Source organism: Amycolatopsis sp. NPDC049688 (assembly GCF_040674975.1).
Lineage (GTDB): Bacteria > Actinomycetota > Actinomycetes > Mycobacteriales > Pseudonocardiaceae > Amycolatopsis.
In genome coordinates this window covers 394213-506767 of record NZ_JBFANY010000004.1, presented here as the reverse complement: position 1 = coordinate 506767, position 112555 = coordinate 394213, and the positions used below count along the sequence as shown (strand labels likewise).

General features: G+C 71.3%; 114 protein-coding genes and 1 pseudogene (1 of these 115 cut by a window edge). 42 read left to right on the top strand and 73 right to left on the bottom strand.

Going from position 1 to position 112555, the window contains the following annotated elements:
• The 41 genes and pseudogenes from AB0J55_RS17735 to AB0J55_RS17535 form a co-directional block, all read right to left on the bottom strand.
• Positions 1–753, bottom strand: partial view of a phage minor capsid protein gene (locus AB0J55_RS17735; RefSeq protein WP_364249034.1) — the 5' portion only. 375 nt of this gene lie to the left of the window's left edge; 753 of the gene's 1128 nt are visible here — the first part of the coding sequence; it begins with the start codon at positions 751–753; its stop codon lies off the left edge, out of view.
• A 6-nt stretch (positions 754–759) separates the two neighbouring features.
• Entirely contained in the window at positions 760–2346 is a 1587-nt protein-coding gene (locus AB0J55_RS17730; protein WP_364249032.1) for a phage portal protein, read from the bottom strand.
• A gap of 1 nt (position 2347) precedes the next feature.
• Positions 2348–2521, bottom strand: coding sequence for a hypothetical protein (locus AB0J55_RS17725; RefSeq protein ID WP_364249030.1), 174 nt, complete (start codon positions 2519–2521; stop codon positions 2348–2350).
• A gap of 2 nt (positions 2522–2523) precedes the next feature.
• Positions 2524–2745: a hypothetical protein gene (locus tag AB0J55_RS17720; RefSeq protein WP_364249028.1), complete on the bottom strand. Its 222-nt coding sequence runs from the start codon at positions 2743–2745 to the stop codon at positions 2524–2526.
• 1 nt (position 2746) lies between these two features.
• The gene (locus AB0J55_RS17715; protein WP_364249026.1) at positions 2747–2932 is read right to left on the bottom strand and encodes a hypothetical protein; all 186 of its coding nucleotides are present in this window, start codon (positions 2930–2932) and stop codon (positions 2747–2749) included.
• 1 nt (position 2933) lies between these two features.
• On the bottom strand, positions 2934–3191 hold the full coding sequence (locus AB0J55_RS17710; RefSeq protein ID WP_364249024.1) for a hypothetical protein: 258 nt from the start codon (positions 3189–3191) through the stop codon (positions 2934–2936).
• Complete coding sequence (locus AB0J55_RS17705; RefSeq protein WP_364249022.1) at positions 3188–3406, bottom strand: DUF2829 domain-containing protein; 219 nt, start codon at positions 3404–3406, stop codon at positions 3188–3190. The genes AB0J55_RS17710 and AB0J55_RS17705 overlap by 4 nt, the downstream gene beginning before the upstream one ends.
• Positions 3403–4671, bottom strand: coding sequence for a terminase family protein (locus AB0J55_RS17700; RefSeq protein ID WP_364249020.1), 1269 nt, complete (start codon positions 4669–4671; stop codon positions 3403–3405). Before AB0J55_RS17700 ends, AB0J55_RS17705 begins: the two co-directional genes overlap by 4 nt.
• A 22-nt stretch (positions 4672–4693) precedes the next feature.
• Positions 4694–5212, bottom strand: coding sequence for a helix-turn-helix domain-containing protein (locus AB0J55_RS17695; RefSeq protein WP_364249019.1), 519 nt, complete (start codon positions 5210–5212; stop codon positions 4694–4696).
• A 273-nt stretch (positions 5213–5485) separates the two neighbouring features.
• Positions 5486–5617 carry a hypothetical protein gene (locus AB0J55_RS17690; RefSeq protein ID WP_364249017.1) on the bottom strand — a complete coding sequence of 44 codons (132 nt, stop codon included), beginning with the start codon at positions 5615–5617 and terminating at the stop codon, positions 5486–5488.
• Positions 5614–5814 (bottom strand): hypothetical protein, encoded by a 201-nt coding sequence (locus tag AB0J55_RS17685; protein WP_364249015.1) that lies wholly within the window; start codon positions 5812–5814, stop codon positions 5614–5616. Before AB0J55_RS17685 ends, AB0J55_RS17690 begins: the two co-directional genes overlap by 4 nt.
• Positions 5811–6053: a hypothetical protein gene (locus AB0J55_RS17680; protein WP_364249013.1), complete on the bottom strand. Its 243-nt coding sequence runs from the start codon at positions 6051–6053 to the stop codon at positions 5811–5813. Before AB0J55_RS17680 ends, AB0J55_RS17685 begins: the two co-directional genes overlap by 4 nt.
• Complete coding sequence (locus tag AB0J55_RS17675) at positions 6050–6343, bottom strand: DUF6221 family protein (protein ID WP_364249011.1); 294 nt, start codon at positions 6341–6343, stop codon at positions 6050–6052. Before AB0J55_RS17675 ends, AB0J55_RS17680 begins: the two co-directional genes overlap by 4 nt.
• Positions 6344–6426: 83 nt before the next feature.
• The gene (locus tag AB0J55_RS17670) at positions 6427–6615 is read right to left on the bottom strand and encodes a hypothetical protein (protein ID WP_364249009.1); all 189 of its coding nucleotides are present in this window, start codon (positions 6613–6615) and stop codon (positions 6427–6429) included.
• Between the two features lie 37 nt (positions 6616–6652).
• Positions 6653–6955 carry a hypothetical protein gene (locus AB0J55_RS17665; RefSeq protein ID WP_364249007.1) on the bottom strand — a complete coding sequence of 101 codons (303 nt, stop codon included), beginning with the start codon at positions 6953–6955 and terminating at the stop codon, positions 6653–6655.
• Positions 6956–7020: 65 nt separating this feature from the next.
• Positions 7021–7677, bottom strand: a complete 657-nt coding sequence (locus AB0J55_RS17660; protein ID WP_364249005.1) for a hypothetical protein — start codon at positions 7675–7677, stop codon at positions 7021–7023.
• Positions 7674–8321, bottom strand: coding sequence for a hypothetical protein (locus AB0J55_RS17655; protein WP_364249003.1), 648 nt, complete (start codon positions 8319–8321; stop codon positions 7674–7676). Before AB0J55_RS17655 ends, AB0J55_RS17660 begins: the two co-directional genes overlap by 4 nt.
• Positions 8318–8692 carry a hypothetical protein gene (locus tag AB0J55_RS17650; protein WP_364249001.1) on the bottom strand — a complete coding sequence of 125 codons (375 nt, stop codon included), beginning with the start codon at positions 8690–8692 and terminating at the stop codon, positions 8318–8320. The genes AB0J55_RS17655 and AB0J55_RS17650 overlap by 4 nt, the downstream gene beginning before the upstream one ends.
• Positions 8689–8811: a hypothetical protein gene (locus AB0J55_RS17645; protein WP_364248999.1), complete on the bottom strand. Its 123-nt coding sequence runs from the start codon at positions 8809–8811 to the stop codon at positions 8689–8691. Before AB0J55_RS17645 ends, AB0J55_RS17650 begins: the two co-directional genes overlap by 4 nt.
• Complete coding sequence (locus AB0J55_RS17640; RefSeq protein WP_364248997.1) at positions 8804–8977, bottom strand: hypothetical protein; 174 nt, start codon at positions 8975–8977, stop codon at positions 8804–8806. The genes AB0J55_RS17645 and AB0J55_RS17640 overlap by 8 nt, the downstream gene beginning before the upstream one ends.
• The gene (locus AB0J55_RS17635) at positions 8970–9290 is read right to left on the bottom strand and encodes a hypothetical protein (RefSeq protein ID WP_364248995.1); all 321 of its coding nucleotides are present in this window, start codon (positions 9288–9290) and stop codon (positions 8970–8972) included. The genes AB0J55_RS17640 and AB0J55_RS17635 overlap by 8 nt, the downstream gene beginning before the upstream one ends.
• A complete protein-coding gene (locus AB0J55_RS17630) occupies positions 9283–10131 on the bottom strand; it encodes a hypothetical protein (protein ID WP_364248993.1) in 849 nt (282 codons plus the stop codon). The genes AB0J55_RS17635 and AB0J55_RS17630 overlap by 8 nt, the downstream gene beginning before the upstream one ends.
• Positions 10124–10600, bottom strand: coding sequence for a hypothetical protein (locus AB0J55_RS17625; protein ID WP_364248991.1), 477 nt, complete (start codon positions 10598–10600; stop codon positions 10124–10126). Before AB0J55_RS17625 ends, AB0J55_RS17630 begins: the two co-directional genes overlap by 8 nt.
• The gene (locus AB0J55_RS17620) at positions 10597–10788 is read right to left on the bottom strand and encodes a hypothetical protein (RefSeq protein ID WP_364248989.1); all 192 of its coding nucleotides are present in this window, start codon (positions 10786–10788) and stop codon (positions 10597–10599) included. The genes AB0J55_RS17625 and AB0J55_RS17620 overlap by 4 nt, the downstream gene beginning before the upstream one ends.
• Positions 10761–11585: a helix-turn-helix domain-containing protein gene (locus tag AB0J55_RS17615; RefSeq protein ID WP_364248987.1), complete on the bottom strand. Its 825-nt coding sequence runs from the start codon at positions 11583–11585 to the stop codon at positions 10761–10763. The genes AB0J55_RS17620 and AB0J55_RS17615 overlap by 28 nt, the downstream gene beginning before the upstream one ends.
• A gap of 127 nt (positions 11586–11712) precedes the next feature.
• Positions 11713–12030 (bottom strand): hypothetical protein, encoded by a 318-nt coding sequence (locus tag AB0J55_RS17610; protein ID WP_364248985.1) that lies wholly within the window; start codon positions 12028–12030, stop codon positions 11713–11715.
• Positions 12027–12308, bottom strand: a complete 282-nt coding sequence (locus AB0J55_RS17605; protein WP_364248983.1) for a hypothetical protein — start codon at positions 12306–12308, stop codon at positions 12027–12029. Before AB0J55_RS17605 ends, AB0J55_RS17610 begins: the two co-directional genes overlap by 4 nt.
• Positions 12308–12430: a hypothetical protein gene (locus AB0J55_RS17600; protein ID WP_364249572.1), complete on the bottom strand. Its 123-nt coding sequence runs from the start codon at positions 12428–12430 to the stop codon at positions 12308–12310. Before AB0J55_RS17600 ends, AB0J55_RS17605 begins: the two co-directional genes overlap by 1 nt.
• On the bottom strand, positions 12430–12579 hold the full coding sequence (locus AB0J55_RS17595; protein ID WP_364249549.1) for a LuxR C-terminal-related transcriptional regulator: 150 nt from the start codon (positions 12577–12579) through the stop codon (positions 12430–12432). The genes AB0J55_RS17600 and AB0J55_RS17595 overlap by 1 nt, the downstream gene beginning before the upstream one ends.
• Before the next feature lie 7 nt (positions 12580–12586).
• Positions 12587–12643, bottom strand: a pseudogene (locus AB0J55_RS17590) (hypothetical protein); the annotation flags it as partial.
• Between the two features lie 146 nt (positions 12644–12789).
• Positions 12790–13014 (bottom strand): hypothetical protein, encoded by a 225-nt coding sequence (locus tag AB0J55_RS17585; protein ID WP_364248981.1) that lies wholly within the window; start codon positions 13012–13014, stop codon positions 12790–12792.
• Positions 13011–13667, bottom strand: a complete 657-nt coding sequence (locus tag AB0J55_RS17580; RefSeq protein ID WP_364248979.1) for a hypothetical protein — start codon at positions 13665–13667, stop codon at positions 13011–13013. The genes AB0J55_RS17585 and AB0J55_RS17580 overlap by 4 nt, the downstream gene beginning before the upstream one ends.
• Positions 13664–14044 carry a hypothetical protein gene (locus AB0J55_RS17575; protein WP_364248977.1) on the bottom strand — a complete coding sequence of 127 codons (381 nt, stop codon included), beginning with the start codon at positions 14042–14044 and terminating at the stop codon, positions 13664–13666. The genes AB0J55_RS17580 and AB0J55_RS17575 overlap by 4 nt, the downstream gene beginning before the upstream one ends.
• Positions 14041–14532 (bottom strand): hypothetical protein, encoded by a 492-nt coding sequence (locus AB0J55_RS17570; protein WP_364248975.1) that lies wholly within the window; start codon positions 14530–14532, stop codon positions 14041–14043. Before AB0J55_RS17570 ends, AB0J55_RS17575 begins: the two co-directional genes overlap by 4 nt.
• Entirely contained in the window at positions 14529–15194 is a 666-nt protein-coding gene (locus AB0J55_RS17565) for a hypothetical protein (protein ID WP_364248973.1), read from the bottom strand. The genes AB0J55_RS17570 and AB0J55_RS17565 overlap by 4 nt, the downstream gene beginning before the upstream one ends.
• Complete coding sequence (locus AB0J55_RS17560) at positions 15191–15769, bottom strand: hypothetical protein (RefSeq protein ID WP_364248971.1); 579 nt, start codon at positions 15767–15769, stop codon at positions 15191–15193. Before AB0J55_RS17560 ends, AB0J55_RS17565 begins: the two co-directional genes overlap by 4 nt.
• Complete coding sequence (locus AB0J55_RS17555) at positions 15766–16038, bottom strand: hypothetical protein (protein WP_364248969.1); 273 nt, start codon at positions 16036–16038, stop codon at positions 15766–15768. The genes AB0J55_RS17560 and AB0J55_RS17555 overlap by 4 nt, the downstream gene beginning before the upstream one ends.
• The gene (locus AB0J55_RS17550) at positions 16035–16418 is read right to left on the bottom strand and encodes a hypothetical protein (protein WP_364248967.1); all 384 of its coding nucleotides are present in this window, start codon (positions 16416–16418) and stop codon (positions 16035–16037) included. Before AB0J55_RS17550 ends, AB0J55_RS17555 begins: the two co-directional genes overlap by 4 nt.
• Complete coding sequence (locus tag AB0J55_RS17545) at positions 16418–16855, bottom strand: hypothetical protein (RefSeq protein ID WP_364248965.1); 438 nt, start codon at positions 16853–16855, stop codon at positions 16418–16420. Before AB0J55_RS17545 ends, AB0J55_RS17550 begins: the two co-directional genes overlap by 1 nt.
• Positions 16855–17604, bottom strand: coding sequence for a hypothetical protein (locus AB0J55_RS17540; protein ID WP_364248963.1), 750 nt, complete (start codon positions 17602–17604; stop codon positions 16855–16857). Before AB0J55_RS17540 ends, AB0J55_RS17545 begins: the two co-directional genes overlap by 1 nt.
• A gap of 138 nt (positions 17605–17742) precedes the next feature.
• Positions 17743–18000 (bottom strand): helix-turn-helix domain-containing protein, encoded by a 258-nt coding sequence (locus AB0J55_RS17535; protein WP_364248961.1) that lies wholly within the window; start codon positions 17998–18000, stop codon positions 17743–17745.
• Positions 18001–18210: 210 nt separating this feature from the next.
• On the opposite strand from AB0J55_RS17535, the gene AB0J55_RS17530 reads away from it, so the two are divergent.
• The 4 genes from AB0J55_RS17530 (at position 18211) to AB0J55_RS17515 (ending at position 22559) form a co-directional block, all read left to right on the top strand.
• Entirely contained in the window at positions 18211–18672 is a 462-nt protein-coding gene (locus AB0J55_RS17530; RefSeq protein ID WP_364248959.1) for a hypothetical protein, read from the top strand.
• Between the two features lie 117 nt (positions 18673–18789).
• Positions 18790–19227: a hypothetical protein gene (locus AB0J55_RS17525; protein WP_364248957.1), complete on the top strand. Its 438-nt coding sequence runs from the start codon at positions 18790–18792 to the stop codon at positions 19225–19227.
• Positions 19214–20491 (top strand): tyrosine-type recombinase/integrase, encoded by a 1278-nt coding sequence (locus AB0J55_RS17520; protein ID WP_364248955.1) that lies wholly within the window; start codon positions 19214–19216, stop codon positions 20489–20491. Before AB0J55_RS17525 ends, AB0J55_RS17520 begins: the two co-directional genes overlap by 14 nt.
• 82 nt (positions 20492–20573) lie before the next feature.
• Entirely contained in the window at positions 20574–22559 is a 1986-nt protein-coding gene (locus tag AB0J55_RS17515) for a glycoside hydrolase family 15 protein (protein ID WP_364248953.1), read from the top strand.
• 185 nt (positions 22560–22744) lie between these two features.
• Here AB0J55_RS17515 and AB0J55_RS17510 read toward each other — a convergent pair whose 3' ends face one another.
• Both AB0J55_RS17510 and AB0J55_RS17505 read right to left on the bottom strand, forming a co-directional pair.
• Positions 22745–23401 (bottom strand): hypothetical protein, encoded by a 657-nt coding sequence (locus AB0J55_RS17510; protein ID WP_364248951.1) that lies wholly within the window; start codon positions 23399–23401, stop codon positions 22745–22747.
• Complete coding sequence (locus AB0J55_RS17505) at positions 23398–24399, bottom strand: SPFH domain-containing protein (RefSeq protein ID WP_364248949.1); 1002 nt, start codon at positions 24397–24399, stop codon at positions 23398–23400. Before AB0J55_RS17505 ends, AB0J55_RS17510 begins: the two co-directional genes overlap by 4 nt.
• Positions 24400–24477: 78 nt before the next feature.
• Between AB0J55_RS17505 and AB0J55_RS17500 the strand changes: the two genes are divergently transcribed.
• Positions 24478–25155, top strand: coding sequence for an NUDIX domain-containing protein (locus tag AB0J55_RS17500; protein ID WP_364248947.1), 678 nt, complete (start codon positions 24478–24480; stop codon positions 25153–25155).
• A gap of 170 nt (positions 25156–25325) precedes the next feature.
• On the opposite strand, the gene AB0J55_RS17495 is transcribed toward AB0J55_RS17500, so the two are convergent.
• From AB0J55_RS17495 to AB0J55_RS17485, 3 genes are all read right to left on the bottom strand, one after another.
• Entirely contained in the window at positions 25326–28163 is a 2838-nt protein-coding gene (locus AB0J55_RS17495; RefSeq protein WP_364248945.1) for a glycoside hydrolase family 2 TIM barrel-domain containing protein, read from the bottom strand.
• Positions 28164–28263: 100 nt separating this feature from the next.
• The gene (locus AB0J55_RS17490; protein ID WP_364248943.1) at positions 28264–29265 is read right to left on the bottom strand and encodes a LacI family DNA-binding transcriptional regulator; all 1002 of its coding nucleotides are present in this window, start codon (positions 29263–29265) and stop codon (positions 28264–28266) included.
• Positions 29266–29296: 31 nt separating this feature from the next.
• The gene (locus AB0J55_RS17485) at positions 29297–30688 is read right to left on the bottom strand and encodes an amino acid permease (protein ID WP_364248941.1); all 1392 of its coding nucleotides are present in this window, start codon (positions 30686–30688) and stop codon (positions 29297–29299) included.
• A 125-nt stretch (positions 30689–30813) separates the two neighbouring features.
• On the opposite strand from AB0J55_RS17485, the gene AB0J55_RS17480 reads away from it, so the two are divergent.
• Entirely contained in the window at positions 30814–31719 is a 906-nt protein-coding gene (locus AB0J55_RS17480; protein ID WP_364249546.1) for a glutaminase, read from the top strand.
• 148 nt (positions 31720–31867) lie between these two features.
• The gene (locus AB0J55_RS17475) at positions 31868–32716 is read left to right on the top strand and encodes a hypothetical protein (RefSeq protein WP_364248939.1); all 849 of its coding nucleotides are present in this window, start codon (positions 31868–31870) and stop codon (positions 32714–32716) included.
• A 1-nt stretch (position 32717) separates the two neighbouring features.
• On the opposite strand, the gene AB0J55_RS17470 is transcribed toward AB0J55_RS17475, so the two are convergent.
• Complete coding sequence (locus AB0J55_RS17470) at positions 32718–33335, bottom strand: PAS domain-containing protein (RefSeq protein ID WP_364248937.1); 618 nt, start codon at positions 33333–33335, stop codon at positions 32718–32720.
• A complete protein-coding gene (locus AB0J55_RS17465; RefSeq protein ID WP_364248935.1) occupies positions 33332–34441 on the bottom strand; it encodes a pyridoxal-phosphate dependent enzyme in 1110 nt (369 codons plus the stop codon). The genes AB0J55_RS17470 and AB0J55_RS17465 overlap by 4 nt, the downstream gene beginning before the upstream one ends.
• A 731-nt stretch (positions 34442–35172) precedes the next feature.
• Here AB0J55_RS17465 and AB0J55_RS17460 point away from each other — a divergent pair.
• The 7 genes from AB0J55_RS17460 to AB0J55_RS17430 are packed head-to-tail and all read left to right on the top strand — an operon-like array spanning position 35173 to position 51110.
• Positions 35173–41901: an SDR family NAD(P)-dependent oxidoreductase gene (locus AB0J55_RS17460; protein ID WP_364248933.1), complete on the top strand. Its 6729-nt coding sequence runs from the start codon at positions 35173–35175 to the stop codon at positions 41899–41901.
• A 5-nt stretch (positions 41902–41906) separates the two neighbouring features.
• Complete coding sequence (locus AB0J55_RS17455) at positions 41907–46253, top strand: beta-ketoacyl synthase N-terminal-like domain-containing protein (RefSeq protein ID WP_364248931.1); 4347 nt, start codon at positions 41907–41909, stop codon at positions 46251–46253.
• A complete protein-coding gene (locus AB0J55_RS17450) occupies positions 46250–46555 on the top strand; it encodes a phosphopantetheine-binding protein (protein ID WP_364248929.1) in 306 nt (101 codons plus the stop codon). The genes AB0J55_RS17455 and AB0J55_RS17450 overlap by 4 nt, the downstream gene beginning before the upstream one ends.
• Positions 46552–47358 carry an alpha/beta fold hydrolase gene (locus tag AB0J55_RS17445; protein WP_364248927.1) on the top strand — a complete coding sequence of 269 codons (807 nt, stop codon included), beginning with the start codon at positions 46552–46554 and terminating at the stop codon, positions 47356–47358. Before AB0J55_RS17450 ends, AB0J55_RS17445 begins: the two co-directional genes overlap by 4 nt.
• On the top strand, positions 47358–48536 hold the full coding sequence (locus AB0J55_RS17440) for a glycosyltransferase (protein WP_364248925.1): 1179 nt from the start codon (positions 47358–47360) through the stop codon (positions 48534–48536). Before AB0J55_RS17445 ends, AB0J55_RS17440 begins: the two co-directional genes overlap by 1 nt.
• Positions 48537–48572: 36 nt before the next feature.
• Positions 48573–49052, top strand: a complete 480-nt coding sequence (locus AB0J55_RS17435) for a GNAT family N-acetyltransferase (RefSeq protein WP_364248923.1) — start codon at positions 48573–48575, stop codon at positions 49050–49052.
• A 27-nt stretch (positions 49053–49079) separates the two neighbouring features.
• Positions 49080–51110, top strand: a complete 2031-nt coding sequence (locus tag AB0J55_RS17430) for an MDR family MFS transporter (RefSeq protein ID WP_364248921.1) — start codon at positions 49080–49082, stop codon at positions 51108–51110.
• Positions 51111–51327: 217 nt separating this feature from the next.
• On the opposite strand, the gene AB0J55_RS17425 is transcribed toward AB0J55_RS17430, so the two are convergent.
• The 3 genes from AB0J55_RS17425 to AB0J55_RS17415 all read right to left on the bottom strand — a co-directional run bounded on the left by AB0J55_RS17425 (position 51328) and on the right by AB0J55_RS17415 (position 59274).
• Positions 51328–56382 carry a hypothetical protein gene (locus AB0J55_RS17425; protein ID WP_364248919.1) on the bottom strand — a complete coding sequence of 1685 codons (5055 nt, stop codon included), beginning with the start codon at positions 56380–56382 and terminating at the stop codon, positions 51328–51330.
• A gap of 278 nt (positions 56383–56660) precedes the next feature.
• Complete coding sequence (locus AB0J55_RS17420) at positions 56661–58043, bottom strand: hypothetical protein (protein WP_364248917.1); 1383 nt, start codon at positions 58041–58043, stop codon at positions 56661–56663.
• A 394-nt stretch (positions 58044–58437) separates the two neighbouring features.
• Positions 58438–59274 (bottom strand): PHP domain-containing protein, encoded by an 837-nt coding sequence (locus AB0J55_RS17415; RefSeq protein WP_364248915.1) that lies wholly within the window; start codon positions 59272–59274, stop codon positions 58438–58440.
• 29 nt (positions 59275–59303) lie between these two features.
• On the opposite strand from AB0J55_RS17415, the gene ligD reads away from it, so the two are divergent.
• Positions 59304–60245: a non-homologous end-joining DNA ligase gene (ligD, locus tag AB0J55_RS17410; protein WP_364248913.1), complete on the top strand. Its 942-nt coding sequence runs from the start codon at positions 59304–59306 to the stop codon at positions 60243–60245.
• A 176-nt stretch (positions 60246–60421) separates the two neighbouring features.
• On the opposite strand, the gene AB0J55_RS17405 is transcribed toward ligD, so the two are convergent.
• Entirely contained in the window at positions 60422–61618 is a 1197-nt protein-coding gene (locus AB0J55_RS17405; RefSeq protein ID WP_364248911.1) for a thiolase family protein, read from the bottom strand.
• Between the two features lie 131 nt (positions 61619–61749).
• Here AB0J55_RS17405 and AB0J55_RS17400 point away from each other — a divergent pair, with 131 nt between their 5' ends.
• From AB0J55_RS17400 to AB0J55_RS17375, 6 genes are all read left to right on the top strand, one after another.
• Positions 61750–62187 carry a helix-turn-helix domain-containing protein gene (locus AB0J55_RS17400; protein WP_364248909.1) on the top strand — a complete coding sequence of 146 codons (438 nt, stop codon included), beginning with the start codon at positions 61750–61752 and terminating at the stop codon, positions 62185–62187.
• Between the two features lie 192 nt (positions 62188–62379).
• Positions 62380–65955, top strand: a complete 3576-nt coding sequence (locus AB0J55_RS17395) for a discoidin domain-containing protein (RefSeq protein ID WP_364248907.1) — start codon at positions 62380–62382, stop codon at positions 65953–65955.
• 58 nt (positions 65956–66013) lie between these two features.
• On the top strand, positions 66014–66802 hold the full coding sequence (locus AB0J55_RS17390; protein ID WP_364248905.1) for an NAD(P)H-binding protein: 789 nt from the start codon (positions 66014–66016) through the stop codon (positions 66800–66802).
• A gap of 71 nt (positions 66803–66873) precedes the next feature.
• On the top strand, positions 66874–69180 hold the full coding sequence (locus AB0J55_RS17385; protein WP_364248903.1) for a glycoside hydrolase N-terminal domain-containing protein: 2307 nt from the start codon (positions 66874–66876) through the stop codon (positions 69178–69180).
• Positions 69181–69240: 60 nt separating this feature from the next.
• The gene (locus AB0J55_RS17380) at positions 69241–69609 is read left to right on the top strand and encodes a DoxX family protein (protein WP_364248901.1); all 369 of its coding nucleotides are present in this window, start codon (positions 69241–69243) and stop codon (positions 69607–69609) included.
• Between the two features lie 76 nt (positions 69610–69685).
• Entirely contained in the window at positions 69686–70354 is a 669-nt protein-coding gene (locus tag AB0J55_RS17375; protein WP_364248899.1) for an HAD family hydrolase, read from the top strand.
• 6 nt (positions 70355–70360) lie between these two features.
• Here AB0J55_RS17375 and AB0J55_RS17370 read toward each other — a convergent pair whose 3' ends face one another.
• The gene (locus AB0J55_RS17370; protein ID WP_364248897.1) at positions 70361–70513 is read right to left on the bottom strand and encodes a hypothetical protein; all 153 of its coding nucleotides are present in this window, start codon (positions 70511–70513) and stop codon (positions 70361–70363) included.
• Positions 70514–70635: 122 nt separating this feature from the next.
• Here AB0J55_RS17370 and AB0J55_RS17365 point away from each other — a divergent pair, with 122 nt between their 5' ends.
• On the top strand, positions 70636–71394 hold the full coding sequence (locus AB0J55_RS17365) for a CoA ester lyase (RefSeq protein WP_364248895.1): 759 nt from the start codon (positions 70636–70638) through the stop codon (positions 71392–71394).
• A gap of 12 nt (positions 71395–71406) precedes the next feature.
• Here AB0J55_RS17365 and AB0J55_RS17360 read toward each other — a convergent pair whose 3' ends face one another.
• On the bottom strand, positions 71407–72582 hold the full coding sequence (locus tag AB0J55_RS17360) for a CaiB/BaiF CoA-transferase family protein (RefSeq protein ID WP_364248893.1): 1176 nt from the start codon (positions 72580–72582) through the stop codon (positions 71407–71409).
• 146 nt (positions 72583–72728) lie between these two features.
• On the opposite strand from AB0J55_RS17360, the gene AB0J55_RS17355 reads away from it, so the two are divergent.
• On the top strand, positions 72729–73640 hold the full coding sequence (locus AB0J55_RS17355; RefSeq protein WP_364248891.1) for a LacI family DNA-binding transcriptional regulator: 912 nt from the start codon (positions 72729–72731) through the stop codon (positions 73638–73640).
• Between the two features lie 35 nt (positions 73641–73675).
• Here the strand turns inward: AB0J55_RS17355 and AB0J55_RS17350 are convergent, their stop codons facing one another.
• Together AB0J55_RS17350 and AB0J55_RS17345 are read right to left on the bottom strand one after the other, a co-directional pair.
• Positions 73676–74794: a beta-propeller fold lactonase family protein gene (locus tag AB0J55_RS17350; RefSeq protein ID WP_364248889.1), complete on the bottom strand. Its 1119-nt coding sequence runs from the start codon at positions 74792–74794 to the stop codon at positions 73676–73678.
• 90 nt (positions 74795–74884) lie between these two features.
• Positions 74885–75658, bottom strand: a complete 774-nt coding sequence (locus tag AB0J55_RS17345) for a polysaccharide deacetylase family protein (protein ID WP_364248887.1) — start codon at positions 75656–75658, stop codon at positions 74885–74887.
• A 257-nt stretch (positions 75659–75915) separates the two neighbouring features.
• Here AB0J55_RS17345 and AB0J55_RS17340 point away from each other — a divergent pair, with 257 nt between their 5' ends.
• From AB0J55_RS17340 to AB0J55_RS17325, 4 genes are all read left to right on the top strand, one after another.
• Positions 75916–76266 carry a hypothetical protein gene (locus AB0J55_RS17340; protein ID WP_364248885.1) on the top strand — a complete coding sequence of 117 codons (351 nt, stop codon included), beginning with the start codon at positions 75916–75918 and terminating at the stop codon, positions 76264–76266.
• An 85-nt stretch (positions 76267–76351) separates the two neighbouring features.
• Positions 76352–76585: a phosphopantetheine-binding protein gene (locus tag AB0J55_RS17335; RefSeq protein WP_364248883.1), complete on the top strand. Its 234-nt coding sequence runs from the start codon at positions 76352–76354 to the stop codon at positions 76583–76585.
• On the top strand, positions 76582–77805 hold the full coding sequence (locus AB0J55_RS17330; protein ID WP_364248881.1) for a beta-ketoacyl-[acyl-carrier-protein] synthase family protein: 1224 nt from the start codon (positions 76582–76584) through the stop codon (positions 77803–77805). Before AB0J55_RS17335 ends, AB0J55_RS17330 begins: the two co-directional genes overlap by 4 nt.
• Positions 77806–77816: 11 nt before the next feature.
• Positions 77817–78683, top strand: a complete 867-nt coding sequence (locus AB0J55_RS17325) for an alpha/beta fold hydrolase (protein ID WP_364248879.1) — start codon at positions 77817–77819, stop codon at positions 78681–78683.
• On the opposite strand, the gene AB0J55_RS17320 is transcribed toward AB0J55_RS17325, so the two are convergent.
• Positions 78631–79305, bottom strand: coding sequence for a GntR family transcriptional regulator (locus AB0J55_RS17320; RefSeq protein ID WP_364249544.1), 675 nt, complete (start codon positions 79303–79305; stop codon positions 78631–78633). The two genes, AB0J55_RS17325 and AB0J55_RS17320, sit on opposite strands and share 53 nt — an antisense overlap.
• Positions 79306–79445: 140 nt before the next feature.
• Here AB0J55_RS17320 and AB0J55_RS17315 point away from each other — a divergent pair, with 140 nt between their 5' ends.
• Together AB0J55_RS17315 and AB0J55_RS17310 are read left to right on the top strand one after the other, a co-directional pair.
• On the top strand, positions 79446–80429 hold the full coding sequence (locus AB0J55_RS17315) for a YbhB/YbcL family Raf kinase inhibitor-like protein (protein ID WP_364248877.1): 984 nt from the start codon (positions 79446–79448) through the stop codon (positions 80427–80429).
• A 61-nt stretch (positions 80430–80490) separates the two neighbouring features.
• The gene (locus AB0J55_RS17310; protein ID WP_364248875.1) at positions 80491–81057 is read left to right on the top strand and encodes a hypothetical protein; all 567 of its coding nucleotides are present in this window, start codon (positions 80491–80493) and stop codon (positions 81055–81057) included.
• Between the two features lie 33 nt (positions 81058–81090).
• Here AB0J55_RS17310 and AB0J55_RS17305 read toward each other — a convergent pair whose 3' ends face one another.
• Both AB0J55_RS17305 and AB0J55_RS17300 read right to left on the bottom strand, forming a co-directional pair.
• Positions 81091–81387 (bottom strand): hypothetical protein, encoded by a 297-nt coding sequence (locus AB0J55_RS17305; RefSeq protein WP_364248873.1) that lies wholly within the window; start codon positions 81385–81387, stop codon positions 81091–81093.
• Positions 81388–81401: 14 nt separating this feature from the next.
• Positions 81402–81929, bottom strand: a complete 528-nt coding sequence (locus AB0J55_RS17300; RefSeq protein WP_364248871.1) for a hypothetical protein — start codon at positions 81927–81929, stop codon at positions 81402–81404.
• Between the two features lie 297 nt (positions 81930–82226).
• Here AB0J55_RS17300 and AB0J55_RS17295 point away from each other — a divergent pair, with 297 nt between their 5' ends.
• Together AB0J55_RS17295 and AB0J55_RS17290 are read left to right on the top strand one after the other, a co-directional pair.
• Complete coding sequence (locus tag AB0J55_RS17295; protein WP_364248869.1) at positions 82227–83549, top strand: M20/M25/M40 family metallo-hydrolase; 1323 nt, start codon at positions 82227–82229, stop codon at positions 83547–83549.
• A complete protein-coding gene (locus tag AB0J55_RS17290) occupies positions 83549–84430 on the top strand; it encodes an alpha/beta hydrolase (protein ID WP_364248867.1) in 882 nt (293 codons plus the stop codon). The genes AB0J55_RS17295 and AB0J55_RS17290 overlap by 1 nt, the downstream gene beginning before the upstream one ends.
• Here AB0J55_RS17290 and AB0J55_RS17285 read toward each other — a convergent pair.
• Positions 84408–85109: a methyltransferase domain-containing protein gene (locus AB0J55_RS17285; protein ID WP_364248865.1), complete on the bottom strand. Its 702-nt coding sequence runs from the start codon at positions 85107–85109 to the stop codon at positions 84408–84410. The two genes, AB0J55_RS17290 and AB0J55_RS17285, sit on opposite strands and share 23 nt — an antisense overlap.
• A gap of 28 nt (positions 85110–85137) precedes the next feature.
• On the opposite strand from AB0J55_RS17285, the gene AB0J55_RS17280 reads away from it, so the two are divergent.
• Genes AB0J55_RS17280 through AB0J55_RS17270 form a run of 3 tightly spaced genes read left to right on the top strand, consistent with a single transcriptional unit; the run spans position 85138 to position 86865 of the window.
• Positions 85138–85515: a MerR family transcriptional regulator gene (locus tag AB0J55_RS17280; protein ID WP_364248863.1), complete on the top strand. Its 378-nt coding sequence runs from the start codon at positions 85138–85140 to the stop codon at positions 85513–85515.
• 32 nt (positions 85516–85547) lie between these two features.
• Entirely contained in the window at positions 85548–86135 is a 588-nt protein-coding gene (locus tag AB0J55_RS17275; RefSeq protein ID WP_364248861.1) for a helix-turn-helix domain-containing protein, read from the top strand.
• Between the two features lies 1 nt (position 86136).
• Entirely contained in the window at positions 86137–86865 is a 729-nt protein-coding gene (locus AB0J55_RS17270; protein WP_364248859.1) for an SRPBCC domain-containing protein, read from the top strand.
• Here the strand turns inward: AB0J55_RS17270 and AB0J55_RS17265 are convergent.
• The 3 genes from AB0J55_RS17265 to AB0J55_RS17255 all read right to left on the bottom strand — a co-directional run bounded on the left by AB0J55_RS17265 (position 86862) and on the right by AB0J55_RS17255 (position 89163).
• The gene (locus AB0J55_RS17265) at positions 86862–87086 is read right to left on the bottom strand and encodes a DUF5703 family protein (RefSeq protein ID WP_004561940.1); all 225 of its coding nucleotides are present in this window, start codon (positions 87084–87086) and stop codon (positions 86862–86864) included. The genes AB0J55_RS17270 and AB0J55_RS17265 overlap by 4 nt on opposite strands.
• Positions 87083–88096 (bottom strand): hypothetical protein, encoded by a 1014-nt coding sequence (locus tag AB0J55_RS17260; protein WP_364249541.1) that lies wholly within the window; start codon positions 88094–88096, stop codon positions 87083–87085. The genes AB0J55_RS17265 and AB0J55_RS17260 overlap by 4 nt, the downstream gene beginning before the upstream one ends.
• A 98-nt stretch (positions 88097–88194) precedes the next feature.
• Positions 88195–89163, bottom strand: a complete 969-nt coding sequence (locus AB0J55_RS17255) for an aldo/keto reductase (protein WP_364248857.1) — start codon at positions 89161–89163, stop codon at positions 88195–88197.
• Between the two features lie 86 nt (positions 89164–89249).
• Between AB0J55_RS17255 and AB0J55_RS17250 the strand changes: the two genes are divergently transcribed.
• From AB0J55_RS17250 to AB0J55_RS17235, 4 genes are all read left to right on the top strand, one after another.
• A complete protein-coding gene (locus AB0J55_RS17250) occupies positions 89250–90287 on the top strand; it encodes an LLM class F420-dependent oxidoreductase (RefSeq protein WP_364248855.1) in 1038 nt (345 codons plus the stop codon).
• A 1-nt stretch (position 90288) separates the two neighbouring features.
• Entirely contained in the window at positions 90289–91131 is an 843-nt protein-coding gene (locus tag AB0J55_RS17245; RefSeq protein WP_364248853.1) for an undecaprenyl-diphosphate phosphatase, read from the top strand.
• 24 nt (positions 91132–91155) lie between these two features.
• Complete coding sequence (locus AB0J55_RS17240; RefSeq protein WP_364248851.1) at positions 91156–91872, top strand: histidine phosphatase family protein; 717 nt, start codon at positions 91156–91158, stop codon at positions 91870–91872.
• A gap of 95 nt (positions 91873–91967) precedes the next feature.
• A complete protein-coding gene (locus AB0J55_RS17235; RefSeq protein ID WP_364248849.1) occupies positions 91968–94022 on the top strand; it encodes a M3 family metallopeptidase in 2055 nt (684 codons plus the stop codon).
• A gap of 99 nt (positions 94023–94121) precedes the next feature.
• Here AB0J55_RS17235 and AB0J55_RS17230 read toward each other — a convergent pair whose 3' ends face one another.
• The 5 genes from AB0J55_RS17230 to AB0J55_RS17210 all read right to left on the bottom strand — a co-directional run bounded on the left by AB0J55_RS17230 (position 94122) and on the right by AB0J55_RS17210 (position 97127).
• Positions 94122–94649 carry a GDSL-type esterase/lipase family protein gene (locus tag AB0J55_RS17230; RefSeq protein ID WP_364249538.1) on the bottom strand — a complete coding sequence of 176 codons (528 nt, stop codon included), beginning with the start codon at positions 94647–94649 and terminating at the stop codon, positions 94122–94124.
• Complete coding sequence (locus AB0J55_RS17225; protein ID WP_364248847.1) at positions 94650–94802, bottom strand: hypothetical protein; 153 nt, start codon at positions 94800–94802, stop codon at positions 94650–94652. It abuts the gene before it with no gap.
• A 79-nt stretch (positions 94803–94881) separates the two neighbouring features.
• Positions 94882–95478: an ATP-dependent Clp protease proteolytic subunit gene (locus AB0J55_RS17220; RefSeq protein WP_364248845.1), complete on the bottom strand. Its 597-nt coding sequence runs from the start codon at positions 95476–95478 to the stop codon at positions 94882–94884.
• Positions 95479–95608: 130 nt separating this feature from the next.
• On the bottom strand, positions 95609–96595 hold the full coding sequence (locus AB0J55_RS17215) for a malate dehydrogenase (protein ID WP_364248843.1): 987 nt from the start codon (positions 96593–96595) through the stop codon (positions 95609–95611).
• Between the two features lie 103 nt (positions 96596–96698).
• Entirely contained in the window at positions 96699–97127 is a 429-nt protein-coding gene (locus AB0J55_RS17210; RefSeq protein ID WP_364248841.1) for a MarR family winged helix-turn-helix transcriptional regulator, read from the bottom strand.
• A gap of 410 nt (positions 97128–97537) precedes the next feature.
• Here AB0J55_RS17210 and AB0J55_RS17205 point away from each other — a divergent pair, with 410 nt between their 5' ends.
• Positions 97538–98167 carry a DUF4360 domain-containing protein gene (locus tag AB0J55_RS17205; protein WP_364248839.1) on the top strand — a complete coding sequence of 210 codons (630 nt, stop codon included), beginning with the start codon at positions 97538–97540 and terminating at the stop codon, positions 98165–98167.
• A gap of 65 nt (positions 98168–98232) precedes the next feature.
• Here AB0J55_RS17205 and AB0J55_RS17200 read toward each other — a convergent pair whose 3' ends face one another.
• From AB0J55_RS17200 to AB0J55_RS17190, 3 genes are all read right to left on the bottom strand, one after another.
• Positions 98233–100317 carry an FUSC family protein gene (locus AB0J55_RS17200; RefSeq protein WP_364248837.1) on the bottom strand — a complete coding sequence of 695 codons (2085 nt, stop codon included), beginning with the start codon at positions 100315–100317 and terminating at the stop codon, positions 98233–98235.
• Complete coding sequence (locus AB0J55_RS17195) at positions 100314–103436, bottom strand: GH92 family glycosyl hydrolase (protein ID WP_364248835.1); 3123 nt, start codon at positions 103434–103436, stop codon at positions 100314–100316. The genes AB0J55_RS17200 and AB0J55_RS17195 overlap by 4 nt, the downstream gene beginning before the upstream one ends.
• 79 nt (positions 103437–103515) lie before the next feature.
• Positions 103516–103911: a RidA family protein gene (locus tag AB0J55_RS17190; protein WP_364249535.1), complete on the bottom strand. Its 396-nt coding sequence runs from the start codon at positions 103909–103911 to the stop codon at positions 103516–103518.
• 94 nt (positions 103912–104005) lie between these two features.
• Here AB0J55_RS17190 and AB0J55_RS17185 point away from each other — a divergent pair, with 94 nt between their 5' ends.
• Positions 104006–104953 (top strand): WYL domain-containing protein, encoded by a 948-nt coding sequence (locus AB0J55_RS17185; protein WP_364248833.1) that lies wholly within the window; start codon positions 104006–104008, stop codon positions 104951–104953.
• Between the two features lie 47 nt (positions 104954–105000).
• Here AB0J55_RS17185 and AB0J55_RS17180 read toward each other — a convergent pair whose 3' ends face one another.
• Complete coding sequence (locus AB0J55_RS17180) at positions 105001–109329, bottom strand: GH92 family glycosyl hydrolase (protein WP_364248831.1); 4329 nt, start codon at positions 109327–109329, stop codon at positions 105001–105003.
• Positions 109330–109477: 148 nt separating this feature from the next.
• Between AB0J55_RS17180 and AB0J55_RS17175 the strand changes: the two genes are divergently transcribed.
• Positions 109478–111109 carry a tannase/feruloyl esterase family alpha/beta hydrolase gene (locus AB0J55_RS17175; protein WP_364248829.1) on the top strand — a complete coding sequence of 544 codons (1632 nt, stop codon included), beginning with the start codon at positions 109478–109480 and terminating at the stop codon, positions 111107–111109.
• Positions 111110–111150: 41 nt separating this feature from the next.
• The gene (locus AB0J55_RS17170) at positions 111151–111795 is read left to right on the top strand and encodes a class I SAM-dependent methyltransferase (protein WP_364248827.1); all 645 of its coding nucleotides are present in this window, start codon (positions 111151–111153) and stop codon (positions 111793–111795) included.
• On the opposite strand, the gene AB0J55_RS17165 is transcribed toward AB0J55_RS17170, so the two are convergent.
• Complete coding sequence (locus AB0J55_RS17165) at positions 111785–112540, bottom strand: helix-turn-helix transcriptional regulator (RefSeq protein ID WP_364248825.1); 756 nt, start codon at positions 112538–112540, stop codon at positions 111785–111787. The two genes, AB0J55_RS17170 and AB0J55_RS17165, sit on opposite strands and share 11 nt — an antisense overlap.
• Between the last annotated feature and the right edge of the window lie 15 nt (positions 112541–112555).

Genomic DNA, 112555 nt, shown 5'->3' with positions numbered 1-112555 from the left:
GTCGCGCGCGCCCGGGCCTGTGCGGGCGAGGACCTTGCCCTCCCACGGTCGGCACCGCTTGCACTCCTGCGGGGCGTCGGAGACGACCACGAGGTTGATGCCGGCGGAGGCGAGCCGGTCGAGGTTGCCCTGCACTGCGGCCTGCGCGGTGCCAGTGCGGGAGGCCATCTCAACGTAGGAGGCGAGTTCCCAGCGGCGGCCGGCCTTGTCGACGAACCCCGTGATCCCGCGGGCCAGCAGCTCCTCCCAGGCGCGCTGTGCGGTGCGGAGGCGGGTCTCCCGCCCGGTGAGGGTGCCGGTGAGCATCATCTTCGCCATGACCTCGCGGTAGGCGTCCTGCTCCCAGCGGAGGATCCGCACGTGCGTGCCGAGCAGCTTCGAGGTGAGCGCGTACACCATCCGTTGGATCGCGCCGAGCTGCGGCAGCTGCTTGCGGAGGTCGGCGAGCATCCGGTCGGACATCCCGGACCGCTTGGCCAGCTCGGCGATCGCGGCCTCGCCGCCGCGGTGGTAGGCCAGCACCACGGCCTGCTCAACGGTGCCGGTGAGGTCCCGCTCGATCTGGTTCAGCAGCGACCGGGCGCCGCGGGACAGGATCCCGAGCGCGGCCAGCTGCTTCTCCGCGTCCGGGGGCTCGGCGATGCCGGCGCGCAGCTGGCGGGAGATCTGGTCGGCCAGCTGGACCTCGAGCCCGTGGTAGAGCTCGGCGATCGTCCCGGCGATGTCCGCGCCGAGCGTCCGGTCGACCGGCATCGCGCGCTACTCGCCCGCCGGGGGCTTGTCGGCCGGCGGCCCGTCGCCCAGGTCGCCGGTGAAGGTGTCGGGGTTCTGCACCTGCATCGGGCCCGACTCCTTGAGGATCCGGGCGACCTCTTCGTCCACCTCGGACTTCTCCCACTCGGGGTGCAGGAGCCGGACCTTCGTCTCGGTGGACGCGGCCCGGGCGGCCTCCAGCTGGGCGAGGGTCCCGGCGAGGCTCGTGGGGTCCTGCTGGACGGCGTCGGGGAAGTTGACGGTCAGCAGCTTGCCCGCGTCGACCTTCCAGCCGAAGCCCTGCGCGTCGGCGACCTTGAGCAGCGCCTGCAGGATCTCCGCCAGCCGCGGCCGGACGTACTTGACCTTCTTGTCTCGGGTGATCAAGCTCTTCCGCTCGCGCGCGGTGACTTCGGTCGCCGTCACGGCCACGTCGCCGGTGAGCCCGAACGTCTGCTGGCTGTAGCCGCTCGTCGTCACGATCCGGCCGACGTAGTGCAGCGCCATCCGCTCGTGTTCCTCGACGCGGATGGCGAACTGCTGCAGCGTCAACGGTGTGGAGCCGTCCGCCGCCGCCATCATCGGCAGGCCCTCGTACGCCTCGCGGTCCACGTCGAACTGCGCGCCTCGCCCCGGCCCGCGGTCCTGCAGGTACGCCTCCGGAACGATGATCCTCGCCTTGGCCAGCCGCAGGTCCCGCATCCACGAGGTGTAGATCTCGTCGACGGCGTCCATCAGCGGCTCGGTGGACGCGAAGTCGCTGCGACCGAACGGCGCGCACGCGGGCAGGTGGTCCCACGTGCGGTTCGGGCGGATGTTCGGGATGTACACCGCGGTCAGCTGGTTGATCCCGGTCAGGATCTTGCTGTCCTGGTCCACGACGTCGGCGAGCGCTTCGGTCTCGGGGTACTCGTTCAGCGGCGCCGGCTTGCCGAGGTCGGTCTCGGTGCCGACGTACACGCCGTGCAGGATCGCGCCCTTGCCGTCGACGACCTCGTGCCGCTCGAGGTGCCGGACGACGACCTGGGCGTCGCACGCCAGTTGCCGCACGAAGGTCACCGCGGCCAGCCGGCCGTAGCGCCACTCGGGGATGGCGGCGTCCGGGTGCACGGCCTGCAGCCACGGGCCGGCGGGGTTGACCTCGCGGTCCCACACGATCCGCAGGTACACACCGGACTTCGCGGCCGCGATCTCGGCGGCCTCCAGCAGCGTCGCGTGCAGGTCGTCGGACAGCAGGTCCTTCAGCTGCCCCTCAGAGCCCTTGTCGTCGGACGTGAGGGTGATGGGCTCGGAGAACAGCAGATCGGCGCTCGTGGTGGCGATGTCGGCCGCGACGGGCACGTGCAGCTTGGAGCGCTTCTCCCCGGGCGGGATGGGCTGGCCCCAGAACCATCGGGCCATGGTGCCGACCACGCCGCCGCGCAGCTGCGAGGGGCGCAGCTGAGGGTGGTTCACCAGCCGGGACCCGACGCGCTCGTAGGCGGTGGCGAGCTGGTCGGGGTTGCCGGAGTACCAGGCACCCCAGGTGTGCATCGTCTCGAACGCCTCGACGAAGTCACGCGGCGGCCAGGGCCCGCCTTCGGGGAGCGGCACGTCAGCCTGCCTCGGGCGTGTCGGGGACGTCGACCATGACCAGGACGGCGACCGGGACGCCGATGCTGATCAGGCCGTCGACGACCTCGCGGGCCGTCGCCCGGTCGTAGGTGACGGCCGGGACGGCGGCGAGCATGTCGGCCAGCTCGTCGGCGTTGGCGTAGCGCTGAGCCACGGTCAGACCTCCGTTCCGGCGTGGAAGCGGCGCGCCTGCTGGTAGCGCGCCGAGGTTTCGCCCGCCGCGCTCACGCTGGCCACGATGGAAGCCCACGTGTCCGCGTCGAGGACGATCTGCTCGCTGCACCGCTGGACAGCGGCGGCGATCTTCACGGAGCCGTCGTCCTGCCGGTCGAAGTACCAGCCATCCTGCGCGTGGAATCCGGGGTGATGAACGGCCACTTCAGACCTCCTCTTCGGCGACGATGCGCACGAGCGCGTCGACGGGGACGTGCAGCTCGGCGAGGGCGTCCAGCGCGGCGTTCGCGTGGTCCTCCCACGTCGAGTCCATGTCGTTCTCGCCGCGCATCCGCTCGGCCATCAGCGCGGCGAGCTCGGCCCGGGTGGCGTACCGGCGGCGCTGGACCATGTCAGTCGCCTTCGAACGGGTCGACCGGCTGGAATACCGCGCGGTTGAGGTGCATGAACCCCTCCTCGAACGCCGTACGCGCGAGGGCCAGCTGGCGCGGGTCGGTCGGCACGTTGGGCCGGGCGCGAACCCAGCGCCACAGCTTGGCGACGACCTCCTCGGTGTGCTTGATCTCGTTGACGGTGTCGAGGGCGTCCGGGGTCTGCTTGCGGTAGCCGGTGACGTTCTGGCTGCCGGTGTCGATCTCCTCGGCGCTCATTCGACGACGCTCCAGTCCTCGCCGAGCACGTCGCTCTGCGACGGCGCCCAGGGCACCAGCGCGCCGTCGACCGGGCACAGGAACAGGTACGGGCGCCGCATCTTCGAGTGCTCGTCGGGCACCTGCAGCTCGACGTACTGGCCGCCCGCGTTCCAGCCCGCGCGGGTGACCTTCCGGCCCTGCTTCAGGGCGTCGAGCGCTTCGCCGAAATTCATGCTGCCTGTCCTTCCTGGACGTAGGGGCGCCAGAGCGCCTCGGTGGTGTGGATGCCGTACCGGCCGCCGTCGAGCGAGTGGTCAGCCGCCTTGATCGGGGCGTCCTCGCCCTTCTCGGCCTTGTCGGGGTCCCAGCTGTAGCCGGGGATCTCGGAGATGAAGCCCTCGCAGGACTCGTGGACCTTGAGCAGGTCGCGGGCGAAGAGCGAGGACAGGGTACGGATGCCGTCGAGGACCTCGTTCCGCGCGAGCGTCGGGGTCAGCCCGTCGTGGTGCAGCTGCTGCACGAACGACGCCGCGCTCGGGTCGACGACCGTCCACTCCGGCCAGATCCCCTTCGCCGCGGGGAAGTTCGGGTGCGGAAGCTCGCCGAGCCAGCCCCGGAACCGCTCGCTGTACTCGACGTCGGTGAGGGACCGGCGCTGGTGCTTGGAGTCCCAGCGCCACTCGTGGGTGAGGTACAGGCGCCGCGTGCCGTCCTGCTCGGGGTGGCCCAGGCCGAGGAGCAGCGCGGCGAACGGGTTCGTGGTGCCGTAGTCGATGCCCGCGCTGAGCCAGCGGTCGATCTGCGGCAGCGTCTTGACGACGTGCCGGTCCGGGTCCCACATGTCGTAGACCGCGCCCTCAGCCAGGCACCACTCGCCGAGGATGAACCTGCGGTACCAGAGGCCGACGTACTGCCGCTTCAGCCGCGCCACGTACGCCGGGTCCAAGCTCGGGTTGTCGTCGAGCGTGAAGTGCCACGACCGCAGCCCGACGTCGGCCGCGCGGAGCACGAAGTCCTTCCGCAGCCAGTGCGCCGGCCCGTCGGGGTTCGTGGTGGCGTACAGCTTGGCGCCGCGGACCGAGAGGCGGGACAGCAGCATCATCCAGAACCCGCGGGGGAGCAGCGTCGCCTCGTCGGCGTAGGCGAGCGCGATGGTCGCGCCGCGGATCTTGCTCTCCGCCTGGACGTCGTTGGCGCCGATGATGTGCACCGTGCGGCCGAGGATCGTCGCGACGCCGGCGCCGCGGGTGTGGTGGACCTGCTTGGCTAGCACCCCGAACAGTTCGGCCGACTGGAGCGGCTCGATCAGGTTCCGCTCGATCGTTTCCTTCGTCTTCCCGCAGATGACGATCATGCCGATGTCCGGTGCGACGGCGAGGGCGATCAGGAACGCCAGCAGCGACGCGATCGTCTTCCCGGACCGGACGGCGCCGGACCAGAGCGCGATCTGCTCGGTCTGGCCGGCCTCGACGATCGACCGGATCTGCTTCGGCGACATGACCGCCAAGATCCGGGAGAGGTCAAGCTCCGGCATCGTCCGGCGGGAGCTGGTCGTACGCGGCCTGCAGGCCAGCAGCGAGGGCGCCGAGCATGCTCTTGGCGCCGTCGACGCCGCCGGAGCCGGTGTCGTGCTCCTCCAGCTTCATCGAGGTGTTCGCCGCGGTGGCGGTGGCCTGCATCAGCTTGAGCTTGTCCTGGGCGGTCGGCTCGGGCTGCGTCCAGACCTCGCGGACGAAGTCCTTGCCGCCGTGGTCGACGTAGGTGTGCGGCGTCCACAGCTGCGCCCGCAGCCGCGCGGCGTCGTCGAGGAGGTCCAGCATCAGCGCGGCCCGGCGCGCGCGGGCGTCGGCGACCTTGGCCTCGGTGGCGGCCTTCACGGCCTCGCGGTCGAAGCTGAGACCGAGCTCGGCGGCGATCTTCGAGACGGTGGCGCCGGACCGGCCGATGGCCTCGGCGATGGCGTTGCGGGACTCGCCGGCGGCGTGGAGGTCCCGGACGCGGCGCTTGTCCTCGTCGGTGATCGGGCGCGCTCTGGCCACGCGATCACCTCCAGCTGGTCTCGGGGTTGCCCTCCACGTCCTGCCCGTGCGCGGGCCTGGGCCGAGGGCTCTCGTCGACTCAGCCGGCGAGCCCCGGGTACAGCACCGCCCCCGCCGGTTGCTGCCCGGCGGGGGCGGTGGGTCCCGGAGCCGATCCCGGGTACGGCGCGATTTGTGTGTGAGCTTGAGGGGCGGGCATAGCTCCGCCCGCAGAAAGCGTGACACATGTGATCACCTGGGCCAAGCACCGGGGCCCGGTTGGGGTGTCGCGGCCTACTCGGGGAGCCGCTGCGCCTGGATGACGGCCAGGCAGCCGGGGCAGAGGATGCCGCCCGGGCCGGCGGGCGCGGCGCCGCACTTCGAGCAGGTCGGGCCCGCGGGGGCCTCGTCGGTCTGGTCGCTCATGCCTCGATCACACCATCCCGGCGCTCGAGGTAGGCGAGGAGCTCCCGCAGGTCGTAACCGCCGTCACCTCGGGTGAGGTGGCCGCGGCGCACCCACTGCCGGAGCGTGGCTGGCCCGATGCGGTAGCGGTCGTCGCCGCGGGCGTCGGCCTCCTGGTGCAGCAGCAGCACGGCCAGGCGGGCGGGCACGCGCTTCACGGCGTGCCGTCCTCGGCCGGCGGGTCGTCGGGGATGACGTCGCACCCGTCGGCGATCACCTCGTGGTGCATGACGTCGCGGTGGCCGTTGACCTCGACGACGTAGTACCGGTCGTCGGTGATCCGCGCGGTCTTGACGACGTTGGGGTGTGGGTGCCAGTCCTTCTCGATCGTCCAGACCGAGCCGGACAGCCGGAAGCGCAGGCGCGTGCCGACCGGGTACCGCGGCCGGTCGGTCACGGCCGCCACGCGGGGTCGTAGTCGGGGTGCCCGGTGTAGACGGTGGCGAGGTGGCGGATGACGGTGCGCGTCACCCCGCAGATGGCCTCCCGGGCCGGGTTGGTGGTGTCGGCGCAATAGCGCGCGTAGTCGTCGAGGATCGCCCGTTTCGCGCGCACGTCCGCGGAGTCGGGCTCCTCGTCGAGTCGGGCCCAGAAGAACCCGACCAACGGGTCGACCGGGCCGGGCAGCTCGTGGCCCTCGCCGTCGAAGTAGGTGACCGTGCGCGTCACCTGGTGCTGGTCAGCCATGCCTCGAATGTAGGCCGAGCCGGGCGCTGACGCGAGAAGGCCCCCGACGCACGTTCGGGGGCCTTCCTTCGATTCCGTCGAGGTCAGCCGCCGGCGCTGTAGTCCGGGTTGACGCCCTCATGGTGGATCTTCGACAGCTCCTGCCCGACGGCCAACAGTGCCTTGACCTCGGCGATCTTCAGCAGCTGGTCCAGGTCCGGCTCGATGCCCTTCGCGGCGAAGGCGCCCTCGGCCTTGTTCAGGGAGTCGTAAGCCTCGTGCCACAGGTCCACTCAGGACCTCCTTTTCTCGTTCGGATTGCCCCGCACCCTACGGCGTGGACGTCGTGGTGACGCCGTACTCGTACGGGGCTCCGGTGGACGGAAGATCCTGGTACTGGTCCTCGACCTCGGCGGAGGTCGGGGTCTGGGCTCGGTTCGCGACGAGCCAGGTACCGACAGGCAGGTTGTTGCCGGCACAGCACACGCCGGTGGTGGTGATGGTGCCGTCGCCGTTGTCGACCGCGGTGAAGCCCCAGCTGCTGCCGAAGGTCACGACCTCGGCGAAGTTGTCGCCGGTCCATTCGAGGGCCTCGACAACCTGCGGGCGCGGGGTCAGGTAGCGGATGGGCATGTGGTGATCCTCTCCTCGCTTGGTTGTTCGAAGTCGCGGCGGCGCCGCGTCGCGTTACCGCGCCTTCAAGCGGCGGCCTGCGCGCACTGGAGCTTGAGCAGGCCGAGCCCCAGGTACGGGCGGTTGCACTCCCGGCAGCGGCCGCCGAGCCCCTCGGGATGCACCTGGCCCGGGCAGCCCGGCTTGAGGCAGTCGCCGAGTGTGCCGTCCGGCCGGTCGTGCGCCAGCCCCTGGGCCCGCCGGTGTAGCTCCTGCACGGCGTCGGCGACGTCCCCGAACCCTTCCTGGCCGGCGGCCCACTGGAGCTGGGTGAGGACGTACCAGAGTCCGTGGCCGGTCTCGCCTCGCTCGGCCGCGATCCAGGCGGAGATCCGCTCGATGGTCCCCCAGATCGACCACACGTCGTCCTCCGGCGTCGGGAGCGTGCGCGGGTCGAGCGCCGCGAGCACGTCCAGCCGCAGCGGCGGCCGCGACCCGTAGCCCGGCGAGCCGCGGCCCGGCCCGCCGCGGACCGGCTCGACCATGAACGGCAGCACGCCCTCGTACTCGCCGACCTCGCGCAGCTGGCCGGCCAACTCGGTCACGCACTCGGGGCACGCGTGTCCGGTGTAGACCGGCCGGGTGCAGCCGCGGACGACGCACACCGCGGCCGCCGTAGAACGCGCGAGAGCCGGACGCGACCGGTCGCGCGGACCGGTCGCCGGGACGGACGTCGTGGTCATGGGTTCGTCCCTTCAGTGTGCTGCCACTCGGCGTCGGCGCGCGCGTCCCGGGCCCGGTCGACAGCGGCCTGCCACTCCTCGCGGGTCGGGATGCCGAGCAGCTCGACCGCGACGCCGTCGTTGATGTCCCACCGCTCGGCTCCCGTGTCGGCTTCGAGCAGCGACCCGTCGTCGAGCATCAAAGCCGTCCCGGCGGGCACGGTGTCGCCCGGGAAGAACACCCGGAGCGCGGGTGTCGGCGTGTCCCCTCGGAGGACGGCACGGACGGTGTCGGCCAGGTACTCCACCGGCACCGCCGGGTCACCGTCGACGGCAGCCAGCGCCGCGCGGATTTCGTGGAGCTGGCCGGACAGCACGCCGTGCTCCTGCTTGAGCTCGGCGATCTCCTGCTCCATCGCCTCCACCTGCACCGGAGACAGCGCCAGCCTCGCCCGCAGGACCGCCGCGTCCTCGTTCGTCGCCTGGCCAGCTGCGTTCGCCAGGGCCTGCAGGTCCCGCGCGTACAGCGGGGTGTCGTCGCCCTCGCCGACCAACCCGTCGCCGAACCACGCCAGGAAGGCGTTCACGCGCTCGGCGGCGCGGGCCGGGTCAGGTAGGTCGGTCGAGTCGTCGGCGATGCCGTCGGGCTGCTCTTCGGCGGTCATCGGCGGAACCAGCCGATTGCACGGGCCGCGCGGGCGATCGTGGCCGCGGCTGCCGCCATCGAGCGGGCCAGGGCGGCGTGGTCGAACGCGAGGAACTGGGCGACGCGGTCGGGGTGCTGGCCGCGGGCGAGGCGGACGTCGGCGTACGGGCGGGCCGGGACGGTGACCGGCAGCTCGTCGTCCTCCAGGCGGGCGGTGGCGCCGAGGTTGCCGGTCTTCGGCCAGCCGCCGGGCGGGCGGGTACGCGTCGGCGGCTGGTAGGGCTCGGTCGGGGGCAGGTCGCCGTCGATGTGCGCGGACCAGCGGCCGAGGCCGCGGCCCAGGGTCGGTGTGCGGCCGGCGGGGGGTGGGGTGGTGGGCTGCTCGGTCATCGGTGCTCCCGGTCGAGTCGGCGGATGGTGCGGGACTTGGCGGCGCGCTCGCGGGCGGCGAGCCGGACGCGCAGGTACGCGGCGTACAGGCGGATGACGGCGCTCACGGGGTCAGCCACGGCGGGCCGCCTTCCTGGCCCACTGGCGGCGCCACTGCGCGCGGGTACAGCGCAGGCAGGCTCGGCGTCCGTCGCGGTAGCGGTAGACGTTCGCGCGCTCGTGCGGCCCAGGCGTGGCCGCGCCGTCGCCGAGGCGGTGGCCGCGGCTGCAGGTGGTGTCAGCCACGGTCCACCGCCACCGGGTCGTGCCACGAGTACGTGCCGTTGGGGATGAGGGCCCGGTGGGCGCTGTCGTGGCCGGCGCGGTGGATGCACGGCCACTGCCAGCGGGTCGGCGTGCGGGCCTCGCACTGGCTCGGGGCGGGCAGTGCGGCGATGTCGGCGGCGGTGATCCGGATCGTCCAGGTGCCGTCCAGCTGGGTGGTGGCGTGGCCGATGCGGACGCTGCGGCCGTGGTCGTCCTCGATCTCGACGAAGGTCGAGCCGCCGCCAGGCAGCGTGGAGAGGCGGATGTTCATTCCGGGTGCGAGGTCAGCCACGGTCGGCCTCCCCGGTGGGCTCCTCGTCGTCGAGGTCGGAGGCGGGGTCCCACCCGTCGGCGATCGCGTCCGCCATCTCTTCGGCCCCGACGTGCGCCGCTTCGGCGTCGCGGATGCGCTCTTCCTCGGGGTCGCCGGCCGCGTCTGTGAACGCCTGCTGCCTGTCGTCGGCGGGCTGGTCGCCCTGCATCAGGGCGCGAATCCGGGTGAGGATGTTCGTGCCTGCGCTGTCCTCCGGCAGCTCCGCCGGACTGGTCGGGCCGTCGTAGCTGTCGATCTCTGCGAGCACCTCGTCCATCCGGAGGCGCCGCCAGGTCAGCTCGGCCTGCAGCCCGTCCCGCTCGGCGCGCCGGCGGCGGAGCTGGTCGTGCAGCATCCGGATTTCGCGCTGCTTCTGCTCGCGGAACCACTCGCTCTCGGCGTGCAGCCACACGGCGAGGGCGAGCGCGTCGACCGGCTCCGGACCGTGCGGGCAGTCCGCGTACGGCGGGGTACAGGTGCAGTCCTCGGCGGGCAGCAGCACCACCGGGCGACGCGTCTCGGGGCCATCGGGGACCAGGCGCACCGCGTCGGCGGGCAGCGGCGGGTTGCTGTCCAGTCCGGTGCCGAGGTAGTGCCGCAGGCTCTCCTGGTGCCCGTGCCACACCCACACCAGGTGTTCGTCGTCCTGGTCCTCGTGGCGGGACAGGAACCGGGCCATCGACGGCGACCACCACAGGTCGGGCGGCGCGGCGGGGCGTGAGCCGGCGTCGGTGCCCGCGGCCTCGTCGCCGAGGGTCCAAGCCCGGCCACTGTCGGGGTGTGGGGTGCGGCGCACGGCGCCGGCAGCGTCGTCAGCCACGGAGCACCTCGGCGTCGGCCGCGAGGACGTCGGCGAACGACTCGGTCGTGCGGTCGTCCGGGTGGCCGATCGCCTCGATGGTGATCATTCGGTCGGTCTCGTCGACGGCGATGATCCGGTAAACGCCGCCGGTGAGCGGGAAGCGAAGACGCTCGCCGACGTCGTCGGAGGTGAACGGCAGCGGTTCGATGTTGCGCGGCTGGCCCTCGGCCATCTCCGAGATGTAGGGGAACGGGTGCGCCGGATCCCCCGTTGAGAGGCGGGCCACGACGTCCAGCGCAGCAGCATCGAACCGCGCCTCCCGCTCGGCATCGGTCTCCTGGTCCTCGTGCGGGGCACGGCGCCAGCGGCGGTCGGCGAGGTGCCCGGCGATCTCGTCGAGGCACATGTCGCGGTTCTCGCGGGTGATCTCCTCGAGGTCGGCGAGCAGGTCGACCGCCGCGAGGTCGCGAGGCGAGTACTCGGTCATGGGTTGTCCCTTCGTGGTTGGGGTTCGGCGTAGAGGCCGTGGAGCTTCGCTTCGATGCGGGCCGGGGCGAGGTGGGGCTTGCAGATCAGGCAGGGCTTGAGCGGCGGGTCGGCGTCGCGGTCGATCCAGCCGCCGTCGCAGTCGTGCTCGTCGGGCTCGATCAGCTCGCCGGTGCGGTCGTGGGCCACGGTGGGTCCTTTCCGGACGGGAGTCCTCGGCGGCAGGCGAAGCAGGTGGGTGTGCGGTCGGAGCGGGTGTGGTTCGGGAGACCGTGCGGGCACTTCGCGGGTTTCGGGCTCGCGCGCGCTGGTGAGTGGTCCAGTTCACGGAAGGACTGCGCGGGACCACCGTCGAAAGGTGACGTCGCCGGATCGTTGAGGCGGCCCGCTTGCGGGTCGTCTCGTCGCAGGGGGTCCGGGGGCAGCGTGCCCCCGGGGTCCTGGTGGTTCTCTGATGGTTCTACTGGTGGTTCGGGGGGCGCTGCGTCCCGGACATCCGGATCTTGCGTCCCGGACGCCGGGACGGAAACTCCCGGACGCCGGGATTCTGCGTCCCGGACAGCCGTAGGTTGTCCGGGACTCTGCGTCCCGGACACGGCCTCGATCGCGGCCCGGTCCCGGCGCGCCTGGCGGCGCTCGGACTCGACTCGGCGCACCTGCTCGGCCGCCTCCAGGTGGTGCTCGAAGGTGTCACCACGTCGGCGGTTGAGGGCGAGGGCCCACCGCTTCGTTCCGTAGCGGGAGACGCCGTCGTAGACGATGAGGCCGGCCGCCTGGAGGCGCGCGATGGCGCGGGTGACGGTGCGCTCGTCGAGGCCGGTGGCCCAGCGCACCCGCAGAGGGCTGGGGTAGCTGTTCGTGCCGTCTGCGTCGGCGTGGTCGGCGAGCACGACGAGGACGTAGCGCGCGGTCGAGTCCGGCTTGCCCTTCTCGGTCAGCGGCATCGGCGCGTCGTAGAGCGCCCAGTGCACGGCCTCGACGCTCATGACGGCTCGGTGAGCGCGGACAGCGGGGATGGGTGGAGCACCGGGCTCACCTCCTTGATGTGGGGCCGCTCCCGGCCCGGGGGAAGGACGGGCCGGGAGCGGCGGCAGGTGGACGGTCGAGGCGCGGTCAGTCCTCGTTGTCGTCCGCGGGCTCGGGTTTCTCGTCGAACGGCAGCTCGTTGTGGCCGGTCCGCTGGGAGTACTGCTGGCGGATGATCTCCCGCAGCTGCCGGCCGATCGCCGACTTCCCCTCGAATGCCTCGATGGCGAGGATCCGGGCGGTGGGCACCTCGTCGCCGGTGTCGACGTCGATGGTGATGGTCTTGCCGCGGACGATCGCGACGATCAGCTGCATCGCGCCCGGGTTGTCGACGAGGGCGGAGGAGATCATGCCGATGCCGTTCCGGTCGTCCTTCGGCATGCTGCTGCTGAGGGTGACGCTCACGGGCGTTCCTTTCGTTCGGGGTTCAGGTCGAGGCGCTCCAGTAGGTCGGGTCCGCCGTGCTGGGCGAGCAGCTGCATGGCGGCGCGGCCGCCGCGGTTGCGGGCGGCCTGGCGGGCGAGGCGCTCGCCGAGCTCCAACTGCTCGATGACGGCCTGGCCGCCGTTGAGCAGGTTCAGCAGCCGAGACACGTCGTGGGTGCCGGTGACGACCAGCACGAGCACCGGGTCGGGGCCGAAGCCGTCGCTGGTGTCCTTGTCGTAGGCGCGGGACTCGTACATCAGGCGTCCTCTTCTTCGGCGCACGCGTACTCGAAGTCGTCGTTGTCGCGCCAGGTCCAGCGGACCGACGACGGCCGGAGCAGCCAGCGGAGCCAGTAGGCGATCGTCCGAAGTGGCCGCATCACGAGCCTCCGAGGATGCCGCGCTGGTAGGCGATGTGGACGGCGTGCGCCCGGCCTCGCGCCTCCAGCTTCCGATAGATGGCCTTGGCGTGAGTGCGGACCGTGTCGATCGAGACGAACAAACTTCGCCGCGATCTCCGCGTTCTCACGACCGTCCGCGATCAGCTCGAGGACTTCGAACTCCCGGGGGCTCAGGTCGTTGGTTGTCGGCACGGTCGCGAGTTCGTACTGCGGCACGGCGTGCCGGGCGGGCACCGGGTTCGTCGTCAGGCCGGATTTCGGCAGCCACCGGGCGAATGCCGGCCATGCCTCGGGACGGACCAGCAGCACGGCCTCGTAGCCCGGGTGCGCGGCCGCGGTCACGACCCGGCTCCGAGACGCCAACTGTCGACGGCGTCGACGACGAGCGCGATCCGGCGGCCGCCGAAGCCCGGGATCTGCGACAGGGCCGACGCGGCGGCGGTCGCTCGGTGGGCGTCGACGAGGTCGGCGACCGCCTCGGCGGTGTGGTGGCCGGCCGTCCGGAGCGGGCCGGTCTGGTGGTGGGTCAGGCCGTGCTGGTGCAGCACGCTGAGGTCGGTCACGCCGTCCACCCCGCTTCGGCGGCCTCGTCGCGGATCCGGCCGAACAGTGCGGCCCACGGCTCGACGTCGGGCGGGAGTTCCTCTTCCAGCTCGTAGGCGTCGGCGCTGCGCGGGTACGGGCGCCGGCACACGTCGCACGGGCCGGGCTCGGCGCCCGGCTCGGCGATGGGATACAGGCACGTGTGCTCGGCCAGTGCGACGTCGTCCTGGTCGGCCAGCTGCTCCTGCAGCCGCGTCACCTCAGCGGTGAGGCGCTCGACGTCGCCGGCCGCCGCGGCGAGCTTCTCCCGGAGGGTGACATCGCCCGCGGCCGCGGTGAGGCGCTGGTGCACGACGTCGGCGGGCGGGCGGTTCCGAAGCTCTGCCCGGGCCTGGCCGAGTTCCTTCGCCTGCGCCGCGAGCGCCGCGTAGAGCCGGTCAACCTCAGCCTGCACGGCCGCCAGCTGCTCCCGAAGGGCCTCGGTGTCCTCGGCCGGCGCGGCCTGGACGTCGGGACCGGCAGTCGGCTGGTCGAGCAGCGGCCGGACGGCGTCGACGATCTGCTTCAGGTACTCCGGGGCGGCCGGCTCGTCGCCGTGTCGGCGCGCCCACCGCGCGTCGGCACGGTGGATGACGCCGTCGAGGTCGGCGACCGGCGTGACCGTGGCCGTCATGACCGCACCCGGGTTCCGGCGAACACGTCGTCGTGGAGCTGGGCGAGCAGCATGCACACCAGGCGCATGTCGCCGGTGCGCAGCGGCATCTCGAACTGGTCGCGGAACGCGGCGGTCTGGAGCTCGGCGTAGCACGGGCCACGGAGCATCAGGCACACCTTCGCGTAGCTCTCCGGCACGCCGCGCGAGGTGGGCGAGTGCACGGTGACCGTGCCGGACTCCAGCGTGGGGACGGTGCCGGCGGGCCAGGCGAGCTGGACGGCGCCGTTGGCGTTCTGTGCGGTGATCGAGAACTCGGTTCCCGTGACCTGGCCGCGGAAGTTCAGCCCAGGCAACCAGAAGGTCGAGGGAACGAGTTCGTCCACTGTCGTCGTCACGATGCCTCCTGGGCGGTGTCGAAGCTCTCGGCGGGTTCGTGGTGGAAGTGGAAATCTCCGTCGTCGTCGAGCAGGGCGAACGCCTGCATGTGGCCCCACGTCCACAGCTCGACGGGTTTGAGCGCCGGTTCGATGCCGGTCTCGACGGTCCAGCCCTTTTCGACCGCGACGGCCGGGTGCTGGTGGATGAAGCCGTGGCATCCGTCCGCGTTGCCGTGTCCGCACACGGCGAGCCCGTTGGACGGCACCCAGAGGCCGCGGCGCCCGGTGGGGAGCCGGTGCTGGAACTCGCGCGCCCGGCCCTGGCACCAGCCCGGGATGCGCAATTCGCACGCTCCGTCGGCGCGGGCGAAGACCGTGTCCCGGCAGGACTTCTGGGAGATGGTGCGCCCGCACGTGGTGCACTCGACGGCGGTCTTGCTCTTGGCCACCCAGATGTGCGGGTTGACGACGTCGCCCTCGACGACGCCGCACGGCGTCTCGTTCACGTGATCCCCAGGTGTTCCTTGTAGGCCAGCAGGACGTGGGCCGGTGCGTCGCGGAACTCGAGGTCGCCGTGGGACCACTTCCGGAACCCGCCGACGAGCTGGCCGAAGCTCTTGTTCTTGCGGTGGAAGTGCCGTTTGAGCTCCTCGCGGAGCTGGTTCGCGCGCCGCGGGTCCTCGTCGGGCGTCGGGGCGACAGAGACCGTGCCGGGGGTCTTGCGCTTCCACATCTCCAGCGCCACACCGAAATTCATGGCGGCGTTGCGGAATGCGTTGCTGATCGCGACCTTGACGGCGTTGCCGCCGTAGGTGTCCGGGGCGTCGCCGTAGCCGAGCGTGGACCGGCCGCCGATGGTCAGCCTGATCCAGAGGCCGCCGTGCTTGTCCAGCAGCGGGAGGCCGCGGTCGTCACCGGCAAGCGGCTCCCACGACCAGTCGGGGTCGGCTTCGGTGAAGCGTTCCCGGATCCAGGCGTGGCCGATGTACTCGTGGTGCTCGTGGCTCTCGGGTGCGATCTCGCCGCAGGTGTCGCACAGCGTCGCGGGGTGGTGCTTCTCGCAGACGACGTCGGTGCCCTTGCATGCCGGGCACACCACCACGGGACGGAGCCCGATCGCCTCCGGAGGGAACGGCTCGCGCAGCTTCTCGCTGACGCCCGGCTTCACTCGCCGCCGTCCGGTGCGTCCGGGACGTCGAGCAGGTCCGGGACCTTCACGGCGCCACTGCGGATAAGCTCGGTGAGCGTGGCGGCCGCGTCGGGCGACGGCCGGAACGTCACGGTCGACGTCGCGGCCGCGGACATGACGACGCCGGGGACGTCCAACTCACCGTTGGGGCCGGCGGGCTCCTTGGCGGCGTTCGACGCCTCCAGGACCTTCGCGCGGAACTCGGGCTTGACGACTTCCTTGAGCTTCACGAGGTGCTTGGCGTGCTGATAGAGCACGGCCTTGACCTCGTCGTCCGGGCCGACGATGTCCATGTCCCAGTCGACGTCGTCCGGGTAGGTGGCCTTAACCCAGTCCAGGAACGCGGCCGCGTCGCCGATACCGGCGGACGTCTCGGGGTTGGTCTTCGACACGGCGCCGAGGTAGACCTTGCCGTCGGGGCTCCACACGCTCAGGCGGTCGGAGCGCTTCATGTCCTTCTCGGCCGCGGCCTTGGCGCGCACGGCGTCGTAGGCGGCGTTGGCGCGGACGCGGAGCAGGCCCGCCGCGGCGAGCTCCAGCAGGGTGTCGGTCACTTCGGGGTGTCCTTTCCGGTCAGGAAGGCGGCGTACTGGGTGGCGAGGTCAGCCCAGCTGCCGTCGCTGTAGTTCTCGTAGGTGTCGGCGAAGGCGGAGGCGTGACGGTCGTCGTCCGGCGGGTCGCCGCCGCTGGCGACCCGCTCGTCGACGCGGCCGAAGGCGTAGCCGAGCGCGATGCTGCGGGTCCGGATGGCCTCCCGCTCCTGCTCGAACCGCTCGTGCAGCTGGCGGATGTGCGCGACGACCGGGTCGTTGGCCAGGGTCACGGCTGCACCACTTCGGCGGCGTCGCTGCGGCGGCACCAGGAGGCGGGCTCTTCGCACGACGCCTTGACGGCGGGCGCGGTGTCGCCGCACTGCTTGTTGCCGTCCTTCGTGCAGTCCCAGCAGGACTGGTCCTCTTCGCACGTCGAGGTCGGCGCCGGGGCGGCGGGGTTGTCGCAGCTGGCGGCCAGGCCGCCGACTGCGGCCGCGGCGACGGTGAGGAGCGCGATGCCGACGAAGCCGATCCGCTCGCCGAGCTTCTGGAGGAACTTGCCCGTCTTCTGGTCCGGGTCGGTGTTCCGGCCGTTCTTCCCGCCTCGCGGCGTCGGGTCGAGGTCCTCGGGGTCGAGCTCGTCGTCGAGGATCCTGTCCGCTTTGGACATCAGAACTCCGTTTCGAATCGGGTCCAGCGACCGGTGTGGCGGTCGAGGTGGTCGATGTGGATGTCTCGGTCGTCGTGCGCTTCGCGGCGCAGCCGGTCCAGGAGCGGTTCGGCGATCCGGAACGGGCCGCGGCCCCACAGGCAGCAGCGGCAGCCCTCGACGACGTCGGTGAGGACGTCGCCGGGCGGGCACGGGCCGGGGTCGAGCACGGGGTAGGCGCGCCAGCGGATCCAATGGCCCTCGTGCTGGCACCACGGGCACGGCCGCAGCTCGCCCTCGTGCGCGGCCTCCTCGGCGGCCGCGCGGAAGTCGGTCAGGACGTCGCCGGTGAGCGTGACGACCGGCGCGAGGTCGCCCGCGGCGTCGAGCTCGACGGTCGGGAACCGCACGGCGCGCTGCACGATGTTGGTCGGCAGGGTGAAGGTGGCGAGCGTCATCAGCCCATCACCAGCCACGCGGCGAACCAGGTGACGACGACCGTGGCGACGACGGTGAGCACGAGCTTGCGGCGCGGGGTGAGGTTGCGGCGCAGCCAGTTGCGCTCGTCGGCGAGGTCGGCCTCCAGGGCGTCCCAGGCGGCGGTCTGCTCGGCGACGAACTCGTCGTAGACGTCGGCGCCGGTGTCGGAGCCCCGGATCGCGGCCAGCAGCCGCTCGGCGCTGTCCTGGTCCGGGACGTCCAGCACGCCGGTCCGCACCATCGGCACGGTCCGCTCCTCCACCCGCGCCAGGACCTCGGTGGGTCGGTCATCGACCGGGACCGCGCGGTGCCGGCCGGTGCTCTCGCACTGCTCCTCGGTCCGGGCGTCGAGGGCGTCCTGGACGGTCTCGATGTCCGTGAGGGTGCGCTCGCGCAGGACCGGGTCGGTGAGGTCGTTGAAGACGGCCTTGAGCTTGCGGATCGTCTCCCGCAACTGGGCGGGGTCTGCCTCGCGGAGGAACGCTTCGCCGCCGGCCTCGTCCATCGCGTGGTCCTGCACGACCTGGCGACCCGCCACGGTGACCTCGTAGGTGTCGAAGAGGGTGTCGGTGTACTGGTGCACGAGCCCGGCGTCGACCAGCTGGGCGACGATCTCGGGGTTGTGGGCGACCGGCGGCCGGTAGCTGCCACCGCCCGGAGTGGTGTCGGCGAGCAGGGCTTCCAGCTGTTCGAGCTGGACTCCCGTAAGCTCCGTGGTCGAGATCATGAGGAGGGTCCTTCCTCGGGTCAGCCCTTTCGGGGGCGTTGCCTGCTCCGCGCCCGGCATGGCGCGGGGCAGGCGTTTTTCTGGGGGTGGTGACCGGCGGGCCGGGCGGTGTGCGAGCACGTCCGGGCCGCCGGCAGATCAGGCGGTACGCCCGGTCGGGGCGCCGCGGGACACCCAGTCCTCGACGTCGGCGGCGCGGATGAGCCAGCTCGCCTTGGCGCTAGCCTGACTGCCCTTGAGGAGGCCGCGGCGGAGAGCGCACAGCACGCTCTCGTGGTGCCGGCCGGTGATCTCCGCGGCTTCCTTCGCGGAGAGGACGAGCTTCTTGGTGGGCTTCGTCGGCGGTCCGTTGGTCCCGGCGCCGCCGCCGTTGTTCGCGGCGTCTGCGGTGGTCATGTTGGACACGGTAGGACAGAAGTGGACTCAAGTGGAACTAGATGGTGGTCACGAAGATATAACGGTACGTGTGACCTGGTTGTTTCGATCTCTCGTGACTGCCTAACGTTGGACACCACTGGAAACGAGGGGACCCTGATGGACAGTATGAGCAGGCGTGGCCCGGCTGCACGCGTAGACCAGCGGGGCCCGGGCCGTCACCATCGCCACGTGACCACTGGACAGGACTGGAATCGGCTGGACTGGACTCGGCTGGCGGCCTACGTCATCCGCCACCGTCAGGACCTCGGCTACAACACGACGAAGGCCTTCGCCGATGCGACCGGCCTCTCGTACAAGACGGTCCTGCGCGTCGAGCGCGCCGAGAAACCCGTCGGCCGCGACACCCTCAGCGTGCTCGAGAAGCACCTGCGCTGGAAGCCCGGTTCCGCTACGGCGATCCTCCACGGCGGTGAACCCGCGAGCGAGGAGACCGCCGGCGTCAGCCCGACCGCGCTCGCCGAGTTGCGCGCCGCCTCGCGCGCAGACCTCGACCGGGTCTACACCCTGGTCGAGGTGGTGTTGGGAAGGGACGTCGCCGACGCATGGTCACAGAGAGCGATGGAACTGCGCAGCTTGGGTGCCCCTAAGGGGACTTCTAGTCCACAAACGACACGGCGTGAAGTGGGTTAACCGATCCGTGATGCTCTGTTCGGCCGAACGGGGTGCACCCAGTTACACAACGTCTAGCTCGAACGCTAGTCCCAACGCGAACGGAGGTACCACCGCACACCCTCGGGAGGGGAATTCATGACCACGCCTCAGCACAACGTCGCCCCGGCGTCGCCGATCTCCAGCCACCTGCCGCTCGTCACCGGCAGCCTCGGAGTGGTCTTTGGCATCGCCGCGCTGGTGCTCCTGCTGTGCGTCATCACGCTCGACATCACCACCGCACCCATGATCTTCACCGCGATCACGGCCGCATCATGCGGTGGCGTGTCGTGGATGTCGAAGCTGGCACTGTGGACGATCGAGCATCAGCAGGCTTGTTTCGAGGCGAACCGGCAGGCTTCCACCGCCGAGATCGACGGCGCATTGAAGAAGGTCCATAAGGAGGTCAAGGAGTTGAAGTCGCAGTGGCAGCGCGCCATGGTCGCGCGCGCGTCCGCGGAGATCTTCGGCCCGCCGCAGACGGGCTCTGTCCACCAGTTGGGCGTCGTGGAAGGCGGCCTGAATGGCATGGGCTGAACCGTTGCCCGGCGGAGGCTACCGCGGCGGCTACAAGATCAAGGTCGACGGCAAGTACGTCAACCGCTACGTCAGCGACGACGGTAAGGGGTTCAGGCGGAAGTCGGACGCGAAGGAGGCCGCCGAGGACGCGGCCGCCCAAGCACGCCGGCGCGCCGCCGCAGCAGCCGCCACGCCCAAGGCGGCGAAGATGACCTGGGGCCAGTGGTGGGACATCTTCGCCGCCAAGCGGTACCGCGACCGCGTCAACGACCTCTGGAAGGTCGAGGCCAGAGCCATCGACACGCACATTCGCCCGCGCTGGGGCAACGTCCCGCTGAACGAGATCAAGCACACCGACGTCCAGGAGTGGGTGGCCGAAGACCTCGCCCCCGGCCGAAAGTGGAACACCGTGCGGACCATCTACTCGCCGTTCCGGGTGTCGATGAACGCCACGGTCAAGCAGAAGCCGCCGATCCTCGACGCGTCGCCGTGCGTCGGCGTCGAGCTCCCGAAGCCGAAACGACGGAGGCGGAAACGCCAGCTGACAGGCTCAGATGAGACCGTGCTCAGCCGTCGGCCGGAGCGGGGGAGCGACGCAATAGGCGGGTACCTGCACCCGAGGTACGCCCGGGCGATGCGCTTCCAGCGCCGCACCGGCGTTCGGCCCGGTGAGCTGGCTGGCCTACACGCCGACCAGATCGACTTCGAGCGACGCGAGGTCACCATCTCGAACGTCTACGTCACCTCCCACGGTGCTATCCGGGCCTACCCGAAGGACGAAGAAGACCGCGTCGTGCCGCTACTCCCGGAAGCGATCGACGCTGCTCATGAGGCGCTGGCTGGCCGGCCACTCACAGGGGGCTGCGGCGTCCGGCACGCGGACGGTTCGAAGTGCGACAGCGTGATCGTGTTCCTCGCGCCGCGGGGCGGCCTCGTCACCCCGGAGGGGTACAAGGCAGCACTGCGACGCGGCTGCAAGAAGGCGAAGATCCCGCTGGTCAGTCCGTACTCGGTTCGGCGCGGCTTCGCGACCTGGGCGAAGGACTGTGGTGTGGACCCGTTCACGATCCAGCTGCTCCTGGGGCACGCCACGCTTGACCAGACCGCCGACTACGTCCTGTTCACCGAGGCTGCCCGCCAGCAATTCCTTGTCGCAATGGGAGAACCGGTGCAGCTGCGCGTCGTCGAGGAGAGAGACGATCTTGGGGCAGGCCATGAGGCGCAGCTCGACAGGACACAGCTGGATACCGATGGAATAGAACGGTCTTCAGTTACCGCCTGACCTGCGTATAGCCTGGCGCACGCTGGATACCGCGTTAAGCCACTGGAAACCACAAAACTGCAGGTCAGCGTCTGCACCCAATGTGCAGGACATGCAGTTCGTGATCACCGACGGAGCGAGCTTCGTCGACCTGGAACGCGACGCCACGAACCACGTCGTGTCCATGCCCGACGAGAAGGCGCTGCAGTACACCGTCACCAACACGGCCAAGAGCGGCAAGTACCGGATCACCACCGACTACGTCACCGACCCGGCCCGCGCGACCCTCGTCACGAACACCCGCTTCCAGTCCCTCGACGGCGGCAGCTACCGGCTCTACCTGCTGGCCAACCCGTCGATGGCCGGCGGCGGCGCGAACGACAACGCCTGGTGGGACTCCTCGGGCGCGCTGATGGCGAGCGGGACCGAGACGCTGTTCGGCGGCACGGCCACCACGGTCGTTTCCGCGCTGCGCGTCTCGGCCGGCTTCTCCGCGCACGACAACGGCTACACCGGTGCGGCCAGCGACTGCCTGGTCGACCTGCGCGCCGACAAGAACCTGAACAACCAGTTCGACAACGTTTCCGGCACCGGCAACGTCGTCCAGTGTGGACAGATCCCGGTCGGCACCGACACGACGTTCACCGTCGCCCTCGGCTACGGCGGCACCGCGGCCGCTGCCTCCTCGGCCGCGAGTGCGTCGCTGAGCAGCGGATTCACGTCCGTTTCGGCGTCCTATCGCAGTGGCTGGAACTCCTACGTCAACGGACTCAAACCCGCGCCGGCGAGCGTTTCCGGTGACACGCAACGCCGTCGCGCCTACTACGTCGCGGCGATGGCGCTGAAGACCGCCGAAGACAAGCAACACCCCGGCGCGAGCGTCGCCGGCCTGGCCACGCCGTGGGGCGATTTCACCAACGGCGACCACCTCAACGACGGCTACCACCGCGTCTGGGGCCGCGACCTCTACCAGCAGGCGACCGGCCTGCTGGCCGCCGGCGACAGCGCGCAGGCCAAGCGGATGGCCCAGTTCCTGTGGAACTCGCAGTGGATCGGCAGCCCCATGGCCGGTGACGGCACGATCTACCCGGCAGGCTCCTTCCCGCGCTACAGCCCGGTTTCCGGCGTCACGGGCGCGAGCGCCCAGCAGCTCGGCTGCTGCGAACAGCTTGACCAGGACGCCGACGCGATCCTGCTGGCCTGGCTGACCGGCCTCACCGACGCCTCGACGTACGCCAAGGTCAAGACGACCGCGAACCACATCGTCTCGACCGGCCCGGACACCACCGAGCGGTGGGAGGAGCAGTACGGCAAGTCGCCGTCGTCGGTGGCCGCCGAGATCGCCGGGCTGATCGCCGCGGGCGCCATCGCACGGGCCAACGGCGACACGGCGAGCGCGTCGGCCTGGGAGTCCACAGCGGACTCCTGGCGGAACTCCCTGGCCGGCTGGACCGTGACCACGTCCGGCTACTGGGGCGGGCACACCTACTACGAGCGCCTCGACCGCGCCGGCAATCCCGACGACGGCGCCACGATCTGCTTCGACGAAGGCTGCTTCTACGAGCACGACGTCACCGACTTCGGCTTCCTCGACCTGGTGCGGCTCGGCATCCGGCCGGCCGGCGACGCGACGATCGCGAACTCGGTGGCGCCGACGGCCGCCGCGTCGGACGGCAACTCGGCGGTGCAGGTGACGCTGCCGAACGGCGACGTCTACTTCCACCGTTACCCGCACGACAACTACGGCGAGAGCACGGCGAACTGCAGCGGCTGGCCGGCGAACGGCAGCCAGCGGTTCGGGCGGCTGTGGCCGGTGCTGTCGGGGGAGCGCGGCCAGTACGAACTGGCCAACGGCCGCTCGGCGGCGGTGTACCTGAAGTCCATGGCGGACTCGGTCAACGACGGGTACTTCGTGCCGGAACAGGTCTGGGACCGCGCCGACGTCGGCTGCTTCGGGCTGGGCCGGCCGACCGGCAGCGCGGGCCCGCTGATGTGGGCCGAGGGCCAGTACCTGCGGCTGGCGCAGAGCATGGACGCGGGCCACAACCTCGACACGCCGTCGATCGTCAAGGCCCGGTACGGCACCTGACCCGCCGGCCCGGCACGCCCCCTCGGTGTGCCGGGCCGGCGGTCACCGCACCAGGCGGACGGTCTTCGCCGCCGGGGCGAAGGTCGCCGTCTGGCCGCGGGTGAGGGCGACGGTGTCGGCTTCGAGGCCGTCGCCGAACGCGACCAGGCGGTCGGATTCGACCTCGACGGTCAGCGGTGTCTCCGTCAGGTCTCCTTCGGTGCAGGTGGTCCCGGTGGCCGGCGACGGCCACGCCTCCCGGACGAACCAGACCAGCCGGTGGCCCCGGTGCCGGTGCCGACCAGGAGGCCCGAGGACGCCTGGCGTTCGGCCGTCCCGCCGGCCCGCAGCCGGTAGCGGGCGGTCTGGTGCCCGGCGTGCCCGAGGTAGATCTCGTTGAGGGCGAGCAGCCGCTGGCCGTCGTCGGCCGTGAGCTCGGCCATGGTCCGGTGCTCGACGGCACCGGGGGACCGCACGAGGTCGGCGACGGCGTGCGCCGGGTGCTTGACGAGCACCCCCGGCTCACCGGGCGCGACCCCGATGACCGGCTGGCCGTCGAGGTACTTGGCGACGTTGGCGACCAGGCCGTCCTGCCCGACCACCACGACGACGTCCTCGGGTGTGAAGAGGAACCGGTCGAGGTCGGCCCGTTCGACCTCGCCGCGCCGCCAGTCGAGCGGGATGGCCGCGCTGGCGGCGGCGAGAGCGGCGCGCACGGCCGCGTCGGCGGCGGTCACCTCGGCCAGGTCGCGGCCGCGGGTGCGCAGGAAGAACTCGGCCTGCCCGCGGGTGCCGTGGCGGGCGACGAGCTCGTCGAGCTCGGTGCGGCGGTGCACCAGGACGACCCGCGGGGCCAGGCTCACGAGCGGACACCGAGTTTCGTCAGCAGCGGCGTGAGCAGGTCGGGGGTCAGCACCAGGTTGTCGATCCGGGGCAGGTTCCCGGCCAGTTCCTTCAGCGCCAACCCGGTCAGCACGCCCTCGGGCAGGTCGCGGTAGGCCGCCAGCCGCGCGGCCTCGCCCGCCGCCTCGGCCTCGCCGAGCGCTCGCTTGCCGTCGGCTTCCACCTGCGTCAGCCGCTCCTTCCGCGACGCCTGCGCCTCGGTCTCGATCCGGTTCGCCGCCGCGGCTTCCTCGGCCTGGCGGCGGGCGTTGGCGCCGCGCTGGGTGAGCAGCTGCTCCTCGCGGCGGGCCAGCTCGATCTGGTTCTGCAGCTCGTTTTCGCTGATCGCGCGTTCGCGTTCGACGGCGAGCGCGCGCCGCTCGAAGGTCGCCCGGTCGGCTTCCTGCTGCACCTTCTCGCGCGCCGTCGTCTGGAGCGCCTTCTCGACCTCCGGCTCGGCCCGGATCGCGACGACCCGGACGTCGATCACCGCCGAGCCGGTCTGCGCGAGCCGGGTGTCCTCTTCGGCCAGTCCCGCGCGGATCCGGTCGCGGACCGCTTGGACGCCGTCGACGAGCGCGGCCGCCAGTGGAGTGCGGGTCAGCACCTCGACCGCGTACTGCTGGACGTTTTCCGTGAGCAGCCCGCTGATCTGCGCCAGGGGGTCGCTTCTCCAGCGCCCGGTGTCCGGGTCGATGGAGAAGTCGATGCGCTGGGCGGCCAGTGCCGGGTCCTCGATCCGGAAGGTCAGGGCGAGCTGGACGGTGACGTCCTGGAAGTCGGCCGTGCGGGCGTGGAACAGCAGCGGCAGCTCGCGGTCGTCGACCGGGACCTCCGACACGACCGCCGTCAGCGGCCGGTACCAGAAGGACAGCCCGACGCCGTCGTGCGCGAGCTTGCCGCGGCGGTAGTGGCGGATGTGCACGGTCGGGGCACCGCGCAGGTGCCGGAACCCGAAGCGGCGGTCGATGTCGGCCATGGAGCCCTCCTCTTATCGTCGTGCTGACGATATGGGGTGGACTCGCTAATCGTCAAGCTGACGATTAGGGTGGGTGGCATGGGTCACCCGCCGTTCGCCGTCACCGTCGACCTCGTCGTGCTCACCCTGACCGCGGACGAGCTGTGCGCACTGGTCGTCCGCCGCGGCGTGGAGCCGTACCGGGGGGAGTGGGCGCTGCCCGGTGGGTTCGTGCGGCAGGACGAGGACCTGGCGGACGCGGCCCGCCGGGAGCTGGCGGAGGAGACGGGGCTGCCGCCGGGGTCCGTCCACATCGAACAGCTCGCCGGCTACGGCGCCCCGGACCGCGACCCGCGGATGCGGGTGGTGACGGTGGCGTACCTGGCGCTGGCCCCGGACCTGCCGGTGCCGCGCGCGGGCACGGACGCGGCGGAGGCCCGCTGGGCACCGGTGCGGTCGTTGCGGGGCGAGCGCTTGGCGTTCGACCACGACCGCATCCTTCGTGACGGTGTGGAGCGCGCTCGCGCGAAGCTGGAGTATTCGCCGCTGGCGACGGCGTTCTGCCCGCCGGAGTTCACGGTCGCGGAGCTGCGCCGGGTGTACGAAACGGTCTGGGACACGAGGCTCGACCCGCGCAATTTCCACCGCAAGGTGACGGGCGCGGAAGGTCTCCTGGAGCCGACGGGCCGCACGACCACCCGCGACGGCGGCCGCCCGGCCCGGCTGTACCGGCGGGGGCGGGCGGAGCTGCTATACCCGCCGATGTTGCGCACCTGAGCCCGGTCGGGTCCCGCCCGGACAGCGGGCGGCCGGGCCGGACCGTCCCCGGCTCACCGGCCCCGGCCACCCCGATCCGAGCGGCGCGGCGCGGCCGGCCGGGGCCGGCGGGGGCGAGCGGAGCTGCTGTACCCGCCGATGTTGCGGGGTTGAGCGGGATCCCAGCTGTCCTACCGGGACCGCACCGCCCGGAACCACAGCGTGAACTCCGTCTTCTGCGGCACCAGCCGGTACCGCGGCAGCACCCCGGGCCCGCACGACGCCGACCCGAGCCCGTGCTGGGCCACGTCCAGCGTCAGGTGCACCAGCTCGCCCGGCACCAGATCATCCGTGTGCCGCGCGGCCTCCAGGTCGGCCGCCGTCCAGCGGCGGGCCGTGAAGTCGAACGTCGGGTCGCCGTCCACCTGGATGCCTTCGCCGTCCGGGGCCGTCAGGCGGGCCCAGCGGACCGCTGTCCGGTTGCCGTTCTCCTGCGGGTACACGTACGGCGTCTGCAACCCGTCGACGCTGCTGGAAAACCGGCCGATCCGCGCCGCCTGGCGGCTGTCCGGGTACGCCTCGCCCGGGCCGCCGCCGAACCACTCCGCCGCTCCCAGCGCGCCCGGGACCGCCATCGCCAGGCCGAGCCGGGGGAGCGTGCCGGGGAACTCGCCGTCCGGGGTCACCGTCACCCGCAGGCGCAGGCGGTCGTCGAACGCCGTCCACGTGTAGTCGGCGAACAGCCCGAACGGCTGGGCCGGCGGCGCCACCCGCGTCCGCACCACCAGTTCCTCGCCGTCGGCGTCGACCGTGATCACCCGGTGCTGCATGCGGTGCAGCCCCGCCTCCCGCCACTGGTCGGCGTCCGGCCGCCCGGCGAACGTGCCGCGGTCGTTGTCGGTCGTCGCGCGCCAGACGTCGAGCCGCGGCCCGTGCACCGCGTGCTCGCCGAGCGCGGTCAGGATGCCGGTCGCCGGGTCGAACGCGCCGGCGCCCAGCACCAGCTGCCCGCCGGTGCGGAACACCGGCCCGCGCGGCGGAAGCGGCGCCGCGGCGGGCGCCGGCGACACCGGCAGCTGGCCCCAGCCGACGACGTGCCCGGCCGGAGCCCACGCCGTCGCCGAGGTCAGCGCCGCCGACACGGTCAACCACGATTCGCCCGTCGTCGCAGGCAGATCCGGGAAGAGAACCGCCACAGACTGTCCGGAGAGGACCGGTGGCACGTCGAGAACGCCTTGCGCCACCGCGATTCCTTCGTCCTCCAGCGTCCAGCCGAACGTGAGGTGCCCGGTGCTCACGAAGTCGTAGTGGTTGCTCACCACGATTCCGGACGCACCGGCCGAGATCCGCACCGGCTCGATGATCTTCGCGAACTCGGTCAGTCCCGGCGACGGCGTCCGGTCGGGGAAGAGCAGGCCGTCGATGACGAAGTTGCCGTCGTGGAGCAGCTCGCCGAAGTCCCCGCCGTAGGCGAAGTGCCCGTCGGCGGCGAGGCCGTGATCGATCCACTCCCAGACGAACCCGCCCTGGCAGTTCGGGTACCGCTCGAACAGCTCGCGGTACTCCAGCAGCCCGCCGGGGCCGTTGCCCATCGCGTGCCCGTACTCGCACAGCAGGAACGGCAGGTCGCGGCGGCGCACGTTGTCGTCCTCGCGGCGGCCGATCCGCTCGACCTCCTCGTGCGTGGCGTACATCCGGCTGTGGACGTCCACATAGGTGCATTCGTGGTCGCCTTCGTAGTGGATCGGCCGCGTCGGGTCGCGGTGCCGCACCCATTCCGCCATCCGCGCCAGGTTGTCCCCAGTGTGGCTTTCGTTGCCCAGGGACCACAGGATCACGCTGGGCCGGTTCTTGTCCCGCTCGACGGTCCGCCGGATCCGGTCGAGGTACGCCTCGGCCCACGCCGGTTCGCCGCTGGGGTTGCCGGCCCAGCCCAGCGGCTCGAAGCCGTGGGTCTCCAGGTCGCATTCGTCGATCACCCACAGGCCGTGGGTGTCGCACAGCTCGAGGAACGCCGGATCCGGCGGGTAGTGGCTGGTCCGGACGGCGTTGACGTTGTGCCGTTTCATCAGCAGCACGTCGGCCAGCGCGGTCTCCGGCGACACGACGCGCCCGGTGCGCGGGTCGTGCTCGTGGCGGTTCACCCCGCGCAGCAGCAGCCGGCGGCCGTTGACCTTGAGCTGCCCGTCCTCGACGGTCACCGTCCGGAACCCGATCCGCACGGGCACCCGCTCGGCCGCGGTCGACAGCGTCCCGTCGTACAGCCGGGGCGTCTCCGCGCTCCACGGGTCGACCGGCAGCTCCAGCGGATCCCCGGCCGGGTGCCCGGTGACGCCGAGTTCGGGGAGGTCCAGCACGACGTCCGGGCCGGTTTCGACGCGGACCGTGCCCAGCCCGGTCGTGTGGTCGTAGTCCGCGCGGATCCAGTAGTCGCCGATGCCGCCGCCGGGGCGGGCGATGAGCGTGACGGCACGGAAGATCCCGGACAGCCACCACATGTCCTGGTCCTCGAGGTAGCTGCCGGCCGACCACTGGTGCACGCGCACCGCGAGCATGTTGCCTCCCGGCCGCAGCAGCGGCCCGACCTCGAACTCCGCGGGCAGCCGGCTGCCCTGCGTGACGCCGAGTTCGGTGCCGTTGAGCCAGATCCGGCCGCACGAGTCGATCCCGTCGAAGTGCAACACCGCGGACCCGGCGGGCCAGTCCGCGGGCAGGTCGAACCGCAGCCGGTGATCCCCGGTCGGGTTGTCCGACGGCACGTGCGGCGGGTCGACCGGGAACGGGTAGCGCACGTTCGTGTAGGCGGGCCGGCCGTGGCCGTGCAGCTGCCACAGCGACGGCACCGGCAGCTCGACCCACGCCGAGTCGTCGAACTCGTCGCCCTCGATCCCCGCGGGCGCGGCGGCGGGGCCGGGGGAGAGCCGGAACCGCCAGGTGCCGTTCAGCGACAGCGTGGGCGCGTCGGAGGTGAAGGCCGCGCGCGGCGGGAGCGAACCGCGGCCGGGGCCGGGGTCTTCGAGGTACGACATGGGGTCCTTTCCGCGCTCGCCACGTCGTCCGAGAACGTTCCCGTGAACGTTCACGGACCGCTCCGCAGTGTGCTGCGCGACGGGACCGGGTGTCAAGCAGTCAGGCGGATTCGCGCAGGTGGAGGCGGGCGCGGACGACCAGTTCGCCGGGGCCGAGGGGTTCGGCACCGGTCACGAGCCGGGCCGCCTGTTCGACGGCGAGCGCGCCGACCGCGCGGGTGTCGATCGCGACGCTGGAGAGCTCGGGCTCGACCAGCGTGCCGAGCGCGAGCCCGTCGAACCCGATCACGGCGAGGTCGGCGGGCAGGCGCAGGCCGAACCGGCGCGCCTCGCGCAGGGCGCCGATCGCCATCACGTCGTTGAACGCGAACAGGGCGGTGACGTCGGGGTGGGCGGCGAGCAGGGTGGCCAGCGCCGCCCCGCCGCCGTCGACGCTCTGGGCGCCGCCCGCGATCCAGCCCGGCTGCACGGAGATCCCGCACTCGGCGGCGGCGCGCAGGAACCACTGCCGGCGGACGGTCGGGGCCGGCCGGCCGTCGAGCATGCCGATCCGCCGGTGCCCGCGGGAGACGAGGTGGGCGACGGCCTCGCGGACGCCGTCCTCGCCGTCGATCCGGATGCCGCTGAACCGCGGGGTGCGCGGCTCCCGGCCGATCAGCACGACCGGGATGCCGGCGGTGAGGCGGTCGAGGTCCTCGTCGGACCGCCCGAAGTACCCGGCGACCGCGTCGACCTGGGCGCCGATCACCCGCAGCGTGGCCAGCTCCTGCTCGGGGTCGTCGGTGGTGTCGTGGACGACGACGTGCCAGCCGCGGGTGCGGGCCGCCGCCAGCGCCCCGGAGGCGACCTCGGTGAAGAACGGGTTGAGCAGGTCCGGCACGACGAGCCCGATGGTGGTGGTCTCCGGCCGGACCAGGCCGCGGGCGAAGCGGCTGGGGCGGTAGCCGAGCTCGCGGGCGGCGTCGAGGACGCGTTGCTTGGTCGAGCCGTCGATCTCGGCCTTGTCGTTCAGCGCCCGCGACACCGTCTGCCGCGACACCCCGGCCGAGCGGGCGACGTCGTGGATCGTCACCCGCCGGGGTTCCGTGCTGCTCGAGGACACGCGTCGAGTATGCCCGCCCGCGGCCCGCCCGCTATCCGGCCGGGGTGCGTTCGCGGCGCTTGACCACGAACCGCCAGCCGACCGCGAGGACCACCGCGAGCACCGGGATGGAGTAGAACGCGACCTTCTCGGCGCCGTCCGAGAAGCCCATCAGCACCACCACCAGGGCCAGGAACACCAGGGTCGCCCAGCCGCTGTAGGGCGCCCACGGCATCCGGTACGACGGGCGCTCCAGCTCGCCGCGCAGGGCCGCCTGCCGCAGCCGCAGCTGGCAGAAGATCAGCGTCGCCCAGGTGCTGATCACGCCGAGCGACGCGATCGCGATGGCGATGTCGAACGCCTCCTTCGGCACCAGGTAGTTCAGCACCACGCCCAGCACGTAGGCCACCGACGTGAACAGGATGCCGCCGTAGGGCACGTGCCGGCGGCTCATCCGGCTGACGAACGACGGCGCCTCGCCCTGTTCGGCCAGCGAGCGCAGGATCCGGCCGGTGGAGTAGAGGCCGGAGTTGACGCTGGACAGCGCGGCGGTCAGGACCACGGCGTTCATCACGTCGCCGATGCCCGGGATGCCGAGCCGGCTGAACACCGTGACGAACGGGCTCTCGTCGCCGCTGTAGAACGGCCACGGCAGCAGCATCGCCAGCAGCAGCACGGAGCCGACGTAGAACACGCCGATCCGCCAGACCACGCCGTTGATCGCCTTCGGCAGCACCTTGCGGGGGTCTTTCGTCTCACCGGCGGCGATGCCGACCACCTCGATGGCCGAGTAGGCGAAGATGACCGCCTGCAGCGTCATCAGCGCGACGCCGACGCCGGCCGGGAAGAGTCCACTGTGTCCGGTCAGGTTGTGCGCGCCGGCGCTGCTGCCGCCGATGTCCGCGCTCGTCAGCACCAGGCCGGCGCCGACGACCAGGAAGACGACGATGGCCAGCACCTTGACCACCGAGAACCAGAACTCCAGCTCGCCGAACACCTTGACCGACAGCAGGTTCACCGCCAGCAGGACACCCAGGGCGATCAGCGCGGTGATCCACTGCGGCACGTCCGGCAGCCACTTGTGGACGTAGATGGCGACCGCGGTGATCTCGGCGATCCCGGTCATCGCCCAGTTCACCCAGTACATCCACCCCGAGGCGAACCCGGCCCACGGGCCGATGAACTTCCGCGCGTAGGTGACGAAGCTGCCGGAGCTGGGCTCGTGCAGGACGAGCTCGCCGAGCGCGCGCATCACGAAGTAGGCGGCGATTCCGCAGATCGCGTAGGAGAAGATCAGCGACGGGCCGACCTGGTGGAGCTTGCCGCCGGCGCCGAGGAACAGCCCGACGCCGATCGCGCCGCCGATGGCGATCATCTGCACCTGGCGGTTGCCCAGCGCTTTCGAATAGCTTTCACCTTTTTCGGTGAGCAGCGAGGAATCCATGGTTGCCAGACGCTAGAGCGATGTGCGGCGGGTCACCAAGCAGGCTAAGGAAGACTTAAGGTGTGCGGGAGATCACTGCCGGGGGTGCGCGCCGCCCGGCCGAGGGCGCCTTCTACGCTACGGCCGTGGATCTCGCGGCGCTGCTGGACCGGATAGCCGACGACGTCGCGCCGGAGATCGGCCGCGGCGCCGTCGCCGACTACATCCCGGCGCTGGCCAGGGTGGAACCGGGCCGGTTCGGCATGGCGGTGGCCGAAGTGGACGGTGCGGTCCACGGCGTCGGCGACTGGCAGCACCCGTTTTCCGTGCAGAGCATGTCCAAAGTGTTCACACTGGCGTTGACGCTGTCCCGCGGCGACGGCGTGTGGGCGCGCGTCGGCCGCGAGCCGTCGGGTGATCCGTTCAATTCGCTGGTGCAGCTCGAACACGAGGACGGCATTCCCCGGAATCCGTTCATCAACGCAGGTGCACTGGTGGTGACGGACGAGCTCGCCCGCCACGGCGATGCGGTGGAGGCACTGCTGGCGTTCCTTCGTCAGGAGAGCGGCCGCCCCGAGATCGCGGTGGACTCCGAGGTGGCGGCGTCCGAGGCGGCGCACGCGGACCGCAACCGCGCGTTGGCGTACTTCATGGCTTCCTACGGCAACATGCGCCATCCGGTGCCGGCGGTGCTGGACCAGTACGTCAGGCAGTGTTCGATCGCGATGAGCTGCGCCGACGTCGCGCGCTCGGCGTTGTTCCTGGCCCGCCACGGCCTCCGTAACGACGGCTCGCGGCTGTTGAGCCTGAGCGCGGCGAAGCGGATCAACGCGGTGATGCTGACGTGCGGAACGTACGACGCGGCGGGCGAATTCGCGTACCGGGTGGGGTTGCCGGGCAAGAGCGGCGTGGGAGGCGGGATTGTGGCGATCATCCCGGGCCGGTGCGCGGTGTGCGTGTGGAGCCCGGGCCTGGACGCGCGGGGCAACTCGGTGGCGGGGGTGGCGGCGCTCGACCGGTTCACCACGCTGACCGGCTGGTCGATCTTCTGACTCACCGCAGGCCGCTCGGACCGGTGGTCAACGTCCCTGTCGCAACTTCGGGTCTTCGACCCATGGGGGAAGCCGGTGCGTAACACCGGAGCCGGGGCCGCCGACCTTGGTGGCAATCACCGAAGCAGCTGCCGAGAGGGCTCCGCTCATGCTGACCTGGGACGCAGTCAAGTCCGCGGGTTCTGCCGCGAGTTTCGCGGCGTTGCTCGCCGCCATCGTCCTGTCGATCATCGTCCAGCTCGGGGTCGCGCCGGCGCGCAGCAGTGCCTCGCACTGGATGACGACCCGGAGGTTCGGGCCGATCTGTCTCGTGACCCTGCTCGCCGCGGCCTACATGTTCGTCCTGCTGTCCGGGATGCCTTCGCCGACTGACCCCGCGGCCATCCTGCCCGCCGCTCAGCATGCGAGCTACCTGTTCGGCATCGCGGGATCGACGCTCGCCGTCGGTGCCCTTTCGACGCTGGCCCTCATCCTCATCATGTTCCGGGAGGGCCGCGCGGACGGCACGCCTGGCGACACCGACGATCGGGTCGGCCACAGCGCAGCTGCGACGCTCGTCGGCGGAGTCGTCATTGCAGCACTGTTCCTGGTATTCGGCTACGACGACATCTTCGCGGTCTTCAACTCGGCAGGCGATTTCTCGCTCCTGCTGTGGGGCCTGCACATCAGTGTCTTGTTCGGACCGATCGTGGTCGCCCTTCTGCTTCGGCAGATGAGCAAGGTCAAGAAGGTTGCGACCTGGATCGACGCGATCGACCGGCCCGGTTCCGGATGGACGTGGCTGGCCGGTGCTTGGCTGTTCGTGGTGCCGACCGCGTCCTTCCTGTGCGCCGCGCACTTCCTGCATCCGTCGTCCTCGCTGCAGGCCGGACTGTCGACGACCGTGTTCGCGCTCTGGTCGGGGTTGTCGATGGGCGGCATCCTCTGCTTCGCCCTTTCGATTCCGGTCGGAACCTCGGTTGCCCCGGAGAAGGCGGAAACTCAGCCCCAAGCCTGACTCACCGCAGGTAGTTGTACACGCTCGCCCGCGAGATCCCCAGCAGATCGGTCAACGCCGGCACCGCGTTCTTCACCTCCAAGAACCCCCGCGCCTTCAGCTCCCGCACGAGATCCTTCTTCCCCGACGCCGGCAGGCTCCGCGGCGTGTGGCCGCGCTCGGTCGCGTAGTCCTCGACCAGCGCCCGCAGCTCGTCGGCCGTTCGCGCGCGCAGGGACTCCGCCAGCGGTGCCGGCTCGTCGGTGCGGGCCAAGCGAGTCAGCGCCCGGGCCGCCGGGCCCAACAGGGACACGTCGAGGTTCAGGCACAGCGCCGCAACGTACTCGCCCGCCGAATTGCGCAGGCCGATCGACGTGCTCTTCGCCGGGCGGCCGTCCGGGAAGCGGTTCGGGTAGTTCTGCAGCACGTCCGGGAACTGCGGGTCGGCGATGCGGGCCAAGCCCAGCTCGGTGGCCGGGTCGCCGACCGCGCGGCCGGACAGGCCGCCTTCGATCGCGCGGACCGCGTGGGCCGGGTCGCGCAGGTCGTGCAGCACCACTTCGCACAAGCCCGGGAACATCCGGCCGACCGCGTGGGCGATCTTCTCCGCCTCGCGCAGCAGCAGCTCGTCCTCGCTCATCCGATCAGCTCCCGCAGCCTGTCCGCCGCCTTCAGGCCCGAGCCGGTCAGCACGACCACCGTCGTTTCGCCCGGCCGGATCGCGCCCCGCGCGCGGAACACGTCGATCGCGGCCGCGGCCGTTGCGCTGGTCGGCTCCGCGTAGAGGCCGAGGGACGCCAGGCGGCGGGCCGCCGCGGCGATGGCGTCCTCCTCGATCGCCGCCGTGTCGCCGCCCGAACGCCGGATGGCCGCGAGCACTTCGGGCAGCCGGACCGGACGGCGGATCGCCGTCCCCTCGGCGACGGTCGGGGCGAACGGCGGTGGCTGCCGGTCGTGGAAGGCCGCGTCGACCGGGGAACAGTTGCGCGGCTGGGCGACGAGCAGGCGCGGGCGCCGCGCGATCGACCCCGCGGCCAGCAGCTCCCCGAACCCGAGGTCGCAGCCCAGCACGATGCTGCCGGCCCCGGCCACCGTGACGACGGCGTCCGGCGCCCGGAACCCGAGGTCCTCCCACAGCTCGTAGGCCAGGGTCTTGGTGCCCTGCAGGAAGAAGGGGTGCCAGTTGTGGCTGGCGTAGGTCGTGCGCGCCGACCGGCGGACCGCCTCGGCGGCGGTGTCGTCGCGGGTGCCCGGCACCAGTTCGACGGCCGCGCCGTACGCGCGGGCCTGCAGGACCTTCGCCGGCGACGTGCCCTCGGGGGCCAGGACGGTCGCCGCGATGCCGGCCGCGGCGCTGTAGGCCGCCACCGACGAGCCGCCGTTGCCCGAGCTGTCCTCCAGCAGCTCACGCACCCCGGCGCCGGCCAGCGCGGACACCATGACGCTCGACCCACGGTCCTTGAAGCTGCCCGTCGGGCTGAACCATTCGAGCTTGAACCGGACGTCGGTGCCGTCCCAGGCCCGGGGGACGAGCGGGGTGCAGCCTTCGCCGAGCGACACCGGGCGGAGGTCGCCTGGCAGCGCGGCCCGGTAGCGCCACAGGGACCGGACCCCGGTGTCGACGTCGTCCGGGCGCAGGCCCGGCAGCGGCGCGACGGTCAGCGGAGCGCCGTCATCGCCGCGCCAGCGTCGGGGGTCACCGGGGTACCGCGTCCCCGAGCGGTCGTCGGTGTACCAGTACTCCACCGCCACCTCCACGTCTGGACGAACAGTGCAAGTCTAGACGTACTGTCCAGTGCTACTCGCTGGTACGCGAAATGTCTTCAGCTTCTTCTCAGGAAAAGCTTGTAACGCGGAGATGGAAAATTTCGATCACCACCGCCCGGGCCGGAGCGCTGAAGGTGGCCACCCGAATACCGTGGCCGTACCCGGCGGCCGGAGCGGACGGCCTCGTCGGTGTCCGTGAGCACCGGGAACCCCGGCATGTGCGCAATCCACTGTGGACTTCCGGTCGAACACGGCACCGGTTTGCGTATTCTTTGCCCGATTGTTCCGGCGGTCGGTGTAATGGCGGAAATCATTGTTGGCAACCGGCGAAGAGGTTCGGCGGGAACGCGGTTCCGTGCAGCTGTATCACCTTCCGGATACGTTGCGGTGGCCGGCTGGAAAGGTGGCACCCGCCGGTCGATGTGGTCCGGGCCGGGTAACGCCGGTAAGTCCACCAGGCGGGATGGCTTGCGCCGTCCGGCGGTGCGCACGGGGCGGACCACGCCGCGGAACCGGTCCGGGCAAACGCGTGCCGCTCGCCGGACGCCGGAACGTGACGGCGACGTTAAATTCTTGCGTCACCAGGCTGGTCACTCGCGAATTTTCTGAACCACGGCGATGAAATCGCGGTGGGTTGTTGACGGCACGGAAGGAACCCGCTTAAGTACTCCCCGTTACCGTTCACCCTTTCGTGCTTAGCGGGAGTTCCCATGCGTCTCTCGAAAGGCGACTCCGGGCTGGTCCTCGCCGTGTCACCACTGCGATGGCCGTCGGCGCGCGGGGTCGCCGCCGCCGCGCGCGGGGGCGGGCTCGGCGTCCTCGACCTGACCGGCGGCGGCGCCGTGGCCGCGGAAGAGCTCGCGCTCCTGGGGGAATGGGAAATCCCGGCGTTCGGCGTACGCCTGGCACAGCCGGCGGACCTGCCCGACGCCGTGACCACCGTGCTGCTGACCGAAGACGCCGCCTGCGAGGCGCGGGACTTCCCGGGCCGGTGCGTGCTGGCCGAGGTGAGCTCCCGCGCGGCCGCCGCACGAGCGGTCGGCGGCGGCGTGCACGGCCTCATCGCTCGCGGGCACGAGTGCGGCGGGCCGACCGGGGAACTGAGCACCTACGTGCTGCTGCAGGCCCTGCTCGCCGACGACGCGCTCGACGTCCCGGTGTGGGCGGCGGGCGGCATCGGACCGCACACCGCCGCGGCCGCGGTCGCGGGCGGCGCGGCCGGCGTCGTCGTCGACACGCAGCTCGCCCTGCTGCCCGAAGCCGAACTCCCGTCCGGGCTCACCGCCGCCCTCACCGGCCTCGACGGTTCGGAAACGACCGTCGTGGACGGCGTCCGGGTGCTGGCGCGCCGCGGCGCCGAGCCGGTCGAGGCGGGGCAGGACGTCTTCCTCGCCACCCGGTTCCGCGACCGCTGGGGCACCGTGACCGCGGCGGTGCGCGGCCTGGCCGACGCCGTCGGCGAAGCCCTGCGCGTGCCGGACGCCGTCCTCGGCCCCGGGAGCGCGGGCAGCCGCGCGTTCGGCACCGCGCTGCCGGTCGCGCAGGGCCCGATGACCCGGGTCAGCGACCAGCCCCGCTTCGCCGCCGAGGTCGCCGCGGGCGGGGCGCTGCCGTTCATCGCGCTGGCCCTGTCCGGCCCGGAGCAGACCCGCGACGTCCTGGAGCGGACTCGCGAGGCCCTCGGCGGCGCCCCGTGGGGTGTCGGGGTCCTCGGGTTCGCCGCCGACGACGTCAAGACCGCGCAGCTGGCGGTGATCCGCGAACTGCGGCCGACCCACGCGATCATCGCCGGCGGCCGCCCGGCCCAGGCCGCGGCCCTGGAGGAGGCGGGCATCGCGACCTTCCTCCACGTGCCGTCACCGGGCCTGCTGAAGCAGTTCCTCGAGGCGGGCGCGCGCAAGTTCGTGTTCGAAGGGTCCGAGTGCGGCGGGCACGTCGGCCCGCGCACCAGCTTCCCGTTGTGGGAGGCGCAGCTCGGGGTGCTCGGCGACTTCCTCGCGGCCACCCCCGACGCGGCCGCGGACCTGCAGCTGCTGTTCGCCGGCGGCGTCCACGACGAACGCTCGGCCGCGATGGTGGCCGCCCTCGCCGCGCCGGTGGCCGCGCGGGGCGCGGCGATCGGGGTGCTGATGGGCACCGCCTACCTCTTCACCCGCGAAGCCGTCGACGCCGGCGCCGTGCTCCCGCTGTTCCAGCGCCGGCTCCTGGAAGCCGAGCACACCGACCTCCTCGAAACCGCGCCCGGCCACGCCACCCGCTGCGTGCGCAGCCCGTTCACCGAGGAGTACGCGGCGATCAAGGCGGACCTCGCCGGGCGGGGCGTGCCGAGCCGGGACGCGTGGGAGCAGCTGGAGACGCTCAACGTCGGACGGCTTCGGCTGGCCAGCAAGGGGATCGAGCGCGTCGGCGCCGAGCTGCGGGACGTCGGCGAAGACCGCCAGCTCGCCGAAGGCATGTTCATGGCGGGCGAGGTGGCCGTGCTCCGCTCGGCCGTCACCACGATCGCCGACCTGCACCACGCGGTGGGTGCGGGCGCGAACGCCTTCCTGCGCGAGCGGGCCGCCGCGTTCGGCGTCACCGAGGCGGAACCACCCGCCCCCGCGCCGCTCGACATCGCGATCGTCGGCATGGCCTGCATGTTCCCGCAGGCCCCGGACCTGGCCGCGTTCTGGGCGAACGTCCTGGCCGGCACCGACGCGGTCACCGAGGTCCCGCCGCAGCGCTGGGACACCTCGCTGTACTACGACCCGGACGGCCAGGGGGAGCGGACGCCGTCGCGCTGGGGCGGCTTCCTGCCGGAAATCGGGTTCGACCCGCTGCGGTACGGCATCCCGCCGTCGTCGCTGGCCAGCATCGAACCCGTGCAGCTGCTGGCCCTGGAGGCCGCGCACCGGGCGCTGGCCGACGCCGGGTACGCCGACCGGCCGTTCGACCGCGCCCGGACATCGGTGGTGTTCGGCGCCGAGGCGGGCAGCGACCTGTCGAACGCGATGACCCTGCGCAGCGTGCTGCCGTCCTATGTGGGCGAACTGCCGTCCGAACTGGACGAACGGCTGCCGCGGATCACCGAGGACTCCTTCCCCGGCGTGCTCGCCAACGTCATCGCCGGGCGGATCGCCAACCGGCTCGACCTGGGCGGGGCCAACTACACCGTCGACGCCGCGTGCGCGTCGTCCCTGACCGCGGTCGACGTCGCCTGCAAGGAACTGACCGCCGGCACCAGCGACCTCGTCCTCTGCGGCGGCGCGGACCTGCACAACGGCATCAACGACTACCTCCTGTTCGCCTCGGCGCACGCCCTCTCGACGACCGGCCGGTCGGCGACGTTCGACAGCGCGGCCGACGGCATCGCGCTCGGCGAAGGCGTCGCGTGCCTCGCGCTCAAGCGGCTCGCCGACGCCGAACGCGACGGCGACCGCGTGTACGCGGTGATCAAGGGCGTCGGCGCGGCTTCGGACGGCCGCGCGCTCGGCCTCACCGCACCCCGGCCCGAAGGCCAGCACACCGCGTTGACCCGCGCCTACCGCAACGCCGGCGTCTCGCCCGCGCGCGTCGGGCTCGTCGAGGCGCACGGCACCGGCACGGTCGTCGGCGACCGGACCGAACTCGGCACGCTGACGAAGGTGTTCACCGAGGCCGGCGCCGCGCCGGGCGGCTGCACGGTCGGTTCGGTGAAGTCCCAGATCGGGCACACCAAGTGCGCCGCGGGCCTGGCCGGGCTGATCAAGGCCGCGCTGGCGGTGCACACCGGCGTCAAACCGCCGACGCTGCACCTCGCGTCGCCGAACCCGGCGTGGGATCCCGAGACCAGCCCGTTCGTCTTCCAGTCGGCGGCGCAGCCGTGGGCCGCACCGCCGGCGGAGCGGCTCGCCGGGGTCAGCGCGTTCGGCTTCGGCGGCACGAACTTCCACGTGGTGCTCGGCGCGCACCCCGGGGTGCCGCCCGCGCAGGCGGCGGACGAGTGGCCCGCGGAGCTGTTCACCTTCACCACGGAGGCCGCCGCGCGGGCAGTGCTGGCGCTGGCCACCGACGTCCCGGCGGACCGGGCGCCGTGGCGGCTGCGCGACCTGGCCCTCGGCGCGTCCCGGCGGGCCGAAGCGGCGGGCGGCCGGATCCGGCTCGCCGTCGTGGCGTCCACTGTGGACGAGCTGGTTTCCCGGCTGGGCGCGGCTCTGGCCGGGCAGGAACCACCGGGGGTGTTCCGCGGCGACGGGACGGAGCCGGGCGAGGTCGCGGTGCTGTTCCCGGGCCAGGGCAGCCAGCGGCCGGGGATGTTCGCCGAGCTCTTCGTCACCTTCCCCGAGCTGCAGCGGTACCTGCGCCTGGACCCGGCCACGGCCGAGGTTCTGTTCGGCCCGGCGGTGTTCGGGGAACCGGCGCGGCAGGCGCAGGCCGGGCGCGTCACCGACACCCGCGTCGCCCAGCCCGCGCTCGGCCTCACCGGCCTGGCGGCGTTCCGGCTGCTGACCCGCGCCGGCGTCCGGCCCGCGATGCTCGGCGGCCACAGCTACGGCGAACTGACGGCGCTGGCGGCCGCGGGCGCGCTCACCCCGGAAGCGCTGCTGCACGCCAGCCACGCGCGAGCCGGCGCGATGGCCGACGCCGTGCCGCCGGACGACCCCGGCGCGATGGCCGCGGTGTCCGCCGGGGCCGCGGAGACCGGGAAGGTGCTCGCCGACGCCGGGCTCGCCACCGTCGTCCTGGCCAACCACAACTCGCCGCAGCAGACCGTGATTTCGGGACCCACCGCCGACGTCGAGGCCGCCGTCGGGCACCTGCGGGCCGCCGGGCTCGGCGCGAAACGCCTCCAGGTCGCGTGCGCGTTCCACAGCTCGCTGGTGGCGCCTGCGGGCGAGGCGTTCGGCCGCGCCCTCGAAGCGATCGGCGTCGTGCGGCCCGCTGTCCCGGTGTACGCCAACCGGACAGCCGCCCCCTACCCGCCGGAACCGGACGCCGTCCGCGGCGAGCTGGCCGCCCAGCTGGGCGCGCCGGTCCGGTTCGTCGAGCAGGTCGAGGCGATGTACGCGGCCGGGGCGCGGGTGTTCGTCGAAGCCGGGCCGGGTGCGGTCCTGGCCAAGCAGGTCGCCGCGATCCTCGGCGACCGTCCCCACCGGACTGTCGGGTTCGAACAGCCGGGCCGCCGCGGACTGCCCGGCTTCCTCGCCGCGCTGGCCCAGCTGGCCGTGTCCGGAGTGGACGTCGGGACCGGCTGGCTGTTCCGCGGCCGCGACGCGGTCGACGCCGCCGCGGTCCCGCGGCCGAAGCGTCCCGGGTGGACGGTCGACGGCCACCTGCTGCGCGCCGCGGACGGCACGATCCCGGCCGGCGCCCTCCGCCCGGCCGAGCGGATCACGCTCGGCGTCTCCGCGGCACCGGAGCCGGTTTCGTCGGAGGCGATGGTCGCGGACTTCCTGCGCACGAGCCGCGAGATGATCGCGGCCCAGCGTGACGTGCTCCTCGGCTTCTTCGGCGCGGACGCCCCGGCGCAGGTGCGAGCGCCGGTCCCGGCGCCGGTCGCCCAGCCCGTCGCCGAGCCCGTCGTCGTGCCGGCCGCGACGCGGGAACGGTCCGTGCTGGAGACCGTGGTCGAGGTGATCGGGGAGCGGACCGGGTATCCGGTGGAGATGATCGAGCCGGACCTCGATCTGGAAGCCGACCTGAGCGTGGACTCGATCAAGCGGGCGGAGATCGCGGGCGAGCTGGCGGCCCGGCTGGGGCTCGCCGGCGGTGACGTCGAGGAGTTCGCGAAGGCCCGGACGGCCGCGGCGATCGTCGAGCTGATCGGCGATGAGCCGCCAGCCACGCCGGCCACCTCGGTGCTGGACACCGTGGTGGCGGTGATCGGGGAGCGGACCGGGTATCCGGTGGAGATGATCGAGCCGGACCTCGACCTGGAAGCCGATCTGAGCATCGACTCGATCAAACGGGCCGAGATCGCCGGCGAACTGACCGTCCGCCTGGGTACCGGTGACGTCGAGGAGCTGGCGAAGGCCCGGACGGCGGCGGGGATCGCCGAGCTGCTGGGCACCGGCGACACCGGCCGCCACGAACCGCGGCCGGCGTCGAGCGAGCCCGCACCGGTGATCGTCGCGCCGAAGCGGTACCTCATGACCGAGGTCGCGCTCGCGCCCGCCGGTGCCCTCGACATCGCGGGCCGCCGGTTCCTGGTCGTCGGTTCCGGCACCCGGGACGTCCGCGCCGAACTCGAGAACCACGGCGCCGAGGTCGAGACCGGTGCGGAGGTCCGGCCCGGTTTCGACGGGTACCTGTTCCTCGACCCCGTCCTGCCGGCCGCCTTCCCGCGCTACCGGGATGCCCTCGCCGGCCACCCTCGGTGGCTGCTCAGCGCCGGACCGGCCGAAGGGCTCCGCGGCTTCCACCGGAGTCTCGCCCGCGAGTACCCGGACACCCTCACCCGGGTCGTCGAAGGCGCGGACGCGGCCGCCCTCGTAGCCGAACTGTCCACCCGGGACCGCGAGCCGGTCGTCGTCCACCGTGGCGGCATCAGGCACGGCATCGAACCGGCCGAACAGGACCTCGGCCCGCTCGCCGCCGGCGGTGCCGGTCCGGCAGGCGACGGCGCTGCCGAAGCGGCCGCGATCGGCCTGGACCGCGACTCGGTCGTCCTGCTCGTCGGCGGCGCCAAGGGCATCACCGCCCGCTTCGCCGCCACCCTCGCCGGCGCCGCCCGCTGCCGGGTCGAACTGCTCGGCCGGACGCCGGTGCCCGCCGCTGAGGACGAACACCCGCAGGCCGAGACGGCCAAGGAGCTCCGCGCCGCGCTCATCGCCACCGGCCTGAAGAACCCCGCCGAGATCGAACGGACGGTCCGCCGGATCCAGGGCGAACGCGAGGTCCGCCGGACCCTGCGGAAACTCGGCGAGCTCGGCAGCCCGGCCCGCTACCAGTCGGTCGACATGCTCGACGCCGAAGCCGTGCACCGCGCGGTCAAGGAGATCCACGCCGAACACGGCCGCCTCGACGGCATCGTCTACGCGGCCGGCGTGATCGAGGACAAGCTCGTCGCCGAGAAGACGCCGGAGTCGTTCGAGCGCGTCTACGGCACGAAGGTCGACGGTGCCCGCACCCTCCTCGAAGCGACCGCCGACCTGCCCGACGAGCCGAAGTTCGTGGTCCTCTTCGGCAGCATCGCCGCCACCCTCGGCAACCGCGGCCAGTCCGACTACGCCGCCGCGAACGACGCCCTCGAAGCACTGGGCCGCCGGTGGCCCGCCGGGCGCGCAGTGACCGTCCACTGGGGACCGTGGGCCCCGGCCGGCGACCACGACGGCATGGTGACCCCCGAGCTGATGCGCGACTACGCCCGCCGCGGCATCGCCCTCATCGACCCCGAAGAGGGGACACTCGGCCTGCTGCGGGAGCTGGCGTGGGGCCGCCCGGACACCGCCGCCGTCGTCCACACCGCGTCGGGCTGGTGACGCGGATGCTCCAGCCCGTGGCGATCGTCGGGATGTCGGTGCTGCTGCCCGGCGCGCCGGACCTGGCGGCGTACTGGCGCAACCTCGTCGGCGGCGTCGACGCGATCACCGAGGTGCCGCCGGAGAAGTGGGACGGCACCCACTACGCACCCGGCGAGCAGCGCCGGGCCGACCGGGTCTACTGCCGGCGCGGCGGGTTCGTCGACGAACTGGCCGAAGTGGACGTCACCGGCTTCGGGATCATGCCGAACTCCGTGCCGGCCACCGAACCCGACCAGCTGATCGCGCTGCGGGTCGCGGCACAGGCCGTCGCCGACGCGGGCGGCCCGGACCGGCTGCCCGCCGACCGCGCGAAGGTCGGCGTGGTGCTGGGCCGCGGCGGCTACCTGACCCCGGGGCTGGTCCGGCTGGACCAGCGCGTCCGCACCGCGACCCAGCTCGTGCGGACGCTGGGCGAGCTGCTGCCGGACCTGGACGCGGACCGGCTCGACGCGGTCCGCCGGGCCTTCACCGACCAGCTCGGCCCCGAGACGCCCGAGTCCGCGATCGGGCTGGTGCCCAACCTGGCCGCGTCCCGGCTGGCCAACCGGCTCGACCTGCGCGGCCCGGCGTACACAGTGGACGCCGCGTGCGCCTCCTCGCTGATCGCGGTCGACCACGCCGTGCGCGAGCTGGACGGCGGCCGCTGCGACGTCGTCCTCGCCGGCGGCGTGCACCACTGCCACGACATCACCTTCTGGAGCGTGTTCACGCAGCTCGGCGCGCTGTCGCCGTCCGAGCGGATCCGGCCGTTCCACCGCGACGCCGACGGCGTGCTGATCGGCGAGGGCACCGGCATCGTCGTCCTCAAGCGCCTCGCCGACGCCCGGCGCGACGGCGACCGCGTCTACGCCGTGATCACCGGCACCGGCGTCGCCTCCGACGGGCGGACGGCCAGCCTGGCCAGCCCCGACTCCGGCGGCCAGGTCCGGGCGGTCCGCCAGGCGTGGGCCGCGGCGGGCCTGGACCCGGCGGCACCGGATTCGATCGGCCTGCTGGAGGCGCACGGGACCGCGACCCCGGCCGGCGACGCGGCGGAACTCGCCACCCTGTCCGAAGTCTTCGGGACGCAGGGGAGCGCGGTCCTCGGCTCGGTCAAGTCGATGATCGGCCACACGATGCCTGCGGCCGGGATCGCCGGGCTCGTCAAGGCGGCCTTGGCCGTGCACCACGGCGTCCTGCTGCCCACCCTGCACTGCGACGACCCGCACCCGGCGCTCGCGCAGACGCGGTTCTCCCCGTTGGACAGCGCCCGGTCCTGGGACGCGCCGGTGCGCCGCGCCGGGGTCAACGCGTTCGGCTTCGGCGGGATCAACGCCCACGTCGTGCTGGAACAGGCACCCGGCCGCGCGAAGCCGGTCGAGGTGCGCGAGCCCGAACGCGTGCTGCGGCTCGCCGCGCCGACCGTCGAGGCGCTGCGCGAGGCGTTCGACCGGCCCGGGACGCCGGACACCGGCCACGGTCCGGTCCGGCTCGGCGTCGTCGACCCGACGGAGAAACGGCTGGCCCTGGCCCGCAAGGCCCTGGCCCGGGGCCGGGCCTGGCGCGGCCGCAACGACGTCTGGTTCGCCGACCGCCCCCTGCTCGGGCCGGGCGGCGGCAAGGTCGCGTTCCTCTTCCCCGGCCTGGAGTCCGAACTCGCGCTGAACTGCGGCGACGTCGCCCGCCATTTCGGCCTGCCGTGGAAGCACGCGGACGTCGAGGTCGGCGACGTCGGGCGGCAGGGAGCCGCGGTGTTCGAGCTGGGCCGGCTGCTGCACGCCGCGCTGGGCCGGATCGGCGTCACCCCGGACGCCGTCGCCGGGCACAGCCTGGGCGAATGGACGGCGATGGCCGTCGCCGGCGTCTACGCCGAAGCGGAGGTCGACGCCTTCCTCGCCGGGTTCGACCCGGACCGCCTCGTCGTGCCCGGGCTCGCCTTCGCCGCGATCGGCGCCCCCGCGCCCCGCGTGCTCGACGAGCTGGCCGGCCGCGACGACGTCGTCCTGTCCCACGACAACTCCCCGAACCAGGCCATGATCTGCGGCCCGGAAGCCGAGGTGGGCGCGCTGGTGCAGCGGTTCCGGGACGCCGGGGTGGTGGCCCAGGTGCTGCCCTTCCGGTCCGGCTTCCACACCCCGATGCTGCGGCCCTACCTGGGCCCGATCCGCGAGGCGGCCGAAGGGTTCACCCTGTTCCCGCCCGCGCTGCCGCTCTGGTCGGCGACCACGGTGTCGGAGTACCCGGCGGGCGAGGCGAGTGTCCGCGAGCTGTTCGTGCGGCACCTCCTGGAGCCGGTCCGGTTCCGCCCGCTCGTGCGGGCCCTGCACGACGCCGGGTTCCGCGCGTTCGTCCAGGCCGGTGCCGGGCAGCTCGGCTCGCTGGTCGGCGACACCCTGCACGGCGAGGAGCACCTGGTGGTGGCGGCGCACTCGGCCCACCGGCCCGGGCTCGCGCAGCTGCGCCGGGTCGCCACCGCGCTGTGGGTTGACGGCCTGGACATTCGGTTTCCGGGGGTTCCGGGTGGCGGAGCCCCCGGCCCGGGGCGGAGCCCCGGCAGTGACGCCGACTTCGGCCGCCTGCCCGGGGAACGCGCGGCCGCGCCCAAGGCGGTCAAGCTCGACCTCGGCGGCCGCCTGGTCTCCCTCGACGAACAGGTGCGGGCGCGGATCGCGCTGCCCGCCGGCCGCCGGTCCACTGTGGACGATCTGGCCGCGAAGGGCCCGCTGGCGGCGGAATTCGCCGCCCTGCTGGCCGACACCGCCGAGCTGGCGTCCACTGTGCTCGCCGGGCCGGCACGCCGGCTGCCGCCGCCGCAGGAGCTCGACACGACGCTGAACGTGTCGCTCGACGCGATGCCGTACCTGCTCGACCACTGCTTCTTCAAGCAGCCGCCCCAGGCCGATCCGGGCGACCGCTGGCCGGTCGTCCCGGCGACGACGGTGATCGACCACCTGATGCGCTTCGCCGAACAGGCCGCGCCCGGCCGGCACGCCGTCGCGGTGCACGATGTCCGGCTCACCCAGTGGATCACCGCGGTCCCGCCGGTCACCGTGCCGGTGCGGATCCGGCCGCAGGGTCCGGACCGGGTGTCCGCCGCCCTCACCGGGTACTCGCAAGCCGTCGTCGAGCTGGCACCGGAGTACCCGGCGGCGGCGCCCGCGCCGTGGCGGTTCCCGGCGTCGGCCGAGCAGGTGCCCGGGACCACCGCGGCACAGCTGTACGCCGAACGCTGGATGTTCCACGGCCCGCTCTTCCAGGGCGTCACCGAGCTGACCGCGGTCGGCGAACGGCACGTGCGGGCCGTGCTGACCACCCCGGCCGCGCCCGGGGCGCTGCTCGACAACGTCGGCCAGGTGCTCGGCTACTGGATCATGTCCCGGCTGCCCGAGCGGACCACCGTGTTCCCGGTCGCCATGCGCGCGATCCGGTTCCACGGCCCGCAGCCGGCGCCGGGGGAGCGCCTGGAGTGCCTGGTCCGGATCACCGGGCTGACGGAGGAGTTCCTCGACGCCGACATGCAGCTCGTGCACGGCGGACGGGTCTGGGCCGAGTTCACCGGCTGGCGCGACCGCCGGTTCGACAGCACCGCGCACATCCGCCAGGCCGACCGCACGCCCGAGCGCTCGACGCTGTCGCACGAGCAGCCGGGCGGCTGGGCGCTGGTCTACGAGCAGTGGCCGGATCTGGCCACCCGCGAGCTGATCATGCGCAACTACCTCGCCGGCCCCGAGCGCGACGCCTACGACCGCCGTCCGCCGCGCGGGCGCCGCCAGTGGCTGCTCGGCCGGATCGCGGCGAAGGACGCCGTCCGCCAGTTCCTCTGGGCCCGCGGGGAGCGCGAGATGTTCCCCGCCGAGCTGCGCATCGGCAACGACGCCGCCGGCCGTCCGTTCGCGGCCGGCGCCTACGGCCGTGACCTGCCGGACCTGACGATCTCCGTGGCCCACCGGGCCGAGGCCGGGGTGGCGATCGCCCGGCACGGCCCGTGCGGCATCGACGTCGAAGAGGTCGGGCCGCGCTCGCAGTCCACTGTGGAGGCCGCGCTGGGCCCGGGTGAGCTGGCGCTGTTCGCGAGCCTGCCCGGCGATCCGGAACGCTGGTTCGCCCGGTTCTGGACCGCCAAGGAAGCCGTCGCGAAGCTGCGCGGCACCGGCCTGCGCGGCGAGCCACGGGACTTCGAGGTCGTCGCGGCGGCCCCGGAAGAGCTGACCGTCCGCGTCGCCGGCCACCGCTACCGCGTGTGCTCTGCCGACGTCGAGAACCCGCCCGGCGCGCCGCCGCGCCGTTACGTCGTCGCCTGGACCGAAGAGACGAAGGAGACCGCCGGATGAGCATCGAGACCACGGCCACCGACGAGGCGACCGTCCTCGCGGCGCTGGCCGGGATGCTGCGGGAGCTGCTCGAGGAGTACGGCCTGGACGACGCGGAAATCACCATGGAGACGACCTTCCACGACGACCTCGAACTGGAGAGCGTCGACCTGGTGGCGCTGTCCGGGCAGCTGCGCGAGCACTACGGCGACCGCGTCAACTTCGCCACCTTCATCGCCGAACGCGACCTGGACGAAATCATCGCGCTGACCGTCGGCGAGCTCGTCCGGTACATCGTCGCGTCGCTGCAGGCGACGGCGTGAGCCGGATCCGCGCGGGCGAGCTGGACGTGCACGTCCAGCGGCTGACCCCGGACACGCCCCTCGACGGCGACGCGCCGATCGTCGTGTGCGTCCACGGCCTGCTCACCGACAGCCTGGCCAGCTACTACTTCACCCTCGGCCCGGACTTCGCCGCCCGCGGGCTCGACGTGCTGATGTACGACCTGCGCGGGCACGGCCGCACGACCCGCCCGGCGTCCGGCTACCACCTGGAGCGGTTCGTCGACGACCTCGTCGCGGTCCTCGACGCGTGCGACGTCACCCGGCCGGTGCACGTCGTCGGCAACTCGTTCGGCGCCTCGGTGGCGTTCGGGCTGGCCGCCGCCCGGCCCGACCGGGTGGCGAGCGTCGTCGTGATCGAGGGGGAACCGCCCACCGAGGAGTGGACCGGGCACATGGCCGACGGGCTCGCCGACGCCAAGACCCGGCTGGCGATCGACGAGGTCATCGGCTGGATCGCCGACCACCACGGCGCCCACACCGCACGCCTGTCCAAGGCCGCGAACAAGATCCTGCAGACGACCACGATCGCCGAGGACATCCCGCGCAGCGCGACGATCGCGGCGGACCTGTCGGCCGTGCGCTGCCCGGTCTTCGCCATCTTCGGCGGTGACTCGGGCCTGGCCGCCCAGGTGCCGCACTTCGAGACGCACCTGGCGCCGTGCCGCACCGTCGTGCTGCCCGGCCAGGGGCACTCGGTGCTGGTCGAGCGGACCGCCGAGGTCACCGAGCTGATCTTCGGGTGGGTCCGCGACACCGCGCGCACGCAGGCGCGGGTGCGGTAGTGGCCCGGTTCCTCTTCGTCGTCCCGCCCCTGACCGGGCACGTCAACCCGGCCGTCGGGGTGGCGGCCGAGCTCGCCGCCCGCGGCCACGAGGTCGGCTGGGCCGGGCACCACGAGCTGCTGTGGCAGCTGGCCGGCCCGGACGCGCTGGTGTTTTCGTGCGCCCTGCCGGCGGATGTGCCGGAGCGGCCGGCCGGGCTCAAGGGCCCGGCGGCGCTGCGGTTCCTCTGGCAGGACTTCCTGGTCCCGCTCGCCGACGCGATGGCACCGGGCGTGGCCGCGGCGCTCGACGCGTTCCAGCCCCACGTCGTCGTCGCCGACCAGCAGGCGCTGGCCGGCGGGCTGCTCGCCGACGCGCACGGCCTGCCGTGGGTGACGTCCGCGACGACGTCGGCCGAGCTGGTCGACCCCCTGGCCGGGATGCCGAAGGTCGCGGAGTGGGTCGGCTCGCTGCTCGACGGGCTGCGCACCCGGATCGCCGGCGGCCGGGGCGCGGCCGACCCCCGGTTTTCGCCGCACAGCGTCCTGGCGTTCACCACCCGCGAGCTGCTCGGCGCGGCCACCCTGCCGCCGCGGGTCCGGCTCGTCGGGCCGTCGCTCGGCGCGCGTCCGTCCACAACGGACTTCCCGTGGGAGTGGCTCGACCCGCTCCGGCCGGCCGTGCTGGTGTCCCTCGGCACGGCGAACACGGCGGCGGGGGCGGGCTTCCTGACGGCGGCGGCCGAGGCGTTCGCCGGGCTGCCGGCGCGGGCGGTGATCGCCGACCCCGGCGGCGTGCTGGGCGAGGTCCCGCCGAACGTCCTGGTGCGGCGGCAGGTCCCGCAGGTGCCGCTGCTCGCGCGGGTGGACGCGGTGCTGTGCCACGCCGGCCACAACACCGTCTGCGAAACCCTGTGGCACGGTCTCCCGCTGGTGGTCGCCCCGATCCGCGACGACCAGCCGGTCGTGGCGGCCCAGGTGGTGGCGGCGGGAGCGGGCCTGCGGCTGCGGTTCGGCCGCGCGGACGCCCCGCGCATCGCGGCGGCGGTCGAGGAGGTGCTGACCGAACCGGCGTACCGGCGGGCGGCCGAGACGATCGCCGCGTCCTTCCACGCGGCGGGCGGCAGCGCGGCGGCCGCGGGGCACCTGGAACAGCTCGCCCTGGAGAGCCTGGCGCACCTGGGGCCCGGAAAACCCTGATTTACTTCGAAAAATCACGCGGATACCGTCGATGGCATGACTGTTTCCCGCTGCACTCCCGAAGACGTTCCCGAACTCGTGCGGTCGGCCGCCGGGCTGTTCGCCGAAGACGCCGGGCGCCACGACCCCCGCATGGACCTCGGCTGGCCGGCGCGCGAAGGCGCGGCCTACTACGCGAAGCTCGTCGACGATCCGGACTGCCTGTGCCTGCTGGGCGGCGGCGGGCACCTGGTCGGCAGGATGCGGCCACCGGATCCGCTGCGGCCCGGCACGGTGACCGCGGTGCTGGAGAGCATGCGCGTGGGCCCGGAGCACCGCCGCTCGGGGATCGGCGGCGAGCTGGTCACGGCGTTTCTCGCGTGGGCGACCGAAAAGAGCGCGGACGAGATCACCGTCCGGGCCTACGCCGCCAACGAAACCGCCATCGCCTTCTACCGCGCGCAGGGGTTCGAGCCGTTCGAACTGACCCTGCGTCACCGGAACGGGTGGCTATCCACAGTGGACTCCGCGCACTAGCTTGGGAGGCCGAGCCAGGAGGTGCGGATGACGGCCACCGCGGAGGCGGCCCCGGGTGCGGTGGCATCGGCCGCCCTGAGCCGCGGGCGGGTCAACGCCGTGTTCGGGGCCGTGCTGCTCGGAATGCTGCTGGCCGCGCTGGACCAGACCATCGTCGGCACCGCGCTGCCCACCATCGTCGGCGACCTCGGCGGGGCCGGGCACCTGTCCTGGGTCGTCACGTCCTACCTGCTCGCCGAGACGATCATGACCGTGGTCGTCGGCAAGCTCGGCGACCTGTTCGGCCGCAAGCCGATGTTCCAGCTGTCGGTGATCGTGTTCGGCGTCGGATCGTTCTGCGCCGGGTTCGCCGGCAGCATGGTCTGGCTGATCGTCTGGCGCGCGGTGCAGGGCCTCGGCGGCGGCGGGCTGATGGTCACCGCGACCGCGCTGATCGCCGACGTCGTCCCGCTGCGCGAGCGCGGCAAGTACCAGGGCGTCCTCGGCTCGGTGTTCGGCGTGGTCACCGTGGCCGGCCCGATGCTCGGCGGCTTCTTCGTCGACCACCTGTCGTGGCGCTGGGCGTTCTACGTCAACATCCCGCTGGTCGTGGTGGTGCTGGTGGTGGCGGCCTCGGCGATGCCCAACGCGCGCGCCGCGGTCAAGCCGGTCATCGACTACCTCGGCATCCTGCTGATCGGCCTCGCCGCGACCGGCCTGACGCTGGTCACGAGCTGGGGCGGCACGCAGTACGCGTGGGGCTCGCCGGTGATCATCGGGATGGCGATCGGCTCGGTGGTGCTGCTGGCCGCGTTCGTCCTCGTCGAGCTGCGGGCGCCGGAGCCGATGCTGCCGATGCGGCTGTTCCGCAACCCGGTGTTCACGGTCGGCGGGATCATGAGCTTCGTCGTCGGCTTCGCGATGCTCGGCGCGTTGTCGTACCTGCCGACGTACATGCAGTACGTCCAGGGCACGTCCGCGACGACGTCCGGGGTCCGGCTGCTGCCGATGGTGCTGGCGCTGCTCGTCGCGTCGATCGCCGCGGGCAACGCGGTGAGCCGCACCGGGCGCTACAAGATCTTCCCCCTGGCGGGGGCGGCGGGCATGACGGCCGGGCTGTACCTGCTCTCCCGGCTGGACACCGACACCGGCTTCTGGGAGGCGTCGGCGTACATGGCGGTGCTGGGCCTCGGCATCGGGCTCGGCATGCAGGTGCTCACCATCGCCGTGCAGAACACCGTCGACTACGCCGATCTGGGCGTCGCGACCTCGGGCGTGACGTTCCTGCGGTCGATCGGCAGCTCGTGCGGGGCGGCGATCTTCGGCACGGTGTACGCGAACCAGCTGACGCCGAAGCTGGCCGCGCTGCCGGTGCCGCCGGGGGTGGACCCGCGGGCGCTGCAGGTGCCCACGGCGTTGCACGCGCTGCCTCCACCGGTGTCGGCGCCGGTGATCCGGGCGTACAGCGACTCGCTGCACGTGGTGTTCCTCGCCGCGGCCCCGGTCGGCCTGGTGGCCCTGGTCCTGGCGTTCTTCCTCAAGGAGGTCCCGCTGCGCGACACGGCCCGCGCGGCGGCCCCGGACCTCGGCGACGGCTTCGCGATGCCGGAAGCCCGCACCGACGACCGCGAGCTGGAACGCGCGGTCGCCACCCTGTTTTTCCGCGAGCGCCGCAAGGTGGCCCCGGCGATCGTCGGCCGGGCCGGGGGAGACCTCGACGAGGGCGGCATCTGGTGCCTGCTGCAGGTCCACCTGCGGCGACGCCGCGGATCGCCGGCCACGCTGCCGGCGATCGGCGAGTACTTCGGCGTCCCGGCGCAGGTCCTGGAGCCGGCGTTCAACCGCCTGGAGCTGACGGGCCACCTGAGGTACACCCGCGACGGTTGGGACCTGACCCCCGCGGGTCGCGAAGAGTTCGGGAAGGTGGTGCAGGCCTGGCACGACTGGCTGGCCGACCGCCTGGGCGACTGGGGCAGTGGCAACCGCGCCGAGCTGGACGCCGCCATCGGGCGAGTCGCGGCGCGGCTGATGGACCAGAGCGCGGAGTCGCGCACCTACGGCCGCCACGCCCTCGCCTGACGGGTGCGCCGGTTGTAGGCGCGGCTCGCCCATCTTAATGTGGCGTTGGTCGCTGTACGCACCGGATGCCATCTTGGCGCCCATCTGCTCTCAAGTCGAGGTGGACCACAACGAGGTTTTGCTGCTCAATGCAGGTGGCCGTCGATTCTGAAATCTCCCACAGTCGCTGATTGACGGCACAGAGACTGGCGAGTTGGTAACAGCGTCTCGTCTCGCTTTAGCGGTCTGCGATAACGATCGTAGCGAGTTCGCGAAGAAGATCAGCTTGAGCTGGATAGTGAACAGCCAGGTTCTCCAGGCGAGACCTGTCAACATTGACCTGCAGCTCGGATGCCTCGGAAAACGCGCGAGTGATCATTTCGCGGGCACGGTCGGGATCGCCATCCAATGCAGACAAAACGGCCAGTGCGAAGGCGCCAATATGCAAGACTTCGTGTAATTTTGGCGTTACCATGTGCAGGGCGTGTGCTGTTTCGAGGTCACCGCAGGTGAGTGCCTCGAGGATCATGTCTGCAGATATTTCTGGGTACTTGACTGCATCGTAAACTTCGTTCAATGATTTTGTGTGGCTCAACTTGATGATGCCCAGGTGCTGACGACTGACAACGTCATGACTCGACCTAGGCTCGAGTATTTTTGTCGTACGGGGGTCGGAAAGCAGCTCTGGGTGATCTCTCAACGTCCTTAGTGATTCGTTCCACGTTGTGGTATTAAGCCATGCTGAAAGCTTGTCCAGGTGATCCGATAAGTCGCGATAGCTCGCGAACGCGAGCTCAAGACCCTGCTCATCGATCTTCGCGAGCACAGCCTGTAGAGATCGAAGGGAATCGACCGTCGGGTGAACGAAAACAGCCAGGGTCAAGCAATCGGCGCCGGGCTGCGCGCGGAGTGCCTCGTGGTTTTCGCGCAAAAATGATTCTCGATCGGGCCAGTTGTCGGTGTCTCCCCAGTCGGCGAGTATTGTCATGAAGTCGTCCGGCAAGGAAGCCGTCAACCACGGGTGCCGGGTTGACGCCTCGCTTCTGCCGAGCGCCGGCTGTTCGGCCACACTGCTCCGGGCAACCTGGCGTACGCGTCCCGCCCAGAATGTGTCTGTAATCTGCTCCGCCATGGCGGCTGCTCGATCAAGCGTTGCGGTCGCTTCATCGAGTTGGCCGCAGGCGGAGCTATGCCGAGCTGCGGCTAAAAGGAGTTCGATGGCTGGACCATCGGCGAATTCTTCGGCAGCGTCCCGGGTTAGGGAGTGTGCCCGATCGTGCTGCCCGTCAGCGGTCAGTTTGTCGGCAAGTTGTTTGAGTGATGAGATAAAATCCTTGATAAAAGCACGGGGGTTTGCCTTGGTTAGTGATTTATTGATTTCGACAGCTTCGGCTGATGACGCCAATGCGGCAGCGAGATCATCGGCGTCTTGCTGCTGATTGGACAAGTTGCCCAGAGAGAAGGAGAGTTTAGGAAGGAACGCTTCCGGGGTGGCCGCGGCGAGGCTGCGGAAGATCTCCACTGCCTCGGTGACAGAAACGAGTGCCGCTTCCTTGTTGTCACAAATGCGCTGTTGGATGGACAAGTTATTTAGTGATGAAGCGAGACCTGGTAAAAATGCGGCGGGGAGACTTTCGGCGAGTCTCCGGTAAATCTCGACCGCTTCGGAAATTACATCCAAGGACTTCGCTTGGTCGCCGTTCGCTCCAAGCTGGGTGGAGAGGTTGCTGAGTGACATGGCAAGGTCTGGCAAAAATGCAGCGGCATTGGACTCGGCCAGGCGGCGCCGGATGGCAACCGCTTCGGTGATAGATTCCAGGGCGGCGAACCGGTTCCCGGCCTCGCTTTGCCGGATGGACAGATTGTTCAGCGCTAGGCTGAGGTCCCAGAGAAATTCGCTTCTGCCTGGCTTGACCAGATATCGGTATATACCAACTGATTCGGTGCTGGACGCCAGAGCCTCGGCCAGTGCGCCATTGGCGCTCTGCTGATTGGATAGGTTGTCGAGTGACATGGCGAGAGCGGGAAGAAAAACGGCGGGTTGAGATTTAGCCAGCCTCCGCCGAATGGCGACGGCTTCGGTTATCGATTCCAATGCCGCCATCCGGTCGCCGGCATCGCCTAGCTGGACCGCCAGGTTGTTGAGCGACGACCCCAGTGTCGGAAGGAAAGCAGTGGGGTCGGACATCGCCAAATCTCGGCGGATAGTGAGGGCTTCCGTGCTCGAAGCGACTGCTGCGGACCAGTTGCCGACCGCGTGCTGCCGACTGGACAAGTTATCAAGGGATGCGGCGAGGTCGGGGAGAAAAGCGGCGGAGTTGGATTTCGCCAGGACGCGGCGTATGGCGACGGCTTCAGTGCTCGATTCCAGAGCTGCCATGCGGTCGCCGACATCGCTCTGCCTATTCGACAGCGTATGTAGCGACGTCGCCAATTGGGGAAGGAATGCAGCAGGATTCGATGCGGTGAGACTCCGGTAGATCTCAACCGACTCAATGATGGATTGCAAAGCAAGTGTGGGATTCCCGGTATCGCTCTGTATGATAGCGAGGTTGTTCAGGGATGTGGCGAAGTCGACCTGAAAAGCGGCCGGATTTTCCTTCGTGAGGTCCCGGAAGATTTCAACTGATTCAGTGATTGACTTCAATGCTCCTACATGATCACCGGCCTCACCCTGATGATTGCCCAAGTTACTGAGCGCATGGCCGAGCTGGGGGCGAAAAGCGGTCAAGTTCACCTTCGTGAGGTCTCGATAGATTTCGACTGCTTCGGTGTCCGACTTCACTGCTGCTTCCCGATCACCGGCCGCCCTCTGGTGGCTACCCAGGTTGCTGAGGGAGGAAGCGAGAGATGGGAGGAACGCCGTATCATTGGATTTTACCAGTTCACGACGAATTGCCACGGCCTCAATGATCGACTTCAACCCCGCCTTGCGATCTCCGGAATGGCGCTGCTCGATAGCCAGGTTGTGGAGCGACGATGCCAGTCTTGGGAGGAATGTGGCGGGATTGGACTCAGTGAGGGTCCGATAAATCTTGACTGCCTCGAGGATATTCTCCAGAGCTGCTCTCGATTCACCGAGTTCTCCATGCTGTGCTGACAGGTTCTGCAATGACGTCGCAAGGTTCGGCAGGAACGTGACAGGGTCAACGGCCGCAAGTTTACGACGTATGGCGACTGCTTCGTTAGCCGCCTTTAACGCGGCACTACTGTCTCCAGCGGCTCGTTGTCGGGCGGCAAGGTTGTTAAGGGACATCGCGAGCTCGGGAAGGAATTTATCCGGAGAGGATTTCGCTAATTTGCGGTAGAGCTTGACCGATTTTATTATTGTCCTCAGTGCTGCCGCCCGGTCTCCGATAGTGCCCTGTTGGATAGATAGATTGTTGAGGGCCATCGCGAGTTCGGGAGTGAATTTCGTAGAGGGCGGCTTGGCCAACCTTCGACAGATTGCAACCACCTCGGTGATCGCTTCCAGTGCCGCCGCATGGTCGCCGGCATCCCTCAGTCGAGCGAATAGCATGTTCAGATAGTCAGCGCGTTCCTCCGGGTCCCTTGGAGCCTTCGCGTTCAGGCTCCGGGCTGCTATGAGTGCCAGACGGCCGAGCGCAGCGTGTCCGACGGGAATATTGTGCGCCAGCATGTCGAGTGGTAGCGGGCTGGGATCTTGATCGGCCAGGATCTCCAACGCGGCGGTGAGTGGGCCGCCGACGGCACTGGCAACCTCCAGGGCGGGCCGCCAAAGACCCGGCATGTGTGTAAGGGCGACCATCGACAATTCGGCGGCTTTCTTGCGGCTCTGCTGCCCGGCTCGGGTAAGCATCACGCAAGCGTTGAACTGTTCCGCAGGCGATGAGGTGCTCAATGTCCTGAACAAGAGGGGAACGTTTCGGCGTGGGTCGTCCGACGGAACTGGCTTCATCAACTCGGACAGGACGAGGTGATCGGCGATGGGGTCGGGACGGATGGCCATCATCCCGTCTCCTGGTTCTGGGGGAAGGAGTTGGATGAGTAGTTCCGCGACTTGGCTCCTGAGTAAGGAGTCTGACCGCAAGGCTTCAACAGCGGTCAAAATGCTGGGTAGCCGGTCGCGAAGCGGCGCCACCAATGACACACACGCACCGGCCACCCGCCAGGTGTTAATCGGCAGCATATGTCCGAAGTAAGATTTTCCGGCGCGCTGCCAGTAACGGAATTCGTGGGCGAGAACCTCTTCGTAGAGGTCATCGTGGTTGATGGGCAAGTCAGGCTGCTTGGAGCGCAGCCATGCGAGCATTACTAGGTCCAATGTGGTCCACCGGCCGACTGGCTCTTCGATATCGGAGGGAAAATCTGATTCGGGAGCGAATCGGCGCAGCGCTTTGCGAAACACCGAAGTCGTGCGTGGATGATGCTCGGGAAGGGCAACGTTGAGGACCTCGTAGAGATGGTTGTCGTGCGCCAATGCTGGCTCTATGGCGGCGGACCACCAGTCGCTGATCGTCCGTGCGGTCAGTAGAACAATAGTCGGAGAATTGCGCCCCTTTATTTCCCGCATGAGATTGAGAACGTCGGACTCCCTGGTTACGTCAGCGTAGTCGACTACAACCAGCAATGCCGACACCACGTCGCCAAGCCAACGAAGATCGGCCTGATCTGGATTACGAGACAGGAAGCCGGTGATCCATCCTGGGGCTGCCATGCGATGGGCTATCTCGGCCGCAAGGTGCGTCTTCCCGGAGCCTCCCACTCCGTGCAACAAGCATATTTTTGTCCGTTTACTAGTGTTCGGCGCGGTACACCACTCCAGTAATTGGTCAAGCTCATCTCTGCTGTGAAACATCTCGCGGCTGCGGCGAGCCTGAATCTGAGTGAGCGGACCGGCCTGGTCGTCGGAGTCGAGATATGGCTGAACGATGACATCGTGGCTAGGCCAGTCAGGCATTGGCAGAGCGGCCGCCGGATCGTACGCGACGCCGACATCTACGCCGGTCTTCCAGCGCCAGCGGCTGTCTCGGCCAGTCGTCATAGCCGCACCTGCCTCGACGGCGTCTTCGAACCTTTCCTGGCGGGTAGCTGCGGTGATATCCACGGCTACGAAGGAACCTGGTTCAGATGGTTCCGCACGCAAGTCCTCGCACATCTCGGCAGGCACGGTCGCAAGGGTGGAGCCGCTTAGCGGGTATCCATGCGCGCGCAACGCGCCTCCCAGCCAAACCACGATGATCGCATGTCCTGCTGCACCAGCGCGGGTTGGTTCAAGGATCACCACCAAGGGGTGAAGACCCGCGTCCAGGCAGCATCCGGCAAACGTCACGGCCAAGTCCAGACAGGTACCCTCGCCCGGGCGGGCCAATACCTGATCAGGAGGGCGAATCCACTGCTCGCCTGACGCGCTAAGTGTCATCTCGTGTACGTACGTTATCCGCCGGTCTGCGAATACCTCGTAGAGCGCTCGTACCCGGTCCATTGGAGGTTTGCCACCCGGGCCAGGTAGCCTGCTGGCCAGTTCCGACGGCAGGAGACTCCGCGCTTTGTCGCGCTGGACGTACCTGAGCAGTAGTTCCGGCTCCGTCATCCGCCATCCCGGCCAAGTCACCACTCGCGCGCCCCCACCACTCCGACGACGTCTTGGCACCGCACTTGATCGAAATCTGGTACCCCCACAGCGTCCACTAGCACGTCGTACGCGCCTGGTGGTAGGCCTGGTATATCCGCTAGCCAGCCGCCGTGAACCTGACGGGCGTTGGTGCGCCACCTACCCGGGCCGCCGTCCAGTGGACGTAATCGGACCCATACGGCGTCGGCATAGCGAGCGCCAAGCAGCCGTACGCCGATAGTCACCGATTCGCCTTCTTGATAAGTGTCGGCCAGGTCGAGGCCGAGCCATGGCTGCTCCGGGACGTCACCCCGCACCGAATGGAACGAGCCGGCGGCATATTCGACCAGCAATTCGGTGATCGCCGAAGTAGAAGCCATCGGCAGATGCCGTTCCGGGACGGCGATCCGCGCCCGCGGATCGTCGAGATCGTTCGGAATCGCGCAAAAAGCTGGTACCGTGCCGTCGCCGAGCCAGTCTGGGTTAGGCATCCACTCTACGGGCTCTTCCGTGACCGAAAGCCGGTCGCCCGTAATTGCCCCGCGCTGAGCTGTGCCGTGTCCGCGGGAATAGATTGCGCTCAGCAAGGGGCGCTGATCTAGTTCCGCCCAAGCAGCGTCGATATCTTGGTGCATCAAGTGCGAATTCTTGGCACGATTAACAAAGCCTGGGAAATATTCATTGAGGTCATGTGGATAACGTGCGCGTGTCCCAGCCACGGCCGGGTAACGTGGCAGCAAGTCGTACACCGAAGGCCAATCACGCAGGAGGTTTGTCAATGCATCGAATCGCTTCGGACCCAGGCGGACACCGTTCACAAGCCAGTTCAGTGCTTTCGGGGCGCCGCCATGCGGTGTGCCGACTGTAATCAATCCGGCGCAGTCGTCTGCGCCCCCCAGTGGGCCGAGCCAGTAACGGGCCACCAGTCCACCCATGGAATGCCCAATTACGATCACTCGTCGGCGCCGACCATCGGAGGTCAGGTCACGCAGCCGGCTGTCGATTACGTTGCGCAAATGCTCGGCGGCCGCGACGATACCCCGCCTAAAGTCGTAAGGAACGGTAAGAACGTCCGGAATCGTTGCCGTGCTGCCTGGCGTTGCGACTTCGACAACTGCGCCGGGGAATGCTCTGATGATCCGGGCGAGGAGGCGGTCGTAGCCGGGGACTCGCCACACTGGCGGCACAACGGATATAGTCGGGAGAAGATCAACCGCGGCCAGGGAAGGGTGCTCGGCGAGGTTCAGTCGGTCCGGACGCAGCAGGGCGCCGGCGATGCCCCCGAGCTTCGGCCCCCAGACCCGCTCACCTCGCGCGTCGGTGAGCACGCTCCCGCCGATGCCCGGGACGATCACCACTAGATGTCGCAGTCGGTCCACGCGCCCTCCTTGCATCAGAATCTGCCCTGACGTCGTCGGAGTCGGCAGTAGCTCTGTTACACTACGCCAGCATCACCGTCCGTGAGATCGCGTCTGATGGATCAAGCGAGTAGTGGTCAAGCGGGACCTCTTGATTCCCTTCGATCATCAACGGTTCAGTCGAACTTGGCTCCGATTTCGGCGTTCTTCAACCTATCTATGGTCGGAAATCGATGACGGACTACTGATTCAAGTTGCCAAGTGTGTCTGGGGTAGATTGTCGTGGGTGAGCCAGGGTGCCACCTGACGTCCGATGTCGAACGCAGCGTGGTCCCACTCGTCCTACTGGCGAACCCTTTGCCCCCCGGCGTGGGTCCCGAGGCCGAACGGCACTCGGCCGCAACCACTGGCCGGGTCAGCGGCGCCAGAAGTCGTGCGGGGTGCGGCCCGGCCGGAAGCCGCACGCCTCGCCCAGGGCTGCTGCCTCCTTGAAGCCGTGGCCGACCAGGGCCGGCTCGTGGGCGTCGCTGCCGAAGGCCACCGCCTCGCCGCCCACCTCGAACCACCACCGCACCACCTCGCCCGGCAGCGGGACCTTCGTGTTCACTTCCAGCGCCCGGCCGCTCGCCTGCAACGCCCGCAGCACCGTCCGGAACTCCTCTTCGAACTCGCCCACCTCGAACGGCGGGCCCTCGGCCGGCCACGACCGCAGGGCGTAATCGATGTGGGCCAGCACCGCGAAGTCCGCCGTCGACTCGGCCAGGCCCAGTACTTCCCCGAGGTATGCGCGCAGCAGCTCGCCCGGCGGGCAGTCCGCGACCACGGTCAGCTCGTGGTGGTGCTCGCCGTCGGGCAGCGAATGCACCGAGCCGAGCACGCGGTCGAAGTCGTGAGCCGCCAGGAGGGCGTCGGCGCGCCGGCGGTGCCAGTGCGGCTCGCTGAGCTCCACTCCGGACAGGATCCGCAGGCCGGGGAACCGCGATCGGCACTCCTCGACGCACGCCAGGTAGCCGGGGACGTCGAACTCGGGTGGCTCGAGGACACCGTCCGGGCGCAGGCGGACCCGGAAGTGGTCCGGCAGGAGGGGACGGATCGGTTCCGGCATCAGCCACGGCGTCAGGTCCGCGTGCTCGGTGAAGGCCACTGACGGCAGGCCCAGCTCGAGCGCTCGCTCGCACGAGCCGAGCATCGACCCGGTGATCGTGTCCCAGGACCATTCGGTGTGGACGTGTCCGTCCGTCGGGAGGCTCACCAGGGCGATTGTGCCGTAGCGTCTGACCCATGGCGTCCAAGGCTGTGGAGCTCGAGGTCGGGCCGCACACCGTGCGGATCTCCAACCCGGACCGGGTCTACTTCCCGGCCCGCGGGGAGACCAAGCTCGACCTGGTCAACTACTACCTCTCGGTGGGCGACGGGATCGTCAACGCGCTGCGGGAACGTCCCTGCATGTTGCACCGGTTCCCGTCCGGGGTCGCGGGGGAGAAGGTGCATCAGAAGCGGGTGCCGAACGGGGCGCCGCCTTGGCTGGAGACCGTCCGGGTGACCTTTCCGCGGTACAACCGGCACGCCGATGAGCTGTGCGTGACCGAGCTGGCGCATGTTGCGTGGGCGGTGCAGATGTCTACTGTGGAGTTTCATCCGTGGAACTCGCGGCGGGGCGATACCGAGAAGCCTGATGAGTGGCGGATCGATCTCGATCCGATGCCTGATTGTGGTTATGAGCGGGTTCGGCGGGTTGCGCATGTCGCTCATGAGGTGCTTGATGAGCTTGGTGCGGTCGGGTGGCCGAAGACTTCCGGTGGGCGCGGGTTGCACATTTATGTTCGGATTGAGCCGCGGTGGGGGTTTGCCGATGTTCGGCGGGCGGCGCTGGCGTTTGCGCGGGAGGTTGAGCGGCGGGCTCCGGATGATGTCACCACTACCTGGTGGCGGAAGGATCGGGATCCTCGGATGTTGTTTGTCGATTACAACCAGAATGCTCGGGATCATACGATTGCCAGTGCTTACTCGGTTCGGGGGAATCCTGAGGGGACGGTTTCGACGCCGATCCGGTGGGCTGAAATCGACGACGTCGAGCCGGGGGATTTCACTATTGCTACCGTTCCGGGGCGGTTTCGGGAGGTGGGTGATCTGCATGCCGGGATCGATGATGCGGTTTTTTCGCTTGAACCGTTGCTTGAGTGGGCTGATCGGGATGGGGTTGAGGCTCCTGATCCGGAGTGAGGTTGTTATCGCAACCCCGAAGCCTGATTGTGACTACGGCCGGCGGCATCTTGTCAAGGCGGGAAAGCATGCCTTGACAAGATGCCGCCGGCCGTGTTCTGGCTTCGTATCGGGGTTGCGGGGGGTCTGGGTTTCTTCTGGGGTTGGGTTCTGCTTTTTGTCGCCGGTTTGGGGGGTTAGGGCAGGCGTTCGATGATTGTTGCGTTGGCCAGGCCGCCTGCTTCGCACATCGTCTGGAGGCCGTAGCGGCCGTTTGTTTGCTCCAGGACCGATAGCAGTGTTGTGGCCAGGCGGGCTCCGCTGGCGCCCAGGGGGTGGCCCAGGGCCGTTGCTCCTCCGTTGATGTTCACCTTGGCCGGATTTGCGCCCAGCTCTTGCTGCCAGGCCAGCACCACGCTGGTGAATGCCTCGTTCACCTCGAACGCGTCGATGTCCGACACCTCCAACCCCGCGCGGGCCAGGACGTTGCGGGTGGCCGGGATGATTCCCGTCAGCATGAGCAGGGGGTCGTCGCCGGTGACCGCGAAACTGTGGATGCGGGCTCGGGGCTTCAGGCCCAGTTCCTTTGCCTTTTCGGTGCTGGTGATCAGGAGCGCGGCCGCTCCGTCGTTGATCGGGGAGGCGTTGCCCGCCGTGATGTGCCAGCCCAGGTTCGGGAACCGTTCTTCCCAGGCGTCGGTGCGGAAGGCCGGCTTCAGGCCGGCGAGGATCTCCGGTGTGGTGCCGGGCCGGACCGTCTCGTCCGTGGTGACGTCGACCAGGGCGCCGTCGGGGCCGGGGGCCTTGAGCGGCGCTACTTCGCCGGTGAACTTGCCGTCCGCCCACGCCTTCGCGGCGCGCTGGTGGCTTTCCGCGGCGAACTCGTCCAGCTGGGCCCGGGTGAAGCCCCACTTCGCGGCGATGAGTTCCGCGCTGATGCCCTGCGGTACCAAGCCCTCCGGGTAGCGCGCGGCGACCTGCGGGCCGAACGGGTCGCGGCCCGCCGCCTGGCTGCCCATCGGGACCCGGCTCATCGACTCGACGCCCGAGGCGATCACGATGTCGTACGCGCCGGCGATGACGCCCTGGGCGGCGAAGTGGATTGCCTGCTGGCTGCTGCCGCACTGGCGGTCCACCGTCACCGCCGGGACCGATTCCGGCAGCCCGGCGGCCAGCGCCGCCCAGCGGGCCGTGTTCATGCTCTGCTCGCCGATCTGGCCGACCGCGCCGCTGATCACGTCGTCGATCCGGGCCGGGTCGAGGCCGGTGCGCTCGACCAGGGAACGCAGGGCGTGGGCGTGCAGGTCCACTGGGTGCACCCCGGCGAGGGTGCCGTTCGGCTTGCCCTTGCCGATCGGGGTTCGTACCGCGTCGACGATCACCGCGTCCGTCATGGCGTCTGCCTCCTCGCAGATCGGGGTTTCTTCGGGTATACGCCGGGTGAGTTGGATTCCACAACTCAGCTGTTCGGCACGTCACAGCGCATTGACGTGCTAGGTTGGATTTTCAATCCCGTGGAGGTGGCATGGTCCGGCGTGGTCGCGAGTGCTCGGTCGCCGAGGCTTTGGAGGTCGTCGGCGAGCGGTGGAGCCTGCTCGCGCTGCGCGAGATCATGCTGGGGGAGCGGCGGTTCAACCAGATCGCCGAGAACACCGGGGCCAGCCGGGACATCCTGGCCGCGCGGCTGCGCAAGCTCGTCGACGCCGGCGTCCTCGAGAAGGTCCAGTACGAGAGCCACCCGCCGCGGCACGAGTACCACCCGACCGAAGCCGGTCGTGCCCTGCAGCCGATCCTGCTCGGCCTGATGGCCTGGGGTGACCAGTACGTCCACCAGGGTGAACCGCCCACGCTGTGGCGCCACGCCTGTGGCGAGGTGCTGGTTCCGGCCACCGTCTGCGCGCACTGTGGCGACCCGGTGAACGCCCCCGGCACCCACGCGATCCGCCTGGGTGCCGTGCACTGACCCCGGCCCGCAAAGGCCTCCTCGCATCGTCGCGAGGAGGCCTTCTTCGTGCGTGACCGTTGACTTGAGACGCGCGTCACTGTAACTCTTGAACGAATCAGTGCAAGAAGCTGACAGTTCGCCGATAAATCGAGGCAGCCGTCAGGAAGATCCCGGTTTCGCTCCCTCCCCTCCCCGGATCAGAGGAACCGCATGAGAACGAAGCGAGTGTTGTCACCCGCGGCCGCCTTCGCCGCGTTGTCCCTGCTCCTGGCCACGCCCGCCGCCCCGGTGAGCGCCGCCCCCGCCTCCGCGGCCGCCGTCCAGGCCGCGTCCGCGACCTACACCGCCAGCAGCCAGCTCGCCGGCTACCCCGTCTCGAACGTCGGCGACGGCAACCAGGCCACCTACTGGGAGAGCACCAGCAACCAGTTCCCGCAGTGGGTCCAAGCCGACCTCGGCGCCCCGACGGACGTCGCGCGGCTCGTGCTCAAGCTCCCGGCCGCGAACTGGGGCGCCCGCACCGAGACCTTCAGCGTGCAGGGCAGCACCGACGGGACCAGCTTCACCGACCTGAAGCCGTCGGCCGGGTACGTGTTCGACCCGGCGAACGCCAACACGGTCACCGTGAACGTCACCGGCAAGCCGCGGTACGTCCGGCTCAACGTCACCGCCAACACCGGCTGGCCCGCCGCCCAGCTGTCGGAATTCGAGGTGCACGGCCCGGCCGGCGGCGACACGCAGCCGCCGTCGGCGCCCGGCAACCTCGCCTACACCCAGCCCGCTGGTGGCCAGATCCGGCTCACCTGGTCGGCTTCGACCGACAACACCGGTGTCGCGGGCTACGACGTCTACGCGAACAGCCAGCTCCGCGGCAGCGTCGCCGGGAACGTCCTGACCTACACCGACACCCAGCCCGACAGTGCCACCGTTTCGTACTTCGTCCGCGCGAAGGACGCTGCGGGCAACCAGTCCGCCGCCAGCAACACGGTGACCCGCACCGGCACCCAAGCGGGGACGAACCTGGCGCTGGGCAAGCCGATCACGGCGTCCTCCACGGAATGGACCTACGTCGCGGGCAACGCCAACGACGACTCCCTGGCCACCTACTGGGAGGGCGGCGGCGGAACCTACCCGAACCTGCTGACCGTCGCGCTCGGCGCGAACGCCGACCTGAACCAGGTCGTGGTCAAGCTCAACCCCGACCCCGCGTGGGGCCCGCGGACCCAGACGATCGCCGTCGAAGGCCGCGAACAGAGCGCCTCCGCGTTCACCACCCTCGCCGCCGCGCAGACCTACAGCTTCAGCCCGGCGACCGGCAACACCGTGACGATCCCGCTCGGCGGCCGCGCCGCCGACGTCCGCCTGCGCGTCACCGCCAACTCCGGCGCGGGCGGCGGGCAGGCCGCGGAGTTCCAGGTCTTCGGCGTCCCCGCGCCCAACCCCGACCTGACCATCTCCGGCGTGTCCTGGTCGCCGCAGAACCCGGTGGAGACCGACGCGATCACCGCGTCGGCGACCGTCCGCAACGCCGGGACGGCCGCCTCCGGCGCGACGAACGTCAACCTCTACCTGGGGACGGCCAAGGTCGGCACGGCGAACGTCGGCGCCCTCGCGGCCGGCGCGTCGGCGACCGTCTCGGCGAACATCGGCACCCGGGACGCGGGCAGCTACCAGCTCACGGCCAAGGTCGACGAGGCCAACGCCGTCATCGAGCAGAACGAGGCCAACAACTCCTACACCGGCGCGACGACGCTGGTCGTCAGCCCGGTGCAGAGCTCCGACCTCGTCGCGGCGACGGCGTGGTCGCCGGGCAACCCCTCCGCCGGCAACACCGTCACGTTCACCACGACCCTGCGCAACCAGGGCACCGTGGCGAGCGCGGGCGGCGCGCACGGCGTCACGGTGACGATCACCGACCAGAACGGGACCGTCGTCAAGACGCTGACCGGCAGCTACACCGGGACCATCGCCGCCGGGGCCACCGCGGCGCCGATCACCGTCGGCACCTGGACCGCGGCCAACGGCCGGTACACCGTCAAGACAGTGGTCGCGAACGACGCCAACGAGCTGCCCGTCAAACAGGCCAACAACACCAGCACCCAGTCGCTGTTCGCCGGCCGGGGCGCCAACATGCCCTACGACATGTACGAGGCCGAAGACGGAGTTCTCGCAGGCGGTGCGGCCGTGGTCGGGCCGAACCGGACCATCGGCGACCTCGCCGGCGAGGCGTCGGGCCGGAAGGCCGTGACGCTGAACTCGACCGGCTCGTCGGTCGAGTTCACCACCCGCGCGGCGACCAACACCCTGGTCACGCGGTTCTCCATCCCGGACAGCGCGGGCGGCGGCGGCATCAACGCGACGCTGAACGTCTACGTCGACGGCACCTTCCTCAAGGCCATCGACCTGACCTCGCACTACGCGTGGCTCTACGGCGCCGAAACCGGCCCGGGCAACTCCCCGGGCGCCGGGCCACGGCACATCTACGACGAGGCGAGCACGCTGCTCGGCACCACCGTGCCCGCCGGGCACCGGATCAAGCTGCAGAAAGACGCGGCGAACACGACGAACTACGCGATCGACTTCGTCAACTTCGAGCAGGCCGCCGCGGCCGGCAACCCCGATCCGGCGCACCTCGCGGTGCCCGCCGGGTTCACCCAGCAGGACGTGCAGAACGCGCTCGACAAGGTCCGGCAGGACACCACCCTCACCGGCGTCTACCTGCCGGCCGGGGACTACTCGCTGTCGAGCAAGCTGAACGTCTACGGCAAGGCCGTCACGGTCACCGGCGCCGGGCCGTGGTTCACGAAGTTCTCCGCGCCTGCCGGCCAGGAGAACACCGACATCGGCATCGACGTCCAGTCCAGCGCGAACGGCTCGACGTTCAGCGGGTTCGCCGTGTTCGGCAACTACACCTCCCGGATCGACGGCCCCGGCAAGGTGTTCAACCTGACGAACGTCGCGAACCTGACGATCGACAACATCTGGGTCGAGCACCAGGTGGTCATGGTCTGGGGCACGAACGTGGACAACACCACGATCAAGAACTCCCGGATCCGCGACACCTTCGCCGACGGCGTCAACCTGACGAACGGGAGCACCGGCAACCACGTCACCAACAACGAGGCCCGGTCCACCGGTGACGACAGCTTCGCGCTGTTCGCCGCCACCGACATCAACCAGGGCAACCAGTACGACAACGTGTTCGAGAACCTGACCGCGCTCACCCCGTGGCGCGCGGCCGGGCTGGCGGTCTACGGCGGGTACAGCAACACCTTCCGCAACCTCTACATCGCGGACACGCTGACGTACTCGGCGATCACGATCAGCTCGCTCGACTTCGGCTACCCGTTCCTCGGGTTCGGGCCGCAGCCGACGACGGTCCAGAACGCCTCGCTGGTCCGGGACGGCGGCCACTTCTGGGGCCAGCAGACGTTCCCGGCGATCTGGTTGTTCTCCGCGTCCAAGGAGTTCCGCGGCATCCGTGTGTCCGATGTGGACATCCAGAGCCCGACCTACAGCGGCATCATGTTCCAGACCAAGTACGACGGCACCACGCCGGAGCACCCGGTCGAGGACACCGTGCTGGCAAACGTGTCGATCACCGGCGCCCACCGCAGCGGGGACGCCTTCGACGCGAAGTCCGGGATCGGCATCTGGGTCAACGAGCTGCCGGAACCGGACCAGGGCCCGGCCGTCGGCTCGGCGACCTTCACCGGGCTCACGCTGAGCGACAACGCCGAGGACATCCGCAACCGCACCACCACGTTCACCATCAACCGAAGCTGACACACGGCCGCGCGGGCCCGCCGGGAAAGCGTTCCCGGCGGGCCCGCCCCGTGCCAGGATGGCGCTGGAGGTGGTCGGCGTGCGGATCCTGGTCACGGGCGGGACCGGTCGGCTCGGCTCGGCGGTCGTGACGCGGCTGCGGGCGGCGGGGGAGGAGGTCCGCGTGCTCAGCCGGCGCCCTGGCCCGGACGTCGTCCGCGGCGACCTGCGGACCGGCCGCGGCATCGACAGCGCGGTGGCCGGGACCGACGTGGTCGTCCACTGCGCCACCGACTACTTCGGGCGCGAAGCGGCGCTCGCCCGCACCCTGGTCGAGGCGGCGCGCTGGGCCGGTGGTCCGCACCTGGTCTACGTCTCGATCGTCGGTGTCGACCGCGTGCCGCTCGGCTACTACCGGGCCAAACGCGAAACCGAGGAGATCGTCGCCGCCTCGGGGCTGCCGGCCACGATCCAGCGCGCCACCCAGTTCCACGGCCTGGTCCGCGGCCTGCTGGCGGGGGCGTCCCGGCTGCCCGTGGTGCCGGTACCGCGGATCTCGTTCCAGCCGGTGGACGTGCGGGACGTGGCGAGGCGGCTCGCGGACCTCGCCCTGGCCGAGCCGGCGGGCCGCGCGCCGGACTTCGGCGGCCCGGAAATCCTGACGGCGGCGGAGCTGGCGGAGGCGGTCGGCGAGGTGAGCGGCCGGCGCCGCCGGATCGTGCCGCTGACCGTGCCCGGGGAGACGTTCCGGGCCTACGCGGGCGGCGGTCACCTGGTCCCCGGCCACCGCGACGGCGAGATCACCTTCCGGCAGTACCTGGCCGAGCAAGCCGCTCACGAGGCATCGGTCCATCGCGACGATTCTTGACCACCCGACCGGATAGGTCATATGTTTGGCGGGCTTCACGGCCGTTTCCGCCCTCGCCGAACGGATGACCCATGCCGGAACTGCCTCTGCCGCCGTCGCGGCGGTCCTTCCTCAAGCTCGGTGGCGCGGTCGGTGCCGGGGTGGCACTGGGTGGGCTCCATCCTTTTGCCGCCAATGCTGAAGTGGTGCGCCCGGCGCGGGAGGACCTGGTCCCCGAAGGGCAGGCCACCACGCTGTGGTACCCGTCGCCCGCGCGCGAGGACAAAATCATCGAGCAGGGTCTGCCGATCGGCAATGGTCGGATCGGTGCCCTCGTCGGCGGTGACCCGGCCGCCGACTTCCTCTACCTGGCCGACGCCTCGCTGTGGACCGGCGGCCCGAACGACGTCCTCCAGGACGACGGCCAGTTCCCCTACGACACCGAGAAGTTCGGCACGCTCGGCCTGCTCGCGAAGCTGCGGATCGCCGTCCCCGCCCACGCCGGCGTGACGGACTACCGCCGCACGCTCGACCTGAACAACGGCCTGGTCGTGATCACCTACCGGCACCAGGGCGTGCAGTACCGCCGGGAGTACTTCGCGAGCCACCCCGACGACGTCGTGGTGGTCCGGCTCAGCGGCGGACCCGTCACCGGGACGGTGTCGCTGGAGCCGACCCGCGGCGAACCGGCGGCCGGCGCGGGCGCGTTCACCGGCGCGTTCGCCAACGGCCTGAAGTACGCGTGCACCGTGGCCGGCGGGCTCACCTTCAGCGGCAGCGAGGTCGTCGTCGTGTTCAGTGGCGGCACCAACTACGTGCCCGACGCGGCGCGCAAGTTCCTCGACGCCTCCCTCGATCCACTGGCGCTCGCGAAGCGGAAGGCGGCCGCGGCCCTGGCCGCCGGTGGCCGTGCCCTGCGGGCCACGCACGTCGCCGACTACCGGCGGCTGTACGACCGGATGAGCGTGGACCTCGGCCAGTCGCCGCCGGCGAAGCGGGCACTGGACACCTGGTCGCGGCTGGTCGCCCGGCACGACGACCCGGCCACGGCCGATCCGGAGCTGGAGGCGAGCTACCTGCAGTTCGGCCGGTACCTCACCATCACCGGCTCGCGCGACGGCCTGCCGATGGGGCTGCAGGGCCTGTGGCAGAACACCAACACGCCGGACTGGATGAGCGACTACCACACCGACATCAACGTCCAGATGAACTACTGGCTGGCCGGCCGCGCGGCGCTGCCCGGGAGCTTCACTGCCCTGGCCGACTACTGCCTCGCGCAGCTTCCCGTGTGGACGGACAGCACGAAACGGCTGTTCGGCGACCCGCGCAACCGGTTCCGGAACACCAGCGGGAAGGTCGCCGGCTGGGCGGTCGCGTTCTCCACCAACATCTACGGCGGCTCCGGCTGGTGGTGGCATCCCGGCGGCAACGCCTGGCTGTGCAACTCGCTGTGGGACCACTACGCCTTCACCCAGGACAAGGCCTACCTCGCGCGGATCTACCCGCTGCTGAAGGGGGCGTGCGAGTTCTGGGCGGCGCGGCTGGTCCCGATGACCGTCGACGGCCGCGAGGTGCTCGTCGACGACCACGACTGGTCGCCCGAGCACGGCCCGCAGGACACGCGCGGGATCACCTACGCGCAGGAGATCGTCTGGGACCTGTTCGAGCACTACCGCGAGGCGGTCGCGGTCCTCGGCCGCGACCGCGCGTACGGCGACCGGATCGGCGGCCTGCAGAAACGCCTCTACCTGCCGAAGGTGAGCCCGAAGACCGGCTGGCTCGAGGAGTGGATGTCGCCGGACAACCTCGGCGAAACCACGCACCGGCACCTGTCCCCGCTGATCGGCTTCTTCCCCGGCGACCGCATCGCCGCCGACACGGCGCCACGCGAGCTGCTCGACGGCGTGCGGGCGCTGCTGATCGCGCGCGGGATGGACAGCTACGGCTGGGCGACGGCGTGGCGGTCGGCGTGCTGGGCCCGGCTGAAGGACGCCGACCGCGCGTACCGGCTGCTGCTCACCGTGCTGCGGCCGTCGATGGCCAACGGCAACGGCACCGCGCCGAACTTCTTCGACATGTACAGCCAGGGCAGCTACACGATCTTCCAGATCGATGCGAACCTCGGCGCCCCCACCGCGATGGTGGAGATGCTCCTCTACTCCCGGCCGGGGGTCGTGGAACTGCTGCCGGCCTTGCCTGCGGCGTGGGCGGCCGCGGGCCGGGTGACCGGCATCGGGGTCCGGGGCGGGTTCGAGGCGGACGTCGAATGGCGTGCCGGGAAAGTCACCCGGGCGGTACTCCGCAGCGTCGGCGGGACGCGCACCGAGGTGCGGGCGGGCACCTGGCGGCGCACGGTCACCCTGCGGCCCGGCGAGTCGGTCACGGTCCGGCCAAGTTGAGACAGGACCTCCGGAAATCGGTGTAGTGTTCAACTACTTTCTTCGGACCGGAGGTGAGGCGTGAACGTCGTCCTGTGGATCGCGGCGGGGCTGCTCGCGGTGCTGTACCTGTTCGCCGGGGGCATGAAGCTCGCGACCCCGCGGGAGAAGCTGCTGGAAAACCCGAACATGGGCTGGGCAGCGGACTTCTCCGAAGCGGCGGTGAAGGCCATCGGCGCGGTCGAGATCCTCGGCGCACTCGGGCTGATCCTGCCGCGCGCCCTGGACATCGCTCCGGTGCTGACGCCGCTGGCCGCCACCGGCCTCGCGGTCGTGCAGGCCGGGGCGATCGTCGTGCACGCGCGGCGCAAGGAGACGAAGGCCCTGCCGATGAACGTCGTGCTGCTCCTGCTCGCGGTGTTCGTGGCGGTGGGCCGCTTCGCCGGCTGACGTCCCGGCGGTCGCGGACCGCCGCGGTCTTCGCGAAGATCGTGGCGGACCTGACCGACCGGGAGGAGAGCGCACGATGATCCGCTGGGCGACGTTCGACTGCTTCGGCACGCTGGTGGACTGGCGGCACGGCATCGCCACCGGGATCGAGCTGCTCTTCCCCGGCCGGGGCGCCGAGCTGCTGGAGGTCTACAACCGGTTCGAGCCACAGGTGCAGGCGGAAACGCCGGTGCGGCGCTACCGGGAGGTGCTGGCCGAAGCCCTGCGCCGGACCGCGGCCGAAGCCGGGCTGGAGCTGGGCCCCGACGACGCGTCGGTGCTCGGGACCGGGCTGCCGTACTGGCCGGTCTTCCCGGACACCCGGGCCGCGCTCGCCGGGTTGCGGGAGGCGGGCTGGCGGCTCGCCCTGCTGACCAACTGCGACCGCGACCTCATCGGCGAGACCCAGCGGCGGCTCGCGGTGCCCGTCGACGCGATCGTGACCGCGGAGGACGCCGGCGAGTACAAGCCCGGCCACAGCCCCTTCCGGCGGTTCGCCGCCTCCTTCGAGGCGACCGCCGGGAACTGGGTGCACGTCGCCCAGAGCCACTTCCACGACATGGTGCCGGCCCGGGCGCTGGGCATCCCGCGCGTGTGGATCAACCGCCACGACGACCCGCACGACCCGGCGGTGGCCGACGCGGTGCTGCCCGGGCTGGCCGGCCTGCTCCCGGTCGTCGAGCGGGTCCACGCCGCGGCCCGCTGACCGCCGTCACGCCTGCCGCACCCGCATCCGGAACAGCGCGGCCCACCACGGTTTCGCGGGACGCCGCTCCCGCGCGGCCCGCACTACCGGCGCCGGGCGCGGCCCGGCCCGGTAGGCCAGCTCGACCTGCACCCAGTCGTGAATCCAGTCGCCTCGCATGGCGGCTCCTTCCTTCTCCTGGGACCCACGATCGTCCTGAGGTTCCGGCGCCCGCATCAGGTGATCACGCACTCCGCGGCCGGCGGAGCCCTTACCCCCCGGCGGTTCGTTATCGTGGCCGGGTGGCGGCGACGACGTTCCTGTTCGTGCCCGGCGACCGGCCGGACCGCTTCGGCAAGGCCGTGACCAGCGGCGCCGACGTCGTGATCCTCGACCTGGAAGACGCCGTCGCACCGGCGGCCAAGGACTCCGCCCGGGCCTCGGTCGGCGAGTGGCTGGAGAGCCGTCGCGCGATGGTCCGGATCAACGCGCCGGGCACCCCGTGGTTCGACGCCGACGCCGGCCTGGTGGCGGCGCGGGGTGTCCCGGTGGTCGTGCCGAAGGCCGAGACGCCCGGCGTGCTCGCCGGGTTCCGCGAGGTGGTGGCCCTCGTCGAGACGGCGGCCGGGGTGGAACGCGCCGCCGAGCTGGCCGCGGTGCCGTCGGTGACCCGGCTGGCGTTCGGCAGCGTCGACCTCGCGGCGGAACTCGGGGTCGCACCGGAAGACCGCGAGCCGTTCGCCTACGCGCGCTCGCGCCTGGTGATCGCCTCGGCGGCGGCCGGGCTCGCCCCGCCGGTGGACGGCGTCACGACGAACGTGGGTGCGGACGCCGAGCTCGAAGCCGACGTCCGGTACGCGCGCCGCCTCGGCTTCGGCGGCAAGCTCTGCATCCACCCGCGGCAGGTGCCCGTGGTACGCGCGGCGTTCGCCCCGACGGAGGCCGAACGCGAGTGGGCCCGGCGCGTGCTGGCGGCGGCGGGGGATTCGGTGTCCCTTGTGGACGGCCGGCTGGTGGACAAGCCGGTGCTCGCCCGCGCCCGCCGCATCCTCGGCGGGTGATGCGCACCTGCGCTACACGGCACCCTGACGCCGCAACGCCTCCGCGTCGAAGCCGAACTCCGCCAGGACCGCGTCCGTGTGCTCGCCCAGTGCCGGCACCGGGTCCATCCGCGGCGCCCGGCCGGCGACCGTGATCGGCGGCAGCGTCGCCCGTACCGGCCCGCCCGGCGTCGGTACCTCGGCGAACCGGTCGCGCGCGGTGAGCTGCGGGTGCGCCAGGACGTCCGGGAGCTCCCGGCGGCGGGCGTGGGCGATCCGGCCCGCCTTGAGCCGCTCTTCCAGTTCGGTGCCGGTCAGCGTGGCGAAGACCGCGTCGATCTCGCGTTCCAGCGCGGCCCGGTTCGCCACCCGGGCACTCCCGGTGGCGAAGCGCTCGTCGCCGGCCCAGTCCGGGCGGGCGACGGCGTGCTCGCAGAACGCCGCCCACTCGCGGTCGTTCTGCACCGCCAGCACCAGTTCGGTGCCGTCGCCCGCGGCGAAGGTGCCGTACGGCGCGATCGCCGCGTGGCTGGTGCCGGTGCGCGGCGGCGGCGTTCCGCCGTAACCGGCGTAGTAGAGCGGAAAACCCATCCACTCGACCAGCGAGTCGAACAGGCTCACCTCCAGCTCGGTGCCGTGCCCGGTGCGCTCGCGGTCGTAGAGCGCGGAAAGGATGCCGGAGAAGGCGTACATGCCCGCGCCGATGTCCGCGGCGGGGATACCGCTCTTGGCCGGCTCGGCCGCCGACCCGGTCACCGAAACCAGCCCGGCCTCCGACTGGATGAGCAGGTCGTACGCCTTCGCGTCGCGGTACGGCCCGCTCGAACCGTAACCCGACACCGAGCACGTGATCAGCCGCGGGCGGGTGGCGCGCAGGGTCGCGGCACCGAGCCCGAGCCGGTCCGCGACACCGGGGGCGAAGTTCTGCACGAACACGTCGGCGCGGTCCAGCAGCGCGGCCATCACGCCGGGCGCGGCGTCGCTCTTGAGGTCGAGCGTGACGCTCTCCTTGGACCGGTTGAGCCACACGAAGTGGCTGGAGAGGCCGTGCACGGTTTCGTCGTAGGCGCGGGCGAAATCGCCGCTGCCCGGCCGCTCGATCTTGAGCACCCGGGCACCGAGGTCGGCCAGGTGCCGGGTGGCCAGTGGCGCCGCGACGGCCTGTTCGCACGACACGACGGTGACGCCGTCGAGGGGCAGGGAAGGCATGGCCGCATCCTGCCACCCGGGTCGCGCGACCCGGTAAGACCGGGCCGGATCCGCGGGAGTTTCGGGCAAAACCGTTGACGCTCCCCGGGCGCGCTTGCACTCTGAATCGATCAGCTGACTCCCGCGACCGGCGAGCGAGGTCCCCGATGGGCAGGGTGCGGCAGGCCGACATCGCCCGCGTGGCCGGGGTTTCGCAGGCGACGGTGTCGGTGGTGCTGGGCGGCAACCGCACCGGGGTCCGGCTGGCCGAGTCGACGCGGCTGCGGGTGCTGGAGACCGCGCGGCGCCTCGGTTACGCCGATCCGCTCGTCAAACGGCCCGTGTGCCACGACCTGTTCGGCATCTGCGCCGCCGGCCCGGCGTTCGAGGCGCACCAGCCGGTCCTGGCCGGTGTCGAAGCGGAGGCGGCCGCGCTCGGCAAGGACCTCATCATGTTCACCGGCCCGGTCCGCCGCACCCGCCTCGCCGACGGCTGCCTGTTCCTCGGTGACCCCGTCCCCGGGGACCTGCTCGCCACCGGGTTCCCGGTCGTCCACATCGGACGCTGCACGGACGGCCGCGTTCCCTTCGTCGATGTGGACCACGCCGCGGCCTCGGCGGAGGTGCTGGCCCGGCTGGCGCGGGCGGGACACCGGCGGGTCCGCTACCTGCGCAGGCCGGACGACACGGCGGCGGCCCGCGAACGCGAACGCGGCGTCCGCACCGGGACGGCCCTGGTGGTCCGCACCGACGGCACCGACCTCGACGCGGCGGTGGTCCGCGCCTGGCTCGGCGACGGCGTGACAGCGCTGGTGGTCGAGGAGGCGCTGTTCGCCGCGACCCGGCGGGCGCTGGCCACGGCCGGGGCGGCGGTCCCCGGCGAGGTCTCGCTGGCGGTGCTGGGCCGCCCGCCGGACGGGACGGCGGGCCCGGAGGTCAGCGGCTTCGAGGTGCCACGGCGGGCCGTCGGCCGCGCGGCGGTGCGGCTGCTGGCGTCCGTCGTGGACACGGGGGCAGGCGAGCGGCGGCTGCTCACCTGCCCGCCGGTGCCGGGGGAGACGATCGCGCCGGTGGCCTGACCGTGGGCCGTCGTAGCCGGCGAGCTTTCCCGGGGCTACCGGGTGATGCCGGTGTGGCCCAGCGAGTACCGGCCCGGTTGCGGCCACACGCAGAGGCCGTGGGGCTCGTTCCCGGCGGGGATCTTCGCCAGCACGGAACCATCCTTTGTGGACAGCACGTACACCACCCGGTCGTAGCGCCCGGACAGCCAGAGCTGCGTGCCGTCGGCGGTCACGTTGCCCATGTCCGGGCTGCCGCCGCCCGGGATGTGCCACACCGTCACCGGCGCGCCCGAATACGCGTCGAGCACGCTGACGCTCCCTTCGTGGCGGTTGGTCACATACAGCTGCTTCGCATCCCGCGACAAGTAGAGCCCGTGTGCGCCCCGGCCGGTCGGGATGAAGCGGAGCACCTTCGTCGCCGCGCCGTCGAGGACCCAGAGGCCGTTCGCGTCCGAGTCCGCGACGTAGTACACCGAGCCGTCCGGGGCGAGCTTGATGTCCTGCGGGCCCATGTGGGTGTTGCGGTGCGGCATGTCGATCATCCGCAGCAGGTGGTGGGAAGCCACGTCGACCACCGCGACCCGGCCCGCGAACTCGCACGTGAAGACCGCCGTGCGGCCGTCGGGGGAGAAGTCCGCGTGGTCGATGCCCGCGCAGTCCGGGACCGGGGTCTCGTCGTGCGCCTGCCACGTGCGCGGGTCGTACCAGACCAGCTTGCGCAGCCGCTCCGCCACCGAGATCGCGTATCGCCCGTCCGGGGTGAAGTACATGTTGTAGGGGTCCACGACCGGGAACGGCTTGCCCGGCAGCCCGGTCTTCGGGTCGAAGGGCAGCACGTGGTCACCGCGGTCGTCGGTCGCGTACAGCGTGCGCAGGTCCCACGACGGCACCACGTGCTGCAGCTCCTTGCCCGCCGGGTACTTCGCGACGACGCGGAAGGTCGCCGGGTCGATCACCCAGACGTCTCCCGAGCCGCTGTGCGGCACGTAGACCAGCGGCTTGTCGCCGGCGACCGCGGGCGAGAGCATCCCCGCGCCCGCCGCGGCGTCGACGTCGTGCGGGTCGGGGACGGCGGGCATGCCGGGCAACGGGTTCCCCGCCGGCGCCGGCGGGGTCGGCAGGTGGGGCACGGACGTGCCGGGGCCGCCGCCCATGTCCGGCATGCCCGGCATGGGCGAACCGGTGTCCGATGAACAGCCGGCGGCAAGAGCGGCACTGAGGACGGTGCTGAGGACCACGGCGGTCAGCCGGACGCGCATCCGCTACGCCAGCAGTTCCGACGCGGTGACCGGGGTGAGACCGCGGTCCGCCAAAGCGGTCAGGATGCCGGGGAGCGCGGCCACCGTGCCCGGGTGCCCGAGGTGCATGCTGACCACGCTGCCCGCGCGGGCCTTCGCCACCGCGGCGCGGATGGCGGCCGGCCCGGGGTCCTTCCAGTCCAGGGAGTCGACGTCGTAGGACAGCACCCGCGCGTACCCCGCTTTGCCCGCTTCGGTGAGTTCCGCTGGTGTGGCGTGCTGACCTTGCGACTGCCGGAAGAAGGCGCCCGGCGAACCGGTCAGTTCGGCCAGTTTGTCCCGGCACCGCTGGATTTCCGCGTACATCGGCTCCGCGGCGTAGCCCGAGAGCGCGGGGTGGCTCCAGGTGTGGTTGCCCAGCTCGTGGCCGCCGTCGCGGACCATCCGGGCCGCGTCTGGGTGCTCGGCGAGCCAGGTGCCCACCGCCAGCACGGTGATCCGCGCGCCGTGCTGGTGCACGACGTCCAGCACCTGGCGGGTGACCTGGAGATCGCCCGCGCCGTGGAAGGTCAGCGCGACCTGCGGCCGTCCCGAGGAGGAGCGAGCGACCTCGGTGGCCGGTCCCTGCGGCTGCGGGGACGGGGACGGGGACGGCGGGGGTGCGCTCGGCGACGGCGGCGCCATCCCGGTCGTCGGACCGGCCGGAGCCGGCGGTTGCCCTGGTGCCGAGCACGCTGTCAGCGCGGCGGCGCCCAGCGCCACCCCGAACAGGCGGCGCCGGGTGAGCGGGTCGTGCACTGAACCTCCCACGGACGGACGACGTCGCACCCTGCCGCAACCGCGCTGTGAGGACGCTGAGAGACCTCCGGAGCCCCGCGCCGCCGGGGATTCCGCGCTCCCACGAACGAGGCAACAACTGCGCGGTCGCAGGCCCGCGGTACTCACCTGATGGTGTTACGAGCTGGAAAACCGGCCGGGGACCACAGTAATTTCTGCTCGCGCGCGGCGCGAAACGCTGCCGTGATCGTTTTTTCGCAATCCGAGGAGTCTCCCGCATGTTGAAGAAGGCTTTTGCCATGACCGCCGCCCTGGGCGCCGGCGCGTTCCTCGCCGGTGGCGTCGCCGCCGCCGACACCCCGGACGGGTTCGGGTACCACCACGGCGACTCCGTCAGCCAGTTCAGCCTGCTCAACCTGAACGACACCGACGCGCTGCACAACGTCGAGGCCACGGTCGGGTTCTGCGACAACGACGTGAACGTGCTGGGCGTCCAGGTGCCGTTGCACGACGTCGCCAACGGCATCGACGTGCCGATCCTCTCGGGCAGCAGCGCCGCCGAGGGCGAGAGCCCCGACAACTGCGCCGCCACCAGCCAGGCCGACGGCGGCACCGGCCAGGGCCACTGAGCCACCGCGGGACGCGGCCGGGACCGGCACGGTCCCGGCCGCGAATCGGAGGTCCGGCGGAAACGGAATGGGAGTCGGAAACAGAGTGACCGTCACCGAAGAGATCACCACGCTGCTGCACCGCAACTTCGGCGTCGAACCGGAGGAGACGCGTTCCGGGGCCTCGCTGCACGAACTGGGGATGGATTCCCTTGCCCTGGAGGAACTGCGCGTCCTGCTCGAGGAACGCCTCGGCATCGACCTCGAAGACGTCCGGCTGACCTCCCGGGAGACGGTCGCGCAGCTGGCGACGGCCGTCGACGAGAAGACCGCGCGGTGACCGCGGCCGTGACGGGCTTGGGCCTGGTCACCGCGGCGGGCGTCGGCGCCGGCCCCGCGTGGCGGGGCGTGACCCGGCCCGGGCCCGCGCCGGGAGTCCGCCACCGCCCGGAACTCGAGGGGCTGTCCTGCGACTTCATGTACACCGTCGACGACCTCGACCCCGAACGCGAACTCGGCGTGCCGGCCCTGCGGATGATGGACCGGTTCTCCCAGTTCGCCGTGATCGCGGCCCGGGAAGCGGTGGCGGACGCCGGGCTCGACCCGTCGGGGTGGGACGGGGACCGGGTCGCGGTCGTCATCGGTTCCGCGCACGGCGGCCTCCCGTTCTATGACCAGCAGAGCACCGTCCTGGCGGAGAAGGGCGCCCGGCGGGTCTCGCCGAAACTCGCGCCGATGACCACCGTGAACAGCGCCGCCAGCAGCGTGTGCATGGACCTCGGCGCCCGCGGACCGAGCCTGAGCGTGTCCACCGCGTGTTCCTCGGGCACCGTCGCGATCGGGACCGCGCTGCAGCTGCTGCGCGCCGGGGCGTGCGACGTCGTCATCGCCGGCGGCGCCGAATCCGTGTGCTCGCGGTTGCTGATCGCCAGTGCCTGCCAGATGCGGGCGGTGTCCACCCGCCGGGACGACCCGTCGACCGCGTGCCGCCCGTTCGACGCCGGCCGCGACGGTTTCGTGGTGGGGGAGGGTGCCGGGCTCGTCGTCCTGGAGCGGCCCGGGCACGCCGCGGCGCGCGGCGCGCGGATCCGGGCGGGCATCGCGGGTTACGGCGCGTCCAGCGACGCGTACGCGGCCGTGGCGCCGGACCCCGAAGGCACGGGGATCGAGCGGGCGCTGCGGACCGCGCTGGCCGACGCCGGCGTGGCGCCGGCCGACGTGGGGCACGTCAACGCCCACGGCACGTCCACCGTGGTGAACGACCTCATCGAGGCCACCGTGCTGCACCGGGTGCTCGGCGACCGGCCGCTGGTGACCTCGACCAAGGCGATGACCGGGCACGCGCTCGGCGCGGCCGGCGGCATCGAGACGGCGCTCACCGTGCTGGCCCTCGAACGGCAGCTGGTGCCGCCCACGGCCAACTTCCGGACCCGGGACATCCGGATCCCGGTCGACGTGGTCGCCAAGGAAGCCCGCCCGGCCGCGTTCGACTGCGCGGTCAAGACGTCGATGGGCTTCGGCGGCCACAACGCCGCCCTCGTCCTCACGAAGAACTGCTGAACCAGGAGATCATGCCCGAGGAAGAAATCCGTCCGCTGACGCTCGGCGGAACGCGGTTCAGCTACCGGGTCCTCCGGCAGCCCGATCCGCGGACGGAACCGGTGGTCGTGCTCGGCGGCGGATTCCAGGGCAGCCGGGGCTGGCCGCACATGGAGGACCGGATCACCCCGCTGGCGGACTTCGTCACGGCGGACCTGCCCGGCGTCGGCGAGTCCGATTGCCTGCCGCCCGGGGCCGGGACGGAGTTCGCGGGCGCCGCGGTCGACCGGATCCTCGACGACCTCGCCGCCCCGCGGGTCAACCTCTTCGGCTACTCCTACGGCGCCGAACTGGCCTTCGGCTGCGCCCAGCGCAACCCGCACCGGATCGCGCGGCTGATGCTCGGCGGCGTGGTCTCGCACACGAGCGCCGCCCAGCGGGAGTCGCTGCAGCTGGCGGCCGGCCACCTCGAGCGGGGCGATGCCGAGAGCTTCGCGGCGGTGGCCGCGCGGATGCAGCTGTGCCTGGACGACGACCGCCACATTCCCCGGCGTGCCCTGGTGTACCGCTACGTCAAGCGCTCGATGCTCGACGTCGCCGTCCATGTGCCGGACGTGCTGGACTACCTGCAGCGGTCGCTGATCAGCAGCCCGTCGTTCGATGGCGGCCTGTCCGGGGTGCCGGCCCTGGTGTTCACCGGCGAGCACGACTCCATCACCTCCCCGGACCGGCAGCGCGCCTTCGCGGCCACGATCCGGGGCAGCCGGTTCGCCGCCATCAGGGATTCCGACCACTGGGTGGTCCTGGAACGCGCCGCCGACGTCGCCGACCTGGCCGTCCGCTTCTTCACCGGCCGGTCTTGGGACGCTGCTCCTTACGTGGTGCCTGCTCCGCGGTGAGCCCCTCCGCCGTGAGGGTGAGGTGCCGGGTCAGTTCCGCCGCCGCGGCGTCCGCGTCACGGGCCAGCGCGGCCGCCTCGAGCCGGCGGTGCTCGGCGTCGTGGTCCCGGCCGGGGCCGTGGTGCGCCGACCAGCGGCGAGCCAGTTCACTCGCCGCCCACAGCCGGTCGAACGTCTCCAGCAGCACCGGGTTCCCGCAGCCGGCCAGCAGCGTGCGGTGGAACACCCGGTGCGCTTCGGACCAGACTTCGCTGTAGTACTCGCCTTCTTCGGGGACGAACGCACGCGTGCGGGCCAGCCGGTGGTGGGCGGCCCGCACGTCGGCCTCCCAGCCGACGTCGCCGCGTTCGACGGACAGGCGCAGCACCGCCGGTTCGACGGTCCGGCGCGCTTCCGCGATCTCCTGCCACCGCCGATGGGAGAGGGCCGGGACGGCGAAGCCGCGGTTGGGCAACCGGTCGGCGAGTCCTTCGCCGACCACGCGCACCAGCGCCTCGCGCACCACAGCCAGGCTGACGCCCTGCTCCTGGGCGAGGGTCTGCGGTTTCAGGGCGTCGCCGGGGGCGTAGTCACCGCGCATGATCGCGGCCCGGATCCGGGCGTGAACCTGCTCGGAGAGCATGAGCGGCCCGGACGCGTCGGCCGGGGGTGTTGTGCGAGTCACGGGATCAGTATAGATGATCGTGGCGATAATCGATTATCGACGCTATCGTCGATCAGGCGGCGGCTCCCTGCCCCGCAGCACGACCCGAGAGGAACGCCTTGAGCGTCAACGATCCCTTCGCCCGCTTGCCCGAAGCGGCGCCCTTTACCGTCACCAGCACCAGCGTCACCGACGGCGGCACCCTGCCGCCCGCGCAGCTTTCCGGGCAGGACCGGTCCCCGCAGCTGTCGTGGAGCGGAGCTCCGCAGGGCACCAAGAGCTACGCCGTCACCGTCTACGACCCCGACGCCCCCACCGGTTCCGGGTTCTGGCACTGGGCGGTCGCCGACATCCCCGCCACGGTCACCGAACTCCCGGAAGGCGCCGGCGACGACACCGGCTCGGGCCTGCCGGCGGGCGCGGTCCAGCTGCCCAACGACGCCCGGGTGACCCGCTTCCTCGGCGCCGCGCCGCCGCCCGGCCACGGCGTGCACCGCTACTTCGTCGTGGTGCACGCCCTCGACGTCGAATCCGTCGGCGTCCCCGCCGACGCCACCCCGGCCCTGCTCGGCTTCACCATGGCGTCCCACACGCTCGGCCGCGCGGTCCTCACCGCGACGGCGGAAACACCGGCCCGCGAACGCATCGAGGTCTCCCGGCTGATCCCCGCCCCCGCGGGCGCCGTCTTCGCGGTGCTGACCGACCCGGAGGGCCACGTCGACATCGACGCGTCGGGCATGCTCATGGCCGCCGAAGGCGACCGCGTCCGGCAGGCCGGGGACCGGTTCCGGGTGCACATGGACCGCGAAGCCCTCGGCGACGTTCCGCTGGGCAAGTACGAGGTCGAGGTGGTGATCACCACGCTGGTCCCGGACGAGGAAATCGCCTGGACGGTGGAAGCCGGCCTCCGGCCGCACGTCCGCCACATCTACGGCTACCGGCTCGAACGGGCCGAGGGCGGCACCCTGGTCACGTCCTACTACGACTGGTCGCAGATCGACGAAGAGTGGAAGCGGCGCAACGTCTTCCCGATCGTTCCCGAGTCCGCACTCAAGGCCACGCTGGGGATACTCGAACGCGTGGTACGCCGTCGCGGCCATTAAACGTCTCTTTCGGGTCAGTTTTCGGATTGCTGTGCGCGGGGTCTTTGCCGACACTCGGGGAATGGAGAACACGGTTTCCGAACCCGAGACGCTGCCCGAATCCGACGTCCGGTTCCCGATCGTCCTGCGCGGTTACGATCGCCGTCAGGTGGACGAGTACGTGCGGGTGGCGGAGAAGCGCATCGACCGGCACGAGAAGGCGCGGCGGGTCGCGGAGCGCCGGCTGGCCAAAGCCCAGGTGCCCGCGCCCCGCGCCGCGGAACCGGACGACGCGGCCGGGCTGGGCCGGCGGATCGAAAAGATCCTCCAGGTCGCCAAGGCCGAAGCGGCGGAGATCAGGGAACAGGCCCGCAAGGAGGGCGACGAGCTGCGGGCGGCCGCGGAGAAGGCGGCCGCCGAGGCGGAGGCGGCCCGCGCGGAGACCGAACTGGCGGCCCGGCGGGACGCAGAGCAGATCATCGCCCGCGCGGAGGAGGAAGCCGCCGCGGTCCGGGCGGCCCACCAGGCGGTGCTGGACCGGCTGGGCCAGATCGTGGGCGTCGTGGAAGAGGTCCGGGACCGGTTCGGCGGCGAGGCCGAGGGGGAGAGCACGGGCGAACCGGAGGAGGCCGTGCCTTCCCTCGCCTGACCGGACCCGGGCCGGTTCCACGACCGCGCGCGGTCAGGTCGAACTGCGGATGAACGCCTCGTACTCCGCCGACTCGGTGGCCAGCTCCGGGTGAGCCTGCCAGTACAGGCTGCCGTGGATCCGGAGCATGGCCCAGTGCCACGACGTGTCGTGGAAGACGAGGGTCCGGTAGCGGTTGCCCGGAGGCTCGTACCGGTAGAACTCCCGGGCTTCGGCCAAGGCTTCCTCTCGGGACCAGGCACCGTGGTGTTCAAGAACCCAGGCGTACCCTCGCCGCTCGAGTTCCAGGTATTCGACGTATTCCGCCTCTTCTTCGTCGAGCCACTTCACCCGGCCAGGCTAGGTCAGGGCAGGGCTGGCACGATCTCCCGCCACTCGGCCAGTTCGCGACGGAGCTCCTCGTCCTCGACCTGCGCCGACAGGTCGAGCGCGGGAACCACCAGGTTGCGGACCCGGCGCAGCTTCCGCAGCACGGGGACGTCCTCGGCGCGCAACGACCACCGCGACGCGGCGACCTCGGCCGGCGAGCTCCCGACGAGGGCGAGACAGTTGCGGGCGACCCGGTCCGGGCGCAGCCGGTCCGGACGGTCGGCGGCGGGCAGGGCCAGGCACAGCCGGGCTTCCCGGGTCGCCACCTCGCGGTCGTCCAGGCCGCCGGTCCCGAGTGCGGCCGCCAAGGCCGCCACGGCCAGCTCCGCCCACGCCCGCCGCTCCGCCTCGGGGGTCCCGGGTCCGGTCGCCTGCAAGGTGACGTGCTCGATCACGCCGAGCCACCAGTTCGCCCCGGCGTCGGGGGGCCGCAGGGACAGCAGTCCGGCCCGCCGGTCCGCCGCGTCCGCGAACCTCAGCGCATCGAGTCCGTCGGCTGCCACCGACCGGGCTCCTCCCCCACGTGTCGGACACACCGTAGCGGCCGAACGCGTCTACGTGCGCCAACCCGTGGAAGTAGTGCCCGCTGTGGTTGTCGATCTCGAGACCGAAGTAGCCGGCGTCGGAGCTGCCCGCGACGTTCGCCTGACCGGCCGCGAGGACGCGGCTGCCGTCCGCGATGGCGGCGCGATCACGGAACGGCAGCCCCCGTTGCCGTTCATCCGGCGGAGCCGGGCCGGGGACGGTCCCACCAGGCGCGCAGCCAGCGCACCCGGCCATCCGGGTGATAGGAATGGCCGGTGACCGAACCGAACCTGATCGAAGCCGCCGCGGCCGAGGCCGTCACGCTGACCAGTGAGCTCATCCGCATCGACACCACCAACACCGGTGACCCCGACACGCTGGTCGGGGAGCGGACGGCGGCCGAGTACGTCGCGGAGAAGCTGACCGACGCCGGGTACGAGATCACCTACGTCGAGTCCGGCGGGAAGAACCGGCACAACGTCTTCGTCCGGCTCGCGGGCGCCGACCCGAGCCGGGGTGCGCTGCTGATCCACGGGCACCTCGACGCGGTCCCCGCCGACCCGTCCGAGTGGTCGGTACACCCCTTCTCCGGCGCGATCCAGGACGACTACGTCTGGGGGCGCGGGGCGGTCGACATGAAGGACATGTGCGGGATGGCCCTGGCGCTCGCCCGGCACTACAAGCTGAACAACGTCGTGCCGCCGCGCGATCTCGTCTTCGCCTTCCTGGCCGACGAGGAGGCCGGCGGGCAGTACGGTGCCCAGTGGCTCGTCGAAAACCGGCCCGAGCTGTTCGAGGGCGTCACCGAGGCGATCAGCGAGGTCGGCGGCTTCTCCATCACGCTCAAGGACGACGTCCGCGCGTACCTCATCGAGACGGCGGAAAAGGGCATCCGCTGGATGAAGCTGCGCGTGCGCGGCACCGCCGGGCACGGCTCGATGATCCACCGCGACAACGCCGTCACCAAGCTCTCCGAGGCCGTCGCGAAGCTCGGCAACCACCGGTTCCCGCTCGTGCTCACCGACTCCGTGAAGGAGTTCCTCGCCGGCGTCACCGAAATCACCGGCTGGGACTTCCCCGAGGACGACCTCGAAGGCTCGGTCGCCAAGCTGGGCAACATCTCCCGGATGATCGGCGCGACCCTGCGCGACACCGCCAACCCGACGATGCTCACCGCCGGGTACAAGTCGAACGTCATCCCGTCGGTCGCCGAAGCCGCGGTCGACTGCCGCATCCTGCCCGGGCGGCTGGAGGCCTTCGACCGCGAGCTCGACGAGCTGCTCGGCCCGGACATCGAGAAGGAGTGGATGGAGCTGCCGCCGGTCGAGACGACCTTCGACGGCGCGCTCGTGGACGCGATGACCGCCGCCGTCCTGGCCGAGGACCCGGGCGCGAAGACGCTGCCGTACATGCTTTCCGGCGGCACCGACGCGAAGTCGTTCCAGCAGCTCGGCATCCGCAACTTCGGCTTCGCGCCGCTGAAGCTGCCGGCGGACCTGGACTTCTCGGCGCTGTTCCACGGCGTCGACGAGCGGGTTCCGGTGGAGGCGCTGAAGTTCGGCACCCGGGTGCTCGACCGGTTCCTGCGCACGTCCTGATGACCGGGTTCGCGCTCGCCGACGGCACGCTCCTGCAGGTCATCCGCCGGGGCGACCCGGCCGCGCCGGTGACCGTGGTGTTCGTCCACGGCTACGCGCTCGACCAGCGCAGCTGGGGCCGGATCGCGCCGCTGGTGCCGGACGCGGCCGGCGGGCCGGTGGCCGTGCTGACCTACGACCAGCGCGGCCACGGCGGATCGGGGCGGGCGCGGCGCGGCACCGCGACGATGGCCCAGCTCGGCGACGACCTCGCCGAACTGCTGGAGCGCGAAGTCCCCGGAGGCCGGGTGGTGCTCGTGGGCCACGACATGGGCGGCCTGGCCGTCATGTCGCTGTCCCAGCGGCACCCGGAGCTGTTCGCCGCACGGGTGTCCGGCCTGGTGCTGCTGGCGACGTCGTCGGGCACGCTCGCCACCGAGGTGTCGGCGGCCTGGCCGAACGCGCTGGGCAAACTGGCCCGCGACCTCGAGGCCGTGCTCGGCTCGAAGCTCTTCGGTGTCGTGCGCGAGCGCACCAGCCGGGCGGTCAGTGCGGGCCTGCGCTGGTGGCTGTTCGGCGACGACCCGGACCCGGAGCTGGTCGAGCTGACCGTGAAGATGATCCGCGGCAACTGGCCGCACACCGTCTCGCTGTTCCGCCCGGCCCTGGACGCCTACGCCCGCGAGGCGGCCCTGGCGCAGGTCAGCGGCCTGCCGGTGACGGCGATCGTGGGGGAGCGGGACCGGATCGTGCGCGCGTCCGACGTCGAGCAGTGGGTCCGCGGCCTCGACGCCGGGACCGCGGTGGTGCTGCCCGGCGTCGGGCACGTCGTGCCGCTGGAGGCCGCGGCCCAGGTGCTGCCCCGGGTCGTCGCGCTGGTCAACGCGAGTCACCGGAGCTGACGCGGCCCGCGGCCAGGAAGATCGGCACGGCGACGAACAGCCGGTCCGCGCGGGCCCGGGTGGTCTGCTCGGCCAGCCAGTCGCCGTCGCCGCCGAGGTTGGCCAGTACCGGCAGGGCCGCGGCGTCGGTCCACACCAGCGTGCGGACCTCGACGGTGACGTCGGTGAACCCGTGGTCCAGCAGGAGGTTCCGGTACCGCCGCGCGATCCGCGGGTGGGGCATGCCGTCCGCACGCGTGTGGACGATCGATCGGGTGCGGGCCGGATCGTCGGAGTCGATGACGATCGTGTCCCAGTCCTGGCCGGTCAGGACCGCGCGGCCGCCCGGGGCCAGCACCCGGCGGGCCTCGGCGACCGCCAGGGCGGGATCGGGCACCACGTGCAGGACCTTGTCGGCGCGGTAGCCGGAGACCGCACCGTCGTCGAGGGGCAGCGCGGAGGCGTCGGCGACGTGGAACTCGCCGTCCGGCCAGCGCGCGGCCGCCACCGAGATCATGGCCGGGTCGGCGTCGACGCCGATCGCCCGCACCCCGCGCGCGGCCAGTTCGCCGACGGCCCGCCCGCTGCCGCAGCCGACGTCGACCACGACGTCACCGAGTCCGAGGTAAGAGCGTTCTCGCAGGTCGACGGCTTGCGGGCGGTCGTCGAGGGCGTCGAGGAGGGTAAGCAACGTGGACATGCGGCCCATCCTGCGACTTAATGCCGACATGAAGTCAATCGGCGAAGTGGCGGCCCGGTTCGGGCTGCCGGCCCACGTGCTGCGCTACTGGGAAGCGGAAGGGCTGCTCACCCCGGCCCGGGCCGGGAACCGGCGCCGCTACACCGACGCGGACCTGCGCCGGGTGGCCGCGATCCTGGTCGCGAAGGAAGCCGGGTTCGAGCTCGCGGACATCCGGTCGATGCTGAACGACCGGTCCGCGGCCGGCCGGGCGGCGATGGCCGCCCGGCAGCGCGAGCGGCTGCGGGCCCGGATCGCCCGGGCGCAGGCCGCGCTCGAACTCATCGAGGGCGACTGCCGGCACGACGACCTGATGGCCTGCCCGCACTTCCAGAGCCTCCTGGACCGACAGCTCGAACATTCTTGACAACTTCTCTGTTCGGTCGCCATGCTGGGCGCATGTTCCCCGTGGCGGTGATCGAGGACCCGGCGGCGGCCGAGGTGTCGCTGGACCCGGTCCGGGCCCGGCTGCTGGCCGAACTGGCCGAACCCGCGTCGGCGACGATGCTCGCCGCGCGGGTCGGCCTGCCCCGGCAGAAGGTCAACTACCACCTCCGCGCGCTGGAGAGCCACGGCCTGGTGGAGCTGGTCGAGGAACGCCGCAAGGGCAACGTCACCGAGCGGATGATGCAGGCGACGGCGGCGTCGTACGTCATCTCGCCGGCGGCGCTGGCCGCGGTCCAGCCCGACCCGGCCCGCTCGCCCGACCGGCTCTCGGCGCGGTGGCTGCTCGCCGTCGCCGGACGGCTGGTGCGCGACGTCGGCCTCCTGATCACCGGCGCCGCCAAGGCCAAGCAGCGCCTGGCCACGTTCGCGCTCGACGGCGAGGTGCGGTTCGCCTCCGCCGCCGACCGGGCCGCGTTCGCCGAGGAGCTCACCGCCGCCGTCACCACGCTGGTGGGGAAGTACCACGACGAGACGGCCGAGAAGGGCCGCTCGTACCGGGTGGTCGTCGCCGTGCACCCGAGCGTCCCGGAGGAGTCCTGACGTGGGCCACGAGTTCGAACTGACCGACGTCGCCGAGGTCGGGGCCACGCCGGAGCAGGTGTGGGAAGCCATCGCCACCGGACCCGGCATCGACTCGTGGTTCATGGGCCGCAACGAGGTCGAGGGCGGCACCGGCGGCACGGTCCGCGGCGCCTTCGGCGGGTACCGGCCCGAATTCCGGATCTCCGGGTGGGAACCGCCGGAGAAGCTCGCCTACGGCAGCGAAACCGCGCCGGACGGACGCCGGATCGCCTACGAGTTCCTCATCGAGGGCCGCGACGGCGGCAGCACGGTGATCCGGTGCGTCACCAGCGGCTTCCTGCCGGGCGACGACTGGGAGGACGAGTTCGAGGCGATGACCACGGGCGGCGAGCTGTTCTTCCGCACCCTGGTCGAGTACGTGACCTGCTTCGCGGGCCGGACGGCCACCCCGGTCACCGCGTTCGGCCCGCCGGTGGGGGACTGGGACGAGGCGTGGACGCGGCTCGGTGCGGCCCTCGGCCTGCCCGCGCGCCCGGCCGAAGGCGACCGCGTCCGGATCGGCCAGGAGGGCGTCGTCTACGCCGTGAACGACCAGACGGCCGGCGTGCGGACGCCGGACGCGATGTTCCGGTTCGTACGCGGCTTCCAGGGCGCGATGGTCGCCTGTCACCACTTGTTCACCCCGGGTGCCGACGCGGACGTCGAGGAGAAGGCCTGGGGCGAGTGGCTGAACCGGGTGTTCGGCTAGGTCGGCAGGGCGCCGGGGAGGCTCTGGGCCGTCTTCTTGCGGCGCAGCCAGACCCGGCGCGTCCCGTCGGCGTAGAGCCGAACGGTGCGCAGTTCCCAGCCCGCGAACTCCGCGTGGATGGAGAGCTGGATCGCCGCCGCACGCCGGGACACGCCCGGGGGGAGGTGCAGGCGGCGATACTCCCAATCCCCTTCGACCACCGCCTCGCTGACCGCTGTCATGGCTGGATCACCTGGGTCCCTTCTCCGGCGGCCGAGCCGACGATCACCCGGCCGCTCTTCTCGTCCACCCCCACCGAGTCCGGCTGGCGCACGGTGGGGAACCGGTACTTCTCCACGGGCTCGCCGCCGCGGACGTCGAACCCGGCCACTTCGTTCCGTTCGGTGAGCGTCACCCACGCCAGGCTGCGCGCGGCGTCGTAGGCGATCCCGTACGCCCCGCCGGGCACCGGGTAGCGCTGCTTCAGGATCAGCGGGCCGGCCGAGAACGCCAGCAGCGCCCCCGCCCGCGCGTCGGTCACCAGCACCCGGCCGTAGGAGTCGGCCACGGCGTTCGCGGCGCCGTCCCCCGCCCGCAGGCCCTCGTTGACCTTGCCCGCGGCGATGTCCACCGAGAACACCGCGGTCCGCAGCCGGTCCAGCACCACGACCCCGTTGCCGGTGTCGACCACGTCGTCGGCGCTGTAGAGCTGCCCGCCGATCGTCCGCGCCGGGCCCGCCGCCGGCAGCACCTGGATGTCCTTCGCCGCCCCCATCGCCACCAGCCGATCGGACCCGTAGGCGACGCTCGACGCCGGCTGCCCGCCCGTCTTCGTCTCGGTCAGCTTCCGGTCCGGCAACGTCAGCTGCTGCACCACACCGGCCCCGGGCTCGGCGATCTCCACCCGCCCGGGCGTCACCGTCAGCCGTGATGCAGTACTGTATAACGGCATATTCACCGGCGCGGACGCCAGCGCGTTCAAGTCGTACAGCCGCAGAGCCGGCGGCGAGGAAACCGCAACGACGAGGGTCGACGTCTTCGAGTCCACGGCGACAGCCGAGACCGGACCGCCGCCGAGCACCTGACCGGCCGGCTTCACGGTCACCGCGGGGGAGACGGCCGGGCGCGCCGCGGTCGGGTTCGCCACGATCTGGAGGTCGTCGGAGGTGGACTTGGCCGACGAGCAGCCCGAGAGCACCAGGGCACCGGCGAGCGGGAGCGCGATCCACGACCCGGCGGCGAGCCGACGCACGTTGCGGCCTCCAGTTGTCCCTCGGCGGGCGGTCTTCACCAGCATGCTCCTTGATCCCCGTGCCGTCACGTGCGTGTCACCGAACAGACACCTGGCGCTCACCGCGGCCAGCGTTCGGGGTAGCCGACCTCGATCGCGCTGACGTCGTCGAGCGCGGACCGGATGGCGGGTGGCAGGGTGATGTCCTCCGCCGCCAGTGAGCCGGTGAGCTGGCCGGTGTCCCGCGCGCCGACGACCGGGGCGACCACGCCGGGCCGGTCGCGGACCCAGGCGAGGGCGACCGCCAGCGGGGACGTGCCGAGCCCGTCGGCGGCGGTCGCGACGGCCTGCACGATCCGGGCGGCGCGGTCGGTGCGGTGGTGCTCGACGTACCCGGCGTAGGCGCTGTTCGCGCCGCGGGAGTCGGCGGGGGTGCCGGTGCGGTACTTGCCGGTCAGGACGCCGCGGCCGAGCGGCGCCCACGGCAGCAGCCCGATGCCGTGGTGCTCGGCGGCGGGCACGACTTCGCGGTCGACCCCGCGCTCGAGCAGCGAGTACTCGACCTGGGTGGAGACGAGGGGCGCGGCGGCCGGCGCGCCCGTGGCGGCGGTGGCCAGCTGCCAGCCCGCGTAGTTCGAGACGCCGACGTAGCGGACCTTTCCGCTGGTCACGGCGTACTCGAGGGCGGAGAGGGTCTCGGCGAGCGGCACGCAGTCGTCCCAGGCGTGCAGCTGCCACAGGTCGATGTGGTCGGTGCCGAGCCGCTTGAGGGAGCCGTCGAGCGCGCTGAGCAGGGCGCCGCGGGAGGCGCCGCCGCCGAACGGGCCTTCGGTGCGCCGGGCGACCGCCTTCGTGGCGAGGACGACGTCTTCGCGGGGCACGAGGTCGCCGAGCAGCGAGCCGAGCACCCGTTCGCTCTCGCCCTCGCCGTAGATGTCGGCCGTGTCCACCAGGGTGCCGCCGGCGTCGACGAAGGCGACCAGCTGGCTGGCGGCCTCCTCCGCGTCCGTGTCGCCACCCCAGGTCATGGTGCCGAGCGCCATCCGGGAGACGCGCAGTCCCGAGCGGCCGAGCAGTCGCTTTTCCACGACCGCCGAGCCTAGTGGGCTGGCCCGTCCGGAGGAGACCAAGGTGAGTCGTGTCGCGATCAAGGCCCCCGTTAGGGTCTGGCCCCGTGCGACTCGGACTGAATCTCGGCTACTGGGGCGCGGGGAACGACCCCGCGCACCTGGTCCTGGCGAAACGTGCGGAGGAGCTGGGGTACGCGGTCGTGTGGGCGGCGGAGGCCTACGGCTCGGACGCGGTCACCGTGCTCACCTGGATCGCGGCGCAGACGTCCCGGATCGACGTCGGGGCCGCCGTGCTGCAGATCCCGGCCCGCACCCCGGCGATGACGGCGATGACCGCCGCGACCCTGGACACGCTTTCGGGCGGCCGGTTCCGGCTGGGCCTGGGCGTGTCGGGCCCGCAGGTGTCCGAGGGCTGGCACGGCGTGCGGTTCACCTCGCCGGTGGGCCGCACCCGCGAGTACGCCGCGATCGTGCGCTCGGCGCTGCGGCGGGAGCGGGTGCGGTTCGAGGGCGAGCACTTCACGCTGCCGCTGCCGGACGGCCCCGGCAAGGCGTTGCGGATGACCGTCCGGCCGGCCCGCAAGCACGTCCCGCTGTACCTGGCCGCGATCGGGCCGAAGAACCTGGAGCTGGCCGGGGAGATCGCCGACGGCTGGCTGCCGGTGTTCTTCTCGCCGGCCCACGCGGGGGAGCAGCTGGCCCACGTCCGGGCCGGCGCCGAGCGGGCGGGCCGCGCGCTGGACGGCTTCGACGTCGTCCCGTCGGTGCCGCTGGTGCCGGGGGACGACTGGCGGGTCTGCGCGGACGCCGTCCGTGGCTACGCGGCCCTCTACCTCGGGGGGATGGGGAGCAGGGAGAAGAACTTCTACAACCGGCTGGCGTGCCGGATGGGATTCGCGGCCGAGGCCGCCGAAGTGCAGGAGAAGTACCTGGCCGGTGACCGGGCGGGGGCGATGGCGGCGGTGCCGCCGGAGTTCCTCGACGCGACGTCGCTGCTGGGTCCGAAGGAACGGATCGCGGAGAAGATGAAGGAATACGCCGAAGCCGGCGTGACGACCCTGTCGGTGTCGCCGTACGCGCCGGAGCCGGCCGCAGCGCTGCGCACCGCCGCCGAGGCTCTGGACCTGGCGGGGGTGGCCTGACGTGGGGTGGTTCGAAGCGCTCGTCCTGGGCCTGGTGCAGGGCCTGACCGAGTTCCTGCCGATCTCCTCGAGCGCGCACCTGCGGATCGTCGCGGCGCTGGCGGGCTGGGACGACCCGGGCGCGGCGTTCACCGCCGTCACCCAGATCGGCACCGAGCTGGCGGTGATCATCTACTTCGGGCCGAAGATCGGGAAGATCCTGCGGGCCTGGTTCTTCTCGCTGTACAAGGCGGAGTGGCGCCGTGACCCGGACGCCCGGCTGGGCTGGCTGATCATCGTCGGCTCGCTGCCGATCGTGGTGCTCGGGCTGCTGCTGCAGGACCAGATCGACAGCGCGTTCCGCGACCTGCGGATCACCGCGACCGTGCTCATCGTGTTCGGCGTGATCCTGCTGGTCGCCGACCGGATCGGGCGGCAGGACCGGACGCTGGACGACCTGACCGTGCCGCACGGGCTCGGCTTCGGGTTCGCGCAGGCGCTGGCCCTGATCCCGGGTGTGTCCCGCTCGGGCGGCACCACGAGCGCGGGCCTGCTGCTGGGCTACACGCGGGCGGAGGCGGCGGAGTACTCGTTCCTGCTGGCCCTGCCGGCGGTGTTCGGGTCGGGCGTGTACAAGCTCAAGGACATCGGCTCGGGCGGCGTGCCGGCCCAGTGGGGCCCGACGATCCTGGCCACGCTGGTCGCCTTCGGCGTCGGCTACGCGGTGATCGCCTGGCTGATGGCCTACATCAAGAAGCGCAGCTTCGTGCCGTTCGTGGTCTACCGGCTGGTGCTCGGTGTGCTGCTGTACGTGCTGATCTTCAGCGGTGTCCTGGACCCGAACGCCGGGCCCGTCGGGCACTGATCGCGGCCACGTAGGGTGGGGGCCGTGAGTACGGTCATTCTGCTCCGGCACGGCAAGTCGACGGCCAACGGATCCGGCGTCCTCGCCGGGCGGTCCCCGAAGGTGAACCTCGACGACACCGGCCGCGCCCAGGCGGAGAAGCTCGTCGAACGGCTCGACGGCGTGCCCCTCGCGGGGCTCGTGGTCTCGCCGATGCTGCGGTGCAAGCAGACCGTCGGCCCCCTGGCGGCGGCCAGGGGGCTCGACAAGGTCGTCGAGCCGGGGCTGTCCGAAGTGGACTACGGCGAGTGGACGGGCCGGGAGCTCAAGCACCTCGCCAAGGAACCGCTCTGGCGGGTCGTGCAGGCGCACGCCTCCGCGGCGGTCTTTCCCGGCGGCGAAGGGCTCGCGGCGATGCAGGCGCGGTCGGTGGCCGCCGTCCGCGCGCACGACCGGCGGATCTCGGCCGAGCACGGCGACCACGCCGTCTGGCTCCTGTGCAGCCACGGTGACGTGATCAAGTCCATCCTCGCCGACGCGCTCGGCCAGCACCTGGACGCCTTCCAGCGGATCGTCGTCGACCCGGCGTCGATCTCGGTCGTGCGCTACACCGAGACGCGGCCGTTCGTCATGCGGGTCAACGACCACGGCGGCGATCTCCGCGGGATCGTGCCGCCGGAGCCCAAGCCCAAGCGCGGGAAGAAGGCCGGTGAAAAGGGTGTGAGCAGCGACGCCGTCGTGGGCGGTGGCACGGGCCGGTGACCCCGGCCACCTCCGGAAAGCGCTGACACGCGCACAGGAAGACCACGTAGGGTGGCGGGACCGAGTGTGTCTGTCCCCGACCAGGAGCCTGCCCGATGATTTCGCCGGACAATCCGTTCGCCGCACCCAGCGAGCTGCCCTACGCCCTGCCGCCCTTCGACCGGATCTCCGACGAGCACTACCGGCCCGCGTTCGAAGCCGGGCTGGCCGAGCACGCGGCGGAGATCGAGCAGATCGCGGCGCAGGACGCCGAGCCGACGTTCGAGAACACCATCGTGGCCCTCGAGCGCGCCGGCGAGCTGCTGGGCCGCGTGGCGAGCGTGTTCTACAACCTGGCCGGCTCCAACAGCACCGACGAGATCCAGGCCATCCAGGCGGAGTTCGCGCCGAAGCTGGCCGCCCACCACGACGCCATCCACCTGAACCCGCAGCTGTTCGCCCGGATCGACGCGCTCCACGCGCGGCGCGGCGAGCTCGGCCTGGACACGGAGTCGCTGCGGCTGCTGGAGCGGCGGCACACCGACTTCAGCCGGGCCGGCGCCGGCCTCGGCGAGGCCGAGCAGGCCCGGCTGCGCGAGCTCAACGAGCAGCTGTCCACCCTGCAGACGAAGTTCCAGCAGAACCTGCTCAAGGACACCAACGAGCTGGCCGTGGTGATCGCCGACCGCGCCGAGCTCGACGGCTTCGGCGAAGGCGCGATCGCCACCGCGGCCGAGGCGGCCGCCGCCCGGGGCGAGGACGGCAAGTACGTGCTCACGCTGAGCCTGCCGACCAGCCAGGCGTCACCGCTGGAGACCCTGTGCAACCGCGAGGTTCGCGAGCGGATCCACGCCGCGTCGATGGCGCGGGGCAACCGGGGCAACGACTACGACAACAACGCCGTCGTCGCCGAGATCGTGCGGCTGCGCGCGGAGCGGGCCGCGCTCCTGGGCTACCCCGACCACGCCGCGTACGTCATCGCGGACGAGACGGCGAAGACCGCCGAAGCCGCCGCCGGGCTGCTGGAACGGCTGGCGCCCGCCGCGGTCGCGAACGCCCGCGCCGAAGCCGCCGAACTGCAGCAGCTGCTGGAAGCCGACGTGCCGGGGGCGACGCTGCGGCCGTCGGACTGGCCGTACTACGCCGCCCAGGTCCGCCGTGAGCGGTTCGACGTCGACACCGAGGCCCTGCGCCCGTACTTCGAAGCCGGCCGGGTGTACCTCGACGGTGTCTTCTTCGCCGCGACGAAGCTGTACGGCCTCACGTTCACCGAGCGCGAAGACCTGCCGAAGTACCACCCGGAGGTCCGGACCTTCGAGGTCTTCGACGCCGACGGCACCCCGCTGGGCCTGTACCTGCTCGACCTGTATACCCGCGACGCCAAGCGCGGCGGCGCCTGGATGAACACCTTCGTCGACCAGTCCGAGCTGCTGGGCCGCAAGACCGTCGTGGTCAACGTGCTCAACGTGAACAAGCCGCCGGCGGGGGAGCCCACCCTGCTGACCTTCGACGAGGTCGTCACCGCGTTCCACGAGTTCGGCCACGCCCTCCACGCGCTGGTCTCCGCGGTCCGGTACCCGACCTTCTCCGGCACCAACGTGCCCCGCGACTTCGTCGAATACCCCTCGCAGGTCAACGAGATGTGGATGCTGTGGCCGGAGGTCCTCGCCAACTACGCGAAGCACCACGAGACCGGCGAGGCGCTGCCGCAGGAGCAGGTCGAGAAGCTGCTCGCCGCCCAGCAGTACGGCGAAGGGTTCTCCACCACCGAGTACCTCGCGGCGTCCTTGCTCGACCAGGCCTGGCACAGCCTCGGCGTCGACGACCGCGTGGGGGAGGTGCAGCCGTTCGAACGGGAAGCGCTCGTGAAGGCCGGTGTGGCCGTCGACGCCATCCCGCCGCGCTACCGCACGACCTACTTCGCCCACATCTTCAGCGGCGGCTACAGCGCCGGGTACTACTCCTACATCTGGAGCGAGGTCCTCGACGCCGACACCGTCCAGTGGTTCCGGGAGAGCGGGGGACTGACCCGCGAAAACGGCGACCACTTCCGCCGCACCCTGCTCGGCCGCGGCGGCAGCGTCGATCCGATGGACGCCTTCCGCGCCTTCCGGGGCCGCGACCCCGAGATCGAGCCCCTGCTGGCCCGCCGCGGCCTCAACGGGGTCTGACCTCCTTATTGTATAACGACCTATACAGCCGGGCTGGTTTTTCGCACCAGACCCGCAGTATCAATTGCCCAAAAACCCGCAAAGACGCCGGTGACCGGCTCAGGTCACCAGGTCGAGCCAGGCTTCCGCGAGGGCGCGGTGGCCGGCCGGAGTCGGATGTACGCCGTCTTCCGACCAGCGTTCCGGCCGGTCCGAGGTGGACAGTCCGGCGAAGAGGGTGTCGGCGGCGAGCAGTTCGGCGTGGTACTCGGCCGCGAGGTCCCGCACGGCGCGGATCTTCGGGTCGAGGCCGGTGCGCCAGGCCCGCCGGGTGTCTTCGCCGATGATGACGTCGGCGGCCTCGCCGTCGCGGTGGATGCCGGCCGTGATGTCGCCGCGGACCGGCACGAGGAACGGTTCGATGAGGATGAGCTCGGTGCCTGCTTCGGCGAGCGGGGCGAGCAGGCGGTGGTAGTTCGCGGTGAACTCGGCTGCGGAGATTTCGCGGGCCGCGGGGTCGAAGGTGTGCCGTCCGTTGTCGTTGACGCCGACGAGGACGGACACCACGTCGGGGTGGGCGTCGAGGACGTCGGTTCGCCAGCGGGCCTCGAGGTCTTCGGTGGTGTCTCCGGCGTGGGCGGTGTTGATCTAGGTCAGCGGCCGTTCGGGGTGGCGGAAGCACCATTCGCCCGCGACGAGCAGGGGATAGCCGCAGCGGTCTTCGCCGTCGGGGCGCCAGAGGTCGGTGATGGAGTCGCCGGTGAACAGCACCGTGCTGTGGGACTTGAGTGTGATCGTCATGGGGCCGAGCCTGGTGGGTGTGGCTGGCGGGGAACGCACGCCGGGCTGGCAGCCGGCTGGCATTCCCCGCCGCGAGGTGTCAGGCCGTGGTGCGGTGCTCGTTGGCGACGATGTGGTCGACGAAGCCGTAGGTGAGGGCTTCGTCGGCGTCGAACCAGCGGTCGCGGTCGGCGTCGGCGGTGATGCGTTCGACGGTCTGGCCGGTCTGGCGGGCGGTGATTTCGGCGATGCGGCGTTTCATCCGGCCGAACACTTCGGCCTGGATGGCGATGTCGGTGGCGGCGCCGCTGATCCCGGCGGAGGGCTGGTGCATGACGATCCGGGTGTTGGGCAGCAGGTAGCGCTTGCCGGGGGTGCCGGAGGAGAGCAGGAACTGGCCCATGGAGGCGACGAAGCCGAGGCCGTAGGTGGCGACGTCGGGTTTGACGAGCTGCATGGTGTCGTAGATGGCCATGCCGGCGGTGACGGAGCCGCCGGGGGAGTTGATGTAGAAGGTGATGTCCTTCGCCGGGTCGTCGGCGGCGAGCAGGAGCAGCTGGGCGACGATCCGGTTGGCGACCTCGTCGTTGACCTCGGTGCCGAGGAAGACGATGCGGTCGCGCAGGAGCTGCTGGTAGACCGTGTCGTCGGGGGACTGGACGGGGGCCTGCATGTCGGGCACGGCGAGAAGGGTCATGGGGCGACGGTAGGGCGCAAGATCCGGTTCGCGGTGGTGGTTTCGCTGTGGGCGTGCGGTGTTCGCCGGACGCGAAAGGGGGCCGCCGTCCACTGCGGACGGCGGCCCCCTTTTTTTCCGGTGTGCAGGCTCAGATGAGGCCGAGCTTCTGCACGGTGTCGCGTTCCTCGACGAGCTCGTTGACGGAGGCGTCGATGCGGGCGCGGGAGAAGTCGTCGATCTCGAGGCCCTGGACGATCTTGTACTGGCCGTTCTCGGCGGTGACCGGGAAGGACGAGATGAGGCCTTCGGGGACGCCGTAGGAGCCGTCGGAGGCGACGGCGGCGGAGGTCCAGTCGCCCGCGGGGGTGCCGTTGACCCAGGTGTAGACGTGGTCGATGGCGGCGGAGGCGGCCGAGGCGGCGGAGGAGAGGCCGCGGGCTTCGATGATGGCGGCGCCGCGCTTGGCGACGGTGGGGATGAAGTCGTTTTCGAGCCAGGCCTGGTCGACGGCGTCGGCGATGGCCTTGCCGCCGAATTCGGCGTGCTGGACCGAGGGGTACTGGGTGGCGGAGTGGTTGCCCCAGATGGCGACCTTCTTGAGGTCGGTCACCGGGACGCCGAGCTTCTTGGCGAGCTGGGCGAGGGCGCGGTTGTGGTCGAGGCGGGTCATCGCGGTGAAGCGGTCGGCCGGCACGTCGGGGGCGTGCGAGCGGGCGATGAGGGCGTTGGTGTTGGCGGGGTTGCCGACGACGAGGACCTTGATGTCGTCGGCGGCGCCGGCGTTGATGGCTTCGCCCTGGGGCTTGAAGATGCCGCCGTTGGCTTCGAGGAGGTCGCCGCGCTCCATGCCCTTGCTGCGGGGGCGGGCGCCGACGAGGAGGGCGATGTTGGTGCCTTCGAAGGCCTGCTTGGGGTCGTCGAAGATGTCGGTGCCGGCGAGGAGGGGGAACGCGCCGTCTTCGAGTTCCATCGCGGTGCCCTCGGCCGCCTTGACCGCCTGCGGGATCTCGAGGAGCCGCAGCTTCACGGGGACGTCCTGGCCGAGGAGCTGACCGGACGCGATGCGGAAGAGCAGCGCGTAGCCGATCTGGCCGGCGGCGCCGGTGACGGTCACGTTGACTGGGGCTTGGGTCATTGCGGTTCTCCAGCTTGAGACGACTTTGGCTAGTGCTTGGGAGCCTATCCCTCCTCGGTGTCGCTGGTCGGGTGCGTCCAGTCACTGTAGTGAGGATCGCTTTTCAGTCGTCGTCGGTGACGTTGGCTGCGAGGCGGTGGAGGAGGTCGGCGAGCTGGGCGATCTCGGTGTCGGTGAGTCCTTTTCGCAGGCGCTGGTCGTGGGCGATGGCGGCGGTGGCGAGGCGGTGGAAGAGCTGTTCGCCGTGGTCGGTGAGTTCGACGAGGTGGACGCGGCGGTTGGCGGGGTCGCGGCGGCGGGTGACGAGGCCGGCGGTTTCCATGCTGTTGAGGTGGTGGGTGAGGGTGGCGCTCTGGATGCCGATGGCGTCGGCGAGTTCGCGCTGGTTGGCTACTTGGGTGGTTTTGAGGGAGATGAGGATCTGCCAGACGGGCTGGGAGCCGCCGGCGGCGGCGAGGGCCTGGTCGAAGGCGCGGCCGGCGGTTTTGGCGGTGCGGGCGAGGACGACGCCGATGGGGGCGGGGGGTGGCACGGGGGAACTCTATCGCAGATGTGTAGAGGTCTAAGCGTTTGAAGTCTAATGGTTAGGCTTCTAACGTTGAGGCAGCGACGAAGGAAGGCTCGATCTGTGCGCCGGGGGCCGTGGGCGGTGGCCGGAGTCGAGGCTCTGGGGCTGGTCGTGGTTCTGCCGGCGGGGTGAAACGATCAAGCCCGGACGTCGCGGGGTGATCGCGGACGGCGGGCAGCGGTCCGGGGGCGCGAAATCGTTTTCCGGTCGCATTCATTCGTCTTTCGCGAGAATGCCGGTCCGAAATTATCGGCTTACCGTGTGGCGGGACGGCTACTGCGCGTTGCTCCGTTCAGCGGGGTTTGCTTCCATGATCCTTTCGCTACCATGGTCCGGCCCCCGTCCCCAATTCGAATGTATTGGGAAGGATTCCGATGCTGTCTGCGGTCGTTGCTGCCGTAATGGCGCTATCCTCTGTGGTCACTCCTCATTCGTGGAGCACTCCTCCGCCGCCCGACAAAATCGTGATCGACGTCGCGACCGTCAACGGCACCGGCTGTCCGCCCAACTCGGCCGCGGTCTCGGTGTCGCAGGACAACACGGCGTTCACCGTAACTTACAGCACCTACACGGCCCTGGTGGGTGTCGGCGCCGGCCCGCTGGACGCCAGGAAGAACTGCCAGATCGGCCTGCGGGTGCACGTGCCGCAGGGCTTCACCTACGGAATCGCGTCGGCCGACTATCGGGGATTCGCGCACCTGGAGCGCGGCGCGACCGGCCTGGAAAGAGCGAACTACTATTTCCAGGGTAATTCGCCGACGGCCTATATTCAGCATTCGCTGACGGGTCCGTTCGAGAACGACTGGCAATTCACCGATTCCACGGAAGTCGGTGCGATCGCATTCAAGCCGTGCGGCGAGGAACGCAACCTGAACATCAACACGGAACTGCGGGCCGCGGCCGGGACGTCGGATCCGAAGAAGACGACCAGCTACGTCACGATGGACTCGACCGACGGCAGCATCACCACCACGTACCACTTCGCGTGGCTCACCTGCCCGTGATCGGCTCCGGGTGACCGGAGGTCCAGAGGGGCGGCGCGGCGGGAAAGCTGCGCCGCCCCGGCCGGTCACGGCTTCGCCGGGGCCCGCGGGTCGGTGGCGTCGACGCCGAAGACGCGGCCGAGGGCGACGAGGGCCTCGTCGAGGTGGCTGAGGCTGGACAGGACCGCGCGGGTTTCGGCCTGCTCGACGCGGTCGGAGACGGGCGTGCCGTCGTCGCGCACGAGCGTGCCGGGTGTGGGGCCACCCGGGGCGGCCAGTGCCTTGCGGAGGACGTCGATGTTGGCCAGCAGCCGTCCGGTGAACCGCCGGAGCCGGTCGGCGTCGGGGCCGGCGAGCTGGCCGGGCTGGGCGCGGGCGGCGACGTGCCGGGCCCGGAAGGCGATGGTTTCCAGGGTGGTGAGCACGTGCCAGCCGTAGTCGCGGCGGGCGCTGCGGAGGTTGACCGGGTGGGTCAGCGGTTCGACCGTCGTGCGGACCTGTTCGACGCTGCGGTCGAGGTCGCGGGAGAGTTCGATGACGTTGACGTTCTCCTCGCCGGCGAGCAGGCCGCGGGTGTGATCGAGGAACTCCTCGAGGTCGTCGAGGACTTCGGCGATGTCGTCGAGCATGACCGAGCGGGTGCGGACCGGGACGATGACGACCGCGGCGAGGATGCCGGCGGCAGCGCCGACGGCCGTTTCGGCGACGCGGATCCAGAGCACCTCGAGGCTGAACGTGCCGAGCAGGCTGTAGAGCAGGCCGAGCATGCTGGTGACGAAGAACGCCATCACCACCTGTGAGACGCGCGCGGTGTAGACCATGCCGAAGACGCACACGAGGATCAGGGCGAGGGTGGCGGCGGTGTTGCCGCCCACGAGCAGCGCGAGCAGGACGCCGCCGACGATGCCGATCAGGGTGCCGCCGAGGCGGCGGACGCCCTTGACGAAGGTGGCGCCGGCGCTGGAGGCGCCGATGAACACGACGAAGACGGTGAGCACGGCCCAGTACCAGCGCTGGTGGGAGACGAGTTCGCCGCCGAGCACGGCGAGCCCGCCGCCGACGACGGCCTGGATGGCGCTGCGGGTCCGGTTGTCGTAGGCGAGCCGGGGTTCCGGTTCTTCGTCCTCGTCTTCGAGGGGGTCTGCGGTGGTTTCCGGTGCGGCGGCGCGCTGGGCCCGGTCGTCGGCCAGCGCGAGCTCGGCGAGTGCCTTGCGGACGCCGTCGCCGGGGGCGGCGTGTTCGTCGATGCGGCTGCCTTCGACGAGCATGCGGCTGTATTCGCCGGTTTGGCTGATCAGCGGGAGTTCGCGCGGGTCGCGTTCCATGAGGGCGCGGAAGCGGGCGAGCCGGGCGATGAGGTCGTCGCGGACGTCCGGGCCGAGTTCGTCGGAGCAGGTGCGCTGGATGGTGATGGCCAGCCACTGCACGGCGAGTTCGACCTCGATGGCGCGGCGGCGCAGCCGGTCGGCGGCGCGGGCGTCGACGACGTCGGGGGCGGCGTCTTCGATGAGCAGTACGCATTCGTGCAGCCGCGCCAGTGCCGAGCGCAGCTGCTTGCGGGTCCGCTCGCTGCCGTTGACGGCGAGGTAGGCCTCGGTGGCGCGGACGACGGCGGCGAGGCGGGCGCGGAAGGCGCGGCGGACGCGCAGGAATTCGGCTTCGGGGTTGTGCCGCAGCAGGACGAACCGGACGACGGCGTTGGCGAGCACCCCGACGGCGAGGGCCATCAGCAGCTGCGGCACCTGCTTGACGTGGGCCTGCAGGAACATCGGGAAGAAGAACAGGAAGAAGGCGATCGAGCCGAGCGCGGTGCCGCGGGCGCCGAAGCGCTGGGCGTAGACGGCGACGAAGATCAGCAGGACGAACACGATGCTGTCGGCCGGTGGCAGGCCGGAGCCGAGGCTGGCGACGGTGATCGACGCGGCTCCGGTGAGGAAGGCCAGGACGAGGGTGACGGCCTGGGCGCCCGGGGTGGGGTCGTTGACGGTGAACGCGGTCATCATCGCGGCGATGGCGCCGACGAGCATGACGGTGAGCGGGACGTGCGCGGGCAACAGCGCGGCCACGGCCAGGACGATGCCGAGCACGGCGGAGCCGGCCAGCCGCAGCCGGACCAGGCCGGGGTCGGCCGCCGCGAACCGGTCGAGGGCGGCGGTGCGGAGGTGGTTCATCGGGCGAGGAGCTCCCACTGGGCGAGGGTGGTGCGGCGGCCGCGGGTGGCGGTGATCCGCAGCCGGTAGCGGGTGTGCGCGGCCGGGGTGGCGAGGGTGAACGGGCGGGTCTGGCGGCGCCAGCGGAACAGCTCGTCGTGGCGTTCGTCCAGGGTGGACCAGGCGGTGCCGTCGTCGGAGCCTTCGAGCACCCACGCGCTGGGGTCGCCGCGGCGGTCGCCGGAGGTCAGCGTGTACATCGTGACTTCGCGGGGTTCGCCGGTGACGGTGAACTCGATCGCCGGGGTGGCGCTGCGGAAGGTGGCCTGGGTGCGGGTGGTGTCGTCGAAGAGCGCGCCGGTTTTCGTGCCGTCGGAGCTGGTGGCGGTGCCGGTGAGGTCGGTGACCGGGGCGGGGTGTGCGGCGGGCGGTGGCGGGGCGCCCCAGGCGGTGGGTTCGGTCGTCAGGTCGAAGACGAGTTCGGCGCCGGCGGCGAGGGTGGCGTGGGCGATCGAGGTGGCCTCGTGCGGTTCGCCGTTCACGGTGAGCCCGCGGACGTAGACGGTTTCGTCGGTGTTGCCGGGGGCGTGGACGACCAGCTTCTTGCCGTCACCGAGGTGGACGGTCGCCTTTTCGAACAGCGGTGAGCCGATCGCGTAGCGCGGGCTGCCGACGGCGAGGGGGTAGAAGCCCAGGGCGCTGAAGACGTACCAGGCCGACATCTCGCCGTTGTCCTCGTCGCCCGGGTAGCCCTGGCCGATGTCGCTGCCCAGGTAGAGCCGCCGCAGCACCTCCCGGACGACGGCCTGGGTCTTCGCGGGGGCGCCGGCGAGGTTGTAGACGTAGGGGATGTGGTGCGAGGGCTGGTTGGAGTGGCCGTACTGGCCCATCCGGACGTCGCGGGCCTCGGTCATCTCGTGGATCAGGCCGCCGTACGCGCCGGGCCGCCGTCCGGTCTCCGGCGTGGCGAAGAAGGTGTCGAGTTTGGCTTCCAGTGCCGCGGTGCCGCCGTGGAGGGCGGCGAGGCCGGGGCCGTCGTGCGGTGCGGTGAAGGCGGTGTTCCAGGCGTTGGTTTCGACGAAGTCGCCGCCCCAGGCGGCCGGGTCGTAGCCCTCGGGGGCGAACTTGCGGCGGCCGTCGCGGTGGCGGCCCTGGAAGAAGCCGATCTCGGGGTCGAAGTGGTGGACGTAGTGCTTCGCGCGCTCGTGGAAGTAGGCGGCGTAGTCGGCGTACATCCGGGCTCGCGGCCCGTCGCTTTCCCGCGACAGGGCGTCGGCGAGGTTGGCCAGGCCGAAGTCGTTGATGCAGCCTTCCAGCGCCCAGGACAGTCCTTCGTGGACCGTCACCGGGGTGAAGTGCAGGAAGATCGACTCCTCGAGGCCCTTGCGGCCGACCGAGCGGCGCGGCGGGGTGACGGTGGCGTTCTTGACGCCGGCGTCGAAGGCGGCCTCGACGTCGAAGTCGCGGACACCCTTGAGGTAGGCGTCGGCGAAGGCGACGTCGGAGCTGGTGCCGGTCATCAGGTCCGCGTAGCCGGGGGAGGACCAGCGGGCGATCCAGCCGCCTTCGCGGTACTGCTGGACGAACCCGTCGATCATCCGGCCGCAGCGCCGGGGGGTGAGCAGGGCGTAGGCGGGCCAGGTGGTGCGGTAGGTGTCCCAGAAGCCGTTGTTGACGTAGAGCTCGCCGTCGACGACCTTCGCGCCGGTCCGGCGGCGGGTGCTCGGCCACCACCGGCGCACGACCGGGCTGGCGTGCCGGATCCCCTTCGGCGTGGTCTCGTGCGCGATGTTCGGGTACAGGAACAGCCGGTAGAGGTTCGAGTACAGCGTGGTCCGCTGGTCTTCGGTGGCGCCTTCGACCTCGATGCGGCCCAGCTCGTCCTGCCACAGCTGGCGGGCCTGCGCCTTCACCTCGTCGACGGTCGTCCCGGCCGGGATCTCCAGCTCCAGGTTGCGCTGGGCCTGGGCGAGGCTGATCAGCGACGTCGCGATCCGCAGCGTCACGTCGGGGCCGTCGAACTCGAAGTAGCCCGCCACCCGCCGCCACGGCGGGCGCCGCACGCGCGCGCCGCGCGTGGCCGGGGCGTCGGTCACGCCGTAGACGAACATCCGGCGCGCCCCGGCCGAGAGCCGGCTGCGGACCGTCGTGTACCCGGTGATCACCCCGGTGTCGGGGTTGATGCGGAGGCGGCCGCGGTTGCCGACGTTGTCGAACAGCAGCCAGCCGTGCTTGTCCGGGAAGGTGAACCGCATGATCGCCGCGTGCGACGTGGGCGCGAGGTCGGCGGTCATCCCGTTGGCGAACCGGACGCCGTAGTGGTGCGGTGCGTCGGTTTCGTCGTCGTGGGAGAAGGCCAGGGCGCGCTTGCGGCGGCGGGGCTCGACCGGGCCGGTGCCGGGCATGAGGTGGAAGGTGTGCCGGTCGCCCATCCACGGGCTGGGCTGGTGCGACAGCGCGAAGGCCTGCAGCGCGGGCCGGTTCCGCTCGTCGTTGTGGCGGTGGTAGGAGTAGAGCCAGTTGGTGACGCCGGCGTCGGTGACCGGGGTCCAGAAGTTGAACCCGTGCGGCACCGCCGTGGCCGGGAAGGTGTTGCCGCGGGAGAACTCGCCGCTGGAGTGCGTGCCGCGGGTGGTGCGGACGCAGTCGACCGGGTCGCGCGGCCGGTCGGGGGGCTCGGCGATCCGGACGTCGTCGAGCCAGCCGGTGATCTCGCCCGGCGCGCCGGTGCGCAGCACGATCCGGGCGATCCGGCGCCCGGCGAAGGCACCCAGCGGGCGGCGGATGTGGTTCCACTGGTCCACCCACAGCGTCTTGTCGTCGACCGGTTCGAACCCGGCGGTGGTGCCGTCGGCGAACTCGACGTCGAGGCTGACGCGGGTGGCGTGGTAGGCCGGGATGTCGCCGTCGGCGACCGGGAAGACCACATAGGACAGCTCGGTGCGCCCGGTGGCGGGCACGTCGAGTTCGAACAGGACGGCTTCGGTGCGCTCGGTGTAGCGCAGGGCGCGGGTGCCGGTGAAGCCGGCGCCGGTCTTGGCCGTGGGGGAGCGGTCCGGGCCGGCGCCGACGTGCAGGCCGGGGTCGGCCGGCTGCGGGTCCCCGGTTTCGAAGGACGAGAAGAACACGGCGTCGGACATGCGCCCACCGTAACCGCCGCCGAACGGCGCAGCGTGCTGAACACTGCTGCCCGCCCCGGGGCGGGCAGCAGTGTCCTTTCTAGGCGGCGGCGGTGCCCTCCAGCTCGACCAGCAGGCCGGGGATCGCCAGCCGGTTCACCCCGAGCATCGTGGTGGCCGGGGCCACCCCGGCGGCCCCCAGCCGGGCCGCCAGCACGCCGTAGTGCGGCAACAGCCCGTCGACGTCGGTGGTGTAGACGGTGAGCCGGACCAGGTCCGCCAGGGCCATGCCGGCCTCGGTGAGCACGGCCTCCAGGTTGTCCAGGCTCAGCGCGAGCTGGGCGGCCATGTCCCCCTCGTGCCGGGGTTTGCCCTCGGCGTCGGTCGACGTCTGCCCGGAGCAGTACAGGGTCCGGGTCGCCCCGCGGACGACCTCCCCCTGGTTGAACCCCAGTTCCAGCGACCACGTCACCGGGTTGACCGCCGTTCGTTCCAGTGCCACATCAGCTCCGTTCGTTGCGAGTACTGCGGCGTGGAGCTTTCCGGGCAATCACGACATCCTGTGTCGGGTATTCGCTACGGTTCTGCGGGTGCGTGCCGATCGGCTGGTGTCCCTGGTGCTGCTGCTGCGCCAGCGGGGGCGGCTGACCGCGGAGGTGCTGGCCCGCGAGCTGGAGGTGTCGACCCGCACGGTGCTGCGCGACATCGACGCGCTGTCGGCGGCGGGCGTGCCGGTCTACGCCGAACGCGGCCGGCACGGCGGGTTCGCGCTGCTGCCGGGCTTCCGGACCGAGCTGACCGGCCTGAACCACGACGAAGCCCTGGCCCTGCTGACCACCGGGCGCGCGTTCGGCCTCGGCCCGGCCCGGGCTTCGGCGATGCGCAAGGTGGCCGACGCCCTGCCCGAAGCCCAGGTGGCCACCGCCGCGCGCTTCCTCGTCGAACCCGAGACCGACCTGCTCTCCCGCCGTCCCGTCACCGAGGAGGTGGACCACCCGGCGATGCTCGAGGTCCGCCGGGCCGTGCTCGCCGGGCGCCGGCTGCGCATCCGGTACGCGGCCGCGGGCCAGGAGCCGCGGTGGCGCACGGTCGACCCGATCGGCCTGGTCACCGTCCGCGACCGCGGCTACCTGCTGGCGACGCGGGCCGGTGCGGACCGGACCTACCGGCTGTCGCGGATCCTGGCCGCGCAGGAGCTGCCCGAACCGGCCGAGCGGCCGGACGAGGTCGACCTGGACCGCCTCTGGCGGCAACGCTGCGCCGCCTTCCTCGCCGACGGCCACCTCACGGCGCGGGTCCGGGTGCGCCCGGCCCGCCGGGAAGACCTGCTGAGCACGGCGGTGGCGGTCCGCGCGGAGGAACCGGAGGAGAGCGGCTGGCTGCGGTTCGAGGTGACCTACCAGGACGCCTGGCACGCGGAGTGGGCGCTGTGGCAGCTGGGCACGGACGCCGAAGCGCTGGCGCCGGAGTCGGTGCGCGCGGCTTTGCGTGACCGGGCCACGGCGATCGCCACCCGCTACGGCGCCGGAAATGCGTGAAGGCCACCCCGATCGCTCGGGATGGCCTTCACCGCACTACCGCGGAACTACCTCTTCGCGCACTGCCCGACGTCCGGGCCGCGCACCGTGTTGGGCAGGTCGTGGTCCGTCGGTGCCGGGTTGTTCACCGCGCACGCCAGCGGGCCGCCGACCGTGCTCGAGGTCAGCACCGGTCCGTGGTTGCCGGTCAGGGCCAGCGGCCCGCCGATGTCGGTCAGCTCGATCGACACCTGCCCGGTCGCGCCGGTGATCGCCACCGGACCGCCGACCTTCGTGCGGTTCAGCACCACCTGGCCGGCCCCGGTCGCCGCGAGCGGGCCCTTGATCTGACCGCCGCGGACGATCAGCGACGCGCCGCCGCCCACGGTGACCGGACCCGAGATCGTCGCGTCCTGCAGGCACACCGTCCCGCTCGTCACCGACAGCGGGCCGTTCGACGCGCCCGTGATCGTCTTCGTGCAGGCGGCGTCCGGCTTGCCCAGCAGCTCGAACTCGGCCAGCTGCGCCGGGGCGCCGGTGCTGGTCGCGGTCACTTCGAGCCGGTAGTAGGCGTAGTGCGCCGGGGCGGCCACCTTGAACGCGCGGGTCTGCTGCCGCCAGGTGAACGCCTGGTTCTCCTGCTTGTCGGCCACCGCCCACGTCTTGCCGTCGTAGGAGCCCTTCAGCACCCAGCTCTTCGGGTCGCCCGCACCGGTCTGGGACGTCAGCGTGTAGTGCGTGACGGCCTCGTCGGTCGAGTTCAGCTGGTACTGGAGGGCGCCGGTGACGGCGGCCTGCGTGCGGGAGGTGTTGTCGATCAGCGCACCGGCGTCGGAGCCGTCCGAAGTGGACAGCGTGCCCTTCCCGGCGCCGGTCTCGTCGTGCAGCGGCGTGGGGACCGCGTCACCCGTGGTGATCGACTTGGGCGCGTCGCCCGGGCCGGTACCCCAGTTCGACGGGTTCGGGCCCATCGCGAAGTCGATCGTCCCGCCGCGGGCGATCAGGTCCTGCGGCAGCGACGTCGAGGAGTACGCCTTGCCGTTGACCTTCACCCCTTGGACGTAGACGTTCTTCGCGCTGTTCTTCGGCGCGTTGATCACCAGGTCCTTGCCGCCGGCCAGGTGGATCGTGGCCTTCTTGAACAGCGGCGACCCGATCGCGTAGTCCGGGCTGCCCATCTGCAGCGGGTAGAAGCCCAGCGCGCTGAAGGTCCACCACGCCGACTGCTCGCCGTTGTCCTCGTCGCCCGCGTAGCCCTGGCCGATCTCGCTGCCGGTGTAGAGCCGCGAAAGCGCCTCACGGACCTTCGCCTGTGTCTTCGACGGCTGGCCCGCGTAGTCGTACATGTAGAGCGTGTGGTGCGAGGCCTGGTTGGAGTGGCCGAGCTGGCCCATCCGCACGTCCCGCGCCTCCCGCATCTCGTGGATCACGCCACCGTAGGAGCCCGGGAAGTTCGCCGTCTCCTGGTCGGCGAAGAACGCGTCCAGCTTGTTCGCCAGGCCCGCCTTGCCGCCGTAGAGGTTCGCCAGCCCCTGACCGTCCTGCGGCACGGAGAACGCCATGCCCCAGCCGTCGGTCTCGGTGTAGTCGATGCCCCACACCCGCGGGTCGTACTCCTGCGGCGAGCGGCTGAACTTGCCCGCGGCGTCGCGGCCCTGGAAGAACCCGACGCTCGGGTCGAACACGTTCACGTAATGCTGGGCGCGGCTGGTGAAGTACTCGTAGTTCGCCAGGTACTCCTGCTTGCGCGGGTCGCTCGCGGGAGCTTCGTCGTAGAGCTTTTTCGACAGGTTCGCGATGCCGAAGTCGTTGACGTAGCCTTCGATCGACCAGGAGAACCCGTGCTCGGCGGTGTTCGGGGAGTAGCCGAGGAAGATGCCCTCGTCGATGCCCTTGCGGCCGACCGCGTTGTTCGGCGGAGTCACCGTCGCGTCCTTCAGCGCCGCGTCGTAGAACGACTTGACGTCGAAGTTCTTAACGCCCTTCAGGTAGGCGTCGGCGAACGCGACGTCCGCGCTGGTGCCCGTCATCAGGTCCGCGTACCCCGGCGACGACCACCGGGAGATCCAGCCGCCGTCGCGGTACTGCTGGACGAAGCCGTCGATCATCTTTCCGGCCATGTCCGGGGTCAGCAGCGAGTACGCCGGCCACGTCGTGCGGTAGGTGTCCCAGAACCCGTTGTTGACGTAGGTCTGGCCGTCGACGATCTTCGACCCGGTCTGCGTCGGGGTGTCCGCGCCGGTCTTCGGCGAGACGAAGCTCGCGTACTTGTAGACAGGCTTCTCCGGCGTGCCGGTGTTCTCGAACCCGGAGTTCGGGTAGAGGAACAGCCGGTACAGGTTCGAGTAGAGCGTGGTGAGCTGGTCCTTCGACGCGCCCTCGACCTCGATCACCTTCAGCTGGTCGTCCCAGGTCCGCTGCGCGGCGTCGCGGACGGTGTCGAACGTCGCGGCGGGGGCGATCTCCATGGCGAGGTTCTTCTTCGCCTGGTCCACGCTGATCAGCGACGTCGCGATCCGCATGTTCACCGTCTTGTCGGCGCCGGCGGCGAACCGCAGGTAGCCGGCGACGTCGTCGTGGCCTTGACCGGTGAGCTTCCCGCCCGCGGTGACCGGCTTGTCGAACGTCGCGTAGACGAACATCCGGCCCGCGCCCGCCGACAAGCCGCTCTTGACGTCGGTGAAGCCCGACAGCGTGCCGTTCGCGGTGTCGAGCGTCAGCCCGCCCTGGTTCTTGAAGTTGTCGAAGATCAGGCTGGAGTCGCTGCCGGGGAAGGAGAACCGGAACATCGCCGCGTGGTCGGTCGGCGCGATTTCGGTCTTGATCCCGTTCTCGAACTGCACGCCGTAGTAGTGCGCGCGAGCGACCTCGTTGTTGTGCTTGAACGCCAGCGCGCGGGCGTCACGGTTCGCGTCCGGCACCCCGGTGGCCGCGGATGGCATCACCTGGAAGGTCTGCCGGTCGCCCATCCACGGGCTCGGCTCGTGGCTGACGCTGAACGCCTGCAGCTCCGGCAGGTTCTGCTCGTTGTTCTGGCTGTGGTAGTTGTACATCCACCGCACGTCGCCGTTGTCGGCGTTCGCGTCGGTGACCGGGGTCCAGAAGTTGAACCCGTGCGGCACCGCGGTGGCCGGGAAGTTGTTGCCCCGGGAGAACGTGCCGTTGGCCATCGTGCCCCGCGTCGTGACCACGTTGTCACTCGGGCGGGTGCTCGCCGGCGGCGTCGGGGTCGCCGACACCTTGACGTCGTCGAGCCAGCCCTGCAGCGTGCCCGGCCCGTTCGGGTTGTCGTAGCCGACCAGGATCCGGTCGATCGTCTTGCCCTTGGCGACCTGCCCGATCGCCGAGCGCACCAGGTTCCACTGGTTGGCGTAGAGCACCTTCGACGCGCCCTGGCCCTCCGGGGTCAGGGGGAAGCCGTACTGGTCGGTGGCGCCGAGGTCGCGCAGGTAGGTGCCGTCGGTGAAGGCCAGGTCGATCGCGACGTTCGTGCTCGGGTACTTCAGGTCGCCGGTGATGAACTGCGGCTGCACCTTGTACGACAGCTCGGTCGAGGGCACGACCGGGATGTTCACGTCGAAGATCTTGTTGTACGACCAGCCGTGCCCGGCCGCGGTCTGGCTACCCGAGTAGCGGAACGCCTTGAGCCCGGTGAAGCCGACGCGGTTCTTGTTCGTGTACCCGCTGGTCGGGCCCGAGTCGACGAAGCTGCGCATGTTCGGCAGCGGCGGGGGTGCCGGCTCGTCGTTGGCCAGCAGCAGTTCCGACAGCTGCAGGATCGGCCCGCCGTTGTTGGCGGTGACGTTCAGCCGGAAGTACTTGTACGCCGTGGTCGGAGCGGCCAGCTTGTAGTTGTTCGTCTGGAACCGCTCGGCGAACGACTGCCCGGTCTGCGTGTCCAGGTCCGTCCACGCGCTGGCGTCGTTCGAGCCCTGCAGCGTCCAGTCCTTCGGGTCGCGCTCGGCGAAGTCGTTGGCCGAGGAGATCGCGTAGTGCGTGATCGACGTCGGCTCCGACAGCGTGATCTGCGCCCACGCCGTGGGGTCCCAGGACAGCCACTTCGTGTCGGTGGTGCCGTCGACGAGGTTGGAGACCACCTCGCCGCCGCTGGTGTTTTCGCTGCTGGCGCTGGTCTCGGTCACCTTGCCGCGGATGTCGCCGGGGATGGTGGTGCCGTTCGCGCCGTTGACGCCGGACGCGCGCGGCTTGCCCGCCGCGTCGGTGTCGACCGTGTCGGTCCACGTCGGCTGGACGTCACCCGCCTCGAAGGAGGAGGAGAAGTCGGGGGGAAGGGCGTCTTCGGCGGCGGACGAGGCCGCGGGGAGGGCGACCAGGCCGGCGGCGACCACGGCGGCGGTCACCAGGAAAGCGACCGGCGGTCTGGCGCTTCGGGGCATCGTTGCTCCAAGCTCGGAGGGCGGATTCAGCAGCGCCGCGCAGGCGGGGACCGGCGGCGCCAACGAAGGGAAACGCGCGGGTGACATCGATGTCAAGACCGCCCGGCAAACCTGGCCAAAAACAGACAACGCCGAAAACGGGGGACCGATGAGACCACTGAAGATCTTCGCCACCGTCGCCGCACTCACGCTCGCCACCACCACGTTCACCCCGGCCGCCGCCACCGCCGCGCCCGGCTCCGCCGTCCGGCCGGTCACCACCTGCGCCGCCCTGGTCCGCGGATTCGCCCTCCCGGGCGCCGCCACGCACGTCACCTCCGCGGCCGTCGTCGCCGCGACCGCCACCGACCCCGAGTACTGCGGCGTGGCCGGCTACGTCGAACCCGCCGTCCGGTTCGAGCTGCGGCTGCCCACCAGGACCTACGCCGGGCGCTACCTGCAGTACGGCTGCGGCGGCTTCTGCGGCCTGGTCAACCCGCCCGAGTTCGCCGACTGCGGCCTGCCCCACGGCGGCGACGTCGCGGTCGCCGCCACCGACGACGGCCACGTCGGCAAGACCCCCGCCGTCGTCGACGACGGCAGCTGGGGCGCCCACGACCAGGCCGCCCGCACCGACTTCGAATACCGCGCACCCCACGTCGTCTCGCGCGCGTCGAAGGCGATCATCGAGGCCTTCTACGGCGCACCACCGCGCAAGTCCTACTTCACCGGCTGCTCCGACGGCGGCCGCGAGGGCCTCCTGCTCGCCCAGCGCTACCCGGCCGACTTCGACGGCATCGTCGCCGGCGCCCCGGCCGGCGACTGGGATCCGCTGCTCGGCGAGTACCAGACGTGGCTCGCCCGGGTGAACACCGCCGCCGACGGCACCCCGATCCTCACCGCGGCGAAGCTGCCCGCCCTCCACAACGCCGTCGTCGCCGCCTGCGACCGCCTCGACGGCCTCGCCGACGGCCAGCTCGACGACCCCCGCGCCTGCCGCTTCGACCCGGCCACGCTCACCTGCACCGGGCCCGACACCCCCGCCTGCCTCACCCCGGCCCAGGTCACCGCGACCCGCAAGCTGTACTCCCCGCCCACCGACGCCCACGGCACCCTGCTCTACCCCGGCGGCCAGCAGCCCGGCTCCGAGCTGTCCTGGGCCGGCTGGATCATCCCGACCCCGGAAACCGGCGGCGTCGCCTTCGCCCGCAGCCTGGCCGACAACTACCTGCGCTACCTCGGCTACCCCATCGGCGCACCCGCGACGACCGTCGACACCTTCACCTTCACCCGCCGCGACTTCGACCGCCTGACCCCGGTCGGCGTCCGCTACAACGCGATGAGCACCGACCTGTCGGCGTTCCAGCGGCGCGGCGGCAAGCTCGTGCTCTGGCACGGCTGGGCCGACGAAGCCATCCCGCCCACCGGCACGCTCGACTACTACCAGCGCCTCACCCACGGCCGGCCCCAGGACTCCGTGCGGCTGTTCATGGTCCCCTCGCTCTACCACTGCGGTGGCGGCACCACGCTCACCGAGTTCGACCCGCTGCGCGAGCTGGTCGCCTGGGTCGAACGCGGCACCGCACCCACCCGCGTGACCGCCACCGGCCGCGACGCCGACGGCCACGTCACCCGCACCCGGCCGGTGTTCGCCTACCCGCAGCGAGCCGTCTACGACGGCACCGGCAGCGTCGACGACGCCGCCAATTTCCGGCCCGCACCGCCGGTGACGCCGCCGCACGACGTCGTCCACTGGGCCGGTGACCCGCTCTACGCGATCCCGGGGCCGGTCGCGCCGTAAACCGGTCACACGGTTCCGGCGTCGTCGCTACAGTCGCGATCATGACGACGCCGGAACCCGCCGACCGCGTACTCGCCCGCGCCTCCCTCGCCGAAGGCAACCCGACCGGCTGGTTCGACCAGCTCTACACCGCCGCCGCCCGCGGCGAAGCCGAAGTCCCGTGGACCCGCGGCAAACCGGGCATCGACCTGACCGCCTGGGCGGCCGGGCACCCCGGCGAAGGCCGCCGCGCGCTGGTGGTGGGCAGCGCCTTGGGCGACGACTCGGAACTGCTGGCGGCGCACGGCTGGGCGGTGACCGGCTTCGACGTCGCCCCGACCGCGGTCGCGGCCGCCCGCGAGCGGTTCCCGGAGTCCACAGTGGACTACGTGGTCGCGGACCTGCTCGACCCGCCCACCGCCTGGCACCAGGCGTTCGACCTGGTCGTGGAGATCATGAACATCCAGGCCATGCCGCGGGACTTCCGGCCCGCGGCCCTGAAATCGCTCGCGTCCTTCCTTGCCCCCGGCGGCACGGCCATCGTGTGCGAGGTGGCGGAGGAGAACATGGACATGGCGAACTGGCAGAGCCCGCCGTGGCCGTTCAGCCGCCCGGAGGTCGAATCCGTCGCCCAGGACGGCGTCAGGCTGGTCAGCCTGGAGACCGTCCGCGAGGGCGCCCGCTACTGGGCCACCTTCACCCGTTAGCCCGGTGCCGGCCGGGCGTCGTCCCGACCACGGCCGTGAACGCCGCGATGAAGTGGCTCGGGTTCGCCCACCCGCAGGCGTGCGCGACGTGCGCCGTGTCGTGGCCGTCGGCCAGCAGCACCAGGGCGTGGTGGATGCGCAGCTGCGTGCGCCACGCGTAGAACGTCATGCCCAGCTCGGCGTGGAACAGCCGGCTCAGCGTGCGGGCGCTGGCGCCGACCCGCGGCCCGAGCTCCGCCAGCGGCGTGTTGTCCCCGGGTGTCTCGTACAGCACCCGCGCCAGGGCCCGCAGCCGGTCGTCGCGGGGCTCCGGCAGCTGCAACGGCTGCTCCGGGGCCTCGTGCAGCTCCTCGACCAGCACGCGGCGCAGGCGCGCGCTCGCCGCGCGGTCGTACTCGCGCGGACCGGTCAGGGCCAGCAGCACCTCGCGGGCGAGGGCCGACGCCGTGAACACCGCCGGATGCCCGGGCACGAGCCGGGCCAGGGACGCCGGCAGGAACACGATCCGCATGTCGGTGCGGCCGTGCGCCCGGTGCCGGTGGACGAACCCGGCCGGCGTCCAGGCCACCCGGTTGGCCGGCACGATCGACGTCCCCCGCTCGGTGTGCACCGACAGCACACCGCGGGCGGCGTAGACGAGATGTCCCCGGTCGTGGGCGTCGGCCTCGCTGGCCCCGCCCGGCGGCCACAGGTGCACCCCGCCGGACGGCCAGATCCGCGACACAGGTTGGCGGCCATCGGGCATGACGTGGCAGTCTAC

What these genes read in the sequence shown, in the direction of transcription:
- AB0J55_RS17605 (WP_364248983.1), bottom strand. Translation starts at nt 12,308, where the DNA reads ATGTACGAGTCCCGCGCCTACGACAAGGACACCAGCGACGGCTTCGGC.
- AB0J55_RS17350 (WP_364248889.1), bottom strand. Translation starts at nt 74,794, where the DNA reads ATGCCGGGCATGCCGGACATGGGCGGCGGCCCCGGCACGTCCGTGCCC.
- AB0J55_RS17705 (WP_364249022.1), bottom strand. Translation starts at nt 3,406, where the DNA reads ATGAATTTCGGCGAAGCGCTCGACGCCCTGAAGCAGGGCCGGAAGGTC.
- AB0J55_RS17395 (WP_364248907.1), top strand. Translation starts at nt 62,380, where the DNA reads ATGAGAACGAAGCGAGTGTTGTCACCCGCGGCCGCCTTCGCCGCGTTG.
- AB0J55_RS17455 (WP_364248931.1), top strand. Translation starts at nt 41,907, where the DNA reads ATGCTCCAGCCCGTGGCGATCGTCGGGATGTCGGTGCTGCTGCCCGGC.
- AB0J55_RS17400 (WP_364248909.1), top strand. Translation starts at nt 61,750, where the DNA reads ATGGTCCGGCGTGGTCGCGAGTGCTCGGTCGCCGAGGCTTTGGAGGTC.
- AB0J55_RS17405 (WP_364248911.1), bottom strand. Translation starts at nt 61,618, where the DNA reads ATGACGGACGCGGTGATCGTCGACGCGGTACGAACCCCGATCGGCAAG.
- AB0J55_RS17505 (WP_364248949.1), bottom strand. Translation starts at nt 24,399, where the DNA reads ATGGCCGACATCGACCGCCGCTTCGGGTTCCGGCACCTGCGCGGTGCC.
- AB0J55_RS17215 (WP_364248843.1), bottom strand. Translation starts at nt 96,595, where the DNA reads ATGACCCAAGCCCCAGTCAACGTGACCGTCACCGGCGCCGCCGGCCAG.
- AB0J55_RS17655 (WP_364249003.1), bottom strand. Translation starts at nt 8,321, where the DNA reads ATGACCGCCGAAGAGCAGCCCGACGGCATCGCCGACGACTCGACCGAC.
- AB0J55_RS17325 (WP_364248879.1), top strand. Translation starts at nt 77,817, where the DNA reads ATGCCCGAGGAAGAAATCCGTCCGCTGACGCTCGGCGGAACGCGGTTC.
- ligD (WP_364248913.1), top strand. Translation starts at nt 59,304, where the DNA reads ATGGCGTCCAAGGCTGTGGAGCTCGAGGTCGGGCCGCACACCGTGCGG.
- AB0J55_RS17675 (WP_364249011.1), bottom strand. Translation starts at nt 6,343, where the DNA reads ATGGCTGACCAGCACCAGGTGACGCGCACGGTCACCTACTTCGACGGC.
- AB0J55_RS17310 (WP_364248875.1), top strand. Translation starts at nt 80,491, where the DNA reads ATGGAGAACACGGTTTCCGAACCCGAGACGCTGCCCGAATCCGACGTC.
- AB0J55_RS17290 (WP_364248867.1), top strand. Translation starts at nt 83,549, where the DNA reads ATGACCGGGTTCGCGCTCGCCGACGGCACGCTCCTGCAGGTCATCCGC.
- AB0J55_RS17435 (WP_364248923.1), top strand. Translation starts at nt 48,573, where the DNA reads ATGACTGTTTCCCGCTGCACTCCCGAAGACGTTCCCGAACTCGTGCGG.
- AB0J55_RS17715 (WP_364249026.1), bottom strand. Translation starts at nt 2,932, where the DNA reads ATGGTCCAGCGCCGCCGGTACGCCACCCGGGCCGAGCTCGCCGCGCTG.
- AB0J55_RS17450 (WP_364248929.1), top strand. Translation starts at nt 46,250, where the DNA reads ATGAGCATCGAGACCACGGCCACCGACGAGGCGACCGTCCTCGCGGCG.
- AB0J55_RS17225 (WP_364248847.1), bottom strand. Translation starts at nt 94,802, where the DNA reads ATGACGATCACACTCAAGTCCCACAGCACGGTGCTGTTCACCGGCGAC.
- AB0J55_RS17485 (WP_364248941.1), bottom strand. Translation starts at nt 30,688, where the DNA reads ATGGATTCCTCGCTGCTCACCGAAAAAGGTGAAAGCTATTCGAAAGCG.
- AB0J55_RS17170 (WP_364248827.1), top strand. Translation starts at nt 111,151, where the DNA reads ATGACGACGCCGGAACCCGCCGACCGCGTACTCGCCCGCGCCTCCCTC.
- AB0J55_RS17385 (WP_364248903.1), top strand. Translation starts at nt 66,874, where the DNA reads ATGCCGGAACTGCCTCTGCCGCCGTCGCGGCGGTCCTTCCTCAAGCTC.
- AB0J55_RS17545 (WP_364248965.1), bottom strand. Translation starts at nt 16,855, where the DNA reads ATGACGCTCGCCACCTTCACCCTGCCGACCAACATCGTGCAGCGCGCC.
- AB0J55_RS17220 (WP_364248845.1), bottom strand. Translation starts at nt 95,478, where the DNA reads ATGACCCTTCTCGCCGTGCCCGACATGCAGGCCCCCGTCCAGTCCCCC.
- AB0J55_RS17710 (WP_364249024.1), bottom strand. Translation starts at nt 3,191, where the DNA reads ATGAGCGCCGAGGAGATCGACACCGGCAGCCAGAACGTCACCGGCTAC.
- AB0J55_RS17475 (WP_364248939.1), top strand. Translation starts at nt 31,868, where the DNA reads ATGCTGACCTGGGACGCAGTCAAGTCCGCGGGTTCTGCCGCGAGTTTC.
- AB0J55_RS17390 (WP_364248905.1), top strand. Translation starts at nt 66,014, where the DNA reads ATGGCGCTGGAGGTGGTCGGCGTGCGGATCCTGGTCACGGGCGGGACC.
- AB0J55_RS17165 (WP_364248825.1), bottom strand. Translation starts at nt 112,540, where the DNA reads ATGCCCGATGGCCGCCAACCTGTGTCGCGGATCTGGCCGTCCGGCGGG.
- AB0J55_RS17370 (WP_364248897.1), bottom strand. Translation starts at nt 70,513, where the DNA reads ATGCGAGGCGACTGGATTCACGACTGGGTGCAGGTCGAGCTGGCCTAC.
- AB0J55_RS17175 (WP_364248829.1), top strand. Translation starts at nt 109,478, where the DNA reads ATGAGACCACTGAAGATCTTCGCCACCGTCGCCGCACTCACGCTCGCC.
- AB0J55_RS17195 (WP_364248835.1), bottom strand. Translation starts at nt 103,436, where the DNA reads ATGTCCGACGCCGTGTTCTTCTCGTCCTTCGAAACCGGGGACCCGCAG.
- AB0J55_RS17660 (WP_364249005.1), bottom strand. Translation starts at nt 7,677, where the DNA reads ATGACCACGACGTCCGTCCCGGCGACCGGTCCGCGCGACCGGTCGCGT.
- AB0J55_RS17235 (WP_364248849.1), top strand. Translation starts at nt 91,968, where the DNA reads ATGATTTCGCCGGACAATCCGTTCGCCGCACCCAGCGAGCTGCCCTAC.
- AB0J55_RS17320 (WP_364249544.1), bottom strand. Translation starts at nt 79,305, where the DNA reads ATGCTCTCCGAGCAGGTTCACGCCCGGATCCGGGCCGCGATCATGCGC.
- AB0J55_RS17355 (WP_364248891.1), top strand. Translation starts at nt 72,729, where the DNA reads ATGGGCAGGGTGCGGCAGGCCGACATCGCCCGCGTGGCCGGGGTTTCG.
- AB0J55_RS17650 (WP_364249001.1), bottom strand. Translation starts at nt 8,692, where the DNA reads ATGACCGAGCAGCCCACCACCCCACCCCCCGCCGGCCGCACACCGACC.
- AB0J55_RS17205 (WP_364248839.1), top strand. Translation starts at nt 97,538, where the DNA reads ATGCTGTCTGCGGTCGTTGCTGCCGTAATGGCGCTATCCTCTGTGGTC.
- AB0J55_RS17180 (WP_364248831.1), bottom strand. Translation starts at nt 109,329, where the DNA reads ATGCCCCGAAGCGCCAGACCGCCGGTCGCTTTCCTGGTGACCGCCGCC.
- AB0J55_RS17600 (WP_364249572.1), bottom strand. Translation starts at nt 12,430, where the DNA reads ATGCGGCCACTTCGGACGATCGCCTACTGGCTCCGCTGGCTGCTCCGG.
- AB0J55_RS17285 (WP_364248865.1), bottom strand. Translation starts at nt 85,109, where the DNA reads ATGTCCACGTTGCTTACCCTCCTCGACGCCCTCGACGACCGCCCGCAA.
- AB0J55_RS17700 (WP_364249020.1), bottom strand. Translation starts at nt 4,671, where the DNA reads ATGTCGCCGAAGCAGATCCGGTCGATCGTCGAGGCCGGCCAGACCGAG.
- AB0J55_RS17265 (WP_004561940.1), bottom strand. Translation starts at nt 87,086, where the DNA reads ATGACAGCGGTCAGCGAGGCGGTGGTCGAAGGGGATTGGGAGTATCGC.
- AB0J55_RS17495 (WP_364248945.1), bottom strand. Translation starts at nt 28,163, where the DNA reads ATGTCGTACCTCGAAGACCCCGGCCCCGGCCGCGGTTCGCTCCCGCCG.
- AB0J55_RS17200 (WP_364248837.1), bottom strand. Translation starts at nt 100,317, where the DNA reads ATGAACCACCTCCGCACCGCCGCCCTCGACCGGTTCGCGGCGGCCGAC.
- AB0J55_RS17525 (WP_364248957.1), top strand. Translation starts at nt 18,790, where the DNA reads ATGACCACGCCTCAGCACAACGTCGCCCCGGCGTCGCCGATCTCCAGC.
- AB0J55_RS17500 (WP_364248947.1), top strand. Translation starts at nt 24,478, where the DNA reads ATGGGTCACCCGCCGTTCGCCGTCACCGTCGACCTCGTCGTGCTCACC.
- AB0J55_RS17275 (WP_364248861.1), top strand. Translation starts at nt 85,548, where the DNA reads ATGTTCCCCGTGGCGGTGATCGAGGACCCGGCGGCGGCCGAGGTGTCG.
- AB0J55_RS17430 (WP_364248921.1), top strand. Translation starts at nt 49,080, where the DNA reads ATGACGGCCACCGCGGAGGCGGCCCCGGGTGCGGTGGCATCGGCCGCC.
- AB0J55_RS17470 (WP_364248937.1), bottom strand. Translation starts at nt 33,335, where the DNA reads ATGAGCGAGGACGAGCTGCTGCTGCGCGAGGCGGAGAAGATCGCCCAC.
- AB0J55_RS17580 (WP_364248979.1), bottom strand. Translation starts at nt 13,667, where the DNA reads ATGACGGCCACGGTCACGCCGGTCGCCGACCTCGACGGCGTCATCCAC.
- AB0J55_RS17690 (WP_364249017.1), bottom strand. Translation starts at nt 5,617, where the DNA reads ATGAGCGACCAGACCGACGAGGCCCCCGCGGGCCCGACCTGCTCGAAG.
- AB0J55_RS17280 (WP_364248863.1), top strand. Translation starts at nt 85,138, where the DNA reads ATGAAGTCAATCGGCGAAGTGGCGGCCCGGTTCGGGCTGCCGGCCCAC.
- AB0J55_RS17340 (WP_364248885.1), top strand. Translation starts at nt 75,916, where the DNA reads ATGTTGAAGAAGGCTTTTGCCATGACCGCCGCCCTGGGCGCCGGCGCG.
- AB0J55_RS17535 (WP_364248961.1), bottom strand. Translation starts at nt 18,000, where the DNA reads ATGACCACCGCAGACGCCGCGAACAACGGCGGCGGCGCCGGGACCAAC.
- AB0J55_RS17615 (WP_364248987.1), bottom strand. Translation starts at nt 11,585, where the DNA reads ATGAGCGTCGAGGCCGTGCACTGGGCGCTCTACGACGCGCCGATGCCG.
- AB0J55_RS17460 (WP_364248933.1), top strand. Translation starts at nt 35,173, where the DNA reads ATGCGTCTCTCGAAAGGCGACTCCGGGCTGGTCCTCGCCGTGTCACCA.
- AB0J55_RS17540 (WP_364248963.1), bottom strand. Translation starts at nt 17,604, where the DNA reads ATGATCTCGACCACGGAGCTTACGGGAGTCCAGCTCGAACAGCTGGAA.
- AB0J55_RS17520 (WP_364248955.1), top strand. Translation starts at nt 19,214, where the DNA reads ATGGCATGGGCTGAACCGTTGCCCGGCGGAGGCTACCGCGGCGGCTAC.
- AB0J55_RS17375 (WP_364248899.1), top strand. Translation starts at nt 69,686, where the DNA reads ATGATCCGCTGGGCGACGTTCGACTGCTTCGGCACGCTGGTGGACTGG.
- AB0J55_RS17360 (WP_364248893.1), bottom strand. Translation starts at nt 72,582, where the DNA reads ATGCCTTCCCTGCCCCTCGACGGCGTCACCGTCGTGTCGTGCGAACAG.
- AB0J55_RS17550 (WP_364248967.1), bottom strand. Translation starts at nt 16,418, where the DNA reads ATGTCCAAAGCGGACAGGATCCTCGACGACGAGCTCGACCCCGAGGAC.
- AB0J55_RS17625 (WP_364248991.1), bottom strand. Translation starts at nt 10,600, where the DNA reads ATGACCGAGTACTCGCCTCGCGACCTCGCGGCGGTCGACCTGCTCGCC.
- AB0J55_RS17665 (WP_364249007.1), bottom strand. Translation starts at nt 6,955, where the DNA reads ATGCCCATCCGCTACCTGACCCCGCGCCCGCAGGTTGTCGAGGCCCTC.